Here is a 115,343-nt window from a genome sequence, read left to right on the forward strand (position 1 = left end):
GCGGCGGGCCCCGGCCCCCCGGCGGGCGGGCGGGCGCGCCCGGCCTCCCCCCCCCCCCCGCGGCCGCGCCCCCCCCCCCCCCCCCCCCCCCCCCCCCCCCCCGCTCCAGGTTGGCGCTGTCGGAGGTCCGACGGCCCGTCAGACCTCCACGACGACGGGGAGGATCATCGGCCGGCGTCGGTACTGGTCCGAGACCCACTTGCCGAGCGTCCGGCGGACTAGCTGCTGGAGCTGGTGCGGCTCGACGACGCCGTCCTGCGCCGAGCGTTCCAGCACCTCGACGACCTTGGGGAGTACCGCGGCGAAGGCCGAGTCCTCGATGCCCGAGCCACGAGCCTGGACGTGCGGGCCACCGGTGATCTTGCCGGTGGACGAGTCGATGACCACGAAGACCGAGATGATGCCCTCGTCGCCGAGGATCTTGCGGTCCTTGAGGGCCGGCTCCCCCACGTCGCCGACCGAGAGGCCGTCGACGTACACGTAACCCGCCTGGACCTTGCCGGAGATCTTCGCCTTGCCCCCGACGAGGTCGACGACGACTCCGTCCTCGGCGATGACGATGCGGTCGTGCGGGACGCCGGTCAGGGCGCCCAGCTCGGCGTTGGCGCGCAGGTGGCGCCATTCGCCGTGGACCGGCATCAGGTTCCTGGGCCGGCAGATGTTGTAGAAGTACAGCAGCTCGCCGGCCGACGCGTGGCCCGAGACGTGGACCTTGGCGTTGCCCTTGTGGACGACGTTCGCGCCCCAGCGGGTCAGGCCGTTGATCACGCGGTACACCGCGTTCTCGTTGCCCGGGATGAGGGACGAGGCCAGGATCACCGTGTCGCCGTTGACGATGCGGATCTGGTGGTCCCGGTTGGCCATGCGGGACAGGGCGGCCATCGGTTCGCCCTGCGAGCCCGTGCAGACCAGGACCACTTCGCTGTCCGGCAGGTCGTCGAGCGTCTTGACGTCCACGACGAGGCCCGGCGGAACCTTCAGGTAGCCGAGGTCACGGGCGATGCCCATGTTGCGGACCATGGAACGGCCGACGAAGGCGACCCGGCGCCCGTACTCGTGCGCCGCGTCCAGGATCTGCTGGATGCGGTGGACGTGGCTGGCGAAGCTCGCCACGATGATCCGCTTGCGGGCGCCGGCGAAGACCTGGCGCAGGACGTTCGAGATGTCCCGCTCGGGCGGGACGAACCCGGGTACCTCGGCGTTCGTCGAGTCCGAGAGAAGGAGGTCGATGCCCTCCTCGCTCAGCCGCGCGAACGCGTGCAGGTCCGTGAGGCGGCCGTCCAGCGGGAGCTGGTCCATCTTGAAGTCGCCGGTGTGGACGGCCATGCCCGCGGGGGTGCGGATGGCGACGGCCAGGGCGTCCGGGATGGAGTGGTTGACCGCGACGAACTCGCAGTCGAAGGGGCCGATGCGCTCGCGGTGCCCCTCCGCCACCTCGAGGGTGTACGGGCGGATGCGGTGTTCCTGGAGCTTGGCCTCGATGAGCGCGAGGGTCAGCTTGGAGCCGATCAGCGGGATGTCCGGCTTCTCGCGGAGCAGGAAGGGGACGCCGCCGATGTGGTCCTCGTGACCATGGGTGAGGACGATGCCCTCGATGTCGTCGAGGCGGTCCCGGATGGACGTGAAGTCCGGCAGGATCAGGTCGATTCCGGGCTGCTCCTCCTCCGGGAAGAGAACCCCGCAGTCGACGATCAGCAGACGGCCCCCGTACTCGAAGACCGTCATGTTGCGGCCGATCTCGCCGAGGCCGCCAAGGGGTGTGACCCGCAGGCCACCCTTGGGGAGCGCCGGGGGACGGCCCAGTTCAGGATGCGGATGACTCAAAAGACTCTCCTCACCACACGCGCCACGTACCGGGGGGCACGTGGCGCGCGTGACGTTCGTGCGTAAGCAGTTGTCGTATGGATGGTGCGGGCACCGGTGGCCCGCTTATTCAGTTGTGAAGTCCGGTCGTACGGCCAGTGCCGCTTGCACGGCTCGTACGGATCATGCGGTGGCGCGGTCGTGCGAAGTCTGTTGTCAGAGCTGTACCCCGCCCGCGGCAAGATCGATCTTGAGCTGCTCGGTTTCCTCGGGCGTGAGGCCGACCATGGGCGCGCGCAGCGGTCCGGCGGGCAGTCCCAGGAGGGCGAGCGCGGCCTTGGTGGTCATGACGCCCTGGGTGCGGAACATACCGGTGAAGACCGGGAGCAGCTTCTGGTGGATCTCCAGTGCCTTCTGTACGTCGCCCGAGACGTGCGCGTCGACCATGGAGCGCAGTTCGGGGGTGACGACGTGGCCGACGACCGAGACGAAGCCGACCGCGCCCACGGAGAGCAGCGGCAGGTTCAGCATGTCGTCGCCGGAGTACCAGGCGAGACCGGAACGCGCGATGGCCCAGCTCGCACGGCCGAGGTCGCCCTTGGCGTCCTTGTTCGCGACGATCCGCGGGTGCTCCGCGAGGCGGACCAGCGTCTCGGTGTTGATCGGGACGCCGCTGCGGCCGGGGATGTCGTAGAGCATGACCGGCAGCTCGGCGGCGTCGGCGATGGCCGTGAAGTGCTGGTAGAGGCCCTCCTGCGGGGGCTTGTTGTAGTACGGCGTGACGAGCAGGAGGCCGTGTGCGCCGGTGCGCTCGGCGGCGCGGGCCAGCTCGATGCTGTGCTGGGTGTTGTTCGTGCCGACTCCGGCGACGACGTGTGCCCGGTCGCCGACGGCCTCCAGGACGGCTCGTACGAGGTCCGTTTTCTCCGCGTCGCTGGTGGTGGGGGACTCGCCCGTGGTGCCGTTGACGATCAGGCCGTCGTTGCCTGCGTCCACCAGGTGGGCGGCGAGCCGCTGCGCGCCGTCGAGGTCGAGTGCGCCGTCCGCCGTGAAGGGCGTGACCATGGCGGTGAGGACCCGCCCGAAGGGGGTCTGCGGAGTGGAGGTCGGAGCCATGGGTTACACGCTACTCGTTGCTCAGGGCGGGGTCTGCCCTCGGGGGAGGCGGCAGGCGGGACGAGGAGTGGAGCCCGGCACTGCCTGCTCGGGGGTTCAAGCAGTGCCGGGTCCCTTTGATCAGGCTAGATGAACTTCTCCAAATGCCGCAATACGGACACTTCGCGCGGCTGATGCGCACATCTGTGCCCGACCGGGCACCGAAGGCGCGTTACGGCGCCACGCGTCCGTTGGCGTTGAAGGCCGCGTGGGTGAGCGGCATGAGCCGTGCCCACTCCTCTTCCATCTTCTCGCCGACCATCTCGATCTCCCGCTGCGGGAAGGAGGGGACCTTGGCCAGCTCGTGCTGGGTGCGCAGGCCGAGGAAGTGCATCATCGAGCGCGCGTTGCAGGTGGCGTACATGGACGAGTACAGGCCGACGGGGAGTACCGCGCGGGCCACCTCGCGGGCGACGCCGGCGGCGAGCATCTCCTGGTACGTGCGGTAGGCCTGGCGGTAGGAGTCCTCCATCGACCGGCTCACCAGGTCGTGCTGCTCGGTGGTGCCCTCGACGAAGACGTACTTGCCCGGGCGGCCCTGCTGGACCAGCTTGCGGTCCTGACCCGGCACGTAGAAGACCGGCTGGAGCTCCCGGTAGCGGCCCGACTCCTCGTTGTAGGACCAGCCGACGCGGTGCCGCATGAACTCGCGGAAGACGAAGATCGGGGCGCTGATGAAGAAGGTCATCGAGTTGTGCTCGAACGGACTGCCGTGCCGGTCCCGCATGAGGTAGTTGATCAGGCCCTTCGAGCGCTCCGGGTCCTTCTTCAGCTCGTCCAGGGACTGCTCCCCGACGGTCGAGACACGGGCGGCGAACAGCACGTCGGAGTCGGTCGCGCTGCTCTTGACCAGTTCGACGGTGATGTCGCTGCGTAGGTCGATCTTGAAGTCGTCGGCGGGGGTGTCGGTCACGGGTGCAGGGCCTTCCCATCGTGTCGCTTGAGGCGAGGACACTCTACGGCTCGCCGGCCATCGGCCCGTCGAATGGGGCGTTCGGTGCGGTGCCGCGATGAATTCAGTGAAACAGGGCACCCGACGGGCTGTTCGTTCGTCTGTATGAGTAACAGCGAAACATTCATCCCTGAAGGGAGACGCAGCCTCCATGATCCGCCGGCGTGAACCCGTGCCGTTCGCCTTCGTCGCCGAAGCCGACAGGTTCCGCAGCAATGTCACACCCCCGCCGCGCGAGCGGGCGTCCTTCGGCCAGCTGGCCGGACGCTGGCTGCTCGGCCTCACCGTCGTCGCCGGGATAGTGGGTTCCCTGGTGATCGGGATGCCCGCGTTGTCGGCCGACCAGCCCGCCTCGCACAAGCAGCCGTCGCAGGCCTCCGACCGGCGCTGACGGCGTCGCGGAGCCGGTCCTGGCTCCATCCGGACCCCCGAGGGTGGTGACCGGGGACACAGGTCGGTAGCCTCACCGGGCACAGCCCACGCCATGGAACGAGTGAGGACCAGCCGTGCCCCTGTCCTTCCTGACGGCCGACCGCGCCTTCGACACCACCGACGATGTCGCGCTGCCGCACGACGACCGCGACCTCTGGCGCCGGCCCTACCGGCCGGGGCCGTGGCGCGTGGGGGTGGCGGCGTTGGTGCTGCTGCTCGCCTCGTTCGTGCTGTTCTCGGCGATCATCATCGCGGCGACGGACTCGCTGTCCGCCGCCGGTATGGTGTTCGGCGTCGCGGTGGTCATGATCGCCTGTGCCCTGCGGATGCTGCGCATGGGGGCGTGGGTGAGCGCGCACGGCGTGCGTCATGTGAGCTTCTTCAGCACGCGCACGATGGCCTGGCAGCAGGTCGCCAGCGTGCGCACGGTGCAGCAGCCGGTGCGCTGGCTCGGGCTGCCGCGCACGGTGCAGGGGCAGGCACTGCTCCTGGTCCGGCAGGGCCGGTCCGGGGAGACCGGGCCTCCGCTGCTGACCACGCACAACGCCGACTTCCTCGCGCGGGACGAGGCCTTCGACCGGGCTGCCGACGCCGTGGAGGCGTGGGCCGGGGAGTACCGGCGGGGCTGACGCGCGCCGACGCACGCCAAGGGCCCGGACCGCATCGCGGTCCGGGCCCTTGGCGTCCCGGTCCGCTCAGGCCGCCTCGACGTGTCCGCCGTCGTGCAGGGCGATCGCCCGCTGCATCGCCTTGCGGGCGCGCGGGGTGTCGCGGGCGTCGTGGTAGGCGACGGCGAGGCGGAACCAGCTCCGCCAGTCGCCGGGGGCGTCCTCCGTCTCGGCCTTGCGCAGGGCGAAGACCGCGTCGGCCGATTCCCGGTCGACGCGGCCGCTGGGGGTGCGTTTCAGCTCGTCGACGGGCAGTCCGCCCTCGGCGTCGAGCTCGGCGGCGAGCTGGTTGGCCTTGCGGACGAACTGGGTGTTCTTCCAGAGGAACCAGACGCCGATCACCGGCAGGATCAGCACCGCGACGCCGAAGGTCACGGTGAGCGGCGTGCCGGTGCCGATGAGCAGCACACCGCGGCTGCCGGCCAGGGCGAAGTAGAAGACCAGGACGGCGGCCGTGACGACGTAGGAGATTTTCGCGCGCATGAGGGTCAGGGCCTCAGTTCAGGTCCAGGAAGTGCTCCAGGCCGAAGGTGAGGCCCGGAGTGGTCACCACCCGGCGGGTGCCCAGCAGGATGCCGGGCATGAAGCTGCTGTGGTGCAGGGAGTCGTGCCGGACGGTGAGGGTCTCGCCCTCGCCGCCCAGCAGGACCTCCTGGTGGGCCAGCAGGCCGCGCAGCCGGATCGCGTGGACCGGGACCCCGTCGACGTTCGCGCCGCGGGCGCCGTCCAGGGCGGTGGCAGTGGCGTCGGGCGCCGGAGCGGCGCCTGCCTTCTGCCGGGCCGCCGCGATCAGCTGGGCGGTGCGGGTGGCGGTGCCGCTGGGGGCGTCGACCTTGTTCGGGTGGTGCAGCTCGACGACCTCGACGGACTCGAAGTACGGAGCTGCGAGCTGCGCGAACCGCATGGTGAGCACGGCGCCGATGGAGAAGTTGGGCGCGATGAGCACGCCCGTCTCCGGGGAGCCGTCGAGCCAGGCCGTCAGCTGTGCGAGGCGTTCGTCGGTCCAGCCGGTGGTACCGACGACGGCGTGGATGCCGTGGCGTACGCAGTAGTCGAGGTTGTCCATCACCGACGCGGGGGTGGTCAGCTCGACGGCGACCTGGGCGCCGGCCTCGGCCAGCGTGTCCAGGCTGTCGCCCCGGCCCAGGGCCGCGACCAGCTCCATGTCCTCGGCGGCCTCGACCGCCCGTACCGCCTCGGAGCCGATCCGGCCCCTGGCACCGAGGACGGCCACGCGCAGCTTGCTCATGTTGTGTTCGCTTCCTTACCGAGAAACCGGGAGTGTCAGGCGACGGCGTCGTGCAGCCGGGACGCCTGCTTGTCCTTCAGCGGGCCGATGACCGACAGCGAGGGCCGTCGTCCCAGGACGTCGCGGGCGACGGCACGGACGTCGTCCGGCGTGACCGAGGCTATCCGGGCCAGCATGTCGTCGACGGACATCTGCTCGCCCCAGCACAGCTCGCTCTTGCCGATACGGTTCATCAGCGCGCCGGTGTCCTCCAGGCCGAGGACCGTGGAGCCCCTCAGCTGGCCGACCGCGCGGCCGATCTCCTCGTCGGTGAGGCCGTGCTCGGCGACGTGGTCCAGTTCGTCGCGGCAGATCTTCAGGACGTCGTGCACCTGGGAGGGCCGGCAGCCCGCGTACACGCCGAAGAGGCCGCAGTCGGCGAAGCCGGAGGTGTACGAGTACACGCTGTAGGCGAGGCCGCGCTTCTCGCGGACCTCCTGGAAGAGGCGCGAGGACATGCCGCCGCCGAGAGCGGTGTTGAGGACGCCCATCGCCCAGCGGCGCTCGTCGGTGCGGGCCAGGCCCGGCATGCCGAGGATGACGTGGGCCTGCTCGGTCTTGCGGCCGACCAGCTCGACGCGGCCGGCGGTGCGGATCGTACGCGTCCCGTCGCGCGGGGCGATGGGCTCGGCCACCGGCTCCCGGAAGGCGCCGGCCTTCTCGAAGGCGGCGCGGACCTGGCGTACGACCTTGTTGTGGTCGACGTTGCCGGCCGCGGCGACCACGAGGTGTGTGGGGTCGTAGTGCTTCTTGTAGAAGCGGCGGATGCGGTCGGCGGTGAGGGCGTTGACCGTGTCGACGGTGCCGAGGACGGGGCGGCCGAGGGCGTTGTCGCCGAACATGGTGTGCGCGAACAGGTCGTGCACGCAGTCGCCGGCGTCGTCCTCGGTCATCGCGATCTCCTCGAGGATCGCGCCGCGCTCGACGTCGACGTCCTCCTCGCGGATCAGCGAGCCGGTCAGCATGTCGCAGACCACGTCGATGGCGAGCGGCAGGTCGGTGTCGAGTACGCGTGCGTAGTAGCACGTGTACTCCTTCGCCGTGAACGCGTTCATCTCGCCGCCGACCGCGTCGACGGCGGAGGAGATGTCCAGGGCGCTGCGCTCGCGGGTGCCCTTGAAGAGCAGGTGCTCCAGGTAGTGGGTGGCGCCGTTCAGGGCCGGGGTCTCGTCGCGGGAGCCGACGTGCGCCCAGATGCCGAAGGTCGCCGAGCGGACCGAGGGCAGGGTCTCGGTGACGATGCGCAGTCCGCCCGGGAGGGTGGTCTTGCGGACCGTGCCGATGCCGTGCTCGCCCTTGATCAGGGTTTGGGTACGGGCGACGGCCCGCGCCTCCGAGGAGGTGCGGGCCGTCGCCTTGGCGTTACGAGACGTCACTTGTCGGTGTCGTCCTTCTCCGCGGCGGAGCCGCTGGTGGATGCGGCGTCGTCGCCCTCTTCGCCCTCGACCACGGGGATCAGGGAGAGCTTGCCGCGGGAGTCGATCTCGGCGATCTCGACCTGGACCTTCTGGCCCACACCGAGGACGTCCTCGACGTTCTCCACGCGCTTGCCGCCGGCCAGCTTGCGGATCTGCGAGATGTGCAGCAGACCGTCCTTGCCGGGCAGCAGGGAGACGAACGCGCCGAAGGTGGTCGTCTTGACGACCGTACCCAGGTAGCGCTCGCCGACCTCGGGCATGGTCGGGTTGGCGATGCCGTTGATCGTGGCGCGGGCGGCCTCGGCCTGCGAGCCCTGGGCGGCACCGATGTAGATGGTGCCGTCGTCCTCGATCGTGATGTCGGCGCCCGTGTCCTCCTGGATCTGGTTGATCATCTTGCCCTTGGGGCCGATGACCTCACCGATCTTGTCGACGGGGATCTTCACGGTGATGATCCGCGGCGCGTTCGGGGACATCTCGTCCGGCGTGTCGATCGCTTCCATCATCACGTCGAGGATGTGGAGACGGGCGTCACGGGCCTGCTTGAGAGCGGCGGCCAGGACGGAGGCGGGGATGCCGTCCAGCTTGGTGTCGAGCTGGAGGGCGGTCACGAACTCCTTGGTGCCGGCGACCTTGAAGTCCATGTCGCCGAAGGCGTCCTCCGCACCGAGGATGTCGGTGAGGGCGACGTAGTGCGTCTCGCCCTTGATCTCCTGGGAGATCAGGCCCATGGCGATACCGGCGACGGGGGCCTTCAGCGGCACACCGGCGTTCAGCAGCGACATGGTGGAGGCGCAGACCGAGCCCATGGACGTCGAGCCGTTGGAGCCGAGAGCCTCGGACACCTGACGGATCGCGTACGGGAACTCCTCGCGCGTCGGCAGCACCGGCACGATGGCGCGCTCGGCGAGGGCGCCGTGGCCGATCTCGCGGCGCTTCGGGGAGCCGACGCGGCCGGTCTCGCCGACGGAGTACGGCGGGAAGTTGTAGTTGTGCATGTAGCGCTTGCGGGTCACCGGCGAGAGGGTGTCCAGCTGCTGCTCCATGCGGAGCATGTTGAGGGTGGTGACGCCCAGGATCTGCGTCTCGCCACGCTCGAACAGCGCGGAACCGTGCACGCGCGGGATGGCCTCGACCTCGGCGGCCAGGGTGCGGATGTCGGTGACACCGCGGCCGTCGATGCGCTTCTTCTCCTTGATGACGCGCTCCCGGACCAGGGACTTGGTCAGCGAGCGGTACGCGGCGGAGATCTCCTTCTCGCGGCCCTCGAACTCCGGCAGGAGCTTCTCGGCGGCGAGCGCCTTGACGCGGTCCAGCTCGGCCTCGCGCTCCTGCTTGCCGGCGATGGTGAGCGCCTGGCTGAGCTCGGGGCGGACGGCGGCGTCGAGCGCCTCGAGGACGTCGTCCTGGTGGTCCAGGAAGATCGGGAACTCGCCGGTCGGCTTGGCGGCCTTGGCGGCGAGGTCGGCCTGGGCGCGGCACAGCACCTTGATGAAGGGCTTCGCGGCGTCCAGACCGGCGGCGACGACCTCCTCGGTGGGCGCCTCGGCGCCGCCCTCGACCAGCTTGACGGTCTTCTCGGTGGCCTCGGCCTCGACCATCATGATCGCGACGTCGCCGTCCTCCAGGACGCGGCCCGCGACGACCATGTCGAAGACGGCGTCCTCGAGCTCGGTGTGCGTCGGGAAGGCCACCCACTGGCCGCGGATCAGCGCGACGCGGACGCCGCCGATCGGGCCGGAGAAGGGCAGGCCGGCCAGCTGCGTCGACGCGGAGGCGGCGTTGATCGCCACGACGTCGTACAGGTGGTCGGGGTTGAGGGCCATGATCGTGGCGACGACCTGGATCTCGTTGCGCAGGCCCTTCTTGAAGGACGGGCGCAGCGGGCGGTCGATCAGGCGGCAGGTGAGGACGGCGTCCTCGGACGGCCGGCCCTCACGGCGGAAGAAGCTGCCGGGGATCTTGCCGGCGGCGTACATCCGCTCCTCGACGTCCACCGTGAGGGGGAAGAAGTCGAGCTGGTCCTTGGGGTTCTTGGAGGCGCTGGTGGCCGACAGCACCATGGTGTCGTCGTCCAGGTACGCCACGGCGGAACCGGCGGCCTGCCTGGCCAGCCGGCCCGTCTCGAAGCGGATGGTGCGGGTGCCGAACGCGCCGTTGTCGATGACGGCCTCGGCGTAGTGGGTCTCGTTCTCCACTAGTGTTTTCTCCTCGTCTTCGTCCCTCCTCGCCCGTGTGGCGGGGGGACGGTGGCGGAGAAGCGCTCCGGGCAATGCGGGCCGGTCTTCGATCGAAGCACCCGGGGTCTGCCCCCGGGGGCCACTACCGAGGACCGGCGGCGGCTAGGCGCGCTTCTCCTCGTTTTCGTTCGTCGTGTCGTGCGTCGTGTACGTCGTGCGTCTTGTCTTCTGCTACCACACTACAAAGCGGCGGCGCCAGAGCGCACGTACAGCAAAGGGAGCGGCCCCCAACGGTGGGAACCGCTCCCTTCACGGTGTCTTACTTGGCGCCCGCCGCACCGCGGCGGATGCCGAGGCGCTCGACCAGCGCACGGAAGCGCTGGATGTCCTTCTTGGCGAGGTACTGCAGCAGCCGGCGGCGCTGGCCGACCAGGATCAGCAGACCACGACGGGAGTGGTGGTCGTGCTTGTGGGTCTTGAGGTGCTCGGTCAGGTCGGAGATCCGACGGGACAGCAGAGCGACCTGGACCTCGGGGGAGCCGGTGTCGCCCTCCTTGGTACCGAACTCGGTGATGATCTGCTTCTTCACTGCGGCGTCGAGCGACACTCGTACTCCTCGTTGGTCTGTGCATGCCCACCGAGTGCCCCCGGTCTACGTCTCGGGAGATCTTCCATGACTCGGAAGGCGAGGATCCGCCGGGCGCGTCCTCCAGAGCTCCTGGCTCCGGGGGTGCGTACACAAGCGGCCGTCACACAGCGTACCAGCCTGGAGTGGGCGCCCTTCCCGCAGCCCGGGAGGGTCGATCCGGGCCCGTCGTGGAGCCGTGCGCCACCCGCCCGGCGAATCCCCTGCCCGTCACCCAGGCCCCGTCGCGCCCGGAGGGGTCGGTGTGTCAAGAGGCCGACGGGGCCGTCACTCGTGCCGGGTACGCACATCGGCGAACCGCTGACCTGGAACAACGGCAGCAAGTAGGGTGGCCGCACAGTTCGTTGGACAGCAGGAAGGACCGCAGCCGCGATGGCCGACGCCGAGGACAAGGAACTCCGAGCGCGCAAGGAGCGGGAGAGGGACGAGCTCTACTCCCTCGACATCTCCGGCGTCGAATGGCACAGCGCGCCCGGCACCGAGGAGCACGAGGAACGGGTCGAGATCGCCTATCTCCCCGACGGCGCCGTGGCCATGAGGTCGTCGCTCGACCCGGACACCGTGCTGCGGTACACGGAGGCGGAGTGGCGGGCGTTCGTGCTCGGCGCCCGGGACGGCGAGTTCGACCTGGAGCCGGCGCGGCAGGACACTCAGGACCCCAAAGGCAGCGCCGAGTAGGGTGCGGGGCGGCACACCGCGTGCCGCCCGCCCGTCCCGGACGGCACGCCGCGTGGAACCGACACTCAGTTGCTGGTCATCGACCGCGCCGCGGCGTAGACGTCGAACACGGCGAGAGCCAGGGGAATCAGCGTCAGCAGCACGAACACCTCGGCGATCTCCACGAAGCGCCCCCAGAAGGGCGTTACACCACGACGAGGGATGATCAGGCCGACTGCGGTGACCAGAGCCACAGCTGCAGCGACCGCCGCCGCCAGCCACACGCTGCGGAGGTCCAGGGCGCTGGTGTCGCCCTTGAGCGCATCGTGCCAATACTCCACCGGCGGGTTCATCGCCAGGCCCAGGCCGAGAGAGACCAGGCAGGCCAGCCCCGCGACCAGTGTGGCAGCGACCTGGGCGGTGTAGCGGAACAGCTGGGCCCGCATCAACATCGCGATGCCGGTGGCGAGCGTCAGCAGTTGCGCCCACACATTGCCGGTGAACCCGAGGACGGCCGACGCGCCCACCGAGACCAGCGCGCAGCCGCCGACCAGTCCCGCGAGGAGCTCGTGGCCGCGACGGGCCTGGGCTGCGACGCGCGCGGCGTCCACGGGTTCCGGGGAGTCCGTCTCGTCCGCCGAGTAGGAGCCGCGTGGCCCGTTGGGCGGTTCGTAACCGATGGGCAGCCGCGCGAAGCGCAGGGACAGCCCCGGCAGGAACGCGAGAGCACACACCGAGAGAGGTGCGCAGACCGCGGCCGTCTCCATGGGCTTCAGGTGCGTCAGCATCGCCACGAACGTCGCGAGCAGACCGATCGCGGCGGCGAAGACGAATGCCACGAAGGGACTGTCGCCGCTAGGTGACACCAGGGTGAGGACCACGGAGGTGACCAGGACCGCCGCGCACGCCAGGAGGAACTGGAGCCGCCCGATGCCCTGCCCCTCGGCGAGCGGAACCAGTCCGGAGCCCGCCACGGCGATGTTCGGAAGAGCGCCCAGGCCGAGGGCGATCGCAGAGCCCCGGTCCTCGTACACGCGCGCTCGGACGCACGCGAAGGTGACGAGCAGGACGCCGGCAACTGCGGCGAGTATGCCCTGCAGGCTGTGCATGTCGTGGCGGACGTGGGAGTTCCAGGCCACGAACGCCAGCAGCACGGGGAGCACGCCCGCCCCCACCAGGCCGGCCACCCGCGTCAGCTCGCCGTCCCACAGCGTGCGGTCGTGGGCGACGGCGGAAGCGACCGCCTCCGAGACGTCGTCGAAGACGGCCGGGGGGAGCGAGTCGGCGAACGGACGCAGCGTGAGCAGTTCGCCGTCCAGGATGCGCTGCGCCGCGAAGGACCGGGCGCTGTCGAGGACGGTACCGTCACGGCGTACCAGGTGATAACCGACCGGAGCACCCTCGGTGGGACTCTGGCGGGAGAACCGCAGGATCTCCGGATACAGGTCGGCGACCGGCACGTCATCGGGCAGGGCCACGTCGATGCGGCTGTCTGGCGCCACGATCGTGACCCGGCAGAAGCCGAGCCCCGAACCCGCTGTGACCGGGTTTCCGGTGCCCGCGCCCGCTCCGGCTGTCACGCCGGTCGGCGCGGAGGCCGTCATGCTCACCCGCTGCTCCCCCTCGTAGGCGATGTCGGCAAGGTGCGGTACCGGCGCGCCCTGCCTCTCGGTAACGATCCTGCCCGGTTGTTCCGCGCCGCCCGTCACCGCTGCGTGGCGCGCGGGGTACTCCTGTCGAGCGTTGCATCGTCCACGAGGACCTGGAAGTCCCAAGCGGGTTCGCAACCGCTCACGCGTCCCGCAGGTACCCTACCGCCCGCCCCTGCCACGGTGTGTCAGTAGGATCGCTCTTCGCGATCGACGTACGCCGGGAGACTGGCGGCGGGCGGAACGAGTCGGGCCGGCAAGGGAATTGGTACGAAGTGAGCCATATCGTCGTCAAGCGCCCGCCCCGGGCACTGCCGGAGAACGTGCCCACGGAGGAGGTTCACCTGCAGCCACCGCCGGAGCTTCCGCGCGGGCAGCAGGAAGGCGCGTTGATGCAACTCCTGCCCATGCTCGGCATGGGCGGGTCCGTGGTGTTCTTCTTCAACCCCCAGGCCCAGCCCTTCATGAAGATCATGGGCATGGTGATGGTGGCGTCCACGATCGCCATGGGCATCGCGATGCTGGTTCGCTACCGCCGCGGCAACCAGGGCCAGCTGGCCGACATGCGCAGGGACTACCTCCGTTATCTGTCGCAGGCCAGGCGCGCCGCCCAGGAGACGGCGAAGGCTCAGCGTGACGCCCAGTACTACCTGCACCCCTCACCGGAGCAACTGTGGGCGCTGGTCGCGGAGGGTAGCCGGCTGTGGGAGCGGCGCTCGGGCGACGAGGACTTCGGCCAGGTGCGCGTGGGTCTCGGCCCGCAGGCCCTGGCCACCCCCCTGGTCCCGCCGGAGACCGCCCCGGTGGACGAGTTGGAGCCGCTGACCACCGGTGCCATGCATCGGTTCCTGGCCACGCACAGCACGCTTGAGGACCTTCCGATCGCGGTTTCGCTGCGGTCCTTCTACCACGTGACGATCAGCGGTGATCCGGTTTCCGTGCGCGGCACCGCCCGGGCCGTCACCGCCTCGCTCGCCGCGGTGCACTCTCCCGAGGACCTGGTGATCGGCATCGTTCTCGGGCGTGAATCGACGCCAGAATGGGAGTGGGTCAAATGGCTCCCCCACGTACAGGCCGACGGCAACTCGGACGGTGCGGGTTCACGGCGTCTGATCACGGCCGAGCCGACGGTCCTGGAGGAGTTGCTCGGCGCCCGTCTCGAGGGCCGCCCCAGGTTCCACCCGGACGGCCGGCCGGTGCCCGAGCAGCCGCACCTCGTCATCGTTCTCGACGGGATCTCCCTGCCGCCGACGTCGCTGCTGGCCAGTCCGGAGGGCCTGCAGGGGGTGACCGTGTTGGAGGTGGTTCCCGGCACTCTCACCACCGGACGTGGGGACCTCTCGCTCGTCGTACAGCCGAAGGAACTGCGTCTGGAATCGGCGCACGGGGCGGTCTACGAGGGTACGCCCGACCTCCTCTCCCAGGAGAGCGCGGAAGCCTTGGCCCGGCAGTTGGCACCGCTGCGCGTGGGAACGGGCGGGGACAACGACGAGCCTCTCCTCGCCAATCTGGAGTTCACCGATCTCCTCAACCTCGGCGACGCCGTTTCCATTGATCCACGTCGGACCTGGCGGCCCCGGTCCCAGTCCGAACGGCTCAGGGTGCCGATCGGTGTCGGCGAGGATGGCAGGCCCGTCATGCTCGACCTGAAGGAGGCTGCGCAGGAGGGCATGGGACCGCACGGCCTGTGCGTGGGTGCGACCGGCTCGGGAAAGTCGGAACTGCTGCGCACTCTGGTCCTCGGCCTGGCCGTGACCCACTCCTCCGAGACCCTCAACCTCGTACTCGCCGACTTCAAGGGCGGGGCGACGTTCGCCGGTATGGCGCAACTGCCCCACGTCGCCGCCGTGATCACCAACCTCGCGGACGACCTCACCCTGGTCGACCGAATGGGCGACTCGATCCGCGGTGAGCTCAACCGCCGTCAGGAGATGCTCCGCGACGCCGGCAACTACGCCAACATTCACGACTACGAGAAGGCCCGCGCGGCAGGCGCCGCCCTGCAGCCGATCCCCTCGCTCGTCCTGGTGATCGACGAGTTCAGCGAACTGCTCACGGCCAAACCCGATTTCATCGAGATGTTCGTGCAGATCGGCCGTATCGGTCGGTCGTTGGGTGTACATCTACTGCTCGCCTCGCAGCGGCTCGAAGAAGGGCGTCTGCGCGGACTGGAGACCTACCTTTCGTATCGGATCGGTCTCCGTACCTTCTCCGCCGCCGAGTCCCGGGCCGCGCTCGGTGTCCCGGACGCCTACGAGCTGCCGAACGTCCCCGGCTCCGGCTTCCTGAAGTTCGGCACGGACGAGATGGTGCGCTTCAAGGCCGCTTATGTCTCGGGCGTGTACCGCACAAGCGCACAGCAGACGGCATCCCTCGGCGGCCCGCTGCCGGTCGACCGGCGTCCCGTACTGTTCACCGCCGCAGAGGTGCCGGTGCGGTACGCGCCGGTGCCGCCGCAGCGGGAGGAGACTCCGGACGAATCCGACGACGCGCTCACCGACACCGTGCTCGACGTCGTCGTACGGCGTCTCGAGGCACAGGGTCCCAGCGCCCACCAGGTGTGGTTGCCTCCGCTGGACAGTCCGCCGTCGCTCGACGCGCTGCTGCCCGGCCTCGCCCAGGTGGCGGGGCGCGGCCTGACCCAGCCCGGCTATGAGGGCGCGGGGCGGCTCGTGGTGCCCGTTGGCATCGTCGACAAGCCGTACGAGCAACGACGGGACCCGCTGTGGGTGGACTTCGGAGGCGCGGCCGGCCACATGCAGATCCTTGGCGGCCCGCAGTCCGGCAAGTCGACGCTACTGCGCTCGCTCATCGCCTCCTTCGCGCTCACACACACCCCGCACGAGGTGCAGTTCTACGGGCTCGACTTCGGTGGCGGCGGTCTGTCGGCGGTGGCTGGCCTGCCACACGTCGGCGGCGTGGCCTCACGCCTCGACCCTGAGAAGGTACGGCGCACGGCGGCCGAAGTGTACGGCGTACTGACCCGCCGTGAGGAGTATTTCCGTACGGCCGGCATCTCCTCGATCGCGGAGTTCCGTGCCCGCCGTGCGCGAGGCGACATCTCGGTGACCGACCAGCCTTGGGGCGACGTGTTCCTGGCGATCGACGGCTGGGGGAACTTCCGTGCGGACTACGAGGCGCTGGAGTCGATCGTGCTTGACATCGCGGCACGCGGTCTCGGCTACGGCATCCACCTGGTCCTCACCGCGTCCCGCTCCATGGAGGTCCGGGGCAATCTCAAGGACCTGCTGATGAACCGTCTCGAGCTTCGGCTCGGCGACTCCATGGACTCCGAGTTCGACCGCAAGGTCGCGGCGACCGTGCCTACGGGTGTGCCCGGGCGAGGCCAGACCCCGCAGAAGCAGCACTTCATGGCGGCGGTCCCGCGCATGGACGGGCTGTCCTCCGACACTGACCTGGCTGAGGCCACGCAGGCACTCGCGGCCGAGGTCACCCGGCACTGGCAGCAGCCGGGCGCGCCCGCGGTGCGGCTGCTGCCGCGCGAGTTCCCGGTGCGTCAACTTCCGCCCGGCGACCGGTTCCCCCGGCGCGGCGTGTCGTTCGCACTCGACGAGGACGCCCTCGAACCGGTGTTCGTGGACTTCGACCAGGACCCGTTCTTCCTGGTCTTCGGCGAGAGCGAGTCCGGCAAGTCGAACATGCTCAAGGTGCTCATCCAGCGGCTCACCGAGCGCTACGACGGCAACTCCTGCAAGCTGTTCGTCATCGACAACCGCCGTTCCCTGCTGGGGGTGACCCCGCCGTCGCATCTGGCCGAGTACGTGCCCATGTCGAATCAGATGCAGCACCACATGGACGCGCTGGTCGAGTTGATGCAGCGTCGTACACCGACGGCCGACGTCACGCCGGAACAGCTGCGCGACCGGAGTTGGTGGCAGGGGCCGACGGTCTACGTCGTCATCGACGACTACGACCTGGTGGCCACGTCCAGCGGCAATCCGCTGGCAGGACTGACCGAACTCCTGCCCTTCGCCCGGGACGTCGGTGTGCGCTTCATCATCGCCCGCTCCACCGCGGGCGCGGGCCGCGCCGGTTACGAGGCCTTCATGCAGCGCCTCAAGGAACTCGGCGCCCAGGGCATCGTTCTCAGCGGCGATCCGGCAGAGGGCGACCTGCTGGGCGGGGTGCGCCCCCGCCCGATGCCGCCGGGGCGGGGCGTGTTCGTGTCACGACGGCGGGGGAAGCCGTTGGTTCAGGTGGGGTTGGTGGACGACGTCTGAAGTCGTCGGCTGGGGCCTTCCGCACGTCGTCGGAAGGCCCCAGCCCGTTCAGAAGCAGGTGAGCGCGAAGACCGAGCTGTCGCTCAGGTAGAAAGCTCGGTTCCCGTCGGCGGCCATGCGCACCCTGTACTCGAACATCGGCACCGTGGTGGACCTCCAGGCCCGCTCCCCCTCGGCCACCGTGGCGACACCGACGATGAGCTGGTCCTCCTTAATGTCGTCCGGCAGGATCGACCAGACGCCGTGGCCCTGTACCAGTAGGGGGCTGGCGACGAAGGCATCGAATCGTCCCCGCCAGACCAGCTCACCATTGCTCTTCTTCAGGCGTCTGGGGAACATGCCGCCAACGGCGTACACCGCCTCCCCGGCAACCACTGGATGTCCCCACTCGTCTGCGGCGGCCTCGTCCTCGCCGAGCTTCGCACTCCAGACCAGTTTCCCGTCGCTGATACGGCGCGCGTCCAGTGTTCTGCCGTTGAGGTACACGGTGTCGCCCGCGACGGCGGGGCGGACCGAGACACTGGCACCGTCGCGGCGGCGCCACGCCGGACGGCCGTCGCTCGTGCTCACGACGAGAACGTTGCCGTCCGTCGTCGGGAGTACCAGTCGGCCCTGCCCGACGACGGCGTGCTCGTTCAGCTTCTTCACGAAGTCGCCGGGGAGCTCGACCGTCCACCCCACCTTCGCGTCCGCACGCCGGACACTGCGCAGCCGCTCGTCCTCGGTGAGGACGTACACAGCCTCTTCGTCGGCGGCGAGCAGCCGCTTGGCCCGGGCCCCGGCGCACGTCCATCGTGTCTCCCCGGTGGACGGCACGTAGGTGTGAAGTCCGCCCTTGCCGTCGGCACCCACCACCAACCGGTCCGAGAGCGACAGGTAGCCCCGCTTCGGCTGGACGACCGGGGCGCTCCAGCGCTGAGTACCGTCCCTGACGTCGTACGCGACGACGCCACCGCTCGCGGCACCGAAGACGATGACGTCGCGCACGGGCAGCAGGGTCGGTGAGAAGACGTCCGCCTCATCCGTCAGGGACCAGATCGGTGCCGGGCTGCCCAGGTAGGACGACTTCTCGCGAAGAGGGCTGAGCGGTTCTTGAGGCGTCGCGACAGCGGGTGGGATGTCGAACGGGTCGGCCTTCCTGGCCCGGGGGGCAGGCTTATCCTCCCGGCTATCGAGCCACCAGGCCGTCGCGCCGCCGCCGGCGGCCAGGACGGCGCCTGACGCGGCGAGCCCGGTGATCAGGCGTCGCCGTGTGACAGATGTGGTCTGTTCTTCGCCGGACGGCAGCGCTTGGCCGATCAACGCGCGCGTGTCGGCCTCGCGCTGCTTGATCCCGCCGGCGAGGCTACCCCTTCGCCAGGCACGGGCGGCGCCCTTCGGCACAGCCATGGCTTGCGCGATCTGTCCGGGGGTCGGGCGCGCGGCCGGGTCCTTGGCCAGGAGGGGAACGATGAGATCCAGCAACCGGGGTTCGATGCCCTCGACCAGTGGCTCGCCGTGGACGACTCGGTACTGGAGTTCCGCCACGTGTCCGCCGTCGAACGCCCGTCGGCCAGTGGCCGCGTACACGAGCACCGCCCCCAGCGAGAACACGTCGGCCGACGGGGTGACGCGCTGCCCAAGTACCTGTTCCGGCGCCCCGTATCCCGGGGTGACGGGCACCTGGCCGGTGCTGGTGAGGGTGAGTCCGTGCTCGGGCCGGGCGATACCGAAGTCGATGACGCGCGGCCCGTTGGACGTCAGGACGATGTTGGGAGGCTTCAGGTCGCGGTGGATGAAGCCCGCGGTGTGGATGTCACTAAGGGTACGGGCGAGGGACGCGGCCAGGGCCCTCAGGGCGGTTTCATCCAGCGGGCCGTAGGTGTCGACCGCGTGATCGAGGGTCAGTCCGGCGAGGAACTCGGTGGCGATCCATGGCCGCGCGCCTTCCGTCCTCGCCCCGAGCACTGCCGCCACACCCGGGCTGCGTACGGCCTGCGCGGCCAGGGCCTCCCGTACGAAACGCTGGGCGAGGTGGGCGTCGTGCGCGAGTTCGGGGCGCAGCACTTTGATGGCTGCCAGGTCTCCGGCACCGTCCTGGCCCGTGTAGACCTTTCCCATGCCGCCCTCGCCGAGGACGCCGAGCAGGCGATAGGGGCCAAGGCGGATCGGGTCTCCGGTACCGAGGGGTTCCATGTTTGGTCTTTCTGCCGAGGGGCGACTCGAGGAACTTCCTTGTGGGCCGGGTCGGCTAGCTGAGCTTGTAGGCGGCCAGGCGGTCAGCGTCCACGGCGAGGATCAGTCCGGCCTGCGGGTCCTCGTGGAACTGCTCACCGTTCGTCTTGTAAGTCAGCTCGGTGGTGTGGGACGGCAGGCCCACCGCCCGTAGGTGGACACCGTTCCGGTAGTACGCGTGGCGGTCACCGACGAGGGGGCGCCAGTCGGTGTACACCCCTGACGTCTGATCCGTCCTCTCGGTCCAGAGCTCCTTGCCCCGCTCTGTGTCTACCGCTGTGATCCCGGTGTTCTCGGCGACGGCGTACAGCACGCCGTCCTTCACGGTCGGCGGACCGTATCCACGCTTCTGTTCGGTCGCCCAGACTTGTGCCCCGTCGGTGAGCCGAAGCGCCTTCAGGCGGGCACCTCCGACGTAAAGGTGCTGCCGGTCGACAGCCATCTCGCTGCGCAGGGGCTCGGGGTCCTCGGTGTCGTGGGGCTTGTCCCAGAGGGTGGCTCCGGTGCGGGTGTCGCGGACCACGATTCGTACTGCCTTGTCCTCCGCCTCCTGGAACATCACCAACCGTGTGCCCACGACCTTTGCGGCGAGGAAATGCAGACGGGTACTCCCATCCGGCCTTTTCGGCAGGGGCTGTTTCCAGAGGGTCTTTCCGGTGGTGAGGTCCGCGGCACGCAACGTCCATGTCTGCGAGGCGCGGAAGTCGCCCGTTTTGGACTCCCCTTGGCCCACCGCGACGTACGCGATGTTCTCGACGATGCCGAGCAACTGGTTGCCGCGGAGGTCGAACGCGGTGTCCTCGAAGTACGTACCGGTCGGTTTCACATACTTCTGTTCTTCGTCATAGACGGCTACCTCGACCGGGAAGGGCTTGCTCGTGCTGTGCTCGAAGTCGGCCGAGAGCTCATAGATCCGGTCCGCGACGGCTGTCATCTGCCACCACTCTCCCGGGCCCACGAGCAACTCCTGCCGTCTGCCCGTGGCGGAGGAGAGGCGCACGGTCTGAGCGTGCATGGCGAGGTCGATGTGCCCGTTGGCCGAGTGGGGAATGATCAGCCCCCAGCCCTCCATCATCATCATGCCGGACCGCTCGGACAGCCACAGTGGTTCGAGATTGCGTGTCTCACGTGGCCGCGCACTCGGCTTCCGCCGACTGGCGCCTTCTCGTTGCCACCACAGTGACCCGGCCGCGCCCACGCCGCCCACGGCCAGTGCCCCGCCCAACGCCAGGAAGCGCCTACGCGACGGCGAGCGCCCCGGACCGCCGGGTGCCTCCGGTGGCATGTCCGGTATCGCCGGTGGAGCCGAACGCTGCGGCACCAGCTGCCATACGTCGGCCGCCCGCCGCCCGATGTCCGCGAGCAGGACGTCAGGCAGATGTTCGGCGAACTCCCCTGACCCGTCGTGGAGTCGAGCAGCCAGCTCCTCGGTGCGCGGCCGCTCGTCCGGTGCTTTGGCCAGGCACTCGGCCAGCACATGCGCCAGCGACGCCGGCACGCCGTCGACGTCTGCTTCCGTGTAGCGGACCCGGTAAAGTAGATCCGCCGCCTGTCCGTGCCCGAACGGGGCACGCCCTGTAGCCGCGAACACCAGCACTCCGGCGAGCGCGAACACGTCGCCGGCCGGGCCGTGTTCCTGTCCCGTCGCCTGCTCCGGTGACATGAACGCCGGAGTGCCCACGGCAGCACCGGCGCGCGTGAGGCGATCGTCGCCGATCGCCCGCGCGATGCCGAAGTCGATGAGCTTCGGCCCGTACCCGGCGATGAGGATATTGGACGGCTTGAGGTCACGATGCACGATGTCCGAGCGGTGCAACTGGCTGAGCGCCGCACACAGCGCGGCCCCAAGGGCCCGCACGGAATTCTCCGGCAAGGGCCCCGCGATTCCCACAGCCTCGTCGAGTGACGGCCCGAGGACGTATTCGGTGGCCATCCAGGGCGTCTCCGCCAGAGGGTCCGCGTCCATCACCCGGGCGCCGAACCGGTCGCCGATGATCCGGGCGGCATCGACCTCCAGCCGGAAGCGGGTACGGGCGGCGGGATCCGCTGCGATGGCCGCGTGCATGGTCTTGAGCGCGACCGTTCGCCCACCGGCCGAGCGCGCCACGTACACGGTTCCCATGCCGCCGCTGCCGAGCCGGGCGACAAGCCGGTAGGGACCGAAGGCGATCGGATCGTCGTGGGTGAGTGCAGTCGGCATGGGTTCTCGTTGTCGAAGTCAGGTGAGGCGGGGTTGGCAATGTCGACACGGGTGAGGCACAGGACTACGTCGCCGGCGCCAGTTCCGCGGCCAGCACGGACGCCGACTGGTGGGCGATGCCGGCTACCACCCGAGCGGGCAGCCATCCAGGGCCGAGCAAGGCCCCGGCGCGTGTGGCGGGACCGATCTGCGCGGAGCCGAGGGGCGCGGCGCCCTCCACCAGTTCCTCGATCATCTCCAGGGGTGAGGGACGCTGTGCCGGGTCTCTCGCCAGACACCGACCGACCAGTGGCCGCAGAAAGGAAGGCAGCTCCTCCCGTTCCGGCACCGTGTATCCCGTCGCGGCATAGGCGAGCGTCGCGCCCAACGCGTAGATGTCACCCAGCGGCCGGGGCTTCCCGCCCGCCGCCTGCTCCGGCGGCAGGCTGCCGGAGTCCAGCCCCGGTGCCTCACGACGCGGGACATCGTCCGGTACGGCGGCTCGCGCTGCTCCGTAGCACGTGAGCCGAGGTCCGTCCGTGGCGATCAGCACCGAGGACGGAGACACTCCCGCGTGAGTGATGTTCTGCCCGTGCAGCACGGCGAGGGTTTCGACCAGGGCCACTGCGAGTGCCTTGACGGTTCGCTCTGGCAGGGGGCGGCCGTGTAGTGCCAGCACAGTGGGCAGGGGTAGAGCGGGTACGTACCGATGAGCCACCCACGCCTCCCCACCGGGAGCGGCGATGTCGACGACCGGCAGGACCCAGGGCCCCAGAAGGTAACGGGAAAACTCGGCCTCGGCCAGAAAAGGCCGCGCTTCGACCGTGGCCAGGGGCTTGCTGAGCAGAACCGTGCGTTCGCCGTCGGCGCTACGTGCGACGAAACGCTCCATCGATACGGGAGCGGCGGTGGCGGAACTGTGAATATCGAGCCGGGTGAGAGCCCTGTAGGGACAGGACGACGGCAGCACGCCGCTTCCGATGCCTCTCATGTGCTTCCTTGTCTCTCATTCCCGGTCTCTTGCTTGTGACCGCTTCGGACAGCAGCAGGGTGGGCGTCTCCCGCGCACGCCCACCCTCGTTACTGCCGCTCTCCTGCCGCCGTGGCTACTGCAGGTACCTGGACGCCGCCAGGTCGCCCTCCATGTAGGTACCGCCGGACTGACCCACGACGCGGCCGATACCCATCAGGGCCTGGTGGATGTCGCTGGCTTCCTTGTCCCAGCGCCCCAGCTTCTCGTCGAACGTGCCCTGGGCCTTGCCCGCCCAGTACTGCTTGCTGTTGAGCACCATCTGACGGAGCTGCTGGATGTCCTCGTCGAGCAACTTCGCCTCGTTGGCGATGTTGGTCGCCGCGAAGTCAAGTCCGTCGTACGTTACCTGCAGACCGTCCGCGTTACGGCTCATCCCTGCCTACCTCGTTTCCTTCAGCTGTGGCTGCTGTCGACACCGACGTCCCCGTTCCGGCCCGTCGATGCCCCGACTCAATGCCTGGAAAGCCGCTCGTGTCAGTACGAATTGAGCGCGGACGCGCCATCGTGAACATTGATCTTGTTCACGGCTGCGCGGACTTCGTCTTCCTTGCTGTCCTTGATGTTGCGCGTCGCGGTCATCGCCTCGACGACGTCCCCGAGGATGCGGCCCATGTTCTGCAGCGACGTGTTGATCTCGTACTGCTTCGTGTCGAACGCGGCACGGCCGATGCCCTGCCACTGACCCTCAAGGCTGTCGATCACGCCCTGCAGGTTGTGCACCCGCTTCCGGATGCTCTCGAACTTCTCGTACATGTCCTTCTGCAGCTTGACTACCGCTGCATCTTCGAGCTTCTGGTCGACGGCCATGATCCGCCCCTGCCCTCCCTGTTCCTTCTCTGATACGGCACCGACGACGCCGGTGTCAGTTCGCGCGCCGCGCCCGCAGTACGGCGAAGGCGCCCCCGCCGATCACGACCACGGCTGCGGCGGCACCCAGCGCGATCCACAACGTGCTGCCACTGTCGTCCGACGCATCGGACGACACGGTCTTCGCATCACCCGATCCTGCTCCCGCCGGCTTGTCCGCAGAAGACCCGTCCGCGCCTTGTGACCCGGCTGTTGCACCCGCGGACGGCTCAGAAGAGGAGGATGCCGGAGGAATCTCCGTCACCAGCTTCTCCCCCTTCTCCTTGTTCCACTTCCCGAGCGGGTCGGAATACGGCTCGCCGGGATCGTAGTCCGGGTTCGCCAGCACCGAGCGGGGGCGGATGGTCCCATAGCCCGCGTACTGAGTCGGGTCGTCCTTCGGCCAGTCACGGCTGGCGGTGTCGATCAGGGAGCGGGTGACCTGATTGGCCGTCCAGTCCGGGTGAGCGGACCAAATGAGGGCGGCAGCGCCTGCGGCGATTGCCGTGGCGGAGCTGGTTCCCTCGAGATCGGGACAGTACGACTTGAAACTGGCCTGACAGTATCCGGGAATACCCTCTCCAGGCGCGACCAGGTCTACGTAGTTACCATGCGACGAGAATTCAGAAATATTACTACCCTCGTCCATCGATGAAACACCTAGCACATACGGAGCCGAAGCCGGGTATCCAATAAGACCCTCGCTCTCGCCATCGTTTCCTACAGCTGCGATCAGCAGCTTTCCTTTTGAAGCGGCATACTTGATCGCTTTCTTCACGTCCAGATCAAGGTAGTAGCCACCATAGGACATGCTGATGATCTTAGCGTCGGTGTCGGCAGCGGCTTTGATCGCTTCCGCTGACACGGCTGTCTTTCGCGTCTCTTCCGCCCCTTTCAGGCCTCGGAGCTGAATGCGATAAGGGACAATCTTTGCCCCCGGCGCGATACCTTGCAGCCCATCATTGGCTCCCGTGCCTGCGATCAGCTCAGCCATACTCGTGCCGTGGCCCGCGTAGTCGTCCGTGGCACCATAGGCAACCGCCTTCGGGACTTCGTCCACCAGAACCTGGCCGCTGAGGGAAGAGGTATTGGGATTCACACCTGTGTCAATGACAGCAACCTTGACACCTTCCCCTGTGCTGACCTTCCACATCTGCTCGACCTGCATGGGCTTCAAATACCACTGTTCCGACTCAACGTCGAACGCTGCAGCATTCGGAGCAAACCCCACACCCACAGCCGTCAAAGCGCCGACGACCGCGCTCACAGCACGCACTCGTCGCACGCGCCGTGTCCTGCGAAAGACATTCCGCTCGGCCAGTCGACTGGTCCCCGGCTTCATAACGTTGTACGTCCTCGTTAGCGCTTAGTTGACGACTGGCGGCACGTCGCGCCGCTGCTGGGCAGGCAGGTGAGTCTCTTGGTTTTCGCTCGGACGGCCGGAACGCAGTGTCTCTTCCTCATCGCGATCTCCGGCAGGTCTTCCGCGGCCGCCCGGGCCACGCACTAGGCCGGCTCCTCCGCGGGTCATACCATTTCGCTCGGCGTGGGCTGCGGAACTGCGTGCGGCAGGGCTGCCAGTGATGAACTCAGACCTTGATGGGGCGGTAAGAGGCCTGTTCGTGGTAGGACCAGGCCTGACGGCGGGGGGCGGTCCACCGAAGATGCCGCCCTGTCCAGAACGACGGTCGGCCGACCGGGAGCCGACTGCCGCTTCGGCACCAACAACCGTGCCACGGGGGATTCTCTGTCCGCTCTTCGTCGGCGTTGCAGCACTCGTCACAGGCCGGCCCCCAACCACGCCGTTCGCACGACCGGCGCCGCTTGCAGCGCCACCATGCGGCATTGGAGCAGACGTCCCCCCCTGCCGTGCGGTACCGCCGGTCACTCCCGAGCCCATCGGTGACGGCCCTGCTGCAGGGGAAACTCCCTTTGCGAGTGCCTGACCGCTCGCCGCAGTGCGCCCCGTCTGGCCAACAGGTGCGCTCCCCACAGCACGGCCTGAAGCCCCGCTAGTCACGCCGACCCTACCTGTTCCTCCTTGGGGGGTCAGTGGGCCCCGGGCACCGCTCGGTCCGCCAGCTCCCTTACTTGGCACCGTATTTGGAACCGGCATCCCATACCCGGTACCGAACGTGTTGGCCGTTCCGCTGTTTCCGCCCGGTGCTCCGGTAGTTGAGGTGATATTCCCAGTGGTGGACGGCGCCGAGGACGGCAGGGTACCGACACTGTCGATAGTCGTACCGACCCCAACGCTCGGCTCCGCAATGACCCTTGTGACCTCTGTGGGCCGCAGAGTGGTGTCAGTTGATTCGTGTAATTCGACCGGAGCCACTGCGGCGGCCGATGACTGATGCCCCAGAACGCCGGCCGTACCGCTCGTCCTTGATGATACCGAAGCAGCGCCCCCGAAAACCAGATCTTCGCTACTAGTGGGAGGAGGCTTCGGCACCCCCACGTCCGGCATCGACTTGAACTCCGGGGCCGTCAGGCTCTCCAGTTGTTCTCTGGATACCGCGTAGTACGACGACAACCGATTCATCAGGTTGATCGCCTCCTGACGGTCCTTCTCAACCCGGACCGCGGTGGCGTATTCCTCGTTGCCGTCGACCTGTTTGGGGGCCGGAATCTGTTCGGGCGGCAGTGCCTTGTCCGGCGGCCGTGTATCCCTTTGAGGCATGGCTTTGCGTACCGCCGCCAGGCCTACGGCAGCAGCGGTGATCTGATCGCCCGCCCCACCGGCGAAGGCGCTCAGGTCATACGTACTGGTGACCAGCGACCGTCCCCACTTGCGGAAGGCCTCGCCCGACTCCCCGACCCAGTGGACTTCCCCGATGTGGCCGTCCAGTTCCTTGGCGGCGTCCGTGATGGCGTCCCGCGCCTCCCACAGAGCCCTGCCGGACGACTCCAGGTCCTCCGGGTTGGTCTGCTCGACCAGGTCGATCATGGCGTTGAGGCGGTGGCGCTCAAAGTCTGTGCGGCCGTCCATCGCTCGCCCGAACGGCGTCTTGTCCACAGCAGAGCGCACCAGACCATTGAAGATTCCCCCAAGGAATCCGCCACTCGGCCGCTCTTCGACGAAACGGGTGAGGTCCGTGACCGAGTTCTGCTGGGAGACTCGCTCCAGGTCCTCTTCATGCTGCTTGTCGGTCATCGTCACAGGTCCCCGGTGGTCTTGTTGCCCTCAGTGCGCTGCTTGCCGTCCGCGGTACCCTCAACCTGCTCGATCTGCATCTGGATCGCCCAGAAGCGCCGGCGCTGTTCCTCTTCGAGGTTGTCGAAGCCCACATGCGCACCCTGAACGGCGATACTGATCGCCTCGATCTGCAGGTGCAGCGTCTTCGAGAGAGAAGTGAGCTTCTCGTGAACCCGGTTGTACTCCAGGTACAGGGCGTGCGCCTCCGGGAAGGCATCCGCGCTGCCGCTGTTCAATGACCCCGGCTTGATCGTCTGGGCACCGACTCGCTTGGGGTTACCAGGCGAACCTTCGAGATCGCTCAGGGCTCCGTCCACCCGCTTCACGAACGTACTCAGCGCCTCGCCAGTGACCTCCAGGTTTGCTGCCCTGGCGGTCGACACGCCCCCCACCATGTCTGCTGGAAGCACGTCGCTCCCTCCCCGTTTCCCCGTAGAACCATGGCTGCGGCCGACTGGCCGCTCACATCCGCGTTCGCAAAGCGAACCACGCGCACCATGCGATCACTACTGTAGTGAACCGGTACGACAGGGCCAACCGTGATGCGTGTGGGTTCAGCTACAAGTCAGCCACGAGTGTGACGCTTTGGGTGAGCTTCTTCGAGCTGGCCACCGATCGGGTGACGGGCATGAAGCGCAACGAGCGAGGCCCCCGAGCTGTTGATCGAGATGTCTGACGTCTCAATCACGTTGCTCGGAGGCCTCGTTGGTCATCCATTCTGCCGCACTCGACCTGCCGCACGCACTCGTGGAGTGGGTCACCATGCTCATCGTCACCCGTGAGGGCGACCGCCGCTGCAAGCTCCGTCCGTCCCAGCGCGCGATGGTGGCACTGGTGTACCTGCGCGAGCACACCACTCTGGCGAAGATCGACGCCGGGTTCGGGATCAGCGAGTCCACCGCCCACGCCTACACCAGCGCGGTCATCCACCTGCTCGCCGAACGTGCACCGGGCCTGCTGAAGACGCTGCGCGAGCACGAACCCGACTTCGTCCTGCTCGACGGCACCCTCGCCGACTGCGACCGGGTCGGCGACGGCCGGGCCGAGTACTCCCACAAACACCGGCGCCACGGTGTGAACGTGCAGGTCATCACCGATCCCGAAGGCCGGCTGCTGTGGATCTCACCCGCGCTGCCGGGCCGAACCCACGACCTGACCGCCGCCCGCACCCACCGCATCATCCGGATCTGCGAGCGCCAGGGCGTCCCTATCCTGGCCGATCTCGCCTACCAGGGCGGCGGCCCCTGGCTGACCACGGGCATCAAGCGCAGGCCCCTGCAGGACCTCACGCCCACCGAGAAGACCGTCAACCGGGCCCTGGCCGCGACACGAGCACCTGTCGAACGGGGTGTCGCCCGATTGAAGTCCTGGCGGATCTTCCGCAGGGCCCGCTGCAGTCCGAAGCGCATGACGTCAATCGCCAAAGCCGTCCTGACCCTGGAGAGGCAACGCTGAAGAAGCTCAGTGATTTACGCTCAATGGCGGGGGCGCTGCGCTCGAAGCCCAGGACTGCGCTCGAACGGTACGAGGCCTCGCTGAACGGCACTGAGGGGCGCCGGAAACTCGAAAGCCACGTGTAGGAGCTTTGATTCATGGCACGCCCTCCGGCCCACCTTCTTGAGCTTCGCCCACATGCGGTGCGCCTGATCGCCAGCAGTCCGTCAGGGCCGAGCCGTTGACAGAGAACCGATGGCGCCCCCGGTCCTGGGCCAGTTACCCCTCTCGGCGGGGTAGTCCTGTTCTCAGCGGCTCCGCGCAGCCGCGCGCCATCTGTACCTACCCGGTCCGGCTCGGTGAACAACCGGCATGGGCGGACGGTGTCACGGCAGGAGCAGCAGCGCTGGACCAGTGGAAGTCCGGTCACCCTGGTCGTACGGCAGATCACGGCCCCGAGCTACCCGCTGAACCACACCTTGGCGAAGAACACCCGTCAGGGAGGGCGCACCCAGGCTCCTTCCCTGTGCCGTGTCCATGAGTCCTCGGTCGGAACAGCCTTGGTCAGGAAGCTACTGTTGGGCAGCCGAACCGCTTGCTGACGGTGTCGATGAAGTTGGTGAGCAGGTCCTGAATGCGGGGAGCGCCCGGCGTCTCGACCGCGGCGGTGAAGGCCTGGCCGAACTCCATGGAGAAGTACGTCGGAGTGCCTGCGCAGTCGGCGACCACGTGCCGGTTGTCGAAGCCCGACATCTGGTGGCCGGCCACCTGCGGCAGCTCGGTGTATCCGGGAGAGGAACGGATGCCCGCCGCGATGTGCGGATCCTGGGTCACGGCATAGGTGGCGTGTTCCGCGACCTCGCACGCCCAGGTGGGGCCGGGCCGTCCTGGACCGTCTGCGTCTCCTTGGTCCGGTTCTCCGGACGCCCGGGGAACTTCAGGCCCGCCAGGCCGCACACCGCCCCGTCCCCGACCCGGTGCTCTTCCGGGACGGCAGCGAGGCTGTCGGGAGAAACCACCTGCAGGGCCAGTATGTACACCGGGGCAACTGGGGCACTTCGGACGCTCCTGCAGTGCTCTGCCGCACAGTTGCTAACTTGAGGCTGAGTCCGGGCACCGCAGGACGCCGTCCGCTCGCCAACGGCGGCGATTGTTTCGTACACGGGGAAGGTAGCCGTCCATGGCATGGGACGAGTGGGAGCAGCTCAAGGCCGACGCGCTGGAGCGGCAGCAGGGGTCCTCCACGCACATGCAGTTGAACCAAATGGATGGCGGCGGGCCGACGAGCGCTCCACCGAGTCACTACGGGAGCCTGGAAGTCAAGAACGACGCCCTGACCAAGGTCGGCAAGGACGCCCACGATCTGTACAACCAGCTGTGGGACAAGGCGCGGGTCCACATCGCCAGCAGTGACACCGCCGCCGGCAGTCTGTCGAAACAGGGCTTCGCGCTCGGGGCGGGGCTTCAGCATGTGTCGAACCGGTGGGAGGAACAGCTCAAGTCCCTCATGGACGCATGCGCCCAGATCTCCAACCACATGCAGGTCTCGAAGAAGATCCATGACGGCGACGAGGGTTACATCCAACGGCAGATGAGCAGTATTGCGACGCTGGACTCAGGCTTCAATGAACGGGTTGGAGAACCTGGCGAGAAGAACAAGATTTACGGCGAGCGCAGCGAGAAGAAGGACGACTGACTCAGATATGGAACTCGAAGCTCTGCGCGACGCCAATTTCAAGCTGGTCGACGACGCTGTCACGGACTGGTCGACACTCGTCGATAATCTTAAAACGATGAAGACGGACGCCGAGGACAATCTTCACCAGGGCGCCAACAAGGCCGACTGGGCCGGAGTGAATGCCAAGGTGTCCAAGGAGTTCATCGGCAAGACTGCCGGCGAGTTCACCGACGCCCACACCCAGGCGGAGACCATCTACAAGATCCTCAACGACACGGTGGGCGAGCTGAAGGGCTACCACCAGCAACTCCTCGACGCCCTTGAGGGCGGCCGGAAGAAGAACCTCACGGTCATCGGCTACGAGGGTGGCTTCACCGTCACCACGAACGTGCCCCCCGAGGCCCGCAGCAAGATGGACCAGGACAACAAGGGCGACATCACCGCGCTGCGTGACCAGATCCAGGGGATCCTCAACAAGGCCACCGAGAGCGACAACACGGCCAAGACCGTCCTCCAGGCCATCGCCGACCAGAGCAAACTGGGGTTCTCGGACGCGAACTACACCGACCGGGACTCCGCCGCCGAGGCCGTCAAGAAGGCCGACGAGCTGGCCGCCCTCGCCAAGAAGGACCCGGCCGACCTCAGCGTCAAGGACTTCGACAGGCTCAACGCCGGGCTGAAGAAGTACGCCGACGACGAGCTGTTCGCCGAGCGGTTCGCCACCGCGCTCGGGCCGAAGAACACGCTTGAGCTCTGGACCGGGATCAATGACCCGCAGCGAGGCACCTACGAGCTGGGCCGAGAGCGCCTGGAGCAGTTCGACGACTTGCAGCGCAGCCTGGGCATGACGCTGGCACACGCCACTCAGAGCGATTCCGCGGCGATGACCGACTGGAAGCGCACGATGATCGACATCGGCGACAAGCCGCTGTACGGCGACCGGGGCGGACCCATGGGATTCCAGGTCATGAGCAACCTCATGCGGACCGGTGACTACGACGACCGGTTCCTCAAGGACTACGGCACGAAGCTCATGGCCACCGAGCGGAAACTCACGGGGAACGGGGAGCACGAAAACCGCTTTTGGAGCAACAGCGCCATGTCTCCTTGGCTTAATCGGATCGGGGACGACAGCGGGATTGACCCACTGACGGGATACCTGAAGGGACTGTCCAACAGCCCTGATGCGGCTACCGACTTCTTCAATCAAGAGTTCGTGTCGAAGAAAGACCCGGACAACCCGTTCGAACGGGACACTGATGGCAACGGAAAGAACGGAAAGGTTACCCTCTCCAATTTCCAGTACCTCTTCGAGGAGCGGGACTGGCCACAGGAATCGAACTCAAAGGGTGATGAGCTTTACACCGGGCAGAACAACCTGGCTCTGGCCTTGGAGGCTGCAACGACAGGGCACCCGGCCGGCGAGCTGCCTTCGGCGGACACACCGCCCCACAATGCACAACAGGCAAAGCTGATGGAGAGTCTGGTCTCCTCCATCGCGGACAACCCGGAGCGACTGACCGGCCACGGCTACATGTCTGACAGCATCGGCCAGATTACATCCGAGTACCTTCCGGACCTGAACCGTGCGATGAGCGATGAGCAGCGGGATCCGAAATCGGCAGACTGGAATGCCATCGAAAAATTGTATCCAGTCGCCGGCTCGGAAGCCGAGCTTACGCACACGGACGTAAGTAAACTCCTCTTTGCCATCGGCCAGAACCCGGAGGGGTATGCCGCCGTTGAGGTCGGCCAAAAGGACTACATGGCACGGCTCATGGATTACCACTTGAATCCAGACCTCCCATCGGATCAACGTGTTTCCGAGAACTATCAGCTGCTTGCCGAGAAAATCGCAGGGCGATCGGGAGAAGTCTCTGGAACTCTTGGACTGGGTGCCCAAGAATTTATCGGGAAGGAGGCGTCAGACAAGGACAAAGGATACGAGAATGCTATCGCTCAGCGGAAAAACATGATTTCTGGCGCGGTAGGTACCGTAGTAGGCGTGGGCACATCCTTCGTTGCGACGCCATGGGTCGGCGCTGCGGTCGGCGGCGGCACAGCAACCGTGACAAGCGTTGTCCTGGAAGAACTGTTCCAGGACGCAGAAGGAAAAGCAAAGGCGGAAGCTCAAACCACTGGTGGCCAGTACTGGCATCAAGGCTTGGTGAGAGGCATGGATATCACGCAGTCGGCCGTGCGAGAATCAGCAGACAAGTACCCCACGATAGATGCCGATGACGTCACATCGGCTGCCGGAGAAGCCAGTCGTCAGGGTTATATCAACGCTCGAGCAATTCTCGATGGGCAGGCGCCCGGAAGCATCACGGAGTATTCATGAGAACGCGACGGAGGGGAGGCGCCGACGAGCGCCGCCAGAAAATCTCAGGGATCAGCACTTTCATCTCCTTCCCGACGCTCGTTACGATCATTGCTCTTACCCTGGTCACGGCATGCAGCAGTCAAGAGCAAGATCGCGATTATGCGGTGCCTGACAGTTTGTGTGGAACATCGGTGAATGCAGAGGAAATCACACCGTTCCTCCCTGCAGGAAAAAGCATAGAAGTGACCAAAGAAGAGCACTATGCGACTGAAATTTGCAAGGTCGTAGTCGATGAAACATTGATTCTTACTGCCACTCAGGCCTGGGTAGGTCAAGGGAAAACTACGGCCTACTTCGCATCAGGGCAGACCCTGGAAACACCCAAACTCTCGGCCGAATCAGGGCGGTATCGATTCTCCGGAAACGAGGGGTTCGGCAAGACTCGCAGTTGCGTAGACCGCGAGCACAAGCAGGAACTGTACGTGGCACTGCAATTTCAGGGATCGAAACACAGCGACTCCGATGCCATCGAGCAGCTCGTTACTGCCTACACCGAAAAGGTCGAAGATTCTTCCGCATGCACGGCAGGTGCGCAGTAGCATCACTGCGACGGTGCAGGGCGACGAGCCTTTCGCCTGGCGGTTCGCGACCATGCTTAAGCCACGGTGAGCCTGGCCTGGAGAGCGTCGTCAATCAGGCGCCAGGCGTGCTCTTCAGCAGGCCCCCGTCCGGCTCGTCACCCTGTACGAGTAGCTCGGGATCGTGACCGTCCCAGAGCCTCCCGCGATTCCTGGGGGCTGGTAGTCGTCTTCCTTCGTGCGGGTGCGGTTCACCGCGACGCAGAAGGCGACGTCCGCGCCGTTGGCCGTGACGGTGTACGAGGCCTGGCTCGGAGTATTGCCAGGTGACGAGGCCGCGTCCACCCCGAGTTGCGGGGCGTCGCCGGCACCATGCTCGATGACCTCGTTCTCGATCATCCTGGCGTTGTCCTGGTCGACGTGGGCCTCGCTGCCGTGGATGTCACCGAGCTTCGAGGTTCCGTCCACAGCCGTGACTGCGCCCTGTACCGCACTGGTCAGTTCGTCGTCGCTCCACTTGGAGTCGTCCTCGACGGCCAGGCCTTGGACGCCCACCCAGAGGCAGGTGGCGGCCATGGTGAGGAGCAGCACGCGCGCGGCGACGAAGGCCGCGTCGGGGACCTCGGGGGCCGAGGGATTCAACGACGTGCGCCAGGAGCGAACCCGGTCGGCCTTGACGCACGCCATGGCGATCAGGATGGCCGCCAGGATGAAGGTGATCACCGACAGCGTGGTCATACCTGTTCTCCCCGTCCACCCCGCCGCCGTGAGTCCCGTACCGCCACCGCCGTGCCGCCGAGGCCCGCTGCCAGTACCAGGCCGCCGACGACCACGTAGGTGCCCAGGCGGGTGTTGCGTTCCTCGGCCGTCTCGCCGAGATGGAGGGGGGCCACGTCGGGGGCCTTCGCGCGGGCGCCTGCCTGTTCGGCCGCAGGGGACTCCACGGGGTGTGCCGGGTCCACGTCCGTCAGGGCCTTGACCGGGTCGATAACGCCCCAGCCGACGAGGCGGTCGTGGCCGGGTATGGAACGCTCCGCCGTCTGCTCGATCTGGGCGACGATCTGCGCGGCCGTCCACTTGGGGTACTCGGCCTTCAGCAGTGCGGCCACCGCCGCCACGTAGGGGGCGGAGAAACTGGTTCCGTTGTCGGAGCAGTGGCCGCCGCCCGGCACGGTGGAGATCATGTCGACGCCGGGAGCCGCCACGCCCACGAACGCGCCTGCCTGGGAGAAGGGAGCGCGTTCGTTGTTGCGATCGGACGATGCTACGGCGAGGACTCCCTCGTACGAGGCCGGGTAGGTTGTCTTGTCCTCGCCGCCGAGGCCGTCGTTGCCCGCTGAGGCGACGACCACGACCTGCTTGCCCAGGGCGTAGTCGACGGCCGACTTCAGGGCCGAGTCGGGTTTGACGGCGTTGGCCGTGTCCTGGGAGACGTTGATGACGTCGGCGCCCACGTCCACGGCGTGGCGGATCGACGTGGCGAGCGTCTCCGCCGTGCCGTTGCCCTCCGCGTCGTTCTGCTTGATCGGGATGATCGAGGCCTCCGGGGCCAGGCCCACGAAACCGGTGTCCTCGGCGGGGCGGGCCGCGATGATGCCGGCCACTCGCGTGCCATGACCGACGGTGTCCGTGGTGCCGTGCGCGTTGCCGCGCTCGATCTTTTCGCCCTCTTTGTTCTCGGGGGGCAGGTAGTTCTTACCCTTGGACTCGTCGACGGCGGTGGCGAGTTGGGGGTGCTTCACGTCGACGCCCGTGTCGATCACCGCGACCTGGACGCCCTCGCCTTTCGACTGCGCCCACAGTGCGTCGAGGTTGACGCGTTGCAGGGCCCACGGTCTGCCCGCGTACTTCTCGGAGGGGAAGGTGCACTGACCACCGTCGGCCGCCCACGCCTCGGGTGCGGCGGCGAGCACGAGTACCGTCGGTGCGACGAGCACGGAAGCGGCGAGCACGGCGCCCGTCAGCGCCCGGACACGACCTCGGCAACTGGGAAGTCGCCCGGCGAAAGACCTCGCAAGAGGCCCGGTCCGCCGTTCGGTGAGGGTCTTCGTCTGTTTCTGCATACTCGTGCTCTTCCAGGGTGCCATGGCGGTTACGAGCCCTGCGGCTGGCGTGCGGCCGCCTCCGACAGTCGTGGCCCGGTGGGCAGGAACGTCGACCACTGCGCCGGGACGGGTGAAGGGTTCACGTCCTCGTAGCCGAGCCGGGTCTGGGCGATCCGGGACTCACTCAGTTCCTGCTCACGCTGCTTGTCTGAGGTTCCGATGCCCTTGTCGTCGGTGGCGCTGTCGCTGTTGGACTGGAGGGCGTAGCGCAGCCCCGTGTCGGTGACCAGGAAGATGCCGCCGGCCTTCGTCTCGGTGCCCTGGATCTGCCGGTAGAGCTGTCCGGAGCCGGGCGTGACGTACGCGCTGGAGGAGCCGGTGGGCAGTTGGTCGGGGAATTCCGTGCTCGCCCAGGTGGAAAGGGTCGTCTCGCCGTTCTTGGCGTTCACCGAGCGCAGGACGTTGCAGACGGTGTTGCGGCCGGAGGTGGCGGATGAGCCATCGTTGACCGTCCTCGGACGGTACGACGGCCAGTTCCGCTGTCCCTCGAACTTCGTGCTGTCGACGACCGCGCCGGGGCTGACCTGCTGTGCTTCGCCGGCCTGACCGACGTTGACGAGGTCGCCGCTGTTGAGGAGCAGGGTGGCGGTGAACTCCGAGACGCGGGCCACGTCGCCGCTCAGGACGACGTAGTACTGCATGCGCCGGCCGTCGTAGGCCTTGATGACCATGCCCACTTTGTCGTACTGCCCGAGCATGTCGGAGGCTCCCGCGTCCGCGCCGGGCGTGCCCTCGATCTCCGGGATGTCGACCGGGTCGCCCTTGTGGAGGGTGTCCAGCCATTCCTGGGAGACCCGTTGGGGGGTTCGGCCCTGGGTGTCGAGCGCCTTGAGAAGTTCCTTGTCGTCCGGGTCGGCCAGCGGGTAGGCGTAACCGCGTGAGTCGACCACGTACTGGGAGGTGCCGTCCGGTCCGACGACGTACATCAGGTCGCCCCCGGAGAGCTTGTTCTTGCCCTCCGTCTTGGACCATTCCTTCTCGGCGAATACGAACGCCGCCTTCTGGATGGCCCGGCCGCCGGGGCCAGGGCGCTCGCAGACCACCCAGCGCTTGGCGGTCCCGGCCTCGTCGGGTCCGGGCAGCCGGTCGGGGGCGTAGGGAATGCCGATCGTGGCACCGTGTCGTGGCTTGCCGCTGTCGAGAACACCTTCGTCGACCGTGATGACGCTGTCCTTGTCGGGGTCGAGGAGGAGCTTGGCGGAGGCCATGTTGAGTACCGGGTGCAGTTGCTTCTGCCCCTCGGTCTTCAGCACGACGTACCGGGTCGTGGAGTCGCTCGCCACGATCACGTGCTCCCCGACTTTGTCCCAGCCCTTCGGTGCCGTCGGGCTGAACAGGCCGATCGCTCCGAAAACGGCGAGGACGACAATGCCGACGACGACACCGGGCACGATCGCCCGCAGTGGTCTGGGCGCGCCTTCCTCCGAACCTGAGGGGGAAGGTTGCAGATAGGACGCGAGTGTGCGGCGCTTCGCGAAGGTGTAGGCGTTCAGTTCATCGCGCCGTGATGCCATGTCTCTTCGTTCTCTCCCCGTGCGAGGGCTTGGCGGAGCGGGGGACACAGCAGTCGGTCACTGTTCCCTCTCCCGCTCCGGTTGCCTCCGGAACCTCGGCCGTCAGACCCGGCCCCTACTATGCCCGTTGCCTGATGGTGCAAGGGGCACGGGTAGGCTTCCGAAGCCTGCCGTGTGCTGAGCACAGTATCTTTGGTGAGAGTTCGGGGGATTTGGAGTGATGGCTTCAGCATCGCGGGCCCGGTCGCGCTCGCGCTCGGCGCCCCGCCGTCCCGACGCGGCGCCGGGCGCCCAGGAGCCGGCGTCGCCGGCCCAGGGTCCGGTCACACCGCGTTTGCAGGCTCGTCCGGCACGCGGCGGTTCCGTCGCCCTCCAGCGGCTGGTGCTGCTGGAGCTGGCCGCCGCGCTGATGGTGTGCGGCTGGCTGATCGGGCCGGTCGCGTTGGTGCCGTCGGCCGTCGCCGCCGTCGTGCTGGTGCTTCTGGCGGTGGTACGCCGACGGCGGCGCTCCCTGCCGGAATGGCTGGTGAGTCACCTGGCGCTGCGCGCGCGTCTCCGTAGTGCCCCGCACGTTCCGGTACCGCAGGGCATCGACGCCGGCCTGGTCCCTGCCGTGGAGTGCGAGCCGAACCTGCGCACGTACAGCTTCGTCCCCCAGAACGAACGTGACCGGCGGCCGGTAGGCATGGTGGGTGACGGGGGCTTCCTCACCGCCGTGCTCCAGGTGGAGGCCGACTCCGGAGCGCTGCGCGCCGACCGCGGTCGCAGACCGCTCCCCCTCGCCCTGGTCCGGGACGCGCTCGACGTCGACGGCATTCGCCTGGAGTCGGCGCAGATCGTGCTGCACACGCAGACCGCGCCCGCTCCCCACCTGCCGCGGCAGTCGGTCGTGGTGACCAACTACGCGCAGCTGCAGGCCGAGATCGCGTCTCCCGCCGTCCGCATCATGTGGATCGCGCTGAAACTCGATCCGGAGCTGTGCCCGGACGCGGTGGCCGCCCGCGGCGGTGGACTGTCGGGGGCCCAGAAGTGCCTGGTGCGGTCGTCGGAGCACTTGTCCAGCCGGCTCACCGGGGCCGGATTTCGGGCGAACCTGCTGAGCGAGGAGGAGCTGTCGTCCGCTCTCGCCACCTCGATGTGCGCGAATCCGATGGTAACCGTCCAGACCGGACAGGGTGACTCGGCCCGGCGGCGGACCGAGGAGTCCAGCCGTAGTTGGCGGTGCGACAACCGGCGGCACACCACGTACTGGGTGCGCCGGTGGCCCCCGTTCGGGGGGCAGAGTGTCGGGTTGCCGCAGTTGGTGGCCCAGTTGACAGCGGTGCCCGCACTGGCGACCACCTTCAGTCTGACCCTGGCACCGAGTGGCCACCAGGACGTGACGATCACGGGGCACGTGCGGGTAACCGGCCGCAGCAGCACCGAACTGGCGGACGCCCGCCGGGGCCTGGAACATGTCGCGCGTCAGGCGCGGACCGGGATCGTACGTCTGGATCGCGAGCAACTGCCCGGAATGCTCGCCACGTTGCCGCTCGGAGGTGTCCGCTGATGGTCCCGACGCCACCTACCGCCCCCACTGGTCCGGCCGCCGCCGGGCCACCGGTCACGGACATGCGGGAACGTCTGCGCACCGGTTTCGGCCTACTGGGTCCTCGCCATCCACGGCACACGCTCTCCAAGGACCAAGTCGAAACGCTCGCCCTGCCCATCGGGGACGACGGTGTCGTGGTGGGAGTCAACAGCGAAGGGCAGCCCGCGGTGCTGGGGGTGAACCGGCCGACGCCGTTCGACATCCTGTTCATCGGCGGGCTGTGGACCACTCAGATCCTGGCGCTGCGCGTGGCTGCGACCGGTGCGAGAGTCGCCGTGGAGACCGGCCGTCCGGGTCACTGGGCACAGGTGGTGCAGGCGGTCGGCGGCGGTCAGTCGGGCATGACCGTGCACGAGGTGGGTCGGGTGCCCCCGCAGGGTGCCTCGGCGATGTCACCGGTTCTGGTCATCCGTGACTGCGGTATGCGCCCGCCGCGTGGTCGGGTGGTTTCGGCGCCCTGGCAGTCGGTGCTGACGCTGCTGCCCTATCTGAGTCCGCTCGCACCGCGGTTGATGCGCCAGGCGCGCCTGGTGGGCGTGCAACGTGTCTCACCGGATGAGTCGGTGGAGATCGGCCGTGTGACCGGCCTGCCCCGCTCGGAATACGAGGCGCTTCCGACTCTTGCCGACGGGGTCACCCTGTGGTGTACGGAACGGGACCGGCAGTACGTGATGACGGAGCCGACCGACGCGGAGGCCGGCCTCCTGGGTACACCGCGGAGGATGGACTGACTCGACCACGTCGACTGGATCGCCCGATTACGTCCGGTATGACGGTCAAGCCAAGCATCTGTGCGCGAGTCGTGGCGTCAGACGCCGGAGTGGACAGGGGTACGGGGCATGACGGGGTCGGGTCGCTCGTGATTAGGCTGGTCTCGGGCACGACGTCAGAACCCGTGGAGTGGGCGTCGGCGTCCTGCGGGGAAGACCGTGGATCGGACGATCTCGTTTGACTTTGGACAACATCTGACGGTCAGAACGGTCGCCCCAGCACGGCATGAGGGTGCTCGACCAACCAGGAGGAACTGTGAGCAGCGATCGGGACGGGATCCGCGGGGGCTGGGCTACACCCGGCGATGACCAACCCGACGCGGAGTCCGCAGTTGAGGCGACGGGCGAGTTCACCATCGATTACGCGCCGCCCGCCTGGTACACCCAGAACGCGTCGAGCGGTGCGGGGCAGGAGCCGGGGCCGGTGTCACCGGTACCCGGGCCGACTCCCCCGCCGCTCGCCTCGGGTGGCGCGTTCACGCCGCCTCCGCCGCAGGATGGTCCGGATGCGCCGTTCTCACCGCCGCCCCCGCCCGGCCCGGGCGCGCCGTTCACGCCGTCCACGCCCTCCGCCGGGGTGCCCCGGCTGCCGGTCGGGAGTGGCTTCGAGCCTCAGCAGACGCAGGGGCGGCCGGAGGCCGAATCCGAGCCGGAGTCGCAGGGGCTGCCCGAACCGGACGCGCCGGCGCCCGCCGCGGATCCGGTCCCTCCCGCGGCCGCACCGTCGTTTCCGGCCGGTGGGTTCCAGCTCCAGGCCCCCGCTCCCCCGCCCGCCCAGGAGCCGGAGCCGGACAACGGTGACCTGGAGAGCGGCGCCACCATGCGGTTCTCCTCGGCCGCCCTGAAGCGGGAGATCGCCGAGCGTACCGCCGCGGACGACGCCGGGCAGGACGCGCGGCCGGAGCCCGTGGCCGACGGACCCGAGGCCGTCACTGAGGAAAACGCCGCCATCGCTTCCGCCGACGCCGGTGAGGTCACGCCGGGCGAGGCGTTCGCTGTGGCGGGTGACGATGTCGAACCCGAGCGCGCCGATGCCCCGGAACCTGCCGGTGGTTCCGAACTCGCCGAAGCCCGCGAGCAGGACAGCGCGGCGGGCGAGGACGCCGCGCCCGTCGCGGACGACGGGCCCCGGTCGGCGGACGACAGCGTCGGCTCCGATGTGTCCGACGGCCTTTCCGGCGCTGTGGACAACGCCGTTGACGAGTTCGGCCCTTCCCCTTCCGTTCAGGAGGGTGAGCCGGAGCCGGTCGCTTCGGCCGCTCCGGTGACCACGCCCGAGCCCGAGGACGCGGTGCCCGACCTCCAGGACGCCGTGCCCGGGGGCGCCGTTCCGGCCGACGTGCCGCCTGCGGTCCAGGGCGGAGTGCCGCCGCTGCCTCCGTCGTACCCTCCCGTCGCGCCCGCGCCGGCGCATCAGTGGCCCGCGCAGCCGCAGCCGGCGGCCACCACTCCTGAGCAGCCAGGGGTACCGGCCCAGCAGCCTCCTTTCCAGCCGCAGGCTCCGCAACCGGCGCCCGCCGCGTGGAACCCGCCGGCCGCCGCGCCGATGCCGCCGAGCCAGGCGCCCGCGCAGCCCGGTCCGCCGCCCGGCTACGGCTTCCCCCCATCGGGCGCCTTCCCTCCGGCGGCACCGCAGCCTCCAGTCGCCCAGCAGCCGCAGCAGCCGGGGGGCGCTCCCGTCCCCGCTCCCGAGGCCGACGCGGCCGCCGGTTTCGGGTTTCCGCAGCCTGGTGCGCCGACTCCCCACCCCCAGCCCCCGGTTCAGCCCGGTGGGTACGGCTTTCCGCAGGCAACCACGCCGCAGGGGCAGCCGCCGGAGCAGCAGCAGCAGCCTTATCCCGGCGTACCGCACCAGGCGTACCCGCAGGGCGACGCCCAGGCTCCGCCGCTTCCCTCTGCCCAGCAGCCGCAGCAGACGCCTCACGCGCCGCAGCCGATGCAACCCGGTCAGCACGGTCAGCACGGTCAGCACGGTCAGCCGGAACAGTTCCAGCAATACCAGCAGGGTCAGGCTCCCGCGCCGCAGCAGCCCGCCGATCCACGACTCGGTGCCGCCTGGCCGCAGCCCGTACAGCACGACCAGCGTCAGCCCACCAACCCGGGCGCCGCGCCGCTCGGTTACACCGCGGCCGTGGAGCTGTCGTCCGACCGGCTGCTCAACAACAAGAAGCAGAAGGCGAAGAGCAGCCGCCCGAGCGTCGGCGGTTCGCGGTTCAAGCTGGGCGGCAAGAAGGAGGAGGCCGAGCGGCAGCGGAAGCTGGAGTTGATCCGCACCCCGGTGCTGTCCTGCTACCGCATCGCCGTGATCAGCCTCAAGGGCGGCGTCGGCAAGACGACCACCACCACCGCGCTCGGCTCCACGCTCGCCACCGAGCGACAGGACAAGATCCTCGCGATCGACGCCAACCCGGACGCCGGCACGCTCGGCCGCCGGGTGCGCCGGGAGACGGGTGCCACCATCCGCGACCTCGTCCAGGCGATCCCGCACCTCAATTCGTACATGGACATCCGGCGGTTCACCTCCCAGGCCTCGTCCGGGCTGGAGATCATCGCCAACGACGTGGACCCGGCCGTGTCCACGACCTTCAACGACGAGGACTACCGGCGCGCGATCGACGTGCTGGGCAAGCAGTACCCGATCATCCTCACCGACTCGGGTACCGGCCTGCTCTACAGCGCCATGCGCGGCGTGCTCGACCTCGCCGACCAGTTGATCATCATCTCGACGCCGTCCGTGGACGGGGCGAGCAGTGCCAGTACGACGCTGGACTGGCTGTCCGCCCACGGGTACGCCGACCTTGTCTCGCGGTCCATCACCGTCATCTCGGGGGTCCGCGAGACCGGCAAGATGATCAAGGTCGACGACATCGTCGGCCACTTCCAGACGCGGTGCCGGGGCGTCGTCGTGGTGCCGTTCGACGAGCACCTGGCCGCCGGTGCGGAGGTCGACCTCGACATGATGCGGCCGAAGGTGCGGGAGGCGTACTTCAACCTCTCCGCGATGGTCGCGGAGGACTTCGTCCGCCACCAGCAGTCGCACGGCCTGTGGACGTCCAACGGCAACCCGCCGCCGGTTGCCGCGCCGCCACTGCCGGGCCAGGCCCAGGGACAGGCCCAGGGACAGGGACAGGGTTACCCGGGCGGCCAGCCGATGCCCGGACAGCCCGGCCCCGGACAGCCCATGCCCGGACACCAGCCCATGCCGGGCCCGCCCGGCGGGCCGGGTCAGCCGGGTCAGTTCGCCCAGCCGGCGCAGCCCGCGCAGCCCCAGCCGGGACAGCCGTACCCCCCGCAGCCCGGACAGCCGTACCCGCAGCCCGGGCAGCCCTATGCCCAGCCCGGTTACGGGTATCCACAGCCGGGGCAGCAGCAGCCCGGGCAATCGCCTCCGCCGCAGCAGCAGTAGGACCGCCACCGCGTAAGGGCCCGCGTCGTCACCGGACGGCGCGGGCCTTCGCACGTGCGCAGGCAGAACTGGTGGGGCTGGGCCGTCAGGCTCTCACCAGGGAGGCGCCAGTGGTCTGCGCCAATGAGAGTGACTCTGTCGCCAACTCCTCGTTTTCGCAGGCCAAATGGGGTTTGACGCACCGTTGACGCGCGCAGACTGCCGCTGGTAGACACACACTTCACTCCGCCTGCGCCACCCGGCCAGGCCCGCTCAAGCACTTCACGGATCGCTCCAGCCTGTTCACATCTGTTCAAGCCCGCCTCACGTGGGGGCCTACGGCATCCCGCGTGCGATGACGCGAGGTCAGGTAGCCATGAGCGCACACGATCAGCACGGCAGTGGACGTACCGGCACCCGCTCGAGGAGGTTCCGGCTGCTCACCGCCGCGGGCGCCACCGCCGTGCTTCTCGCATCGGGGATGGCCGCCACCCCGGCGGTCTCGGCCGCCGAGGACGACAAGGTGCTCACCGTCGCCGTGGCACAGAGCGTCGACTCGCTCAGCCCCTTCCTGGCGGTACGGCTCCTCAGCACGAGCATCCACCGGCTGACGTACGAGTACCTGACCAACTACGACCCCGAGGACAACCACGCCGTCCCGGGTCTCGCCACCGAGTGGAAGTCGTCACCGGACAAGCTGACCTGGACGTACACGATCCGCTCCGACTCCAAGTGGTCGGACGGGCAGCAGGCGACCGCCGAGGACGCGGCCTGGACGTTCAACAAGATGATGACCGACGACGGCGCCGCCACCGCCAACGGGAGCTTCGTCACCAACTTCGCGGAGGTCACCGCGCCCAGCCCGACCCAGCTGGTGATCCGGCTGAAGAAGCCGCAGGCCACGATGACCGCGCTGGACGTGCCGATCGTGCCCAGACACGTCTGGGAGAAGGTCGGCGACCTCTCGAAGTTCAACAACGACAAGGACTTCCCGGTCGTCGGAAACGGGCCCTTCGTCCTCACGGACTACAAGCCGGACAGCTATGTGCGGTTGAAGGCCAACAAGGACTTCTGGCGAGGCGCACCCAAGTTCGACGAGCTGGTCTTCCGTTACTACAAGGACCAGGACGCCGCCGTGGCGGCCCTGCGCAAGGGCGAGGTGTCGTTCGTGTCCGGGTCGCCGTCGCTGACGCCCGCCCAGTCCGACTCCCTCCAGGACGAGGAGCACGTCCACGTCAACGACGCGCCCGGCCGCCGTTTCTACGCCCTCGCCACCAACCCCGGCGCACGGGCGAAGGACGGCACGAGGTTCGGTGACGGCCACGCCTCCCTGCTGGACCAGCGGGTGCGGCACGCGCTGTTCATGGCGGTGGACCGCGAGGCGATCGTCGACAAGGTGTTCCAGGGCCACGCGGTCCAGGGGAAGGGCTACATCCCGCCGCGCTTCCCGCAGTACTTCTTCGAGCCGTCGGCCGGCCAGGAGCTGGCGTACGACCCCGCCGGGGCGGCCCGGCTGCTCGACGAGGCGGGCTACCGGACGAACGCCGACGGCGAGCGCCTGGGCAAGGACGGCAAGCCGCTGAACTACCGCGTCCTGTGCCACGCCACCGACCCGAACGACAAGGCGATCGGCAAGTACCTGGAGGAGTGGTGGGGTGAGCTGGGGATCTCGACCACCCTCAACTGCCTGGACAACGTGACCGATCCGTGGCTGGCCGGCGAGTACGACCTGGCCTTCGACGGCTGGTCCGTCAACCCCGACCCGGACTTCGTGCTCTCCATCCACACCTGCGACGCGCTCCCGGCCACGCCGAAGGACACGGGAGCCACCGACAACTTCATCTGCGACAAGACGTACGACGAGCTGTACGCCCGGCAGCTGGCCGAGTACGACCCCGCCAAGCGGGCGGACCTCGTCAAGCAGATGCAGTCGAGGCTGTACGACCTGGGGTACATGAACGTCATGGCCTATCCGAACGCGGTCGAGGCCTACCGTACGGACCAGATCGAGTCGATCACGACCATGCCGTCGGCGGCGGGCAACATCTACGGGCAGGACGGTTACTGGAGCTGGTGGTCGGCGGTCCCCGCCGGATCCGGTGACTCATCCGGTGGTTCGTCGTCGACCGGTGCCGTGATCGGGATCGCCGCGGGCGCCGTCGTCCTCGTCGGACTCGGGGTGCTCTTCCTGGTCCGCCGCCGGGCGACGGCGGACGACCGTGAGTAGGCCGACGACCGCGGGCACGGGCGCGGGTGCGGGGCCGGGCGCGGGTGCGGGGCAAGGCTCCGCGGGCAAGGGGCGGCCGTCCTGGCCGCCCCGACGGCCGGCCGTCGGCGCGTATCCGCGGTACGTGGCGGGCAAGCTGGCCGGAGCGGCCGTCTCCCTGCTCGCCGTCCTCGTCACCAGCTTCTTCCTCTTCCGGATGATCCCCGGTGACCCGGTGAAGTTCATGACGGGCCGCCGTCCGGTCTCGGCCGAGCAGATCGCCGTCTACCGGCGGGAGTTCGGACTGGACCTGCCGCTGTGGCAGCAGTTCACGGACTACTGCGGCAAGGCCCTCACCGGGGACCTGGGCACGTCGTACCAGTTCCGCGCGCCGGTCGTCGACAAGATCTCCGAGGCGCTGCCCAACACCCTGCTGCTCACCGGCACGGCGTTCGTGCTCTACACCGCGCTGGGCGTCTTCCTCGGCACCCGCTCGGCATGGCGGCACGGCAGGCTCGGCGACCGTCTCCACACCGGTCTGGCGCTGACGCTCTACTCCATCCCGTCCTTCTGGCTGGGGCTGCTGCTCATCATCGTCCTGTCGGTCGGCGTGGATCCCGTTCCGGGTCTGTTCCCCACCGGGGGCATGGAGTCGGGCAGGGAGGAGGGCCTCGCCCACGTCATCGACGTCGCCCACCACCTCGTGCTCCCGGTGGTGACCCTGGTCGCCGTGGAGTACGGACAGACGCTGCTGGTCACACGGTCGGCGTTGCTGGACGAGATGGGCGGCGACTATCTGACGACGGCGCGGGCCAAGGGCCTCAGGGACGATCTCGTACGGCGCCGGCACGCGGTGCCCAACGCGCTGCTGCCGACCGTCACGCTGATCTTCGTCAACCTGGGGCGGACGGTGGCGGGAGTCATCCTCGTCGAGACGGTCTTCTCCTGGCCGGGGCTCGGCGGGCTCTTCTACCAGGCGCTCAGCGTGCCCGATCTTCCGCTGGTGCAGGGGCTGTTCTTCGTCTTCGCCGCCGCGGTGATCCTGATGAACACCCTGGCGGACCTGCTGTATCCCCTGTTCGATCCGAGGGTGGGCCGATGACCGCCGAGACCACCGACCATTCTGGGAGCCCCGAGTCGTCCGCGGAATCCGCGACGCCCGGCCCACGCGCACTCGCCCGGCGGCGGCGCCGGGCCTCCGTCGCGCGCTTCTGGAAGGAGTACCGCAGGCACCGCGCGGGCATGTTCGGGCTGGCGGCGCTGCTGTTGTTCGTGCTCGTCGCGCTGACCGCGCCGCTCACCGTCGGGTCGGACGTGGAGAGTGTGACCAACGCGCCGGGACAGCCGCTGGAGAGCCCGAGCGGCCGGTTCCCGCTGGGCACCGACCAGTTCGGACGGAACCTGCTGGGACTGCTGATCTGGGGCTCTCGCGTCTCGCTGCTCGTCGGGCTGCTCGCGGCCGCGCTGTCGGTGACGATCGGGGCGCTCATCGGGATCACGGCCGGACACTTCCGAGGCTGGTACGCCACGGTGATGATGCGGATCACGGACTGGTTCCTGGTGATGCCGACGCTGGTGCTCGCCATCGTGCTGGCGACGGTCCTGTCCCGTTCGCTCGGCACGATCGTGCTGGCGATCGGCGTGACCACCTGGCCCACGACGGCCCGTCTGGTACGCGCGCAGACGCTGGCGGTGGAGTCACGGCCGTACATCGAACGCGCCAAGGCGCTCGGGGGCGGGCACTGGCACATCATGTCCAGGCACGTGCTGCCCAACGTCATGCCGCTCGTCCTCGCCCAGACGACCCTGATCATCTCCTCCTCGATCCTGGCCGAGGCGACCCTGGCCTTCCTCGGGCTCGGGGACCCGGCGGTCGTCTCCTGGGGCGGGCTGCTGCAGGACGCGCGGGAGGCGGGGTCCGTGAGTTCCGGCGACTGGTGGTACCTGGTTCCGCCGGGTGTCGGGATCGCGCTGGTGGCGCTGGCGTTCACCCTGTGCGGGCGTGCGGTGGAGGCCGTTCTCAATCCCAGGCTGGGGGTGTCGCGTTGAGTCTGCTCGAGGTCCGCGACCTGCACGTGACGTACCCCGGCGGTGCGGCCGCCCTGCGCGGGGTCGACCTGAGCCTCGCCGCGGGCGAGAAGCTCGGCATCGCCGGCGAGTCCGGCTGCGGCAAGTCCACCCTGGCACTGGCACTGCTGCGGCTGCTGCCGCCCGGCGCACGGATCCGCGGGGAGGTCCTGCTGGACGGCGAGGACGTGCTGACCATGAAATGGGGCCGGGTGCGGGCCGTGCGCTGGGCGGGGGCGTCGATCGTCTTCCAGGGCGCGATGCACTCCCTGAACGCCGTGCACCGCGTCGGTGACCAGATCGCCGAGCCCATCCTGCTGCACCACAGGGCCACACCGGCCGGCGCCCGGAAGCGGACCGGTGAGCTGCTGGAGCAGGTGGGCCTGCCGACGGCACGGGCGAGTACCTACCCGCACGAGCTGTCGGGGGGCCAGCGGCAGCGTGTGATGATCGCGATGGCGCTGGCCTGCGACCCGCGTCTGATCATCGCCGACGAGCCCACCACGGCACTCGACGTGATGATCCAGGCGCAGATACTCCGGCTGATCGAGGGCCTGGTGGGCGAGCAGGACGTCGGCCTGATCATGATCAGCCACGACCTCGCCGTGCTGGCCGACACCTGCGACCGGCTCGCGGTGATGTACGCGGGACGGGTGGTCGAGGAGGGCCCGGCGGGGCAGGTCTACGCGGACGCCCGGCATCCGTACGGCCGGGCGCTGTCGGGGGCGTTCCCGAGGATCGGGGACCCCGCTTCGCGGTTCGCGCCACGCGGGCTGCCGGGTGATCCGCCGGACCCGGCGGCGGTGCCGTCCGGGTGCGCGTTCCATCCGAGGTGCCCGGTCGCGCTGGACGTCTGCGCCACCCGGGACCAGGCGCTGCGGGAGGCGGGAGAGGGCCGGCGGGCGGCGTGCGTGCACGTGGGGTCCGACGGCACCGGCACCCCGCCCGGCCACGGCGCGGCGTCGGGCGGCACACCGCCGGCGCGGGACGAGGGAGCGAGGAGCGGCACCCCATGACGGACACTCCCCTGCCGAGCACTGCGACGACGGGCATTCCGACGAGGAGCATTCCGATGACGGGCATTCCGATGACGGGCACCTCGCCTTCGCTGCTGAGCGTCGAGGGTCTGCGGGTCGCCTTCCCCGGACGGCACGGCGCGCCCGACGCCCGGGCCGTGGACGGGGTCGATCTCGACATCGGGCGGGGCGAGATCGTCGCGCTGGTCGGTGAGTCGGGCTGCGGGAAGACGACACTCGCCCGCTGCCTGCTCGGCCTGGTCCCGCCGAGCGCGGGCCGCGTCACCTTCGACGGCACGCCGCTCGCCCGCTCCGGCCGCGCGCTGAAGGCACACCGCAGGCGGGCCCAACTGGTCCTCCAGGACCCGAGCGGCTCACTGAACCCGCGGCACACGGTGTACGACATCGTCGCCGAGGGACTGCGCATCCACGGTCGTGCGGGGGACGAGCGGACGGCGGTCGCCGGGGCGCTGTCCCGTGCCGGGCTGCGGCCACCGGAGCGCTTCTTCCTGCGTTACCCGCACGAGCTGTCCGGCGGCCAGCGCCAGCGGGTCGTGATCGCGGGCGCACTGGTCCTGGAACCGGAACTCCTCGTCGCCGACGAGCCGGTGGCCTCCCTCGACGCATCGGTGCGCGGCGAGATCCTGGCGCTGCTGCTGCGGCTGCGCACCGAGCTCGGACTGTCCGCCCTGGTGGTGACCCACGACCTGGGGCTGGCCTGGAACATCGCCGACCGGGTCGCGGTGATGTACCTCGGCCGGATCGTCGAGACGGGTGCGGCGGAGCGGGTACTGACGGCGCCCCGGCATCCGTACACCCAGGCTCTGTTGTCCGTGCTGCCGGAGGCGCCCGGCACTCCGGTCGTGCTCTCCGGTGAGCCCCCCGATCCCTCGTACGTCCCCACCGGCTGCCGCTTCCACGTCCGCTGCCAGGTCCTCGCCGGTGGCGAGGCGGAACGCGCCGGGGTCGCCGACGCGTGCCGGCACCAGGAGCTGGAGATCCTGCGCGGCGGCGACACGGCTCAGGTCGCCTGCCACTGGGCCCGGACGGAGCGGTCGGCGGCCGGGCGGGGAGACGCGGCCGCGCCGCGACCGGACTGACCCGGGCGGGCGCGCGGGCGCGCGGGCGGGCCCGGACGGGCGGACTGACCCTGGCGCGGACGGACCCGGGCGGACGAGGACCCGTCCGCCGCTTCCCGGCCGTCCGCACGGTGCGACGGCCGTACGGCCTCGGCCTCGGCCTCGGCGTCGGCGTCGGCGTCGGCGTCGGCGTCAGAGCTGCCGGGCGTCGTCCGCCGCGACCAGTTCCCGGCAGCGCTCGACGTCCTCGGCCATCTGCTCGAGAAGCGCGTCCAGCGTCTCGAACCTCGCCTGGCCGCGTACGAAGGCCAGGAAGTCCACGGCTACGTGCAGGCCGTACAGGTCGAGGCCGACGCGGTCGATGGCGTACGCCTCCACCGTGCGCTCGGTGCCCTCGAACTGGGGGTTGGTGCCGACGGAGATCGCGGCCGGCATCGCCTCGCCCTGGGCGTGCAGCCAGCCGGCGTAAACGCCGTCGGCCGGGATCGCGGTGTGCGGCAGGGTCTCGACGTTGGCCGTGGGGAAGCCCATCTCACGGCCGCGCTGGGCGCCCCGGACGACGACGCCCTCGACGCGGTGCGGGCGGCCCAGGATCTCCGCGGCGCCCGCGACGTCGCCCTCGGCGACCAGGCGGCGGGTCAGGGTCGAGGAGAACGGGGCGCCGCCGCCCGCGTCACCGGACACGTACAGGTCCACGACCTCGACCTCGAAGTCGTAGACCTTGCCCTGTTCGACGAGGAACTCGACGTTCCCGGCGGCCTTGTGGCCGAAGCGGAAGTTGGGGCCCTCGACGACCGCCCTGGCACGCAGCCGGTCGACCAGGACCTTGACCACGAAGTCGGCCGCGGACAGCTTCGAGAACTCCTTGGTGAAGGGGAGGATCAGCACCGCGTCCACACCCAGGTCCGCCATCAGTTCGGCGCGGCGATGGTGCGGGGCGAGCAGCGGCGGGTGGCTGCCGGGGCGGACGACCTCGCTGGGGTGGGGGTCGAAGGTGACGACGACGGCGGGGACGCCCAGGTCCCGGGCGCGGTCCACAGCATGCTTGATGATCAGCTGGTGCCCGCGGTGGACGCCGTCGTAGGAGCCGATGGTGACGACGCTGCGTCCCCAGTCCTCGGGGATGTCCTCCAAGCCACGCCAGCGCTGCACTGTGTCTGCTCCTTGGTGGTTTCCGTGGTGCCTCTTACGCAGGTCTAAGGGTGCCATGCCGTCCGGCTCCCGCCCGCATCGGCATCGGAGCTGTGACCGGGTGCACGCCGCGCGGACCTGGTGGGTTCACGCGGGGACCCGTGTGCCCGCCAGGTTCTCGATCGTGCGGCGGGCGCTGGGGCCCACCAGGGCGGCCCAGTCCTGGGGCGCGTCGGCGAGCCAGCCGGTGACGCGGGCGGCGAAACCCGGGAGGTGGCGGGCCAGGTCGACCAGGCCGCGGTCGAAGCAGGTGGCGCCGTCGGGGGTGCGGACGAGGAGGAGGCCGGTGCGGTGGACGAGGGCGCGCGCCTCGTCGCCGCCGCGCTGGGCGGCCGCGTGCAGCAGCGCGTCCAGCACGGCGGGATCGTGCTCGTGGGTCAGGAGGTGTTCGCGCAGCTCGCCGCGGAGCGGGCCGCTGCCGGGAGTGCCGTCGGCGGCGAGTGCTCCCGCGAGCGCCGTGCGCACCGGCTCGGGACCGTCGTCCAGCAGGCCGGTGACCAGGGGCCGGAGCACGGCGCGGGCCGCGGGACCCTGGTCGAGGCGTCGGTCGACGTAGGCGGCCACGTGCCCGGCGGTCCCGGGGCGCTCCGTCACGGCCTCGCCGACGAGTACGGCGACCCGGCGGGCCAGCGCGGGGGTGGTGGCGTCGACGAGTCTGCGCAGCGCCTCCCCGGCGTCCGGCCCGCGCAGCCGGGCCCGGAACGCCTCCAGGACGGGCTCCGGGTGGGTCGGCAGCGCGGCGGCCACCGCGCTCGGCGGCAGGTACGGGTCGCCCGCCGCGAAGTGACCGAGTGCCCGGGGGAGGTGGCGGTCGCGGCTGCCGGGGTCCTGGACGAGCAGGGCGAGCGCGCCGCCGCGCAGCCGGCCGTCGGCGGGGCCGGCGAGCAGGACCAGGGCGGCGTGGCGGAGCAGGGTGCGGTCGGCGGCGGTGCGGGCGTGCGGGGCCGTGCGCAGGCCGTGGGTCACCGCCGCCGCCTGCCGCGCCGGCCGTTCGTCGCGCGCCCAGCGCTCGACGGCCCGGCAGAGGGCGGACGGCTCCTCCTCGGCCAGGACGGCGAGCAGCTCGTCGGCCCGTCCGTGCGCGCTGTCGACGAGTGCCTCGGTGAGGCCGTCCAGGCTTCGGTGGCGGTGCGTGTGCAGCAGCGCCTGCGCGGCCGTGGCGACGGTGGCGTGCGGGGTGGCGGGCAGGGGGCGTTCGTCGTCGAACCAGCGGACGAGGAGCGGTTGTACGGCCGTGGGGTCGGTGGCGAGCAGTCCGGCGACGGTGTCGAGATAGCGGGGGCCGGGCTCGTGCGGGGGCCCGTCGGCGAGGACGAGGCGGCGCAGCAGGTCCAGACGCGTGGCCTGTGGCAGCCGCAGGCCACGTGTCCAGAAGGCGGGCCCGAACTCCGCCGGCGCGGACCGCCCTTCGCCCGAGGACCCCCGCTCCGCGATGCCGTCGGCCAGCAGCCGCAGCACCTCCGTGTACGGCGTCGCGTCGGGTACCCGCGTCAGCACCTCGGCGAGCAGCCGGGCGGCCCACCAGGAGTGCGGGTCGGCGTCGAGGGCGTTGACCAGTTCCTCGAGTGTCAGCGCGAGTTGGGGGATGCCGTGCTGACGCGCGAGGAGCAGCACGGCCTCGGTGACGGGCCCGATGCGGTGGTGCGGCACGGGGAGGGTGTGCGTCTCGTGCGGGGCGTCGCGGCGGTGGACGAGGGCGCGCAGGGCCTCGTCCAGGTCGAGGTGGGTGCCCTGGATCCAGTCGGCGAATTCCTCGTGCGCGAAGCGGTAGCCGCTGCCGGCGGGCACCAGGAGGCCCTCGGCGAGCACGGCGGAGGCCCATCCGGTGCCGCCGCCGAGCCGGGCGGGTGCCGGTCCCCAAGGGAAGACCGTCTCGAACGACTCCCGGTCGAGTTCGCCCTGCCCGGGGCCGAGACTGCGCCGGGCCGCCTCGTGGACCTGTCCGGAGACCTTGGCCGCCAGTCGCCGTACGGCGGTACCGCGCAGGCCGTTCTCCCCGGCCAGCCGGGTCGCGACGCGCAGGCACATCAGGTCCAGGTGGGCCGCGAACACCGCGTCCCGGTCGACACGGGCGGGGGGTGGGGAGCCGGGGAGCCCGGCGTGGATCTCCGAGAGCAGGCGGAGGGTGAGGGGGTGCCTGCCGTCCGGATCGGCGAGGGCGCCTTCCGGGACCCGGAACCGTGCGCGTGCCTCTCTGGCCTCGTCGTCGCGCAGGTCGCCGAGTCGGACGCAGGGCGGAAGCCCCGCGCCGAGGGCACCGGCCCCGGGGTCGGTGGCATCCGGCCGGTGGCCGGCGGCTTCCGGTCGGGGTTCATCGGTTCGGGGCCGCGGCGCGGCGGCATCCGTCCTGGACGACGGCCTTCGCGCGGTCGGTCCCGGCGGGCACGGCGCTCCACCGGCCGTCACGGACTGGGCCGTCACGGACTGGGCCGTCACGCCGACTGGCCGGGGCGACGACTCTCCGGGGGGCTTTCCGGAGGCCGTCACGTGGGAGGGCACTTGGCCGGTCGACGCCGGCCACGGTCCGTCACCGGCCGACACGGTGCACGGTGTCCCACCCGCGAGCCGAACGGAGCAGTCCCCGCCGTCGACCGTTCCGGGCGGGTTCACCTCTGTGCCGTCCTGCCAGGGGCACGCTTCTCCGAGGGCCGGTGCGGACCCCGGTGCCCCGGTGGCGACCGCCGCCCGGGGCGACGGCACGCCCACCGCCCGCCCGGACGGCCGCTCCCCCACGGCCGAGCCGGACCGCGCCGCTCCGGCCATCGGCCGGGACGCCGGCTCCCCCGTGACCGCCCCGTACAACAGCTCCCGCGGGAACTCCGCCCCCGCCCGCTCCCAGTACTCCGCCCGGCATCCCACCACGAGCCGTGCCCCCGTCTCCCGCAGCCACGTCGCCGTGCCCTCGGTCCACTCGGGGAGGCGGTGGGCCAGGACCGGCGGCATCTCCTCGGGGCCGTCGAGGAGGAGCAGCAGCGGTCGCCCGGCGGTGCGGGCGAGGTGGGCGAGGCGCTCCGGGGTGATGTCGCCGAGGCCGGCGGGGCGGGAGCGGTCCGAGGCCGACACGATGCGGGCGGCCCGGGCCAGCGCCCTGCGGGCCGCGTCCGCCAGCGACATGTCGTCGTCACGCAGGTCGGCGCCGCGCAGCCACAGCGTGGGCGCCGGCTCGGCGCCCCGGGAACGGCGGGCGGCGAGGGCCGCCAGCTCGGTCGTACGGCCGCTGCCGGGCGCGCCGACCAGCCCGAGCACACTGGCGCGGCTCGTGGCGAAGGCGGCGAACTCCCGTGTCACAGCGGCCCGCTCGACCGGCACCACGGGGCCCGGACGAGTACCCGGGCCCATACCCGGGCCGACGCCGGGACCGGCGCTGAGGCCGGCACCGGTACCGTCTGGACGACCGGCACCCGCTGCGGGATCGGCAGTACCCGCTGCGGGACCGGCCTCGGGACCCGCGCCCACACACCCCACCGCACCCGGTGGACCGTCCTGCCCCACCGAGGTCGCCGTCAGTGCGAGTACGCCGGCCAGATTGAGGTCGGCTCCGTAGGCCGGGACCGTCGCCGCGTTCTCGGCGAGGAGGCCGGCGAGGGGGCCGGGGGCGGGGAGCAGGGGCACGGCGAAGCCGACGTCGCTGTGGCAGGAGCTCAGGGCGGTGCCGAGGACGCCGAGCACGGCGCCGGTCGCGATGTCGAGCACCGGTCCGCCGGCCGCGCCGCCGCCGAGGCGCAGCGCGTCCCGCCCCGACGTGCCGAGCGCGAGCTCCAGGGCGTCGCCGAGGACGTGGAAGCGGTCGGTGGCCGCGTAGTGGACGTCGGTGGTTCCCAGGACGCGGGCCTCTCGCCAGCCACCGGCGGCGATCCGCACGTAGGTACCGGCCTCGACGCGGTCCCGCACGGTGACGGGCAGCGGATCGACGCCGAGGCCCCCGGCGCGTACGAGGGCCAGGCCGAGGGCGGGCAGCGGGGTCACGTCGGCGGCGGCCACGACGCGGCGGCGGTACGCTGCGGTGCTCAGCACGAGCCGGGACAGACCGTCGACCGCTTCGTGGCTGGTGATCACCGTGCCGCGGTGGTCGGCGACGAACCCGGTGCCTCGGGGGCGGCCGGCGAGGTCGTGGACGCGGATCAGCGCGTCGTCGGGCGCGCCCCGCGCCGGGCCGGCCTCCCGGGCGGCCGGGGGCCCGCCGTGCGCCTCCCACCCACCGCGCGGGTCCCTGGAGCTGTCCCGGGACGGCTGTCCTGCCCTGCCGCCCGCCGCCTCCCGGGACCGGTTCCGCGACGCCATCGTCGAGCCTCCCCGCGTACACCCGTGCTGTGCGTTCGACGGTAGGCGCCTGATGATCAGCGAGACAGTTCCCGTGCGAACGCGCCCCCTTCCACTCCCCCGCTTCACTCCGAGCGCCTGCCCGGACGGGTGAACAGAAGGGGTGGGTTGGATACACCCTGGGGTGGGGGAACCGAGGGGGGACCGTGGAGCGGCGGCAGTGAGGACCCCGTGTTCGCCGCTCCACGGGCGGGAGGTGCCGGCGCGTCGGCTCAGCCGAAGATGGCCAGGCTCTTCGCCTTGCCCCGGTGCTCCTCCACGAGCGCGAGGAAGCGGCCCTCGGGGTCGAAGACGGCGACGGCACCGGCGCCCGCGTACGTGTCGGGCATCTCCAGCCGTACGCCGTTGGTGAGCAGCCGGGCCCGCCTGGTGTCCACGTCCCAGCGCGGGAAGGCGGCGGTGGCCGCGTCCGCGATCGGCATGACGGTCAGTTCCTGCTGGTGCTGGTCCAGCGTCCTCGCGGCGTCCAGCTTGTACGGGCCGACGCGGGTGCGGCGCAGCGCGGTGAGGTGGCCGCCGACGCCGAGGCCGGCGCCCAGGTCGCGGGCGAGGGCCCGGATGTAGGTGCCGGAGGAGCAGACCACCGAGACCACCAGGTCCAGCACCGGGGTGCCGTCCTCGGCGACGGCTTCCCGGACGTCGTACACCTCGAAGGAGGAGACGGTGACGGGGCGGGCGGGGATCTCGAACTCCTCGCCCTCGCGCGCCCGCTTGTAGGAGCGCACGCCGTTGATCTTGATGGCGCTGACCTTGGACGGCACCTGCATGATGTCGCCGGTCAGCTGGGCGACGGTCGCGTCGATGGCGTCCCGGGTGACCTTCGAGGCGTCCTGCGACCCCGTGATCTCGCCCTCGGCGTCGTCGGTCGGCGTCGTCTGCCCGAGCCTGATCGTGCCCAGGTACTCCTTCTCGGTGAGGGCGAGGTGCCCGAGGAGCTTGGTCGCCCGCTCCACACCGAGGACCAGGACGCCCGTCGCCATCGGGTCGAGCGTGCCGGCGTGCCCGACGCGCCGGGTGCGGGCGATGCCCCGCATCTTGGCGACGACGTCGTGCGAAGTGAAGCCCGACGGCTTGTCGACGATGACGAGGCCGTCGGGCGTGGGGTGCTTGTCGGTCATTTAGCGGTGTCGTCCGTCTCGTCGGCGTCGGCGGCCTCGTCGGGCTCGTCGTCGGACTCGCCCGGCTTGCGGTACGGGTCCGCCTCGCCGGCGTACGCCGCGCCCGCGGACACCTCGCGCACCTTCTCGTCGGACTGGCGCGCCTTGTCGAGGAGGTCCTCGATGTTCCGGGCGGTGTCCGGGAGGGCGTCCATGACGAAGGTCAGGGTCGGCGTGAACTTCACGCCCGCCGCCTTGCCTACCTCGGAGCGCAGGATGCCCTTGGCGCTCTCCAGGCCCGCGCTCGCGGCCGCCCGCTCCTCGTCGTCCCCGTACACCGTGTAGAAGACGGTCGCCTCCCGCAGGTCACCCGTGACCCGGGTGTCCGTGATGGTGACGTGCGAGCCGAGGCGCGGGTCCTTGATCCCGCGCTGCAGCTTCTGGGCCACCACCTCTCGGATGAGGTCCGCCAGCCTTTTCGCCCGCGCGTTGTCGGCCACTGGTCCGTCTCCCGTTCTTTCTTCTTCTGCGCTTCTTCTGCGCTTCTCGTGCGTTTCTGGTCAGTCGTCGTCGCCGTGGATGCGCCGTCTGACGGACAGCAGCTCCACCTCCGGGCGGCCGGCCACCAGCCGCTCGCACCGGTCGAGTACGTCGGAGAGGTGCCCCGCGTCGCCGGACACCATGGCCAGGCCGACGACGGCCCGCCGGTGGAGGTCCATGTGCTCCACCTCGGCCGCGCTCACCGCGTACTTCCGCTGGAGCTCGGCGACGATCGGACGGACGACGGAGCGCTTCTCCTTCAGCGAATGTACGTCGCCGAGGAGGAGGTCGAAGGACAGCGTCCCCACATACATGTGTGCAACCGGTTCACCCGCCGGCTCGGGATCGATGGCCCCGCCATCCATGTGGCGGGGACATCAGAACCGTACAACGAACGGCCGGGGCCGATCGACGGAGTTTACTCTCCGCCGACCGGCCCCGGGCCGCACCGTCTGAAGAAGTCGGGGCTGTTACACCCGCGGCTTCTCGCGCATCTCGTACGTCGCGATGACGTCGTCGACCTTGATGTCGTTGAAGTTTCCGAGGTTGATACCGCCCTCGAAGCCTTCGCGGATCTCGGTGACGTCGTCCTTGAAGCGACGCAGGCCCACGATGTTGAGGCTCTCCGCGATGACCTTGCCATCGCGCAGCAGGCGCGCCTTGGTGTTGCGCTTGACCTCGCCGGAGCGGATGAGGACACCCGCGATGTTGCCCAGCTTGGACGAGCGGAAGACCTCGCGGATCTCCGCCGTACCGAGCTCGACCTCTTCGAACTCCGGCTTGAGCATGCCCTTGAGGGCCGCCTCGATCTCCTCGATCGCCTGGTAGATGACCGAGTAGTACCGGACGTCCACACCCTCGCGCTCGGCCATCTGCGCGGCACGCCCCGCGGCGCGCACGTTGAAGCCGATCACGATGGCGTCGGAGCCCATCGCCAGGTCGATGTCGGACTCCGTGACCGCACCGACGCCGCGGTGCAGGACGCGGATGTCGACCTCTTCGCCGACGTCCAGCTGGAGCAGGGAGGACTCCAGAGCCTCGACCGATCCGGACGCGTCGCCCTTGATGATCAGGTTCAGCTGCTGGATCTCGCCGGCCTTGAGCACCTTGTCCAGGTCCTCCAGCGACACGCGGCGCGTGCGCTTGGCGAACGCGGCGTTGCGCTCACGGGCGGCGCGCTTCTCGGCGATCTGACGGGCCGTACGGTCCTCGTCGACGACGATGAAGTTGTCGCCCGCACCCGGGACGTTGGTCAGGCCCAGGACCTGGACCGGAGTCGACGGGCCGGCCTCGGCGACGTTGTTGCCGTTGTCGTCGAGCATGGCGCGCACGCGGCCGTAGGCGTCGCCCACCACCATCGTGTCGCCGACCCGCAGGGTGCCTCGCTGCACGAGGACCGTCGCCACGGCACCGCGGCCGCGGTCGAGACGGGACTCGATCGAGATGCCCTGCGCGTCCTGCGTGGGGTTGGCACGCAGGTCGAGCGAGGCGTCGGCCGTGAGGACCACGGCCTCCAGCAGCGAGTCGATGTTCAGACCCTGCTTGGCGGAGATGTCGACGAACATGGTGTCGCCGCCGAACTCCTCGGCCACCAGGCCGTACTCGGTCAGCTGACCGCGCACCTTGGTCGGGTCGGCGCCCTCGACGTCGATCTTGTTGACCGCGACGACGATCGGGACGTCGGCCGCCTGGGCGTGGTTGAGCGCCTCGACCGTCTGCGGCATGACGCCGTCGTTGGCCGCGACGACCAGGATCGCGATGTCGGTCGACCGCGCACCACGGGCACGCATGGCGGTGAACGCCTCGTGACCCGGGGTGTCGATGAAGGTGATCTTGCGATCCTCTTCGTTGACCTCGGTCGCGACCTGGTAGGCACCGATGTGCTGGGTGATGCCGCCGGCCTCGCCCGCGATGACGTTCGTCTTGCGGATGGCGTCGAGCAGTCGGGTCTTACCGTGGTCGACGTGACCCATGACGGTCACGACCGGCGGACGGACGACCAGGTCCTCCTCGGAGCCCTCGTCCTCGCCGAACTCCAGGTCGAAGGACTCGAGCAGCTCGCGGTCCTCCTCCTCCGGGCTGACGATCTGAACCGTGTAGTTCATCTCGCCGGCGAGGAGCTGGAGCGTCTCGTCGGAGACGGACTGGGTCGCGGTGACCATCTCGCCGAGGTTCATCATGACCGCGACCAGCGACGCCGGGTTGGCGTTGATCTTCTCCGCGAAGTCGGTGAGCGAGGCACCGCGCGACAGGCGAATGGCTTCGCCGTTGCCGCGAGGCAGCATCACGCCGCCGACCGACGGGGCCTGCATGGCCTCGTACTCCTGGCGCCTCTGCCGCTTCGACTTGCGACCGCGACGCGCGGGACCGCCGGGACGACCGAAGGCGCCCTGCGTGCCACCACGGCCACCCGGACCGCCGGGACGACCGCCGAAGCCGGGACGACCGCCGCCGCCACCGAAGCCGCCACCGCCACCGGGACGACCGGCGAAACCGCCGCCGCCACCGGGACGACCGCCGCCGCCACCGCCGCCGGGACGACCGGCGAAGCCGCCGCCGCCCGGACGACCGCCGCCGCCACCGGGACGACCGGCACCGGCCGGACCGCGACCCCCACCGGGACCACCGCCGGGACGCGGGCCGGCAGCGGGACGCTGCGGCATCATGCCGGGGTTCGGACGCGGGCCGCCGCCGGGACGGGGACCGGCGCCCTGGCCGCCCTGCGGACGCGGCATCGAGCCCGGGGTCGGGCGGTTGCCGCCCGGAGCCTGGGGACGGGGGCCGCCGCCCTGGCCGCCGGGAGCCTGCGGACGGGGACCGGCGCCGGGGGCACCGGGACCACCCGGACGCTGACCGCCCTGCGGACGGGGCGCCTGCGGGCGCGCCATGCCGGCGTTGCCGCCGGAGGTGAAGGGGTTGTTACCCGGACGCGGGCCGCCGGGGCGGCCGGGACGCTGCGCCGGGGCGCCGGGACGCTGGCCACCGGGACGGCCCTGGCCACCCTGCTGGCCTCGGTCCTGACCACGGTCCTGACCGCGGTCCTGACCCGGGCCGGACGGACGACCGCCGGGCTTGGGGGCACCGGGACGCGCGCCGGGCTTCGGTCCGGCCGGAGCCGGAGCCGAGGCGGCGGGTGCGGCCGGAGCGGCCGGCGGAGCGGTGAACTCCGGTGCGGCCGGGGCCGGACGCGGCGCGGGCTTCGGGCCCGGCGTCGGACGCTGTCCCTGGGGCTGGCCCTGGGACGGCGCCGGCGCGGGGGCCGACGGAGCCTCGGGCTGCTGGGCAGCCGCGGGCTTGGGCGCGGCCGGCGGCCGCGGGGCAGCCGGACGGGCCGCCTGCGCCGGGGACGGCGCGGCGGGCCTGGGGGCTGCCTTCTTCGGGGCCGCGGGGCGCCCGGCGGACCGGCCGTTGCCACTGCCCTGCTGGAACGCGTCTGTCAGCTTGCGTACTACGGGCGCCTCGATCGTCGAAGACGCCGAACGGACGAATTCACCGAGCTCCTGGAGCTTGGCCATGACGACCTTGCTCTCGACACCGAACTCCTTGGCGAGTTCGTAGACCCGGACCTTAGCCACTTCGCTCCTCTTAGGTCCGGGTTGCGTCCGGACCGTCGCTAGTTCATGGGCGTACTCATCGCGTACTCATCGAGTGCTCATCGCAATCTCGACCTGCTTTCACTTCGCGAGGTACCGGGCCGCACGGGGATCCGCGCGGCTCTCTTCCTTGGCACGTTGCTCACATGCTGCTGTCAGCAACCCTGTGCCTGCTCGACGTAGCGGCGCAACGCCTTTACGTCGAGCGGCCCCGGGACGCGGAGCGCCCGCGGGAACGCCTTGCGGCGCACTGCCTGGTCGACACAGACCGGTGCGGGGTGAACGTAGGCACCCCGGCCGGGCAGCGTACCGCGTGGATCGGGGGTGCAATTACCCTCGACCGCCACAGTGCGCAGCAACTCGCGCTTGACCGCTCGCTCCCGGCACCCCACGCAGGTGCGTTCAGGGCATGCTCGGGTACGTGTCCGGCCAGACACTCTTAAGTCTACCTCCCCGGACCGACCTCACCCCCTTGGGGCAAGAATCGAACACATACCGCACGCAAGACTGTCGTGATCTCAGCGTCGTGCGGCTTGGATCTATTCCCCGCGGCCCGTCGACGGCCGGTCGGACCGCTGCCCGACGACCCTGCCGAGCACCGCTCCCACGACCGCCCCTACGACCGCTCCGACGACTGCTCGGACGGCAGCTCGGTGTCCGGCCGGATGTCGATCCTCCAGCCGGTCAGCCGGGCGGCGAGGCGGGCGTTCTGGCCCTCCTTGCCGATCGCCAGCGACAGCTGGTAGTCGGGCACGATGACGCGTGCGGAACGGGCCGCCATGTCCACGACCTCCACCTTGGAGACGCGGGCCGGGGAGAGCGCGTTCGCCACCATCTCGGCCGGGTCGTCCGACCAGTCGACGATGTCGATCTTCTCGCCGTTCAGCTCGCCCATGACATTGCGCACCCGGCCGCCCATGGGGCCGATGCAGGCGCCCTTGGCGTTCAGGCCCGAGCGGGTGGAGCGTACGGCGATCTTGGTGCGGTGGCCGGCCTCGCGGGCGATCGCGCAGATCTCGACGGATCCGTCGGCGATCTCGGGCACCTCCAGGGCGAAGAGCTTCTTCACCAGGTTGGGATGCGTCCGCGACAGCGTCACGGACGGACCGCGCACGCCCTTCGCCACCCGGACGACGTACGAACGCAGCCGCGTGCCGTGCGGGTAGGTCTCGCCCGGCACCTGCTCCTGCACGGGCAGGATGGCCTCGAGCTTGCCGATGTCGACGAGCACGTTCTTCGGGTCGCGGCCCTGCTGGACCACGCCGGTGACGATGTCGCCCTCGCGGCCGGCGTACTCGCCGAGCGTCGCGTCGTCCTCGGCGTCGCGCAGCCGCTGCAGGATGACCTGCTTGGCGGTGGTGGCGGCGATACGGCCGAAGTCGGACGGGGTGTCGTCGAACTCGCGGGCCTTCTGGCCCTCTTCGAGGTCGTCCGGGTCCTCCTTCGCCCACACGGTCACATGCCCGGTCTCCCGGTTGAGCTCCACGCGCGCGTGTCGGCGGCTTCCCTCGGTGCGGTGGTAGGCGATGAGGAGAGCCGACTCGATCGCTCCGACCAGCAGGTCGAAGGAGATCTCCTTCTCCCGCACCAAGCCCCGCAGGGCGCTCATGTCAATGTCCACGGCTATGCCTCCTCGTCTTCCGTTGTGTCGTTCGTGTCGTTGTCGCTGTTCTTGCTGTTCTTGGTGTCCTTGCGGCTGAACTCGACCTGCACGCGTGCCTTGTCGATGTCGCCGAAGGCGAGTCTGCGGGTGGTGGCCTTGCGGCCCTTCACTCCGGGTACTTCGAGGTCGAGTCCGTCGTCGTCCACGTCGAGGACGCGCGCGACCAGTTCGCCGCCGTCGTGGAGCTGGAACCGCACGAGGCGGTCCGTGGCGCGCACGTAGTGGCGGTGCTCGGTCAGGGAGCGCTCCGCGCCCGGGGTTCCGACCTCGAGGGTGTACTCCCCCTCGCCCATCGCGTCGGTCTCGTCGAGCTTCGCCGAGAGCGCGCGGCTCACATCGGCGATCCGGTCCAGGTCCGCACCGGTGTCGGAGTCGACGACGACGCTCAGCACACGCTTGCGGCCGACCGAGTCCACCGCGATCTCTTCGAGGTCCAGGCCCTGGGAGGCGACGAGCGGCTCCAGCAGCTCTCGCAGCCTCTCGCTCTGGGTGGTGCTCATCCGGGTGACTCCTCGGCCGCGTGTGCTGTTGTGGGACGGTGCGCGTGTCTGGTCAAAGGGTATCCGGTCCCGAGGGGTGTTGCCGTCCACCCCGGGCACGGCGGTGCCGATGAGTGGTGCCCGGGCGGGGCCCGGGTACCGTGATCACGGGCAGGCCGCACCGCGGAGTCCCGTCGCGTCGCCCGTTCGCTTTGCCTTCGCTTCCGTACGAGCCTGTCGAGGACGTCTGCCGTGTCGTTTTCCTCATCGCCGCGCCTGCCCTCGGGGCCGCGCCGAAGAAGCCTGCTCGCGTCGGCCGCGGGGGCCGCCCTGCTCGTCGGCTGTTCCGGCGGGTCGGACTCCGGCGGTACGGAGGGCGATCCGCCGGCCGCCGACCGGGCACGCGCGCGTGCGGCCCGGGACAGCGAGGCACTGGCCGGGCGGTACGCGAGCGTGATGGCCGCGCACCCGGGGCTGGCGGAGCGGCTGCGGCCGTTGCACGCCGAGGTCGTGCGGCACGCGGAGGCGTTCGGCTCCGTGCGCGCGGCCTCGCCCGAGGCGTCCGGGGCGGCGCCCTCGGCCTCCGCGCGGGCCGCCGGTCCGGGAGACGGTTCCGGCGCCGTGCCGACGACCGAGAAGGACGCCCTGGCCCTGCTGGCCGCGACCGAGCGGGAGCTGGCCGACCGGCGGGCCGAGGCGCTGCTGAAGGTGCCGGGCGAGCTGGCGCGGCTGCTGGCCTCGGTGGCGGCGGCCGGGGCGGCGCACGTGTATCTGCTGACGGAGGCTGACGGGTGAGCGAGTCGGAGAACCGGGAGCTGGACGCCCTCCAGGCGGCGCTGGCGGCGGAGCACGCGGCCGTGTACGGCTACGGGGTCGTCGGCGGGCGGATCGGCGAGGAACGGCACACCGCGGCACGGACGGCGTACGACGCCCACCGGGCGCGGCGGGACGCGCTGGCGCGTGAGGTGCGCGATCTCGGCGGCAAGCCGGTCGCCGCGGCGGCCGGGTACGCGCTGCCCTTCGCGGTGCCGGACCCGGCGGCGGCCCTGCGGCTGGCGGCCGAGCTGGAGGACCGGGTGGCCGGGGTCTACTCCGACCTGGTGCGGGCTGCCGAGGGCGACCGGCGGGCCACGGCGGCCGGGGCGCTGCGCGAGGCGGCGGTCCGGGCGGTTCGGTGGCGGGGCGGCAGCGTAGCCTTCCCTGGGCTCGCCGAACGGGCCGACAGCCCGTCGACGCCGGACGCGGCGTCGGGCTCCGCTCCGGGTGCGGCATCGGACTCCGCTTCGGATTCGACGTCGGACTCCGCTTCAGGAGCGGCATCGGACCCGGCATCGGCCCCGGCCCAGGACACGGCTTCCGCTCAGGCGGCACCGACTGCGTAACACGTACGGCTGCCCGTACGGGAAGGGAACGGCTCGCGCATGGCTTTCGAACCGCCGCGGCGTCTGGTCAGGGCGCTCGGTGAGACGGCACCGGACGGTGCCGACTGGTTGGAGAAGCTGCCCGGTGCGGCCGAGCGGGCCGTCGCGCTGCGTGAGTTGACCGTGGAGCGGGTACAGGTGCCCGGCGGGCGCAGCAGTCTGGTGGTCCTGGTGCGGACGGCCGACGGAACGCCGGCCGTGCTGAAGCTGGCCCCGCGCCGGGCGCGCCCGGAGAGCGAGCGGGCCGCGCTCGCCCACTGGGGCGGGCTGGGCGCCGTACAACTGCGCGAAGCGGAGACCGCGCGGACCGCGGACACGGAGGGCGTGCTGCTGCTGGAGCGGCTGCATCCGGACGTGTCGGTGCGGTCGCTGCCGGAGGCCAAGGCGCTGCTGGAGGCCGCGGGCACGCTGCGGCGGCTGTGGGTGGAGCCGCCCGCCGGTCACACCTTCGAGACCGTGGCCGAGCGGACCGGGCGGCAGGCCGAGGCCATGCGGGCGGGAGCGGTGGCCGACCCGGAGGTGGCGCCGCTGGTCGACGCGGCGCTCGCGGCCCGGGCCGAACTGCTGGCCGAGCCGCCCGAGCAGCGGCTCCTGCACGGGACGTTCCGGCAGAGCAAGGTGCTCGCCGGTGAGCGGACGCCGTGGCTGGCCGTGGGTCCCGACCCGGTGGTCGGCGAGAACGCCTTCGATCTCGCGCGGCTGGTGCGGGACCGGGTGGAGGACCTCATCGCCCAGCCGTCCGGCGCCTCGACGACCCGGCGCCGCGTCAAGCGGCTCGCGGAGTCACTGGAGGTCGATCAGGAACGGTTGCGCGGCTGGACGCTGTTCCGCGCCGTCGAGTCGGGGGTACGGGCCCGCCGGGTGGGGCGGGAGCAGGACGCGGAGCTGCTGCTGGAGTTCGCGGGCTGGCTGTAGCCGGCTGCCGCAGGACGTCGGGGGACGTCACGGGCGGGCGGTCGCGATCGCCGCGCGGGTGCGCCGCGGGGGCGCCCGTCGGGCGTGGGCGCCCCCGCGGTGCGAAGAGGTGTCGGGGTGTCAGGCGGTCAGGCGGGTGATGGCCTCCTCGACCGTCACTTCCTCGCGCTCCCCGGTACGGCGGTCCTTCAGCTCGACCACGCCTTCGGCGGAGCGGCGCCCGGCGACCAGGATCTGCGGTACGCCGATGAGTTCGGCGTCCGTGAACTTGACGCCCGGGGAGACGCCGGCCCGGTCGTCCACCAGGACGCGGACACCGGCCGCGGACAGCTTCTCGGAGACGTCGAGGGCCAGCTCGGTCTGCAGGGCCTTGCCGGCGGCGACGACGTGGACGTCGGCCGGGGCGACCTCCTTGGACCAGACGAGGCCCTTGTCGTCGGCGTGCTGCTCGGCGAGGGCGGCCACGGCGCGGGAGACGCCGATGCCGTAGGAGCCCATGGTGACGCGGGCCGGCTTGCCGTTCTGGCCGAGGACGTCGAGCTTGAGGGCGTCGGTGTACTTGCGGCCCAGCTGGAAGATGTGGCCGATCTCGATGGCGCGGTCCAGCTTGAGACCCGTGCCGCAGTTCGGGCAGGGGTCGCCGTCCCGGACCACGACCACGTCGACGTACGCGTCGACCTCGAAGTCACGGCCCGCCACGACGTTCCTGGCGTGCGTGTGCTCCTTGTTGGCGCCGGTGATCCACGCCGTGCCCGGCGCCACGCGCGGGTCGGCGATGTACTGGACCTTGTCGCCCAGGCCCTGCGGGCCGACGTAGCCGCGGACCAGGTCGGGACGGCCCACGAAGTCCTCGGCGGTGACCAGCTCGACGGCGGCCGGGGCGAAGTGCGCCTCGACCTTGTCCAGGTCGACCTCGCGGTCGCCGGGGACGCCCACGGCGACGATCTCGCCGCCCACCTTGACGAGGAGGTTCTTCAGGGTGGCGGAGGCCGGGACGCCGAGGGAGGCGGCGAGGGTCTCGATGGTGGGGGTGTCGGGGGTCGGGATGTCCTCGGCGGCCGGAGCGTCCGCCGCGTCCACGGGCTGGAGGGCGTAGGTGATCGCCTCGGTGTTGGCCGCGAAGTCGCAGTTCGGGCAGTCGGCGAAGGTGTCCTCGCCGGCCCCGGCCGGGGCGAGGAACTCCTCCGACTTGGAGCCGCCCATCGCGCCGGCGGTCGCGGCGCAGATGCGGTAGTCGAGGCCGAGGCGTTCGAAGATCCGCTGGTAGGCGGCGCGGTGCAGGGCGTAGGACTCGGCGAGGCCCTCGTCGGCGACGTCGAAGGAGTAGGAGTCCTTCATGAGGAACTCGCGGCCGCGCAGGATGCCGGCCCGGGGGCGGGCCTCGTCGCGGTACTTGTTCTGGATCTGGTAGAGGATGACCGGCAGGTCCTTGTAGGAGGACGCCTGGTCCTTCACCAGCAGGGTGAAGATCTCCTCGTGGGTGGGGCCGAGGAGGTAGTCGCCGCCCTTGCGGTCCTGGAGGCGGAACAGCTCGGGGCCGTACTCCTCCCAGCGGCCGGTGGCCTCGTACGGCTCGCGCGGCAGCAGGGCGGGGAGCTGGACCTCCTGGGCGCCGATGGCGTCCATCTCCTCGCGGACGATGCGCTCGACGTTGCCGAGAACCTTCTTGCCGAGCGGCAGCCAGCTCCACAGACCGGCGGCGGTGCGGCGCACGTACCCGGCGCGGACCAGCAGCTTGTGGCTGAGGACCTCGGCGTCCGCCGGGTCGTCGCGCAGCGTCTTCGCCATCAACTTCGACATGCGCTGGACCGGTGCGTTGGCCATGGTTCTCGTGTCTCCTGCTACGTAAGGGTGGTGGCTAGGAGGTTAGCCGGGTGGTCCAGCCCGGCGGAAATCGGTTATGTTCCGCCGGGCCTGTCCCGGGGGCGGCGCAGGGGCAGCGGGGCGCCCATCACCGCGTACGGCTTGGGGGCGCTGGGGAAGAGGACCTGGCGGGCGAGGTCCTGGTAGCCGAGGGAACGGTAGAGGCCGCGCGCGGGGCTCTCGGTGTCGATCGCGGAGAGGATCGAACGGGGCTGGGCGACGCTGTCGGTGATCGTGGTGATCAGGGAGCGGCCCGCGCCGCGGCTCTGGTGGGCCGGGTGGACGTGGAGTTCGGTGATGACGAAGGAGTCGTCGAGCCAGGCGTCGTTGCCCTGGGCGCGGAGGCAGGGCTCGACGACGGTGGACCACCAGTGGGCGCGGTCGTTGGGCATGCCGTAGACGAAGCCGACGAGATCGCCTCCGGCGGTGGCGCCGAGTGCTCTGGCGCCGGGGTAGGTCATGTGGCGCAGGACGATCTGGCGGCGGACGGCCACCTCGTCGGGGCCGAGTCCGAACGCGGCGGCCTGAACCGCGAGGGCCTCGTCCACGTGCGCGGCGAGGTCCAGTGGGCCGATCACGACGTCCATGTGCGGGAGCCTAGCGCTTCGCCGGCCGGGGCCGGGTGTACGGGTTGTCGTCAGGGTGCCGGTTTCCGGATGCCGGTTGCGGGGGCCTGTCGTGGGGGCCGGTTTCCGGTTGCCGGTCGTGGGGGCCGGTTTCCGGTTGCCGGTCGCGGGGGCCGTTACCGGTCGCGGGGGCCGGTCGTGGGCGGCTGGTCGTGTCCTTCGGCATGAGCACGCCCGGTCAGAAGAGCACGCTCATGAAGGCGCCCACCTCCTGGAAGCCCACCCGGCGGTACGACCGTCGTGCGGCCGTGTTGAAGTCGTTCACGTACAGGCTGGCCACCGGGGCGATGTCCGCCAGCGCGTAGCGCAGGACCGCCGCCATGCCCGGTGCCGCCAGGCCCCTGCCCCGGTACTCGGGGGCCACCCACACGCCCTGGATCTGGCAGGCGCGGTCGGTGGCGGCGCCGATCTCGGCCTTGAAGACGACCCTGCCGTCGGTGTCGAAGCGGGCGAAGGAGCGGCCGGAGCCGACGAGTTCGGCGACCCGGGCCTGGTAGAGCAGGCCGCCGTCGCCGGCCATCGGGGAGATGCCGACCTCCTCGGTGAACATCGCCACGCAGGCCGGCATGATCCGCTCCATCTCGTCCTTGCGGACGCGGCGGACGTAGGGGTCCGGGGTGATGTCGGCGGGCACCCGGTCGGTGACCATGAGGGGCTGTCGGGTGCGGACCTCGCGGGCCGGGCCCCAGCCCGGTTCCAGGAGCCGCCACAGCTGGGCGGTCGTGTCGGCGGGGCCGACGATCGAGGAGCAGCGGCGGCCGGCCCGCCGGGCGCGGTCGGCGAAGGCACGGACGGCGCGCGGGGTGGCGCAGATGGGGACGAGGTTGGCGCCCGCGTAGCACAGCGAGGTCAGCATGCCGTGCTCGTACCAGCCCCACATCTCGCCGCCGAGCCGCCACGGGTCGAGGCCGGCGATCTGCACCCGGGCGGCCACGAAGGCGTTCGCGACCGGCTCGCGGTCGAGGACGGCGAGCGCGGCGTCCAGGTCGCTCGGTTCGAGCACGCGGGAGGTGGTCTGCGTCAACACGTGCGGGGGCCTCACCCTGAGATCTGCTGGTCTCCGCACTGTACCTGTCGTGCATATGCCGCGCCGCCCCCAGGGCGACGCGGCATATGAGGGGCCGTTCGGCCCGCTGTTCAGCCTGCTGGTCGGCGCTCGTTCGGCGTGCCGTTCAGCTCGCCGGTTCAGCCCGCGACGGAGACCGAGGGCTCGCCGGAGGTCACGCCGTCGGCCTCCATCTGCTCGGCGATCTTCATGGCCTCCTCGATGAGGGTCTCCACGATCTTCGACTCGGGGACGGTCTTGACGACCTCGCCCTTGACGAAGATCTGGCCCTTGCCGTTGCCGGAGGCGACGCCGAGGTCGGCCTCGCGGGCCTCGCCGGGGCCGTTGACGACGCAGCCCATGACGGCGACGCGCAGCGGGACGTCCATGCCCTCCAGACCTGCCGTGACCTCCTCGGCCAGCTTGTAGACGTCGACCTGGGCGCGGCCGCAGGACGGGCAGGAGACGATCTCCAGGCCGCGCTGGCGCAGGTTCAGCGACTCCAGGATCTGGATACCGACCTTGATCTCCTCGACCGGCGGGGCCGACAGGGAGACGCGGATGGTGTCGCCGATGCCCTGGGAGAGCAGCGCGCCGAAGGCGACGGCCGACTTGATGGTGCCCTGGAAGGCGGGGCCGGCCTCGGTGACGCCGAGGTGCAGCGGGTAGTCGCACTGGGCGGCGAGCTGGCGGTAGGCCTCGACCATGACGACCGGGTCGTTGTGCTTGACGGAGATCTTGATGTCCCGGAAGTCGTGCTCCTCGAAGAGGGACGCCTCCCACAGAGCGGACTCCGCCAGCGCCTCGGGGGTCGCCCTGCCGTACTTCTGCAGCAGGCGGCGGTCCAGCGAGCCGGCGTTGACGCCGATGCGGATCGGGGTGCCGTGGTCGCGGGCCGCCTTGGCGATCTCCCTGACCTTGTCGTCGAACTGCTTGATGTTGCCCGGGTTGACGCGGACCGCCGCGCAGCCCGCCTCGATCGCGGCGAAGACGTACTTCGGCTGGAAGTGGATGTCGGCGATCACCGGGATCTGCGACTTCTTCGCGATCACGGCCAGCGCGTCCGCGTCGTCCTGGGTGGGACAGGCCACCCGGACGATCTGACAGCCCGACGCCGTCAGCTCGGCGATCTGCTGGAGCGTCGCACCGATGTCCGACGTACGGGTCGTGGTCATGGACTGCACCGACACGGGGGCGTCGCCACCCACCGCGACGGACCCGACCTGGATCTGACGGCTCTTGCGGCGCTCCGCGAGCCTGGTCGGAACGTCCGGCATGCCGAGAGAAATCGCAGTCATCTGCTGTGCAACCCCAAGTCGTGGATCAGAATCCGGCCCCGTTCAGCGGCGGGCTCCGGCCTTCGAGATTACGGCACCGACGTGAACGCCGGGCACACGGTGTGCGGGAGATGCACCCTTTGGCGTTCATATGCCGAGTGACCGGCGTGAAGCCCGGCCCGGAGGGACATGCTCTCCGGATCGGGCTTCTCATCGGATCGTTTGGATTGTCCGGATATCAGCTAATGCGCACCGGATTGACGACATCCGCCACCAGGACCAGCAGCGTGAAGCAGACGAAGATGCCCGCCACCACATAGGCCACCGGCATCAGCTTCGCCACGTCGAACGGGCCCGGGTCCGGGCGGCGCAGCACCTTGGCCGCGTTCCGGCGCAGCGACTCCCACAGCGCGCCCGCGATGTGGCCGCCGTCGAGCGGCAGCAGCGGGAGCATGTTGAAGAGGAACAGGGAGAGGTTGAAGCCGGCCACCAGCATGATGAACATGGCCAGCTGCTGGGTGGGCGGGATGTCGAGGGTGGCGATCTCGCCGCCGACGCGGGCGGCGCCGACGACGCCCATCGGGGAGTCCGCCTCGCGGGGCCCGTCGCCGAAGGCCGCGTCCCACAGGGCCGGGATCTTGGCGGGCAGGGCCGCGAGGGAGTCGACGGCGTCGCCGATCCGGTCGCCCATCCAGGTCACGGACTGGCCGAAGTCCTGTTTCACCACGCCGGTGGCGGCGCTGAAGCCGAGGAAGCCGGCGGTGACGTACTCGCCCTCGACGATCTGTCCGTTTCCGTCCTTCTTCGCGACCTGGTTGGTGGCGATGGTCGCGTGGAGGGTGATCTCCTGGCCTTCGCGCTCCACGACGACCGCCACCTGCTCGCCGGGGTTGGCGCGGATCGTGTCGGACAGCCGGTCCCACTCGTCGGTCCGTACGCCGTCGAAGGCGACGATCTTGTCGCCCGCCCTGAGGCCGGCCGCCGCGGCCGGGGAGGCCGGGTCGGACTTGGTGCAGTCGTCGCGGTTCTCGGTCTGCGAGATGACGCACTGGGAGACGGAACTCACGGTGGTGGTCTGCTGCGAGATGCCGAAGCCCATGAGGACGGTGAGGAACAGCACCACCGCCAGGACGAGGTTCATGAACGGGCCCGCGAACATCACGATGACGCGTTTCCAGGGCTTGCGCGTGTAGAACAGGCGCTTCTCGTCACCCGGCTGCAGTTCCTCGAAGGCGGCCGAGCGGGCGTCCTCGATCATGCCCCGCCAGGGCGAGGTGGAGCGGGCCTCCAGCCGGCCGTCGGCACCGGGCGGGAACATGCCGATCATGCGGATGTAGCCGCCGAACGGGATGGCCTTGACCCCGTACTCGGTCTCGCCCTTCTTCCGCGAGAAGAGCGTCGGTCCGAAGCCGACCATGTACTGCGGCACACGGATGCCGAACATCTTGGCGGTGGACAGGTGCCCCAGCTCGTGCCAGGCGATCGAGAACAGCAGGCCGACCGCGAAGAGGACTATGCCGAGGATGAACATCAGGGTCGTCATGCACGGGCCTCCGCCGTCTGTGCCGCCAGTTCCCGGGCCCGGGCGCGTGCCCAGGTCTCCGCTTCGAGGACGTCCGCGACGGTGAGCGAGGTTCCCGTACGGGGGGTGCCGTGTTCCTCGACCACCCGCGTGACGGTCTCCATGATCCCGAGATACGGCAGCGCGCCGGAGCGGAAGGCCTCGACGCACTCCTCGTTGGCGGCATTGAACACCGCCGGGGCCGTGCCCGCGAGCTCCCCGACGTGCCGGGCCAGGTTCACCGAGGGGAAGGCCTCGTTGTCGAGCGGGAAGAACTCCCAGGTCGAGGCCTTGCTCCAGTCGAAGGTGGGGGCCGCGTCGGGGACGCGCTCGGGCCAGCCGAGGCCGACGGCGATGGGCCCGCCCATGTCGGGGGGCGTGGCGTGGGCCAGTGTCGATCCGTCCGTGTACTCGACCATCGAGTGGACGTACGACTGCGGGTGCACGACCACCTCGATGCGGTCGAAGGGAATGTCGTAGAGCAGGTGGGCCTCGATCACCTCCAGGCCCTTGTTGACGAGGGTGGCGGAGTTGATCGTGATCACCGGGCCCATCGCCCAGGTGGGGTGGGCGAGGGCGTCCTCCACGGTGACGCCCGCCAGCTGCTCCTTCGTACGTCCCCGGAACGGGCCGCCGGACGCGGTGACGACCAGCTTGCGCACGTCGGCGCGGGTCCCGGCGGCCAGCGCCTGGAAGAGCGCGGCGTGCTCGGAGTCGACCGGGATGATCTGCCCCGGCTTGGCGAGGGCCTTGACCAGCGGGCCGCCGACGATGAGCGATTCCTTGTTGGCGAGCGCGAGGGTGCGGCCCGCCTCCAGGGCGGCCAGGGTCGGGGCGAGGCCGATGGAGCCGGTGATGCCGTTGAGGACCGTGTGGCAGTCGGAGGCGGCGACCTGGGTGGCCGCGTCCGGTCCGGCGAGGATCTCCGGGAGCGGCTCCCCACTGCCGTACTGGTCGCTCAACGCCTCCCGCAGCGCGGGGACGACGTCCTCGCGGGCCACGGCGACGGTCCGCGCCCTCAGCCGGTACGCCTGCTCGGCGAGGAGGGCGACCCGGCCGCCGTTGGCGGACAGGGCGGTGACCCGGAAGCGGTCCGGGTTGCGCAGCACGAGGTCGATGGCCTGGGTCCCGATCGACCCGGTGGACCCGAGGATCACCACGTCCTTCGGGCCGTCGCCCGCCACCGGGTCGTAGACGAGGTGGGGGTCCGCGAGTGGGGCTGGACTGTCGCTCATCCCCCCATTGTCGCCGCAACCGCCCTCCGTGAGGACAGCGCGTCCCTCGCACGGGTGTCGCGGGTCGGGTTTCCACCGGGCGTCCCGTCCCGCCCGGGCGGCCGGACGGTCCCGGCAGAGACCCGACCCGCGCCCCTCCTACCTGATGGGACGGTGGACGTTCTCCCGCCGGGACGCGCCCGGGGCTGCGTCCGCGATCCACGGACCGTCGCCCGACGGGTCCACGACGCCCTGCTCCAGCCACTCGTACGCGCCTGTCAGCACGCCCTTGACGACCTTGCGGTCGACGTCGTCGGTGTTGGTCCACAGGCGGCCGAAGAGTTCCTCGACGCGGATGCGGGCCTGGCGGCAGAAGGCGTCGGCGAGCTGGTAGGCCTCGCGGCCGTGGTCGCCCTCGGCGCGCAGGTGCTCCGCGCGGACGCAGGCGGCGCTCATCGCGAACAGCTCCGCGCCGATGTCGACGATCCGTCCCAGGAAGCCCTGCTTGGTCTCCATCCGGCCCTGCCAGCGCGACATGGCGTAGAAGGTGGAGCGGGCGAGCTTGCGGGCGGCGCGTTCGACGTAGCGCAGGTGTCCGGACAGGTCGCGGTGGCCGGACGGGTGGAAGTCGGCGTAGGAGCGCGGGAGCTGTCCCGGTCCGGTGACGAGTTTCGGCAGCCACTTGGCGTAGAAGGCGCCCGCCTGAGCGCCCGCCCGCGCCTTGTCCGAGAGGGTCTTGTCGGGGTCGATCAGGTCACCGGCGACCGACAGGTGGGCGTCGACGGCCTCGCGGGCGATCAGCAGGTGCATGATCTCGGTGGAGCCCTCGAAGATCCGGTTGATGCGCAGGTCGCGCAGGATCTGTTCGGCGGGGACCGCGCGCTCGCCGCGGGCCTCGAGGGAGGCCGCTGTCTCGAAGCCCCGGCCGCCGCGGATCTGGACCAGCTCGTCGGCCATCAGGCAGGCCATCTCGGAGCCGTAGAGCTTGGCGAGGGCCGCCTCGATGCGGATGTCGTTGCGGTCCTCGTCGGCCATCTGGGAGGAGAGGTCGAGGACCGCCTCCAGCGCGAAGGTCGTCGCCGCGATGAACGAGATCTTCGAGCCGACCGCCTCGTGCAGCGCGACCGGCCTGCCCCACTGCTCACGCACCGCCGACCACTCGCGGGCGATCTTCAGGCACCACTTGCCGGCGCCGACGCACATGGCGGGGAGCGAGAGGCGCCCGGTGTTGAGGGTGGTGAGGGCGATCTTGAGGCCGGCGCCCTCGGGGCCGATGCGGTTGGCGGCCGGGACCCGGACCCGGTGGAAGCGGGTGACGCCGTTCTCCAGGCCGCGCAGGCCCATGAAGGCGTTGCGGTTCTCGACCGTGATGCCCTCGGATGCGGCCTCCACGACGAAGGCGGTGATGCCTCCCTTGCCTCCTGTGCCTCCCTTGCCGGCCTTGCCGCCCTCGCCACCCTCGGCGCCCTTGTGCCCCTCGGACTTCGGGACTCGGGCCATGACGACGAGCAGGTCGGCGACCACTCCGTTGGTCGTCCACAGTTTCACGCCGTCGAGGACGTAGTCGTCGCCGTCGCGGACGGCGGTGGTCGCCAGGCGCGCCGGGTCCGAGCCGACGTCCGGCTCGGTCAGCAGGAACGCCGAGATGTCGGTGCGGGCACAGCGGGGCAGGAACGTGTCCTTCTGCTCCCGCGTGCCGAACATCTTCAGCGGCTGCGGCACACCGATCGACTGGTGGGCGGAGAGCAGCGCGCCGATCGCGGGATTGGCGGATCCGACCAGGGCGAGGGCCTTGTTGTAGTAGACCTGGGTGAGGCCGAGGCCGCCGTACTTGGTGTCGATCTTCATGCCGAAGGCGCCCAGCTCCTTCAGCCCGGTGATCACGTCGTCCGGGATCCGCGCGTCACGCTCGATCACGGCGCCGTCGATCTTCGTCTCGCAGAAGTCGCGCAGCTTGGCGAGGAACTCCTCGCCGCGCTGGACGTCCTCGTCGGCGGGGAGCGGATGGGGGTGGAGGAGGTCGAGGCGGAAGCGGCCGAGGAACAGCTCCTTGGCGAAGCTGGGCTTGCGCCAGTCCTGTTCCCGGGCCGCCTCCGCGACCTCACGGGCCTCACGTTCGGTGACGGTGGATCGGGGGGAGGGGGAGGAGGAGGGAGTGGTTGGTGCGGACATGAGGCTCACCTCGCCGCGAATCGGCATCGGGGGGAGTACGTCCACGAAGATCGCCGGGATGGGTCATAGGCGAACTTGCGGACGTACGTTACCTAGTCGGTGCTACCCGATCGTATGTACCCGATCCCGGGCGGTCCCACCACCCTTCGTGCGTCCGTCCGGCCGATGGCCGCGGGGAGGACGGCGGGCATACGGAGGGCGGACAGCGGCCGAAGAAAGGTGTCGAAGCGCTTCGACAACCTATGGACACTCAATCCTGCTGAGGCTAGTGTCGAACCACCCTCACTCGCTTTTGTCCACCCCGCGCGCTGTCGAAGCGCTTCACAAAGCTTGGAGAGCTGGATGGTCACTCTCGCCGAGGTCGCCCAGCACGCCGGAGTCTCGGCGAGCACGGTGAGCTATGTCCTCAGCGGCAAGCGGTCCATCTCCACCACCACCCGGCAGCGGGTCGAGGAGAGCATCCGTAAGCTCGGCTACCACCCCAACGCCGGCGCCCGCGCCCTGGCCAGCAGCAGGTCGAACATCATCGCGCTGATGATCCCGCTGCGCACGGACATGTACGTGCCGGTGATGATGGAGATCGCGATCGCGGTCGCGACCAGCGCACGCAGTCACGGGTACGACATCCTGCTGCTGACCGGCGAGGAGGGCCCCGACGCGGTGCGCCGCGTCACCGGCAGCGGGCTCGCCGACGCGATGATCCTGATGGACGTCCAACTCGACGACGAGCGGCTGCCCCTGCTGCGCGGCACGGACCAGCCGTCCGTCCTGATCGGTCTGCCCGCCGACACCACCGGGCTGACCTGCGTCGATCTCGACTTCCGGGCGACCGGCGCACTGTGTGTGGAGCATCTGGCGAAGCTCGGGCACCGGGACATCGCTGTCATCGGCGAGGCCCCGGGGGTCTACGAACGGCACACCGGCTTCGCCGAGCGCACCCTCGACGGGCTGCGCACCCGCGCGCGGGAACTGGAGCTGCGGCTGCTGCACCGGCCCTGCGAGGGCGGGTACGACGCGATGGCCGCGACCCTCGCCCGCGTCTTCGACGAACGTCCGGACACCTCGGGCTTCGTCGTCCAGAACGAGGCGGCGGTCGAGCCGCTGCTCGCCCTGCTGCGTCAGCAGGGCCGGGCGGTGCCGGAGGACGTGTCGGTGGTCGCGGTCTGCCCCGAGCAGGTCGCCACCCAGGCCTCGGTGCGGCTCACGTCGGTCGCCGTGCCCGCGCAGGAAATGGGCCGGCACGCCGTGGAGCAGCTGGTCGCCAAGCTCGACGGGCGCGGGAGCGACGAGGTCGTGCTGCTCGCACCGGAGCTGACGGTGCGGGCCAGCTCGGGACCGGCGCCCGTCCGGTCCCAGGCCGTCTGACCGCTCACCGGCCGTACGGCCCTCTCTCCCGCTCTCCCTCCGGGGCTTCCCCTCCCCCTCCAGGTCTTCCCCTCCCCTCCAGGGCTTCCCCCCTCCGGCCACCGGTCGTGTCCTTCCGGCGACATGCACCGTCTCCCCCGGTCCCCCGGCCGTGGGCCACGCGCCCCGCCTGCCTGAACCCCTCTCCCACTCGCCTCCTCCCACTCGCCTCGTCACCGCTCGGCCCGCCCGTGCCAGGGCACCGCCATGTCCGCACTCCCCCAGGAGCCTGCCTCGTGAACCAGCCTGCCGAGACACAGCCCAAGGTCAGCCTCGCCCAGTCCTCCCCCACCGTCGGCACCTTCCGCGAGCGGGACGGCGCGCTGGAGTGGAGCGGCCGTCAGGAGACCGTCAGGATCGAGGCGTGGGGGCCGGACGCCGTCCGGGTCCGCGCCCGCCTCGGCGGGCCGGTGCTGGAGGACCTGCCGGGCGCGCTCCTCACCCAGGCCCCGCCGACCGGGAGCACCGTCAAGATCGAGGACGGGCACGGGTCGCTGACCGTCGGGGCGCTGACCGTGGAGGTCGACCCCGAGGGGCAGGTGCGTTTCGTGCGGACCGCGGACGGCGGTGAGCTGCTGGCCGAGGACCGCGCCCACTTCTGGTGGCCCGGGCCCCGCCTTTACACGGCCGTCGGCAACGGGCACCACCGGCTGGAGCAGCGGTTCGCCGCCTACGACGACGAGAAGCTGTACGGCCTCGGCCAGCACCAGCACGGCCGCCTCGACCAGAAGGGCCTGGTCGTGGACCTGGTCCAGCGCAACGCCGAGGTCTCCATCCCGGTCCTCACCTCCAGCCGCGGCTACACGCTGCTGTGGAACAACCCGGCCATCGGCCGCGTGGAGCTGGCCCACAACGGCACCCGCTGGGTGGCCGACTCGGCCCGCCAGATCGACTACTGGATCACGGCCGGCACCCCGGCCGACACGCAGCGCCGCTACAGCGCGGTGACCGGCCGTACGCCGATGCTGCCGGCGTGGGCGGCGGGCTTCTGGCAGTGCAAGCTGCGTTACCGCACGCAGGACGAACTCCTCGCCGTGGCCCGGGAGTACAAGCGGCGCGGGCTGCCCATCGACGCCATCGTCTGCGACTTCTTCCACTGGACGCACCTGGGCGAGTGGAAGTTCGACCCGGCCGAGTGGCCCGACCCGGCGGCCATGGTCCGTGAGCTGGACGAGCTGGGCGTCAAACTGGTGGTCAGCGTCTGGCCGTCGGTGTCGCCGCTCTCCGAGAACCACCCGGTGATGGAACAGCGCGGCTATTTCATCGGCACGCAGTACGGCCCGATGGCGCACGCCGACTGGCCGGACAAGGAGGTCGCGTCGACGGTCCAGGTGGCCTTCTACGACGCCACCAACCCCGAGGCCCGGGAGTTCGTGTGGTCGAAGGTCAAGGAGAACTACCTCGACGAGTACGGCATCACGGCCTTCTGGCTGGACGCCTGCGAGCCCGAGCTCAAGCCCGGCTTCCCGGAGAACCTGCGCTACTGGGCGGGCCCGGGTCTGGAGGTCGGGAACCTGTACCCGGCCGAGAACTCCCGCGCCTTCGACGAGGGCCTGCGCGCCGCCGGGGTGGACGAGGTGATCACCCTCAACCGCTCGGCGTGGGCGGGCAGTCAGCGTCACGGCGCCGCCCTGTGGTCCGGCGACATCGGCACCGACTTCGCGACCCTGCGCCGCCAGATCGCGGCCGGTCTCAACACCGCGCTCTCCGGCATCCCCTGGTGGAACACGGACATCGGCGGCTTCCACGGCGGTGACCCGGACGACCCGGCGTACCGGGAGGTGCTGGTCCGCTGGTTCCAGTTCGGCGCCCTGTCGCCGCTGATGCGCCTGCACGGCTTCCGCGACCCGGGCATGCCGCTGGGCCCGGACATGACCGGCGGCCCGAACGAGGTGTGGTCGTACGGCGAGGAGGCGTACCCGATCCTGGAGAAGTACCTGCGGCTGCGCGAGCGGCTGAAGCCCTACGTGCTCGAGGTGATGCGCGAGGCGCACGAGGAGGGGCTGCCGGTGATGCGCCCGCTCTTCCTGGAGTTCCCCGAGGACCAGGCGGCCTGGCCGGTGGACGACGCCTACCTCTTCGGCCGGGACCTGCTGGTCGCGCCGGTGCTGACGGCGGGCGCCACGGTCCGCACGGTGTACCTTCCGGCGGGCGCGCGCTGGACGGACGCGTGGACGGGTGAGACGTACGAGGGCGGGGCGAGCGTGACGGTGGACGCGCCGCTGGACCGCATCCCGCTCTTCCTGCGGGACGGGGCCGAGTTGCCGGTGGCCGAGTAGCGGCCGTACGCGGCGGGGTGGCCGGCCGGCCCCGGCCACCCCGCCGGCGAAGTGCGCGTTCCCGTGCCAACTGGACTGCTTGGACGTACAGTTGCCGGGTCGCGAAAGGAATCCCGTGCCCTCGACTCCGCTCGCCCTCAGCCTCGCCGACCTGGCGCTACGGCCCTCGTTCCGCTCCCGCCGCACACCCGACCGGACCTTCGACCGGCTCCTGGCGCGGGCGGGAGGGGCGGCGGGCGACGAACGGTTCGCCGACGACTTCCGTTCCCTGCTGCGCTGGTGGGCCGGGGCCGAGAACCTCACCCCGGTCGGCTGGCAGTCCGCGCGGTCCCACGTCCGCAGGCACCTCACCAACCGGGCCCGGATCCGGCGGCTGATCGCCGAGCACCCCGGCATCGAGCGGGAGCCGGTCGAGAAGCCGGTGTTCGTGGTGGGCCTGCCGCGCACCGCGACGACGCTCACGCACGGCGTGCTGTCCCTGTCGGACGAGCACCGCTCCCCCCGGCTGTGGGAGCTGCTCACCCCCGGCCTGGAGGTACCTCCCGGCGGGCGGCGCAGGGCGACGGCGCCCGCGCGCCGACTGGTCGACGGCACCAACCTGCTCGCGCCACGCTTCCGCGACATCCACCCGATGACCGCCGACGGCCCCGAGGAGTGCACCTTCGCCCTGCCGCACGCCCTGATGCCCCTCTCCTCGGCGCGGATCCCCGAATACCAGGCCTGGCACTACGAGCGGGACTTCGTCCCCGACTACCGCCACCTCAAGCAGGTCTACCAGGTGCTCCAGTACGGTCGGCCGCGCCGCCGCTGGATCCTCAAGTCCCCCATGCACCTGGAGAACCTCGACGCACTGCACACCGTCTTCCCGGACGCCACCGTCGTGTGGACCCACCGCGACCCGGTCACCGCCGTGGCGTCGTTCTGCAGCCTGGTCGAGCACGGCATGGTCCTCGGCACCCGCCCCGTCGACCGGCACGGCATCGGCGCCACCTGGCTGGATCTGCTGAGCCGCTCCGCGGCGCGTGGTCTCGCGGCCCGTGCCGCCATCCCCCGGCAGTCGCTGGTGGACGTCCCCTACTCCTGGCTCGGGTCCGATCCGGGCACGGGCGCGCCCAAGCTCTACGCCGCCGTCGGCGCCCGCTGGACCGACGCCGAGGCCGCCCGGCTCGCCGGGGTCGCCGCCCGGCCCAAGGGCACCCGCCCGCACCGGTACGAGCTGTCCCGGTACGGCCTGACCCGCGCCGACGTCGAATCCGCCTTCGCGGGGTACAACGCGCTGCGGGCCGAGGTCGACCGCGCCTGACGGCACGGCCGGCCCCGGCCCCGGACCTCCGGGCCCGTCGCTACGTCAGCCGCCGCTGACGGTCATGCTGTGGGTACGGAAGTCCAGGCCGCCGGGCGACGAGGTGATCTCGTAGCCGAACTGCACGTCCCCGATGGTCTCGTCGCCCATCCAGCCCTTGGTGTCCTTGATCCACTTCAGGATCGGCAGGATGTCGACGGTGCCGGAGTCCGAGTCCGAGGTGCGCAGGAACGAGAAGACCTCGTTGGCGCCGTTGTCACCCTTGTGGACGTTCCAGGTGTGGCCGCCGAGGGCGACCGTCCCCTGGGGGCTGCCGAGCGGGCCGACGGCTCCGTTGTGGTTGACCCAGAGCATGATCTCGTAGTCGTAGTCCGTGTCCCAGATGTCGTACGACGTGTTGTACGCGCCGGACGACGGGACCGTGACGTCGTAACTGCTGCGCAGTGAGGTGAGGGAGGTGATCGGCTTGTTGATCACCTTCTTGGCGTTCGGGTAGGACTTGATGCCGCCGGTGCCCGGGTGGTCGGCCCAGACGCCCCAGTCGGTGCCGGAGTTGGCCCAGACGCACTGGCTGCCGGCGCCGGACCCCCAGATGTTGTTGTAGAGGGTGTAGCCGTTCAGCTGGGTGTTGCCCCACTGGTCGCAGGAGTTCCAGACGGCGGCCTGGGCGGGCGCGGAGGCGAGGCCGATGGTGGCGCCGAGCGCGAGGGCCGGGGCGAGGAGGGCGGTGGTGAGCCTGCTCCGGGCGCGCGTGCTGGTGCGGGTGCGTGGTGCCATGGCGTTTCCTTCCATGGGTGGGGGGAGGTGCGGTGGTGCGGTGGTGCTACCGCGCCTTGACGCTGATGACGCGGTCCTCTCCGGCGACGAGGTCGAGCGTCTCGGCGCCGGAGGGGGTCCGGAGTTCGACGCGGTGCGTGCGGCCGGGGCGCAGGACGGCCGTCGCGTCGCCGTCGGGCGTCCAGGTGAGGTCCAGTGCCGCCCCGAACCGGGTGCGCAGGCCCTTGATCTCGCCCTGCGGGCAGAATCCCGGGAGCGCGGGCAGCAGGACCAGCCGGTCCGGGGTGGACTGCACGAGCATCTCGATGAGCACGGCCGGGAGCGCGTGCGCGGCGTCCGCGTTGTAGACGTCGCGGTGGGGGTAGTGCGCGCTCATCAGGGACGCGTGGAAGAAGTCGCCGTCGAGTACCTGGCCGAGGGCGTGGGCGACCCGTTCGGCGTCCCGCAGGCGGGCCGCGATCAGGGCGTGGTGGAGGTGGCCGTGGGCGGAGTCGTTCTCGGCGCCGCGCAGTTCCAGGGCCCGGTGGGCGGCCTCGGCCAGGGCCGGGGTGTCGTACGGGTTGATCTCGTCGAGTGGCCAGACGCCGTAGAGGTGGCTGAGGTGGCGGTGGTCGTAGGTGTCCCGCAGACCGGGCCGGGCCCATTCGGCGAGGGCGCCGTCGGCGTTGGTCCGGTGCGGTGGAAGGCGGTCGGCCAGGGCGCGCCAGCGGTCGGCGTGTTCGGGGTGGCGCTCGGCGGCGGTCAGCAGGGCGTGCCGGGCGGCGGAGAGGTCCATGGCCGCGTTGACGGTGCCCCAACTGGCGTTCGCCGGGCGGTTCTCGGGCGAGTAGGAGGGAACGACGAGCAGGTGGCCGCTGTCGTCCGTCCGGGTGAGGAAGTCCTCGTAGAAGAGGGCGGCCTCGGCGAGCGCGGCGGTGGTGCGGGGGTCGTGGACGCCGTGGGTCTCGTCGTGGTCGACGAGGGGCTTGAGCAGCCAGTCGGCGCCCGCCGTCCACAGGTGCAGCGGGTACTCGCGGCTGAAGTGGTAGGTGTGTCCCGACTCGCCGTCGGTGTGGGAGGGGGCGACGACGCCCCGGGTGCCGAAGATCGCGCGGGCGTTGTCCCGCCAGTCCGGGAGCTGGCGGTGGACCAGCGCGGCGTGGGCCTCGGTGACCTCGGGAAGGGCGGCGGCCGCGGCGGAGGCGGTCTGGAGGTTGAGGTTGGCGTTGGTGGTGAACGCCCCCGACCAGGCCGTGTTCCAGTCGCCGGTCCACAGGCCGGTCAGGCGGGGCGGGAGCATGCCGCTGGCCGACAGGAGGTGGTAGCGGCCGGCGGCGAAGAGGCGCTCCAGGAGGGCGGCGCCGCGGGGACGGGCGAGCAGCGCGGAGCCCGGCAGGGCGCGTTCGGCGGGGTCGGCGGCGAGGTCGAGGGTGACGCGGTCGTAGGCGGTGCGGTGCAGGGCGAGGTGGCGGCCGAGGAGACCGTCGTACGACGTCCCGTCCGGCAGGTCGCGCAGGGCGCGGCCCTCGGCGGCCACGTCCAGTTCGCCGGTGTGACGGCGCACCCGGGTCAGGAGCAGTACCTCCGTGGCGCCCTCGACGAGTACACCGGGCGGGACCAGCTTCGTGGTGCCGCCGGTGACGGCGACCAGGGTGACGCCGGTGTACGCCAGGCCGCTGCCGCCGGGGTATCGGGCGCGCAGGCCGAGCTGGGCGCCCTCGGGGGTGAGGACGGCGCCGTGGCCGACGCCCAGCCCGGAGGGGGCGCCGGGGAGGCGGGGGTCGAGGGAGATGTCGAGGGTGAGGTGTGGCGCGGTGATGTGCTGGACGATCACGTCGTCGGCGCGGGAGACGAAGACGCGGCTGGTCCAGGTGCCACAGGTGGCGGTCGTCTCGCCGGTGGTGAAGTCGACGGAGCGGCGGTAGGCGGCGTGTGCGTCGCCGGGCGGCCTGTTCAGACGGAGCTGGAACGCCGGGTGGAAGGGGCGCACCCACTGCAGCGGGCGGCCGTCGGTGAAGCCCTCGGCGGCCGTCGTGACGCCGGCCAGCAGGCGGTCCTGGAGGGCGGGGAGTCCGGCCGCGAGCCGGGGTGGTCGGCGGCGTTCGTCGTCGCCGTCCGGGCGGACCAGGGTGTGGTGGGTGACGACGACCCGGTCGGCCTCCGGATCGCCGGACACGAGGGCGCCGTGGTGGCCGTTGCCGGTCAGAAAGGCGTCCTCCCAGCGGGCGGCGGGCTCCGGCTCCCAGGTGCCGTGCACGGGCCCGCCGGCCGCCCGCCCACCGGCCGGCGGCGCCTCTGTGAGGGGAGAGCCGGTCATCGGGCCGGCTCCGTGAGGACCGCCACGCCGTAGCGGCCGAGGGTGACGCGGTCGGTGACGGTCGCGTCGGTCAGCAGATCGCGGTGGGTGCCCGGGACGTCCACGGTGACCTCGTCGCGGCCGTGGTGGAGGAGGAAGAGCAGGTCACCGCGGCGTACGGCCTCGACGTCGGCCGGGAGTCCGTCGAGCACGGGGCGGGCGCCCGCGTCGGCGGCGACGCGGGCCAGCAGGTCGCGCAGCGCCTGTGGCTCGGGGAGGGTGGAGAGGTACCAGGCGCGGCCCTTGCCGAGGACGGCCGGCAGTCCGTCCAGCTCGCCGCCCTTGTAGATGATCGTCTCGGTGGCGGTGCCGTCGGGTTCGATCTCCTCCGACCACAGGGTGCCGTCGAAGCCGTCGCAGGTGGCCGTCTCGTCCGCATCCAGGGGCCACCACTCGTGCAGGACGCGGATGCCGAACAGCTCGCGCAGCCGGGCGTCCATGGCGCCGGCCCTGACCCGGTCGTCCTCGTCGGCGACGCCGGTCAGGAAGCCGCAGACGAGGGTGCCGCCGCCGCGGACGTAGGCGAGGAGGTTGTCGATCGCCGCGTCCGTGAGCGCGTAGAGCTGGGGTACGACGACCGTCTTGTAGGGGGTCAGGTCGTGTTCCGGGTGGGCGAAGTCGGTGGTGAGGTGGGCCTGCCACAGCGCGCGGTGCCAGGCGCGCAGGACGTCGGGGTAGTCGAAGCGGGTGGAGGGGCGGCCGTCCTGGGCGCCGGCCCACCAGGAGTGCCAGTCGTGCAGGACGGCGACGTCGGCGGTGACCGTGGCGTCCGCCGCGTGCGGGCCGAGTTTCGCGAGGTCGGCGCCGAGCTGCTTGACCTCCTGGTACGTACGGCCCCGCTCCCCCGCGTGGGAGACCATCCCGGAGTGGAACTTCTCGGCGCCCTGCCTCGACTGGCGCCACTGGAAGTAGCAGAGGGCGTCCGCGCCGCGGGCGACGGCCTGGAGGGACCACAGGCGGTTGAGGCCGCGCGGCTTGGGGTGGTTCGCACCGCGCCAGTTGACGGGTCCGGCCGCCTGCTCCATGAGCATCCAGGGGCCGCGCGCCTGCGAGCGGGTCATGTCCTGGACCAGGGCGCCCTCCTGCGCGCCGAAGGGGTCGCGCGGGTCGGGGTAGAGGTCGACGGAGACGACGTCCTCCTCCTCGGCCCAGCGCCAGGCGTCCTGGCCGGACCAGAGCGGCATGAAGTTGGTGGTCACCGGGAGGTGCGGGGTGTGGCGGCGGACGATGTCGCGTTCGGCGGCGTAGCACTCCAGAAGCATGTCGGAGGTGAAGCGCCGGAAGTCCAGGACCTGGGTCGGGTTCTTGAGGTAGTGGGTGCGGCGGGCCGGCAGGATCTCGGCCCAGTCGCCGTAGCCCTGGCTCCAGAAGGCGGTGCCCCAGGCGGTGTTGAGGGCGTCGAGGGTGCCGTAGCGGTCCTGGAGCCAGCGGCGGAAGCGGGTGGCGGCCTCGTCGCCGTGGTCGTAGGTGCAGTACTCGTTGTTGATGTGCCACATGGTGAGGGCGGGGTGGCCGGCGTAGCGGGCGGCCAGGGCCTCGGTGATGGCGGCGGCGTGCCGGCGGTAGGTGGCGCTGGAGTGCGAGAAGTGCTGCCTGCCTCCCCACCACTCGGTGCGGCCGTCCTCGTCGCGGGGCAGGGTGTCCGGGTGGAGGTGCCCCAGCCAGGGCGGGGGCGAGGCGGTGGGGGTGGCGAGGACGACGCCGATGCCGCCCGCGTGCATCAGGTCCATCAGGCGGTCCAGCCAGCCGAAGTCGTGGACGCCGGGACGTGGTTCGAGTCTCGACCAGGAGAAGACGCCGAGGGTGACGGAGTTGACGCCGGCGTCCTTCATCAGGCGGACGTCCTCGTGCCAGGTCTCCTCGGGCCACTGCTCGGGGTTGTAGTCGCCGCCGTAGAGGATGCGGTGGCGGGTGGTGTCCGACAGGTTGGGCATCAGCGGGGTTCTCCGTACTGGATGCCGCGTCCGTTGGTGGCGAGGTAGACGCGGCCGTACACGCGGGGGTCGCCGGTGATCGTCTCGCCGGTCCACCCCCACTGGTGGTGGTCGTCGTTGATCCGCGTCCAGCTCCTCGCCTCGTCGTCGGAGCGGTAGACGGCGGTGATGGCCTCGGTGGAGCCGACCTGGTAGATCGCCGGGTAGCCGGCGCCGTCGGCGGCCCTGCCGAAGCCGAGGGTGTGGGAGGCCCAGCAGCTTTCCACCTTGGTGAAGGTGACACCGGCGTCGGTGGAGCGGAACAGCCCGTTGTACTTGGTGCTCAGCCACAGGTCGCCGGTCCGGCCGGGCGCCGCCACCAGCTTGTACTGGGCGTCACCGGCGGGCAGCCCGGTCGCGCGGGCGGTGAAGGAACGGCCGCCGTCGGTGCTGGCGAGCAGCGTTCCCGCGTCGGTGTCGTACGCGTAGAAGAGCGCCGGGTCCACCGGGTCGGCGACCGGCGTGGCGCCCTTCGGGAAGGAGGGGACCTCGGACCAGGTCGTGCCGTTGTCCGCCGAGCGGTGGGCGGGGTGCCTGGTGCCGTCCCAGTGCACGAAGGACCACAGCAGCACACTGCCGTCGGCGTTGGTGGCGATCGGTCCCGGTGCGCTCGGGGCGAGGTCGGGCTGGGTCGCGAAGGGCGCCCAGGTCCGTCCGCCGTCGTGGGAGTACGCTCCGTTGCCGTGGTCGCCCCAGCCCGCCCGGACGACGTACGCCGGTCTGCGCGCCGCCTGCGCGAGTCCCGTCGCCGACCCGGACACGGGGTTGGTCGCCATGCCGTGCGCCGGGGACGCCGTGAGCCGTTCGTGGTACATGACGCCGATGTCCCGCGCCCCGCTGAGCAGGTGCGCCCGCCCGGTCGGGGGCGAGATCAGCTGGGTCACGGACGTCTCCTCCAGGCCGCGGATCCGCGGGGCCCAGCGCCTCAGGTCACGGGTGCCGTAGAGGGTGGCGCCGGTGCCGTACACGAGGTGCTTCGAGTCGTACGGGTCGAGGGCGACGGCCTGGATCCACCAGCCGAACTTGGGCTGTTCCTCGCCCCACTTCAGGTACGGGGTCTCGGAGACGTCGAGGACGGCCGAGTCCTTCAGGGACGTCCAGGTGCGGCCGCCGTCGGTGGTCCGGTACAGGGTGTCGACCGCGGCCCAGCGGTTGTTGGTGGAGACGACGGCGGTGCCGGGGCGGCGGGCGTCGACGGCGACTCCGCCGTAGCCGAATCCGTCGGCGGCGCCTTCGGGGGTGGTGCCGCCGGGCTCGACGGGCGTGATGTCGGTCCAACGGCCGTTCACCGTGCGCAGCTTGTGCACGCTGCCGGTGGACTGGCCGTTCGGGCCCGGTGCGTCGGCGTAGGTCACGTACAGCTCGCGGGTGTGCCGGTCGTACCCGGCGCGGACCGGGACCCTGGCCGCGGTGCCGGAGGGCTGCCCGGGGACGGGCTCCCAGGTGGTCCCGTCGGGCGTGCGGAAGAGGTTCGGCGCGGTGCCGTCGGCGTCGCCCCAGCCGGCGTAGACGGTGCGGCGGGCGGCGACGAGGAGGGTGACGCCCTGGCCGGTGGCGCTCGGGGTGGCCGGGAAGCCGGTGGCGGGGGCCCAGGTGACACCCCGGTCCACCGACTTCCAGAGGCCGTCGTGCCGGGTGCCCAGCCACAGGGTGTCGCTGTCGCGCGGGTCGACCAGGAGCCGCTCGCCGGTGCCCCGGCCGTCCTCGTTGGCGCCGAGCTTCACGGTGAGGTCGGTGCGCCGCCAGGTCCGGCCCCGGTCCTCGGAGCGCAGGATCGCGCCGTTGGCGGACCACGCCTGGGAGTAGGTGCCGCAGGCCAGGTAGAGCCGGTCCGGGTGGGCGGGGTCGACGGCCATCGCCTCGACGCCGAGCAGGTTCCAGTCGTCCCAGCCGAGGTGGTCCAGGAGCGGGATCCAGCGGTCGGTGCGGTCGTCCCAGCGGTAGGCGCCGCCGATGTCGGTACGGGCGTAGGCGAGCCCGCGCACGCGCGGGTGGAACAGGACGCCGGTGATGAACCCGGTGCCGCCGATGACGACGTTGCGCCAGCGGTAGGCGGGGGCGTCCGCCGTGTCCTCGGCGGCGTGCGCGCGCCCGGGTGCGAACGGAACGGCGGTGAGCGCGGCGGCAACCGCGGTCCCGGCGAGTACGGCGCGCCGGCTCGGGCTGCGTGACAGGGACGCATGCATGACATACCTCGTTCTGTGCGGCTCGGGGCAGGGACGGGCGGAGCGGGAGGTTCCGCCGCGGCCGGCCGCTGGTCAGGAGCGACCGGCCGTGGCGGGGTCGGGGAGCGGGGCGTCAGCCCTTCACGGCGCCGGTCAGCATCCCCTTCTTGAAGTGACGCTGGACGAACGGAGACAGCACGGCCACCGGCAGCAGGGCCATGACCATCACCGCCATCTGCACGGCCAGGCCGGAGAGTTCACCGGTCTTGATCGCCTGGCCGAGGCCGACCGGGGCCTCCTGCTTCTGCACGAGCTGGATCATCACGTTCTGCAGGGGCAGCATGTCCTGGTCGTTCAGGTACAGGGAGGCGTTGAACCAGGCGCTCCAGTAGCCGACGGCGTAGAACAGCGTGATCACCGCGACGACCGCGCGGGACAGCGGCAGGACGATCTGCCACAGGATGCGCAGGTCACCGGCGCCGTCGATGCGGGCGCTGTCGATCAGCTCCTGCGAGATGCCCATGAAGAAGCCGCGCAGCACCAGGATGTTGAAGACGCTGATCGCGCTGGGCAGGATCAGCGCGAGGTAGGTGTCCGTCAGCCCCAGGGACTGCACCAGCAGGTAGGTGGGGATGAGACCCGCGCTGAAGAACATCGTGGCCAGCAGCGCCATGAGGATCCAGCGGTGGCCGAGGGAGCCGGTGCGGGACAGCCCGTAGGCGCACAGCACCGACACCGCCATGGAGAAGAGGGTGCCGACCAGGGTGATGCCGATACTGACGAGCGCGGCACGGGTGACCTGGCCGCCGCTGAGCAGTTCGGTGTAGGCGACGAAGGTGATGTCCGTCGGGATCATCACCAGTCCGCCGGCCTCGTCGATGGCCTTGCGCGAGGAGAGGCTGGTGACGACGACGATCCACAGCGGGAACACGATCGCCAGGCAGGCCAGGAGCAGTACCAGCCCCTTGCCGAGAAGTCCGGCCCCGCGGGGCTTCTCCTCCCACACCGGGCGCGGCGGGGCCGCCCACCGGCTGGGCGTGCGTGCGGGTTTGTCGATGACGGCGGTCACTTCTTGTACACCCCCTGCTCGCCCATGAGGTGGGCCACCTTGTTCGCGATGAGGACCAGGCCGAGACTGATGACGCCCTTGACGAGGCCGGCGGCGGCCGCGTAGCCGAAGTCCTGGTTGCGTACGCCGTTCCACCACACGAAGGTGTCGAGGACCTCCGCGGCTCCTGGTCCGACGGCGCCGCGTTGCAACAGGATCTGTTCGAAGCCGACCGTCAGGGCGTCACCCACGCGCAGCACCAGCAGCAGGGCGATCACCGGGCGCAGCGCGGGCAGCGTGACGTGCCACATGCGGCGCCAGCGGTTCGCGCCGTCCATCGCGGCGGCCTCGTACAGGTCGGGGCTGACCGAGGCGAGCGCGGCGAGGAAGACGATGATCCCCCACCCGGCGTCCTTCCACACGCTCTGCGCGGTGACCAGGAACTTGAAGGTCTCCGGGTCGGTCATCAGGCTGAGCCCGTCGTACCCGTGGTCGCGCAGCAGCTGGGAGAGGAGTCCCGCCCCGCCGAGCAGCTGCTGGAAGACGGCGATGACCAGCACCCACGAGAAGAAGTGCGGCAGGTAGAGGATGGCCTGCGCGATCGCCCGCACCCGGGGCCGGACCACGCTGTTGATGAGCAGCGCGAGCAGGATGGGGATCGGGAAGTACAGCACCAGCTGGAGGACGAACAGCACCAGCGTGTTCTGTACGGCGTTCCAGAAGGCCGAGTCCTCGAAGATGCGCTGGAAGTTCTCCAGACCCACCCACGGGCTGTTCAGGATGGAGACGATCCCGTTCTCGCTGATGTACGGGTCGTACTCCTGGAAGGCGACGACGTTGCCGAGGATCGGTACGTAGTTGAAGAGCAGTACCAGCAGGATGGCCGGCAGTGTCATCAGCACCAGGACGCGGTCGCGCCGGAACCTCAGTCTGAGGCTCAGCTTCCCTGAGGGCGGCTTCGTCTCGCGGGGGCCGGCGGCGTCGTCGGACGCCACCGGGGTCTTCTTCGTCGCGTCGGCCTCGGCTCTGGTCCGGGGCACCGTGTTGTGGGACACGGCCGTTCTCCTTGCCTCGGTACCGGTCAGCTCGCCGCCGTGCCGTTCTCGTCGAGCAGCTTCTTGTACCAGTCGCGCAGTTTGTCGCCGCCCTGGCTCCGCCAGTCGGAGACGGCCTGCTGCATGTCGCCGACCTTCTTGCGGCCGCGGACGATGTCGTCCTCCAGCTGCTCGAAGTCGTTGGACAGGTTGGTGTAGCGGTTGGGTTCGGTGACCTGCATGCCGTAGAACGTGGGCTTCTTGGTGAAGGCCCCCATCCGCTGCTGCCACTCGACCTGGCCCTTGGCGACCTCGGGGAAGTCGGGGTGGGCGATGGTCGCGGCGGGGCTCGCCACCATCACGTAGGCGTTCATCACGTCGATGTTGCCCTGGTCGGTCTTGGTGGGCACACCGTCCTTGACGGCGTAGTGGGTGCCTTCCACGCCGTAGTTGGTGGCCATGTACTCCTTGGTGCCGTACGGCGCGGCGGTGACGTTGGCGACGGCCAGCACGTCGCGGATCACGGACTCGGAGGCGTTCTTGTTGACGAAGGCGAAGATGCTCGCGGGGTTCTGCGCCCACAGCGTGGGATCACCGCCGTCGTGCCCGAAGAAGTCCATGCCCCAGATCTTGAACTCGGGGCTCTGGGTGGCCTGTTCCGCGGTGCGGCTCCACCACTGGGACGTGTCCTGGTTGTAGATGAGGAACTCGCCGGCGGCGAACTTGGGGCCGGGGTCGGCGGCGTTGCTCTTGCCCAGCGCGGCGTCGGGGTGCACGACCCCGGCGGCGAACAGCTTGCGCGTCCACTCCAGCGCCTCGAGGTACTCGTCGGTCTCGGCGCGGTAGATCAGCTTGCCGTCGACCTGGTTCCAGCCGAGCGACTTCTCGTTGCCGGAGAGCACGCCGAAGGCGTTGAAGGCGGTCCACTTCATGTCCAGGCAGCCCCAGCGCTTGGCCTTCGCGTTGGTGGCGTCCTTGGCCAGCGCCATGAACTCGTCGCAGGACCGGGGGACCTCGTAGCCCTCCTTCTCGAAGATGTCCTGGCGGTACAGCGGCACGATGCCGGACACGTACGAGGAGGGCATCGGCAGGCCGCGCAGCTTGCCGCCGAAGATGGAGCGCTGCCAGGCGTCGGTGGGGATGGCCGCGAGGTTGGGGAAGTCCTTGACCGCGTCACCGGAGAGGTAGGGGCCGAGGTCGGCGAACTTGCTGATGATGGCGCTGGGAATCCTGCCGGTCATGTTCCAGCCGGGCACGACCACCACGTCGGGCACCTCGCTGGAGGCGAGCACCGCGCCGAGCTTCTGGTCGTAGGTGTTGCCGTCCTGGTTCTGCCAGACCACGTCGACGCCGATGAGGTCGTTCATCGCCTTGTAGTAGGCGTTGTCCTCCTTCGGCGGGGACCCCCAGAACGGCGACATGACGGTGACCTTGCCGCCCTTGCCGAGCTTCTTCGGCACCGAGGTCTTCAGGCCCGCGAGGTCGAGCTTGCTGGTGAAGCCGACCGCGGAGCCGTTCTTGCTGGGGATGTCGGGGGTGACCACGTTGCTGGCCACGTACGCCGGCAGCAGCTTCTTCGCGTCCTTGCCCGACGTGGTGCCGTCCCGCGAACCTCCGTCCGACCCACCGCCGCAGGCGGAGAGCAGCGGCATCCCTCCCGCCACCGCTGCGGTGGCGACGGCCGTGGAGGCGAGGAACTTTCTCCGGCTGGGACCGGAGGCGGCGTTCGGCGTCATTGCGTCAACCCTTCATGGCGCACCAGGACACCCGGCGGTGGCCGTCGGCTGCGGTGTCTTGAGTGGAACTGGCTGAGCTGAAGCGGTCGTCGGAGGAATGCCCGGTTTCCTTCGCACCTCAAGGTGCGCCGCCGGGTCGGAGCCTCATAGTCGAAGCGCTTCGATGTTGCTGCGAGGTTAAGTGAACGCCTGGGGGTGCACAAGAGTCGACTCCAGAATTCCTCCGAGGTATCGGGCGGGTAACGCCTGCCGAACCGGGTCATGTGACGCTTGGATGGCGACGAGAAGTCGGAGGTGATGCGCCGAAGTGTCTTGACACCCACCCCTGGTGCGACTGAGCATCGAAGCGCTTCGAAAGCGTCTCGCCGCTCCATCGCAAGGGGAACTCCACGTGACCGCACCTACGCCGCCCGCGCTGCCTTTCCGTGATCCGCACCTGCCGTTCGCGAAGCGCGTCGACGACCTGATGTCGCGGCTCACGCTCGACGAGAAGACCGCCTTCCTGCACCAGTTCGCGCCTGCCGTCGAGCGGCTCGGCATCGCCGCCTTCCGCACCGGCCAGGAGGCGCTGCACGGCGTGGCCTGGATGGGCCCGGCGACCGTGTTCCCGCAGGCCGTGGGCCTTGGCGCCACCTGGAACGACGACCTGGTGCGCCGGGTCGGTGAGGCCGTGTCCAAGGAGGTCCGGGCGATGCGCGCCCGCGACGACCGGGTCGGCCTGAACGTCTGGGCCCCGACCGTGAACCTGCTGCGCCACCCCCTGTGGGGCCGGGGCGAGGAGGGCTACTCCGAGGACCCGAAGCTCACCTCCGCCATCGCCACCGCCTACACCCGCGGCCTGCGCGGCGAACATCCGACGTACTGGCGCACCGCGCCCGTCCTCAAGCACTGGCTCGCGCACAACAACGAGACGGACCGGGACACGTGCTCGTCGTCCGTGCGCCCGCGCGTCCTGAACGAGTACGACCTGCGCGCCTTCCGCGAGACGGTCGAGGCGGGCGCGGTGGCCGGGGTGATGCCGGCGTACAACCTGGTCAACGGACGCCCCAACCACGTCTCCCCGTACCTGGAGAGCCATCTGCGCGCCTGGACCGAGGACGACCTCCTGGTCTGCTCCGACGCCGGCGCCCCCTCCAACCTGGTCGACTCCGAGCACTACTTCGACACCCACGAGGAGGCGACCGCCGCCGCGCTGCGGGCCGGGGTGGACAGCTTCACCGACCACGGCACGGACTCCTCGAAGATCCTCGCCCGGGTCCGGGGCGCCCTCGACCAGGGCCTGCTGACCGAGGCCGACGTGGACGCGGCCGTGCGCCGGCAGCTGTCGGTCCGCTTCCGGCTCGGCGAGTTCGACCCGGAGCACGACCCCCACGCGGACACCGCCGCCTTCGACACACCGGAGCACCGGGAGCTCGCACGCGAGGCGGCCGAGCAGGCGGTCGTCCTGCTCAAGAACGACGGCGTGCTGCCGCTGGCCGACGGCACCCGCGTCGCCGTCGTCGGCCTGCTCGCCGACGAGTGCAAGCTCGACTGGTACAGCGGCACCCTCATCCACCGCTCCACCCCGCTGGAGGGCCTGTACGAGCGGTTCGGCGCCGAGCGGGTGAGCTTCGCGGAGGGCGTGGACCGGGTCCGGCTCAGGACCTCCGCCGGTACGTTCCTGCACGTGCCCCCGTCGGACGACTCCCCCGACGAGGCGCGCGGCGCCGAGGGTGCCCTCGACCCGGCCCTGCTCGCCGGCCGCACCGACCTGCCGCCGCTCACCACCGACGCCGAGGGCACCGAACTCGCGCTCGTCGACTGGGGCGAGGGCGTCCTCACCCTGCGCGCGCCCGACGGCCGCTACCTCTCGGTCGCCGAGGACGGCTGCCTCCGCGCCTCCGCCGACCAGCCCGGCGGCTGGGTCGTGCAGGAGACGTTCCGCCTGGAACCGCACGGCAACGGGCACCTCCTCCGGCACCTGGGAACGGGTCGTCACGTCCAGGTCGCCGCCGACGGCGTGAAGGTTGCCGCCTCGGACGCCCCCGCGGGCGACGAGACGCCCGAGGTCTTCGAGCTGGTCGTCACCGAACGCGGCGAGGACGCGGTGACGCGGGCCGCCTCGGATGCGGACGTGGTCGTGGTGGTCGCGGGCAACGACCCGCACATCAACGGCCGGGAGACCGAGGACCGTACGACGCTGCGGCTCCCCGCCCACCAGGAGCGCCTGCTGCGCGCGGCCCGCGCCGCGAACCCGGCCACCGTCCTGGCGCTGGTGTCCGCCTACCCGTACGCGGTCGACGCGGAGGTGCTGCCTGCGGTGCTGTGGACCGCCCACGGCGGTCAGTCGGCCGGCACCGCGCTGGCCCGGGTCCTCGCCGGTGACGTCTCCCCCGCCGGGCGGCTCCCGCAGACCTGGTACGCCGACGACGCCGACCTGCCGGACCTGCTCGACTACGACGTGATCGGCAGCCGCCAGACCTATCTGTACTTCGAGGGAACGCCGCTGTTCCCCTTCGGGCACGGCCTGTCGTACGCGTCCTTCGCGTACGCGGACCTGGTGGCGTGGACCGGGGACGGGAAGGTGTCCGTCTCCTTCACGGTCACCAACACCGGGAGCGTCACCGCCGACGAGGTGGTCCAGCTCTACGCCCGCGCCGAGGACCCGTCGGTCCCGCGTCCGCGCCGCGAGCTGCTGGCCCACCGCCGGCTCACCCTCGCCCCGGGCGGCACGGCGGACGTCTCCTTCGAACTCCCGTGTTCCGCCCTCGCGTTCTGGGACGTGGCACACGGCCGTTGGCGGCTGGAGCCGGGCCCGTACGCCCTGCTGGTGGGCGCCTCCAGCGAGGACGTACGCCTGTCGGCGACCGTGACCCTCGACGGCGAACCCGCCACGCCGCGCCCGGTCCGCGAACGCGGGCTGGAGGCGGCCGGCTTCGACGAGCAGAGCGGCACGGAGATCGTCGACCGGGCGAAGGCGGCCGGCGACGCGGTGACGCCGGTCGCCGGCAGGACGGGCGAACTGCTCTTCCGTGGCTGCGACTTCGGCACCGGCGTCGCGGGCGTGACCGTGACGGTGGCGGGCGGCGAGGGCACCGTGGAGATCGCCCTCGACGGCGGCCCGGCGGCGGTGCTGTCGCGGCCGGCCCCCGGCTCGGGACCGTACGACTACACGGAGCTCGACGCCCCGCTGACCGCCGAGGGCGTACACGATCTCCGCATCAGGCTGCGCGGCTCTCTGCGGCTCGCGCACGTCGGCTTCTCCGGCTGAGGGTCCGGAGGAAGCCGGCGCGATGAAGGGGCCCGGCACCGGTACCTACCGGCGCCGGGCCCCCGACTCGCTCCCCGCCCGGACCAGCCCCGTCTCGTAGGCGACGATCACGGCCTGGGCCCGGTCACGCAGCTCCAGCTTGGCGAAGAGCCGAGACCTTCGTCCGGGAGCTGGCCGACCGCTTCCCGCCCGAGGAGGTGGTCGTCCTCACCTCCACCCCGACCGCCACGACGGATTCCGGCGGGTCCTTCCCGTACCCGGTGATCCGCCACCGGGCCCGCACCCTCCTCCCCACACCCCGCGCCACCGCGCACGCCGCGTCCGTGGCGCGACGGTACGGCTGCGACCGGGTGTGGTTCGGCGCGGCGGCCCCTCTCGGGCTGATGGCGGGCCCGCTCCGGCGGACGACCGGGATCCGTACCGCCGTCGCCACCACCCACGGCCATGAGGTGTGGTGGGCCCGCGCCCCCGGCACCCGGAGCCTGCTGCGCCGTATCGGCACGGAGGTGGACACGCTGACCTGGCTGGGCGCGAGCACCCGGGGTCCCGTCGAGGCCGCCCTCGCGCCCGGGACCCGGACCGCCCGACTGGTCCCCGGCGTGGACACCGCGGCCTTCCACCCGGCTCTGGACGGCGGCCCGATCCGGACGAGGTACGGCCTGGGTCACCGCCCGGTGATCCTGTGCGCGGCCCGGCTGGTCCCGCGCAAGGGCCAGGACATCTTGATCAGGGCGCTGCCCTGGGTCCGCAGGGCGGTCCCCGACGCCGTACTGCTCCTGGTCGGCGACGGCCCCTACGCCACCGGACTGCGTCAACTGGCCCTGGACGAGGAAGTCCTGGATGCGGTCGTCTTCGCCGGTGGCCATCCCCACCGCGCCCTTCCGCCCTTCTACGCCGCCGCAGACGTCTTCGCCATGCCCTGCCGTTCCCGCAGGCGCGGCCTGGAGGTGGAGGGCCTGGGCATCGTCTACCTGGAGGCCGCGGCGTCCGGACTCCCGGTCCTGGCGGGCGACTCGGGCGGCGCCCCGGACGCCGTACGCGACGGCGAGACAGGTCATGTCGTCGACGGGCACTCGGTGGCCGCGACGGCGGACCGGCTGATCAGGCTCCTGCGCAACCCTGACCTCGCCCGCGAGATGGGCGGCAGGGGCCGCCACTGGATGTGTACGGAATGGACCTGGGACCACTCGTACGCGACGCTGCGGGACCTGCTGCGCCGGCCGGCGGGCGGTTCGCCGGGGTCCTAGGAGGTGGTGGCCGTCGGGCCGGCCGGGCGGTCCGCCGTGACCAGCCAGGACGTGCTGCGCAGCCGGACCGTACCGTCGGCCGCCTCGTGGCCACGGAGATGCTCCGTGAGTACCTGGCGGGCGCGGACCTGCGCGGCCGGGTCGACCTGGCCCAGGAAGTGCCGGCCCGGCCCCGTGTTCAGGAGGAACTCCGCCGCGTCATCGGCTCCGTGCCCCCATGCCCCGTACGCCTCGACCCCGTCGACGGCCACTGTGGGGAACCCCGCGGCGACGAGGGCGGCGCGGATCCGGTCCGGCGACGACAGGGAGAACATGCCGGGCCGTCCCGGCGCGGCGAAGTCACCGAGCGGCAGGACGTCGCGCAGCACTGACATGGCCGTCACCCAGCCGTTGCGCGAGGGCTCGGCGGGGCAGACGAACGCCAGTCGTCCGCCGGGTCGCAGCGCCCGTCCGACGTTCCGGAACGCCGCCTCGGGGTCGGAGAAGAACATCACCCCGTACCGGCTGATCGCCGCGTCGAAGGCGCCCGGCTCGAAGGGGTACGCCTGCGCGTCGCCCTGCTGGAACGTGACGTTGCCGATGCCCTCCCGCGTCGCCCGGGACCGCGCCTCGGCCAGCATGGGACCGGACAGGTCGAGCCCCAGAGCGCTGCCCCGTGATGCCCGGCGGGCGGCGAGGCGCGTGGTCTGCCCGGAACCGCAGCCGAGATCGAGGATCCGGTGTCCCTCGGCGAGCCCGGCGGCGTCGAGCAGCGGCTCGTTGAAACCCTCGTTCACGGCGTTCCACCGGTCCTGGTGGCGCGCCCAGTGGGCTCCTTCGGGGCCGTTCCACGCCTGGGCCTGCTCGGTGTTGACGATCTCGGACACGAGTGCCTCCTGATACGGGACGGAGAATGGGCGCACGCCCAAACACTATGGGCGTGCGCCCATAGTGGCAATCCCCTTACGATCCGGGGGATCGCGCCGCGCGCGGCGCCGGACACCGGAAGGAAGGCGGGCCCATGTCACCCCGTGGAGTGGCGACGCCGGACGTGCGCGAGCGACTGTTCGCGGCCGCCGAGCGGGTCGTCGAGAGGGACGGCCCCGGCGCGCTCACGAGTCGGGCCGTCACCACCGAGGCGGGCTGCGCCAAGGGGCTGCTGCACACGCACTTCGCGGGGCTGGACGAGTTCGTGGCCGAACTCTGCCTCGACCGTTTCGCCCGGACGGCGGCGATGGCGCGGGCCCTGGGGGGACTCGCCGGGCAGGGCACGGTGGCCGGGAACCTCGCCTCCGTCGCCCTCTCGCTCCTCGACCGCGGCGGCCCGGCTCTGTCGGGCCTGGCCATGACCCGCCCGGCCGCGGCGTCGCGCGTGCGCGAGGCCATGCGGGACGGCGGGCCGGGCTTCGCCGCGATCCAGGAGGCGATAGCCGGCTACCTGGAGTCCGAGCGGGACGGCGGACGACTGCCGGCCACCGTCGACCCGCACACCGTGGCCCTCGCCGTCGTCGGCACCGCCCACCACCTGCTGATGACCAGCTGGCCGGGCGCCCCCGACCCGCGGCCGGCCATGGACCGCCTGGTGACCACGCTGGTGGGTGACCAGGCGGTGTCCGGGTGACTGGGCGGTGTCCGGGTGACTGGGCGGTGTCCGGAAAGGTGAACTTTCTCGCCGAAATGTTCATCCTCCGCTCAGATGAGCCCCTCGAGGACTTTTCGCCCGCAGTGTCCCCGCGTCGCGGACAGTGTCCCCGCCGCACCGGGCCAGGCCGTCGGCCACGGGGCTGACCCACAGGGTTGACTCAGAGCGCGAGGCCCGTCAGGACCAGGACCCGCTCGTAGGTGTAGTCGTCCATCGCGAACCTGACGCCCTCGCGGCCCACGCCGGACTGCTTGGCGCCGCCGTACGGCATCTGGTCGGCACGGTAGGAGGGGACGTCGCCGATGACGACGCCGCCGACCTCGAGGGCGCGGTGGGCGCGGAAGGCGGCCTGGAGGTCGTGGGTGAACACGCCCGCCTGGAGGCCGTACTTGGAGTCGTTGACGGCGGCGAACGCCTCGGCCTCGCCGGTCACCTTCTGGACGCTGAGAACGGGGCCGAAGACCTCCTCGCAGGCGAGGGTGGTGTCGGCCGGGAGGTCGGTGAGGACGGTCGGCGCGTACGAGGCGCCGTCGCGCTTGCCGCCGGTGTGGAGGGTGGCGCCGGCCTCCACGGCCTCCCGCACCCAGGACTCGACGCGCTCGGCGGCGGCCTCGCTGACCAGCGGACCGACGTCCGTCGCCTCGTCGTTCGGGTCGCCGGTGACCTGGGCCTCGACGGCGGCGACGACCCGGGGCAGGAGACGGTCGTACACGGACGCGTCGGCGATCACGCGCTGTACGGAGATGCAGGACTGGCCGCCCTGGTAGTTGGAGAAGGTCGCGATGCGCGTCGCGGCCCGGTCCAGGTCGTCGTCGCTCGCCCAGTCGCCGAGGACGACGGCCGCGCCGTTGCCGCCCAGCTCCAGGGTGCAGTGCTTGCGCGGGACCGAATCCATGATCGCGTAGCCGACCGTCTCGGAGCCGGTGAAGGAGATGACCGGCAGGCGCTCGTCCTGGACGAGGGCGGGCATGCGGTCGTTCGGGACCGGCAGGATGCTCCACGAGCCGGCGGGCAGCCCGGTCTCGGCGAGCAGCTCGCCGAGGATCAGGCCGGAGAGGGGGGTGGCGGGCGCGGGCTTGAGGATGATGGGCGCGCCGGCGGCGACCGCGGGGGCGATCTTGTGGGCGCACAGGTTCAGCGGGAAGTTGAACGGCGCGATGCCGAGGACGACGCCCTTGGGGAAGCGGCGGGTGAGGGCGAGGCGGCCCTGACCGCCCGCGTCGGTGTCCAGGCGCTGGGCCTCGCCGCCGTTGAAACGGCGGGCCTCCTCGGCGGCGAAGCGGAAGACGGACACCGCGCGGCCGACCTCGCCACGGGCCCACTTGATCGGCTTGCCGTTCTCGGCGGAGATCAGACGGGCGATCTCCTCGGTGCGCTCCACCAGGCGCCGGCTGACGTGGTCCAGGGCGGCGGCGCGGATGTGCGCGGGGGTGGCGGCGAACTCGTCCCGTACGGCGTACGCGGCGGCCACCGCCTCCTCGACCTGGGCGTCGGTCGGCAGGCTCACCGTGCCGACCCGGCTGCCGTCCCAGGGGGACGTGACGTCGAAGGCGGTCTCGCCGGTGGCCTGGCGGCCGGCGAGCCAGAAGGCGTGGGTGGAAGTCATCGTGAGTCCCGGCCCTTCCGCGTTGGGGGTGTGTACGTGTCCGTGGCTTGCGGATCCACGGTAGGGCGGAGGGCGGTGGGGGGCGTTTGTCCGGGGCGTAGTGGTGGGGGTGCGAGGTTCGACGTTGTGGCCATGTGCGGACGGGTGGAGAGGCCGGCCGGACGGGGTTGTGGACGGGGTTGCCTCCTCGCCGCCCTGCCGCTCCCTCCCCCGAAGGGGTGTCAGTCCGTTGACGTCGCCTTCAGGGCCAGCCACAGCTCCATGCGTACGTCCGCGTCGTCCAGGGAGCGGCCGAGGATCTCCTCGACCCGGCGCATCCGGTAGCGCAGCGTGTGCCGGTGGACGCCGAGGTCGGCCGCCGCCGCGTCCCACTGGCCGTGGCGGGAGAGCCAGGCGCGCAGGGACGCCACCAGGTCGCCCCGGCCGGTGGCGTCGTGGTCGCGCAGCGCCCGCAGCAGGCCGTCGGCGAAGGCGCGCACCGCGTCGTCCGCGAGGAGGGGGAGGACCGATCCGGCCGCCAGGTGTTCGTGCTCCACGCAGACGCGTCCCCGGCGGCGGGCCACCGACAGGGCCTGTTCGGCCTGCTTGTAGGCGGCGGACGCGGCGATGGGCCCGGACGGCGCCGACAGCCCGACGACCAGGCCCTCCTCGTCGCCGCCCGCCATCGGCTCGGGTGCCGGACGGTCGGTCTCCAGCGCCGAGGCGTACTCGACGCAGGCGGCGACGGCGGCGCCCCCGTCGGTGGCCAGTACCACCAGTCGCTCTCCCTCGGGGACGACCAGCACCGACTCGCCGGAGCGGGCGGCGGCCGACTCCACTACCTCGGCGAGCGCGCCGAGCGGGTCGCCGTCGGTGTCGGCGGCGGCCAGCGCGGCGGCGGAGGGCCTGGTCCGGGTGGCGGGCACGCGCGCGTGCGGGCCGGCGTGCGCTCGCGCGGCGGACGCCGACGCCGACTCGGCGACGATCATCCGGAAGGGCGCGTCCAGCAGGCCGCCGTACAGGTCTCCGGCGACCGTGCGCGCGTGGTCGGGTTCACCGGCCAGCAGCATGCGCAGTACGGCCGCGTCGATGCGCTGCTCCGCCTCGTGCAGGGAGCGCGAGCGTTCCGTGGTGAGGGTCAGCAGGGCGATGGCGGAGTGCACGGCGTACCGCTCGGCGGTGCCGAGGGCGGCGGCCGTACCGACGGCGAGTGCGGAGCGGGGCCTGCGGGAGGTGCCGAGGGAGTGGAGTTCGACCCGGTCGGCGTTCTCGGGGTGCTCGGCGCTCTCCGCTCCGCCGACGACGGAGGAGGCCGGCGCGGGGCGCTCGCGCAGCCGCTGGACGTCCGCCGTGAGCCGTGCGGCCCTGCGGCCCGCCCACTCAGGTGCGGTGGCGACGACGGCACCCGACGCGTCGTACAGCGCCGCCCAGCCGTCGACCTGGGCGGCCAGCGCCGCCAGCAGCCCTTCCGGGCCGTCGGTCAGCGCCTGCCGCGTCAGCTCGCGCTGGGCGGCGAACCCCGCGGTGACCGCGCGGTACTGGTCGGCGGCGATCGCGGCGGACACGGCCTTGCTGATGGCCAGGAAGGGGGTGCGGCGCGGTACCTCCAGGAGTGGCAGTCCCTCCTGCCGTGCCGCGTCGACCAGCGCGTCGGGGATGTCGTCGTAGTTGACCCCGACGGCGAACCCGAGCCCCACCACCCCGGCGCCCGCCAGCCGCTTGACGTACCGCCGCATCGCCTCGGGGTCCTCGGCGTCCAGCTTGAGCGCGGTGATCAGCAGCAGCTCCCCGCCCTCCATGTAGGGCACGGGATCGGCGAGCTCGCTGACGTGCGCCCAGCGCACCGGCACGTCGAGGCCGTCCTCGCCCGCGCGCACGGTCAGTTTGAGCGCGGAGTGGTGGACGAGGGAGGCGAGCGTGGGCGGCATGGGGACCTTGAGCCTTCGGATCTGCGTCAGCGGCGCGAGGTGTCGGCTACTGGGGTAGAGGTGCGAGGTGTGGGCCATCTGTGATCTTTTGGCCGTCGCGTATGAACGACCTGTGTCGATTCTGCCTCACTGTACGGTCCCCGGGTGCCCGCCCCGGACAGGTCACCCGCGCAGATCCACCAGCAGCGGCGGCGCGTGCTCCCCCTTGACGGTCGTCAGCGACAGCACCGCGTGCCCGGCGGGCACCGCGTGCGCCAGCTCGGACGCCGACCACCGCTCCCGCTCGACCTGCCGCACGGTCACCGCGCGCGCCGTGGGCGCCTTCCCGGTGATCACCCGGCGCACCATGTGCACGGCCTTGCCCGCGGGTGTCTCGGCGATGATCTGCCGGTCGGTGACGTCCCGGGCCTCGGTCCACTCCTTGCCCCACACCTCGGCGAAGTCCTGCCCGTCCCAGGGGGTGAGCCCGGACAGCGCCATCCGGCACCCGATGGCCCCGAGCAGCGGCCCGCGCAGCGGACGCGGTACGTCGTCCAGGGTGCGCAGGGTGAGCACGGCCCCGGCGCCGGCGGAGCGCAGCCGCTGCACGCCCCGTACGGCCTCCGGCGTCACCACACCGCTCGCGTCGTCCAGCACCAGGCAGGCGAACAGCGAACGGTCCTCCCGTACCGAGACGCTCGCCGTGAACTGGGCGAGGACGAGCCGGGCCAGCATGCGCGAGGCGTCCGCGTGGCCGCGCTGGGGCAGGTCGATACGGACCCGCACCGGGTGGTCGAGGGACTTGAGCGAGAACGGGCGGGACTGTCCCGAGGTGTCGAAGAAGGAGGCGAAGGCGGGCCGGTCCAGCAGCGCCACCCGGTCGGCCAGTACGCCGCCCACGTCACCGGGACGACCCATCTGCCGCTCGCGCGCGTCCAGCTCGCGCAGCAGCGAGTCCTGCCCGGCCGCCCGCAGACCCTCGCGGAGTTCGGCCAGCGGTCCCGGCGTCCCGTCGAGCAGTTGCCGCAGCTCCGGGACGCCGGGGAAGCGTCCGTGCACCGCGCGGAAGGGGCCCAGCAGCTGGGCGAGGACGGTGGTGGAGCGGCGGGTGTCGCTGCCCGGGTGCGGTTCGGCGAGGTCTCCGGCCAGGGCCTCGGCGAGTACGACCGCGGCCTCGTCCGGGTCGGTGGTGCCGCCGTACAGGTCGAGGTCGTACACGGAGTCCGGGTTTCCGATGCGTACGACCACGTCGTAGGCGTCGGCCGGGCCGAGGTCCGCGCCGGCGGCGCCGACCACGACGACCGCGGCCCGTCCGGCGAGCGCGTGCAGGCACAGCGACTCGGTGAGCGGCCGTACGACGCTGCCGGTCTTGCCCGAGCCCGCCGGCCCCACGGCGAGCAGTGAGGTGCCGAGCAGGTCGGGGCCGAGCGCCAGACCGCTGCCGCGGTAGGCGTAGGGGTTGCGGGCGTCGTCGGCGGCCGTGCCGATCCGCACCTGCCCGGTGACCAGGTCGTGCCGGGCCTGCCGGGCGGGCAGGTCGCGGGCGCCGGAGGGGTGCGCGCAGGCGCCGGCGCCGTGGGTGAGCACCGCGCCGGTGAAGGTGGCGAGGCTGTGCCGGCCGCCCCGCACGCCCTGCCAGGCGCGGGTGATGCGGGCGTGGTCGACGTCCCGCATGAGTCCTGAGCGCGCGTCGGCGGCGAGCCGCTCGGCGGCGTCGTGGGCCCCGGCGGCGCGTAGCGCGGGCCAGGCGGCGGGGTCTTCCTCGGGGGCGGGCGGAGGGCCGCCGCCCGGGGCGGCGCGGCGCCAGGCGGGCGGGCCGTAGCGCCGCCAGATCTCACCCCAGCGGCCGAGCCGGCCGACGCCGACCATGATGACGCCGGCGACGAGGACGTAGTAGGCGTAGACGACCACGACCGAGGCGAAGCTGTGCGGCTGGGCCCAGGAGTCCGGGATCATCGCGTAGAGGGGCAGCAGCCACCAGCCGCCCAGATAGCCGTTCCACAGCAGCGACCAGATCAGCCAGCCCACGAGGAAGGCGATCAGCGCCCCGCTCAGCAGCTGCCGTCCCGGCACGCGCTCCGGCTCCTCCTCCGGCCGAGGCCGGTGTCCGAACCGCCACACGCCGGGCAGCGTCTCCGGTCGCGGGGTGCGCAGCCAGGACAGGAACGCGGAGCCGTCGGGCAGTGGCGGTACACCCGGCATCGACGGCATCGACGGCGCCCCCGGCACGCCGGGCGTGCCGACCGGTCGCGGTGGCGCCGACGGCGCCGACGGCACCTCGGGAGGCCCCGCCGGACGCGGTACAGGATTCGCATGCGTACCCCGCGCGTCCCGGTTCCCGTCGCTGTCCATCGCCCTTGCCCCCTGACCAGCCGCTCCGTCCACCATCTGCGAGTCAATCTAACGCCCTCCCAGGGGGAGTTCACCGCTTACGCGGCCGGGCCCGCGTCGGGGTGTCCCTGTGCCGCCCCGTCCGCCTCCTGTCCATCGCGGACAACCGACTCCGCGGACAACGCCCACATGGAGCATGCCGACGCCCCTCTCCCGGTCCTAGCCTGCGAGAAAAGAAGGCAAGCGTCCGTAAGATCCGCAAGACCCCAGGAGCCCCCATGACCGCCCTTCCGCAGGAGCGCCGCGTCGTCACCGCCATCCCCGGCCCGAAGTCGCGGGAGCTGCAGGCCCGCCGCACGGCAGTGGTCGCGCAGGGTGTGGGCTCCACACTGCCGGTCTTCGTCTCGCGGGCCGCCGGCGGCGTCATCGAGGACGTCGACGGCAACCGTCTGATCGACTTCGGTTCCGGCATCGCCGTGACCTCCGTCGGCGCCTCCGCGGAGGCCGTCGTACGCAGGGCGTCCGCACAGCTCGCCGACTTCACCCACACCTGTTTCATGGTGACGCCGTACGAGGGCTACGTCGCCGTCGCCGAGGCCCTCGCCGAGCTGACGCCGGGCGACCACGCCAAGAAGTCCGCCCTGTTCAACAGTGGCGCCGAGGCCGTCGAGAACGCCGTCAAGATCGCCCGCGCGTACACCAGGCGGCAGGCCGTCGTCGTCTTCGACCACGGTTACCACGGCCGGACCAACCTCACGATGGCCCTGACCTCGAAGAACATGCCGTACAAGCACGGCTTCGGCCCCTTCGCGCCCGAGGTGTACCGCGTCCCGGTCGCCTACGGCTACCGCTGGCCGACCGGCCCGGAGAACGCCGGTCCGGAGGCCGCCGCCCAGGCCGTCGACCAGATCGCCAAGCAGGTCGGCGCGGAGAACGTGGCCGCGATCATCATCGAGCCGGTGCTCGGCGAGGGCGGCTTCATCGAGCCGGCCAAGGGCTTCCTGCCGGCGATCCGCGAGTTCGCCTCGGACAACGGCATCGTGTTCGTCGCCGACGAGATCCAGTCCGGTTTCTGCCGCACCGGCCAGTGGTTCGCCTGCGAGGACGAGGGCATCGTCCCGGACCTGATCACCACGGCCAAGGGCATCGCGGGCGGTCTGCCGCTGGCCGCCGTCACCGGCCGTGCCGAGATCATGGACGCCGCGCACTCCGGCGGCCTGGGCGGCACCTACGGCGGCAACCCGGTGGCCTGCGCGGGCGCGCTCGGCGCCATCGAGACGATGAAGGAGCTGGACCTCAACGCGAGGGCGAGGAGCATCGAGGCGGTCATGAAGTCCCGCCTCACCGCCATGGCCGAGAAGTTCGACGTCATCGGCGACGTCCGGGGCCGGGGCGCGATGGTCGCCGTCGAGCTGGTCAAGGACCGCGCCACCAAGGAGCCGGCCCCGGAGGCGACCGCCGCGCTCGCCAAGGCCTGCCACCAGGAGGGCCTGCTGGTCCTGACCTGTGGCACCTACGGCAACGTGCTGCGCTTCCTGCCGCCACTGGTGATCGGCGACGACCTGCTGAACGAGGGACTCGACATCATCGAGCAGGGCTTCACCCGCATCTGAGCCCGCCCCCGTGCGAGCACGCGCGCGAGTGCCCGAACGCGCATATGAGCTGCGTTTCGCACGCCTGGTGCGGTGAACCGCAGAGCGTGTGAAGAAGGTGTGCGGGGTGGATGGCAGGACGTCGATGCCCCTGTCCTGAGTTCACCCCCTGCCGTAGGTTCGACGCAGATGAGAGATACACCCGCCCACAGGGGACTGTGGGCGGATCTCAGGCCGGGGCTTCCCCAGCTTCGACCTGGTCGTGCCTCGCGCACACAACCGGAGCCCGAGGGTTCCGGGTCTCCTCACCGATCGGACGGTCGCCCGCCCCAAACCCCCCGGGGCGCGCGGCGTTCAGGTCACCACGGCCGTTCCGGCACCCGGGACGGTGGTTCACCGTAGGGCCGGCACACTCCCCCCCTTGTGCCGGCCCTTCGGTGTCTCTCCGCGGCGGGCCTGCGAAGCTGGGCGTCATGCCGGTCTCCCCTCCTCGCGCGCTCCCCGCTCCCGTCGGGCTGTCCGTCCTCGTCGGGCTGCCCGTCCTCCTCTTCGCGCTGATCACCTGGCAGGTCGTCGCCGACGGCCCGCTGATCGGGGCCGACGAGCGGCTGAGCAGGGCGCTCGTCCATCCGGACCGGCTCTCCGAGCTGCTGGCCGACCTCGGCAACGTGCAGGTGGCGGTGCCCGTCCTCGTCGTCGCGCTGGCGTACGTCGCGTGGCACGGGCGCGCCCGTGGTGTGGACCGCTGGTGGCTGCCGCCGCTCGCCGGGGCGCTGGCGATGGTCCTGGTGCCGGTGCTGGTCGCCCCGCTGAAGGCGTGGACCGACCGCCCGGGCACCCCGGCCGTTCCTCCGGCCGTCGGCTACTACCCCTCCGGCCACACCGCCACCGCGCTCGTCGCGTACGGCGCGGCGACACTGCTGCTCCTTTCGCTGCCGCGGTCGCCGGCCGTCCGCCGTGTGCTCGTCGCGCTCTGCGCGGTCCTCGTCCTCGGTGCCTCCTACGGGCTGGTCCGGCGGGGATACCACTGGCCGCTGGACGTGGTGGCGAGCTGGTGCCTGGGGGCGGTGCTGCTGGCCGGCGTCGCGCTGGCGGCCGGCCGCGGCGCCCCGCCGGTCAGCGGAAGTACGCGTCGAAGTTCTTCTGGAACTCCCAGTCCGAGTACCGGTCCCAGTTGATCGACCACGTCATCAGGCCGCGCAGGGCGGGCCAGGTGCCGTGGGTCGCGTAGGAGCCGCAGTCGGTCTTCCTGGTCAGGCAGTTCAGGGCCTTGGTGACCTCGGCCGGGGAGACGTGGCCGTTGCCCGCGTTGGTGGAGGCGGGCATGCCGATCGCGACCTGCTCGGGGCGCAGCGGCGGGAAGACGTTGTTGGCGTCGCCCGCGACCGGGAAGCCGGTGAGCAGCATGCCGGTCATCGCGATGCGACATCCTCCACCTCTTGGAAGAGGGGGATTCCAACCCAGGTGGGTTGAGGTTCACGGGCGCTCGAATGACTGATGGCCACTGTCACCCCTCCGGCACCGGCTGCACGCCGGGGGCGGGAAAATCCCACCCTGTCCTGCCGCGACATCGACTGCCGCGTTCTCATCGGCGTTGCAGGCGAACCCGCAGGACACGCAGACGAACTCGGCTTGGCTCTGGCGCGAGTTCTTCTCGATCCATCCGCAGGCGCTGCACCGCGGAGAGGTGTACGGGGCGGGTACATCCTCGACCCGGCCAGACGCCTTCTCAGCGGTACGACGGCGTAACAGACCTCACCCCTGGGCCAGGATCACCCGGTTCAACCCGGCCTTCTGCCGAACGTGCGTGCCGGGCCGCTCAGTCGTCCCCTTCGCGGAAGCGGTCATGTTCTTGACGTTCAGTTTCTCGAACCGCACCAAGCCGTAAGTGCGGGCAAGCATCGTCGCGCTTGGCGACTTTCGCGTTCTCGGCTCGCCTGCGATCGCTGCCCTTGGGCGCGCGGGCCGCGCGCCGCTGGTGCTTGCGGATCTGCGCGCGCTCCCGAGTACTCAGCTGCGGGCAGTTAAACTGCCGCCCGTCCGACAGGGCGGCGGTGATGGTCACGCCCCGGTCGATGCCGATGACCGTCCGCGCGCACGCCCGGTACGTGTGGAACCTGGCTGTCGAGCAGCACACGCACTGGTGGCCGGGACGGAAGTCCGCGCCGGGCTTCGCGGAGCAGTGCCGCCAGCTCACTGAGGCTCGCCCGGACAATGCGTGGCTTCGAGCGGGGAACGCGGACGTGCAGCAGCAGGCGTTGCGGGATTTCGCCAGGCCCAAGAACGCCAAGTTCGCGTCTGGGTTCGGTGCTCCGAGCCGGCGGAAGAAGCTCGTGCATGAGGGTTTCCGGGTAATTGGTACTGACCGTGTCCCTGACGGCAAGTGTCCGAGCATGACGCCCGCCTGCTCGCTCGTCGGGTACATCCGAAACGCGACATACCTACGACCTCATGTGCCCTCCCCCGTTCCCCCAGTGGATACGGTTGACCTCACTCGGACGAGTGGCCGACTCCGCTGTCGCCGAACCAGCCGTTCCTCCAACTGACCTGGCCACATACCGTCCCAACCTCGAATGCCCCTCGTCTCTTGCGGAGCTCGGCCCACCCCCCGTTCTCCCCCACCGCGAGGGCCGCCGCCGCCTCGTGCATCGCGAGTTCCAGGAGCGACGGGTCGGTGAGGGTTCCGGTCCCGTCCGGCGGGATCAGCCAGCGGACCGCCCGGGACGACGGGTACGACGGGACTCCCGGGTACGGCACGACGATCCAGGTCCCGAGTCCGACCGTCCGGACGCAGGTGCCCAGCCAGCGTGCCGCCGTGCCGGCCGGCACCAGGAAGCCCGTGCGCGCGTCGCCGAAGCCGGCGAGCACCGGGCCGGGGTGGTCCAGGACGCGACAGAGCACGTCGAGGGTCGTACGGCCGAGCCTGCCCGGCAGGATCAGCACGTCCCAGGCCCTGCCGGCGGGCAGCAGGGCGAGCCCCAGCGGGTCGCGCTCCCATTCCCGCAGACAGGTCTCGGGATCCGGTGCGACGGATGCCAGCCACGCGACCGCCGTCTTCGCACCAGGCATGTGAGGACCTCCCTCTCACTCGTGGACGCGGGATGCGTCGTCACGAAGGAGAGGGAGGTCTCCCGTCGGGCATTACGCGGGTTGACGGACCCGTGCGGGTGAGCTGGGTCACACGTCCGAGCGCGGCACGCGGCTCAGCTGTCGAAGCCCAGCCCCAGTCTGTCCATCGTCCGCAGCCACAGGTTGCGCCGGCCGCCGTGCGCGTCCGCGCGGGCCAAAGACCACTTGGTGAGCGCGATGCCGGTCCAGGCGAAGGGCTCGGGCGGGAACGGCAGGGGCTTCCTGCGCACCATCCGCAGTTCCGTGCGCTCGGTGCGCTCGCCCGACAGCAGGTCGAGCATCACCTCGGCGCCGAACCGGGTGGCGCCCACGCCGAGGCCGGTGTACCCGGCCGCGTAGGCGACCTTCCCCTGGTGCGCGGTGCCGAAGAACGCCGAGAAGCGGGAGCAGGTGTCGATCGCGCCGCCCCAGGCGTGCGTGAAGCGGACACCCTCCAGCTGCGGGAAGCAGGTGAAGAAGTGCCCGGCGAGCTTGGCGTAGGTCTCCGGGCGGTCGTCGTACTCGGCGCGCACCCGGCCGCCGTACGGGTAGATCGCGTCGTAGCCGCCCCACAGGACGCGGTTGTCGGCGGAGAGCCGGAAGTAGTGGAACTGGTTGGCGCTGTCTCCGAGGCCCTGCCGGTTGCGCCAGCCGACCGAGGCCAGCTGCTCCGCGCTGAGCGGCTCGGTCATCAGGGCGTAGTCGTAGACCGGGACGGTGTACGAGCGGACCCGCTTGAGCAGGCTCGGGAAGATGTTGGTGCCGAGCGCGACCGTGCGGGCGCGGACCCCGCCGTACGGGGTGCGTACGGCCATGCCCGCGCCGTACGGCCTCAGGGTGAGCGCCGGGGTGTTCTCGTGGACGCGGACGCCGAGGGCGAGGCAGGCACGCTTGAGGTTCCAGGCGAGCTTGGCGGGGTTGACCATGGCCACGCCCCTGCGGTCGTACAGGCCGGCCCGGAAGGTCGGGGAGTCGACCTGTTCCCGTACGGCCTCGGCGTCCAGGTACTCGACGCCGTCGGCGAGGCCCTCGGCGCGGATCTCCTCGTACCAGTCCTTGAGCGACCGGGCCTGGTAGGGCTCGGTGGCGACGTCGATCTCGCCGGTGCGTTCGAAGTCGCAGTCGAGGCCGTGGCGGGCGACCGCCGCCTCGATCTCGTCGAGGTTGCGGGCGCCCAGCTCCTCCAGCCGGTGGATCTCGTCGGGCCACCGGGCCAGGCCGTTGGACAGGCCGTGGGTGAGGGAGGCGGCGCAGAAGCCGCCGTTGCGGCCAGAGGCGGCCCAGCCCACCTCGCGGCCCTCCAGCAGCACCACGTCCCGCCCCGGGTCGCGCTCCTTGGCGATCAGCGCGGTCCACAGTCCGCTGTACCCGCCGCCGACGACCAGCAGGTCGCAGGTGTCGGCGCCGGTGAGGGCGGGCTGGGGGCGGGGGCGGCCGGGGTCGTCCAGCCAGTACGGGACCGGCTGGGCGTCGGAAAGGGATTTCGTCCAGTCGTTGCTGCGGCTCATGGCGCTCGGGGCCATGATTTCAACTCCCTACGAATGCGGTACGAAACGCACTACGCCTTGCGGCGGTTTCGGCGGTTGCCGATGACCATGGAGGCCAGGACGAACAGCACGGCGATCACGAACATGGCCGTACCGACGACGTTGATCTGAACGGGCGTACCACGCTGGGCCGATCCCCAGACGAACATGGGGAAGGTGACGGTGGAGCCGGCGTTGAAATTGGTGATGATGAAATCGTCGAAGGAGAGCGCGAAGGCGAGCAGCGCGCCGGCGGCGATTCCGGGGGCGGCGATGGGGAGCGTGACCCGGACGAAGGTCTGGAAGGGACCGGCGTACAGGTCCTGCGCCGCCTGCTCCAGCCTCGGGTCCATCGACAGCACACGCGCCTTGACCGCCGTCACGACGAAGCTGAGGCAGAACATGATGTGGGCGATCAGGACCGTCCAGAAACCCAGCTGGGCGCCCATGTTGAGGAACAGGGTGAGCAGCGAGGCGGCCATCACGACCTCGGGCATCGCCATCGGCAGGAAGATCAGCGAGTTGATCGCGCCGCGCGCCCGGAAGCGGTAGCGGACCAGAGCGAAGGCGATCGCGGTGCCCAGCGCGGTGGCGCCGAGCGTCGCCCAGAAGGCGATCCGGAGGCTGAGCGACAGGGACCCGCACAGTCCGGCGACGCCGCACGGGTCCTCCCAGGCGTCCGTGGAGAACCGCTGCCATTCGTAGTTGAAGCGCCCGTTCGGTTTGTTGAACGAGAACACCGTGACGACGACGTTGGGCAGCAGGAGATAGGCGAGCGTCAGCAGACCGGCGATCACGACCAGGTTGCGCTTGAACCAGTTGACGCTCGTGCCGAGTATGCGACTCCGTCGCGTGTCCATCTAAACCAGGTCCTCCGTCCCGGACTTGCGAATGTAGAGGGTGACCATGGCGAGAATCGCGGCCATCAGGACGAAGGAGAGCGCCGCCGCCGTCGGATAGTCGAGGACCCGCAGGAACTGGGACTGGATCACGTTTCCGATCATGCCGGTGTCGGCCGAGCCGAGCAGGGAGGCGTTGACGTAGTCGCCGGTCGCCGGGATGAAGGTGAGCAGCGTGCCGGAGACGACGCCCGGCATCGACAGCGGGAAGGTGACCTTGCGGAAGACCGTGGACGGCTTCGCGTACAGGTCGCCCGCCGCCTCGTGCAGCCGTCCGTCGATGCGCTCCAGTGAGGTGTACAGCGGCAGGATCATGAAGGGGAGGAAGTTGTACGTCAGCCCGCAGACCACCGCGAGCGGGGTGGCGAGCACCCGGTCGCCGGCCGTCCAGCCGAGCCAGCTGGTGACGTCCAGGACGTGCAGCGTGTTGAGGACGTCGACGACCGGTCCGCCGTCCGCGAGGATCGTCTTCCAGGCCAGGGTGCGGATCAGGAAGCTGGTGAAGAACGGCGCGATCACCAGGATCATGATCAGGTTGCGCCAGCGGCCCGCCCGGAAGGCGATCAGGTAGGCGAGCGGATAGCCGAGCAGCAGGCACAGCACGGTCGCGGAGGCCGCGTAGGCGACCGAGCGCAGGAACTGCGGCCAGTACTCGGACACCGCGTCCCAGTAGGTGACGAAGTGCCAGGTGACCTTGTAGCCCTCCTCCAGCGAGCCCGTCTGGACGGACGTGGAGGCCTGGTAGATCATCGGCGCGGCGAAGAAGACGACCAGCCACAGGATGCCGGGCAACAGCAGCCAGTACGGCGTCCAGCGGCCCCGCCTCCGCGGGGGCCTCTTCTCCGGCCCGGGCGGGGAGAGCGGCGGTGGCGCCTCGGTGAGGGTGGACATCAGGCGGCCTCGCCCTCGGCCACACCGGCGTCGATGGCCTGGGCCGCGTCCAGGCCGAAGGTGTGCGCCGGGTTCCAGTGCAGGACGACGTCGGCGCCGGTCACCAGCCGGGCGTCGCGGTCGATGTTCTGGGCGTACACCTCGAACTCGGGACAGGCCGCGCAGTCGACCACGTACTGCGTGGAGACGCCGATGAAACTGGTGTTGCGGATCTTGCCGGTGATGCGGTTGCGGCCTTCGGGGAGGGAGCCGGCGTCGTCCGCGTGGGTGAGGCTGATCTTCTCCGGACGTACGCCGACCAGTACCCTGCCGCCCGCCCGGGCGGGCGCGGAACAGCGGGCACCAGGGAGGACCAGCTTGTCGCCGGCCGCCCTCACCACGACGTCGTCGCCGTCGCGGGTGTCGACCTCGGCCTCGATCAGGTTGGAGCTGCCCAGGAAGTTGGCGACGAACGTGGTCCGCGGGTTCTCGTAGAGGTCGGCGGGGGCGCCCAGTTGCTCGACGCGGCCCGCGTTCATCACGGCGACCTGGTCGGCCATCGTCATGGCCTCCTCCTGGTCGTGCGTGACGTGCACGAAGGTGATGCCGACCTCGGTCTGGATGCGCTTGAGCTCCAGCTGCATCTGACGGCGCAGCTTGAGGTCGAGGGCGCCGAGCGGTTCGTCGAGGAGCAGCACCTTCGGGTGGTTGATCAGGGCGCGGGCGAGGGCGACGCGCTGCTGCTGGCCGCCGGAGAGCTGGTGCGGCTTCTTGCGTGCCTGCTCGCCGAGCTGGACGAGGTCGAGCATCTCCCCGACCTGCTTCTTGACCGACTTGATGCCGCGCCGGCGCAGGCCGAAGGCGACGTTCTCGAAGATGTCGAGGTGCGGGAAGAGGGCGTAGGACTGGAAGACCGTGTTCACCGGCCGTTTGTAAGGGGGGAGGGCGGTCACGTCCTGGTCGCCGAGGTGGACGGTGCCCCCGCTGGGGTCCTCCAGTCCGGCGATCATGCGCAGGGTCGTCGTCTTGCCGCAGCCGGAGGCTCCGAGCAGGGCGAAGAAGGAGCCCTGGGGCACGGTCAGGTCGAGCGGGTGCACGGCGGTGAAGGAGCCGTAGGTCTTGCTGATGCCGGCGAGGCGGACGTCGCCGCCGCGGTCCGTGGCCTCTGTCCGGGCCTTCGTCGTATGCGTCGTCATCGTCGTCACGCCCCCGTGAGCTTCGCGAACTTCTCTTCGTAGGCCGTCTCTTCCTTCGAGCTCAGGGAGCGGAAGGAGTGGGACTTGGCCTGCATGGCCTGGTCGGGAATGATCAGCGGGTTGTTCGCCGCGTCCTCGTCGATCTTCGCAAGCTCGTCCTTCACGCCGTCGACGGGACAGACGAAGTTGATGTAGGCGGCGAGCTGCGCGGCCGGGCCCGGCTCGTAGTAGTAGTCCATGAGCCGCTCGGCGTTCGTCTTGTGCCGCGCCTTGTTGGGGACCAGCATGTTGTCGCTGGACGTGATGTATCCGCTGTCCGGGATGACGAAGTCGACGTCCGGGTTGTCCGCCTTGAGCTGGACGACGTCTCCGGCCCAGGCCAGGCAGGCCGCGAAGTCGCCCTTGCTGATGTCGGCGGTGTAGTCGTTGCCGGTGAAGCGGCGTATCTGGCCGCTGTCGACGCCCTTCTGGAGGCGGGCGATCGCCGCGTCGTAGTCGTCGTCCGAGAAGCGGGCGGGGTCCTTGCCCATGTCGAGCAGCGTCATGCCGACGGTGTCGCGCATCTCGGTGAGGAAGCCGACGCGGCCCTTGAGCCTCGGGTTGTCGAGCAGGTCGGAGACCGAGGTGACCTCGACGCCGTCCAGCGCCTTCCTGTTGCAGGCGATGACGGCCGAGATGCCCTGCCAGGGGTAGCTGTAGGCGCGGCCCGGGTCCCAGTCGGGGTCGCGGAACTGGGGCGACAGGTTGGTGAAGGCGTGCGGCAGGTTGGCCGGGTCCAGTTTCTGGACCCAGCCGAGGCGGATCAGCCGGGCGGCCAGCCAGTCGGTGAGCACGATGATGTCGCGGCCGGTCTCCTGGCCCGCGGCGAGCTGCGGCTGGATCTTGCCGAAGAACTCGCTGTTGTCGTTGATGTCCTCCGTGTACGTGACCTTGATGCCGGTGCGCTCGGTGAACGCCTCCAGCGTCGGGTGCCGCCGGCCGCTCTCGTCGACGTCCATGTACTCGGTCCAGTTGGAGAAGGAGACCTTCTTCTCCTTCTCCGACCGGTCCTGGGCCGAGACGCCGCCCTCGGTCCTGCCGGCCGCCGGGATGCCGCAGGCGCTCAGCGTGCCGAGCGCGCCGGCCGCGAGCGCGCCGCCCGTGGAGGCGCGCAGCAGTGAGCGGCGGGTGAGTGCGGCCCTGCCGCTGGTGAGGCTGCGCCGCATGGCGGCCGCTCGGGCCGGGGACAGGCGGTCGGGCTCGTACTGCTCCATGCGCGTGGTTGCCCTTTCGGGTGGGTCGGCCGTGGTCGGCGGCCTGGCGTGATGGCTATCGGTCCCCGAAGACGGTGCGGTGCCAGTCCTTGGCCGCCACCGCGGTGTTGTCGAACATGACGTGCTTGACCTGTGTGTACTCCTCGAAGGAGTAGGCGGACATGTCCTTGCCGAAGCCGGACGCCTTGTACCCGCCGTGCGGCATCTCGCTGATGATCGGAATGTGGTCGTTGATCCACACGCAGCCCGCCTTGATCTCGCGGGTGGCACGGTTGGCCCGGTACACGTCCCGGCTCCAGGCGGAGGCTGCGAGTCCGTACGGCGTGTCGTTGGCCAGCCGGATGCCCTCGTCGTCGGTGTCGAAGGGCAGGACGACCAGGACCGGCCCGAAGATCTCGGACTGGACGACCTCGCTGTCCTGCGCGGCGTCGGCGATGAGGGTGGGCCGGTAGTAGGCGCCGTCCTTCAGGTCGCCCCGCGGTGCCTCGCCGCCGGTCACCACGCGCGCGTAGGAGCGCGCCCGGTCGACGAAACCGGCGACGCGGTCCCGCTGGACGTGGCTGACCAGCGGTCCGAGGTCGGTGCCCGGGGCGAAGGGGTCGCCGAGGCGGACGGTCTCCATGAGGGCGGCGGTCCTCTCGACGAACGCCTCGTACAGGGGCCGCTGCACGTACGCGCGCGTGGCGGCCGTGCAGTCCTGGCCGGTGTTGATGAGCGCGCCCGCGACCGCGCCGTGGACGGCGGCGTCGAGGTCGGCGTCGTCGAAGACGACGAAGGGCGCCTTGCCGCCCAGCTCCAGGTGCAGGCGTTTGACGGTGGCGGTGGCGACCTCGGCGACGCGCCTGCCGACGGCGGTGGAGCCGGTGAAGGAGGTCATCGCCACGTCGGGGTGGCCGACGAGGTGCTCGCCGGCCTCCCGCCCGGTGCCGCTGACGATGTTGATCACGCCGTCGGGAATGCCCGCCCCGGTCGCCGCCCGGGCGAACATCAGGGAGGTCAGCGGGGTGATCTCGGCGGGCTTCAGCACGATGGTGTTGCCCGCGGCGATGGCCGGGAGGATCTTCCAGGCGGCCATCTGGAGGGGGTAGTTCCAGGGCGCGACCGACCCCACGACACCGATCGGCTCGCGGCGGACGTAGGAGGTGTGGTCGCCGGAGTACTCCCCCGCCGACTGGCCCTGCAGAAGGCGGGCGGCGCCGGCGAAGAAGGAGGCGTTGTCGACCGTGCCCGGCACATCGAACTCGCGGGTGAGCTTCAGCGGCTTCCCGCACTGCAGGGACTCGGCGCGGGCGAAGTCCTCGGCACGTTCGGCGAGCACCTCGGCGAACCGGTGCAGGGCGTCGGAACGCTCGCCCGGGGTGGCGCCGGCCCAGCCGGGGAAGGCCTCCCGGGCGGCGGCGACGGCCGCGTCGACGTCGTCCGCGCCGGCGAGCTCGTAGGTGAGGACATCCTCGCCGGTCGCCGGGTCGACGACGGTGTGCGTGCGCCCGGAGGTCCCCTTCGCCGGACGGCCCGCGATGTACTGGGCCCCGTCCGCGAAGCGGTCCTTCGCCGGGAACCGGTCCGGGGCGGCTGGGGCGGCGTTGGCCGGGTTGTGCATGTCGGCTCTCCTGGTCTCCCCCGTGGCGGTCTCCCCGTGCCGGGGGCCGGCGTGGCTCTGGCTCGATGTGAGTGCCGATCCTGGCAGAGCACTAGGCCTCCAACAAGTGATTCCGTTGTTGCCATTTGGTTACGCGACGGAATCTGTCGACCAGGTGTCGAGTCGCCACGGAAAAGGACAGACGGAGTGTCAGTGGTGCGTGCCAGACTCGCGTGCATGGAGAGGACCACGGGGGCGAGGACCACGGGGGAGCCCACCGAAGAGAGGACCACGGGGGCGACGGAGACCGTCGGCGGCAGGGAAGCCCTGATCGGGCGGGTCCGGGCGGGCGCGAGGGTCAAGTACCTCGTGTTCTGGGGACACCGGCCGCTCCCGGACGGCCGGATCGGGCCGAGCTGTCTGAGCCAGTGGTGGCCGTCACCGTTCACCGTGGCCGGGGTGGAGTACGCGACGGCCGAGCACTGGATGATGGCGGGCAAGGCCCGGCTCTTCGAGGACGCGAAGGCCGAGCGGCGGGTGCTGGCGGCCGCTCATCCCGCCGGGGCGAAGAAGGCGGGGCGGCTGGTGCGCGGCTTCGACGAGGCGGTGTGGGAGCGGGAGCGGTTCCGGATCGTCGTCGAGGGCAGCGTCCACAAGTTCGCCTCGGACCCGGCGCTGCGCGCGTTCCTGCTGGCCGGCGGGGGCAGGGTGCTGGTGGAGGCGAGTCCCGTGGACCGGGTGTGGGGCATCGGCCTGGCCCCGGACGACGAGGCGGCGACGGACCCGGAGCGGTGGCGGGGCGCGAACCTGCTGGGGTTCGCGCTGATGGCGGCACGGCAGAGGTTGCGCGAGAACGGCTGAAGGGGCGGCCCCGGAGGCTGCCCCGCTCCGTCAGCGGACCGCGGTGACCGACACCGATTCGTAGGTGCCGTAGTAGGGGTCGTCGTATTCCGACTCGTCGTTGACCGCGGCGATGATCGCGACCGCGATCAGAGCGGTCACGGCGACGCCCAGAATGATGCCGATGATGCCCATGACGAAACCGGCCTGCGCCTGACCGTGGTTGTTGGCCTCGCCGCGCTCCGCCCTCCGGCGTCCCTTGACACCGAAGACCACGGCGAGGGTGCCGAGTACCAGGGAGACCACGCCGTACATGCAGAACAGGGAGCAGGCGAGGATGCCCAGCACCATCGCCGCGGTGCCCATTCCGTTCTGCGGAGGCAGCGGAAGGCCGGGCCAGCCGTAGCTCTGGGGATAACCGGGGTAGCCGTACCCGCCGGGGGCGCCCGGGCCGCCCGGACCACCCGGACCGCCGGGCGCGACCGGCGGAGGCGGCACCCTGTCCGCGGGAGCGGCGAAGCCGGCGGGCGGCATCGATGTGCCGCCGGTCGGTATCCCCGTGACCGTCGCCTGGTCGTGCACGGACGGCGGCTGCCGCTGCCCGAACGGCGCGGCGTCGGCGGGCGGCCGGCCCGGCTCCCGCGGCTGCCCCGCGGCGGCGTGGCCCTTGGCCTGCGAGGGCCCGTCCTCGGGGGGCGCCCATGGGTTGTGCCCGCCGGCGGAGCCCTCACCCGGCTGTGCTGCGTCCGTCATGCTGTGTCCCCCTGGGTCGATCGTGCCCGTCATGGTACGGTCCCGGGCCGTCCGGCGTGAGACCGGCCTACGATGATCCCCGACCCACCGATCAGCCGATCACCCGCGTCCCGTCGGCCCGCGCCGGACCTGGGCGCCGCTTTGGGGAGGAACCCATGACCGAGCACCTCGTCGACCCCGACGTCCCCCGCGATCTGCACGCCTTCATCGCGGGGCTGCCGAAGGCCGAACTGCACGTCCACCACGTCGGCTCCGCCTCCCCGCGCATCGTCTCGGAGCTGGCCGCACGCCACCCCGACTCCAAGGTCCCCACCGACCCCGAGGCGCTGGTCGACTACTTCCAGTTCACGGACTTCGCGCACTTCATCGACGTGTACCTGTCCGTCGTCGACCTGATCCGCACCCCGGAGGACGTCCGGCTGCTGACGTACGAGGTGGCCCGGGACATGGCC

Annotated in this window: 85 protein-coding genes and 3 pseudogenes (1 of these 88 running past the window's edge); 29 read left to right on the top strand and 59 right to left on the bottom strand. The window is 70.8% G+C overall.

From position 1 onward, the window contains the following. Positions 1–138 precede the first annotated feature (138 nt). From ACH4NX_RS26915 to thyX, 3 genes are all read right to left on the bottom strand, one after another. The gene (locus ACH4NX_RS26915; protein WP_351400498.1) at positions 139–1,824 is read right to left on the bottom strand and encodes a ribonuclease J; all 1,686 of its coding nucleotides are present in this window, start codon (positions 1,822–1,824) and stop codon (positions 139–141) included. A gap of 195 nt (positions 1,825–2,019) precedes the next feature. Continuing rightward, positions 2,020–2,919, bottom strand: a complete 900-nt coding sequence (dapA, locus tag ACH4NX_RS26920) for a 4-hydroxy-tetrahydrodipicolinate synthase (RefSeq protein WP_398128989.1) — start codon at positions 2,917–2,919, stop codon at positions 2,020–2,022. Positions 2,920–3,130: 211 nt separating this feature from the next. Then, on the bottom strand, positions 3,131–3,871 hold the full coding sequence (thyX, locus tag ACH4NX_RS26925; protein WP_351400500.1) for an FAD-dependent thymidylate synthase: 741 nt from the start codon (positions 3,869–3,871) through the stop codon (positions 3,131–3,133). Between the two features lie 190 nt (positions 3,872–4,061). Here thyX and ACH4NX_RS26930 point away from each other — a divergent pair, with 190 nt between their 5' ends. Beyond that, positions 4,062–4,301: a hypothetical protein gene (locus tag ACH4NX_RS26930; RefSeq protein WP_279565693.1), complete on the top strand. Its 240-nt coding sequence runs from the start codon at positions 4,062–4,064 to the stop codon at positions 4,299–4,301. A 115-nt stretch (positions 4,302–4,416) separates the two neighbouring features. Beyond that, complete coding sequence (locus ACH4NX_RS26935) at positions 4,417–4,971, top strand: hypothetical protein (protein WP_351400501.1); 555 nt, start codon at positions 4,417–4,419, stop codon at positions 4,969–4,971. A 66-nt stretch (positions 4,972–5,037) separates the two neighbouring features. Here ACH4NX_RS26935 and ACH4NX_RS26940 read toward each other — a convergent pair whose 3' ends face one another. The 5 genes from ACH4NX_RS26940 to rpsO all read right to left on the bottom strand — a co-directional run bounded on the left by ACH4NX_RS26940 (position 5,038) and on the right by rpsO (position 10,503). Further along, on the bottom strand, positions 5,038–5,493 hold the full coding sequence (locus ACH4NX_RS26940; RefSeq protein ID WP_351400502.1) for a hypothetical protein: 456 nt from the start codon (positions 5,491–5,493) through the stop codon (positions 5,038–5,040). Between the two features lie 13 nt (positions 5,494–5,506). Further along, on the bottom strand, positions 5,507–6,259 hold the full coding sequence (gene dapB / locus ACH4NX_RS26945) for a 4-hydroxy-tetrahydrodipicolinate reductase (RefSeq protein WP_351400503.1): 753 nt from the start codon (positions 6,257–6,259) through the stop codon (positions 5,507–5,509). Positions 6,260–6,294: 35 nt separating this feature from the next. Then, positions 6,295–7,674: a pitrilysin family protein gene (locus ACH4NX_RS26950; RefSeq protein WP_351400504.1), complete on the bottom strand. Its 1,380-nt coding sequence runs from the start codon at positions 7,672–7,674 to the stop codon at positions 6,295–6,297. After that, positions 7,671–9,914 (bottom strand): polyribonucleotide nucleotidyltransferase, encoded by a 2,244-nt coding sequence (locus tag ACH4NX_RS26955; protein WP_351400505.1) that lies wholly within the window; start codon positions 9,912–9,914, stop codon positions 7,671–7,673. Before ACH4NX_RS26955 ends, ACH4NX_RS26950 begins: the two co-directional genes overlap by 4 nt. A gap of 301 nt (positions 9,915–10,215) precedes the next feature. Next, a complete protein-coding gene (rpsO, locus tag ACH4NX_RS26960; RefSeq protein ID WP_019330982.1) occupies positions 10,216–10,503 on the bottom strand; it encodes a 30S ribosomal protein S15 in 288 nt (95 codons plus the stop codon). 411 nt (positions 10,504–10,914) lie between these two features. Here rpsO and ACH4NX_RS26965 point away from each other — a divergent pair, with 411 nt between their 5' ends. Further along, the gene (locus tag ACH4NX_RS26965; RefSeq protein WP_398128990.1) at positions 10,915–11,220 is read left to right on the top strand and encodes a DUF397 domain-containing protein; all 306 of its coding nucleotides are present in this window, start codon (positions 10,915–10,917) and stop codon (positions 11,218–11,220) included. 65 nt (positions 11,221–11,285) lie between these two features. Here ACH4NX_RS26965 and eccD read toward each other — a convergent pair whose 3' ends face one another. Further along, positions 11,286–12,803 (bottom strand): type VII secretion integral membrane protein EccD, encoded by a 1,518-nt coding sequence (gene eccD / locus ACH4NX_RS26970; RefSeq protein ID WP_398129059.1) that lies wholly within the window; start codon positions 12,801–12,803, stop codon positions 11,286–11,288. A 320-nt stretch (positions 12,804–13,123) separates the two neighbouring features. On the opposite strand from eccD, the gene eccCa reads away from it, so the two are divergent. After that, the gene (eccCa, locus tag ACH4NX_RS26975) at positions 13,124–17,089 is read left to right on the top strand and encodes a type VII secretion protein EccCa (protein ID WP_398128991.1); all 3,966 of its coding nucleotides are present in this window, start codon (positions 13,124–13,126) and stop codon (positions 17,087–17,089) included. Positions 17,090–17,137: 48 nt separating this feature from the next. On the opposite strand, the gene ACH4NX_RS26980 is transcribed toward eccCa, so the two are convergent. From ACH4NX_RS26980 to ACH4NX_RS27010, 7 genes are all read right to left on the bottom strand, one after another. Further along, positions 17,138–19,264 (bottom strand): serine/threonine-protein kinase, encoded by a 2,127-nt coding sequence (locus tag ACH4NX_RS26980; RefSeq protein ID WP_398128992.1) that lies wholly within the window; start codon positions 19,262–19,264, stop codon positions 17,138–17,140. Positions 19,265–19,319: 55 nt separating this feature from the next. Continuing rightward, the gene (locus ACH4NX_RS26985) at positions 19,320–21,503 is read right to left on the bottom strand and encodes a protein kinase (RefSeq protein WP_398128993.1); all 2,184 of its coding nucleotides are present in this window, start codon (positions 21,501–21,503) and stop codon (positions 19,320–19,322) included. 64 nt (positions 21,504–21,567) lie between these two features. Next, positions 21,568–22,473: a serine/threonine protein kinase gene (locus tag ACH4NX_RS26990; protein WP_398128994.1), complete on the bottom strand. Its 906-nt coding sequence runs from the start codon at positions 22,471–22,473 to the stop codon at positions 21,568–21,570. Positions 22,474–22,588: 115 nt separating this feature from the next. Then, a complete protein-coding gene (locus ACH4NX_RS26995) occupies positions 22,589–22,888 on the bottom strand; it encodes a WXG100 family type VII secretion target (protein ID WP_345595724.1) in 300 nt (99 codons plus the stop codon). A gap of 101 nt (positions 22,889–22,989) precedes the next feature. Then, positions 22,990–23,322: a WXG100 family type VII secretion target gene (locus tag ACH4NX_RS27000; protein WP_398128995.1), complete on the bottom strand. Its 333-nt coding sequence runs from the start codon at positions 23,320–23,322 to the stop codon at positions 22,990–22,992. 55 nt (positions 23,323–23,377) lie between these two features. Then, the gene (locus tag ACH4NX_RS27005) at positions 23,378–24,637 is read right to left on the bottom strand and encodes a S8 family serine peptidase (protein ID WP_398129060.1); all 1,260 of its coding nucleotides are present in this window, start codon (positions 24,635–24,637) and stop codon (positions 23,378–23,380) included. A 1,880-nt stretch (positions 24,638–26,517) separates the two neighbouring features. Beyond that, positions 26,518–26,967 carry a hypothetical protein gene (locus ACH4NX_RS27010; protein WP_345598036.1) on the bottom strand — a complete coding sequence of 150 codons (450 nt, stop codon included), beginning with the start codon at positions 26,965–26,967 and terminating at the stop codon, positions 26,518–26,520. A 295-nt stretch (positions 26,968–27,262) separates the two neighbouring features. On the opposite strand from ACH4NX_RS27010, the gene ACH4NX_RS27015 reads away from it, so the two are divergent. Next, positions 27,263–28,012 carry a transposase family protein gene (locus tag ACH4NX_RS27015; protein ID WP_398128996.1) on the top strand — a complete coding sequence of 250 codons (750 nt, stop codon included), beginning with the start codon at positions 27,263–27,265 and terminating at the stop codon, positions 28,010–28,012. Between the two features lie 543 nt (positions 28,013–28,555). On the opposite strand, the gene ACH4NX_RS27020 is transcribed toward ACH4NX_RS27015, so the two are convergent. Next, the gene (locus ACH4NX_RS27020) at positions 28,556–28,825 is read right to left on the bottom strand and encodes a hypothetical protein (RefSeq protein WP_398128997.1); all 270 of its coding nucleotides are present in this window, start codon (positions 28,823–28,825) and stop codon (positions 28,556–28,558) included. Between the two features lie 346 nt (positions 28,826–29,171). Here ACH4NX_RS27020 and ACH4NX_RS27025 point away from each other — a divergent pair, with 346 nt between their 5' ends. Genes ACH4NX_RS27025 through ACH4NX_RS27035 form a run of 3 tightly spaced genes read left to right on the top strand, consistent with a single transcriptional unit; the run spans position 29,172 to position 32,591 of the window. Next, the gene (locus ACH4NX_RS27025; protein WP_398128998.1) at positions 29,172–29,687 is read left to right on the top strand and encodes a hypothetical protein; all 516 of its coding nucleotides are present in this window, start codon (positions 29,172–29,174) and stop codon (positions 29,685–29,687) included. A 7-nt stretch (positions 29,688–29,694) separates the two neighbouring features. Beyond that, positions 29,695–32,010: a hypothetical protein gene (locus ACH4NX_RS27030; RefSeq protein ID WP_398128999.1), complete on the top strand. Its 2,316-nt coding sequence runs from the start codon at positions 29,695–29,697 to the stop codon at positions 32,008–32,010. Continuing rightward, positions 32,007–32,591, top strand: coding sequence for a hypothetical protein (locus tag ACH4NX_RS27035; protein ID WP_398129000.1), 585 nt, complete (start codon positions 32,007–32,009; stop codon positions 32,589–32,591). Before ACH4NX_RS27030 ends, ACH4NX_RS27035 begins: the two co-directional genes overlap by 4 nt. Positions 32,592–32,705: 114 nt before the next feature. Here the strand turns inward: ACH4NX_RS27035 and ACH4NX_RS27040 are convergent, their stop codons facing one another. The 3 genes from ACH4NX_RS27040 to eccB all read right to left on the bottom strand — a co-directional run bounded on the left by ACH4NX_RS27040 (position 32,706) and on the right by eccB (position 36,189). Further along, positions 32,706–33,308 (bottom strand): hypothetical protein, encoded by a 603-nt coding sequence (locus ACH4NX_RS27040; protein WP_398129001.1) that lies wholly within the window; start codon positions 33,306–33,308, stop codon positions 32,706–32,708. Next, a complete protein-coding gene (mycP, locus tag ACH4NX_RS27045; protein WP_398129002.1) occupies positions 33,305–34,522 on the bottom strand; it encodes a type VII secretion-associated serine protease mycosin in 1,218 nt (405 codons plus the stop codon). Before mycP ends, ACH4NX_RS27040 begins: the two co-directional genes overlap by 4 nt. A gap of 140 nt (positions 34,523–34,662) precedes the next feature. Then, on the bottom strand, positions 34,663–36,189 hold the full coding sequence (gene eccB / locus ACH4NX_RS27050) for a type VII secretion protein EccB (RefSeq protein WP_398129003.1): 1,527 nt from the start codon (positions 36,187–36,189) through the stop codon (positions 34,663–34,665). 220 nt (positions 36,190–36,409) lie between these two features. On the opposite strand from eccB, the gene eccE reads away from it, so the two are divergent. From eccE to ACH4NX_RS27090, 8 genes are all read left to right on the top strand, one after another. After that, a complete protein-coding gene (gene eccE, locus ACH4NX_RS27055) occupies positions 36,410–37,738 on the top strand; it encodes a type VII secretion protein EccE (protein ID WP_398129004.1) in 1,329 nt (442 codons plus the stop codon). Then, entirely contained in the window at positions 37,738–38,511 is a 774-nt protein-coding gene (locus ACH4NX_RS27060) for a hypothetical protein (RefSeq protein ID WP_398129005.1), read from the top strand. Before eccE ends, ACH4NX_RS27060 begins: the two co-directional genes overlap by 1 nt. Before the next feature lie 265 nt (positions 38,512–38,776). Next, complete coding sequence (locus ACH4NX_RS27065) at positions 38,777–41,956, top strand: SCO5717 family growth-regulating ATPase (RefSeq protein ID WP_398129006.1); 3,180 nt, start codon at positions 38,777–38,779, stop codon at positions 41,954–41,956. Between the two features lie 355 nt (positions 41,957–42,311). Then, the gene (locus ACH4NX_RS27070) at positions 42,312–44,162 is read left to right on the top strand and encodes an ABC transporter substrate-binding protein (protein WP_398129007.1); all 1,851 of its coding nucleotides are present in this window, start codon (positions 42,312–42,314) and stop codon (positions 44,160–44,162) included. After that, on the top strand, positions 44,155–45,243 hold the full coding sequence (locus ACH4NX_RS27075) for an ABC transporter permease (RefSeq protein WP_398129008.1): 1,089 nt from the start codon (positions 44,155–44,157) through the stop codon (positions 45,241–45,243). The genes ACH4NX_RS27070 and ACH4NX_RS27075 overlap by 8 nt, the downstream gene beginning before the upstream one ends. Further along, the gene (locus tag ACH4NX_RS27080) at positions 45,240–46,190 is read left to right on the top strand and encodes an ABC transporter permease (protein WP_398129009.1); all 951 of its coding nucleotides are present in this window, start codon (positions 45,240–45,242) and stop codon (positions 46,188–46,190) included. Before ACH4NX_RS27075 ends, ACH4NX_RS27080 begins: the two co-directional genes overlap by 4 nt. Continuing rightward, positions 46,187–47,224: an ABC transporter ATP-binding protein gene (locus ACH4NX_RS27085; protein WP_398129010.1), complete on the top strand. Its 1,038-nt coding sequence runs from the start codon at positions 46,187–46,189 to the stop codon at positions 47,222–47,224. The genes ACH4NX_RS27080 and ACH4NX_RS27085 overlap by 4 nt, the downstream gene beginning before the upstream one ends. A 71-nt stretch (positions 47,225–47,295) precedes the next feature. Next, positions 47,296–48,324, top strand: coding sequence for an ABC transporter ATP-binding protein (locus ACH4NX_RS27090; RefSeq protein WP_398129061.1), 1,029 nt, complete (start codon positions 47,296–47,298; stop codon positions 48,322–48,324). Positions 48,325–48,495: 171 nt separating this feature from the next. On the opposite strand, the gene ACH4NX_RS27095 is transcribed toward ACH4NX_RS27090, so the two are convergent. From ACH4NX_RS27095 to rimP, 9 genes are all read right to left on the bottom strand, one after another. Next, positions 48,496–49,455 (bottom strand): bifunctional riboflavin kinase/FAD synthetase, encoded by a 960-nt coding sequence (locus ACH4NX_RS27095; RefSeq protein WP_351400529.1) that lies wholly within the window; start codon positions 49,453–49,455, stop codon positions 48,496–48,498. 126 nt (positions 49,456–49,581) lie between these two features. Further along, entirely contained in the window at positions 49,582–53,775 is a 4,194-nt protein-coding gene (locus ACH4NX_RS27100) for a trypsin-like peptidase domain-containing protein (protein ID WP_398129011.1), read from the bottom strand. Between the two features lie 251 nt (positions 53,776–54,026). Then, positions 54,027–54,932 (bottom strand): tRNA pseudouridine(55) synthase TruB, encoded by a 906-nt coding sequence (truB, locus tag ACH4NX_RS27105; RefSeq protein WP_351400531.1) that lies wholly within the window; start codon positions 54,930–54,932, stop codon positions 54,027–54,029. Then, positions 54,929–55,411, bottom strand: a complete 483-nt coding sequence (gene rbfA / locus ACH4NX_RS27110; RefSeq protein ID WP_351400532.1) for a 30S ribosome-binding factor RbfA — start codon at positions 55,409–55,411, stop codon at positions 54,929–54,931. The genes truB and rbfA overlap by 4 nt, the downstream gene beginning before the upstream one ends. 60 nt (positions 55,412–55,471) lie before the next feature. Continuing rightward, a complete protein-coding gene (locus ACH4NX_RS27115; RefSeq protein WP_351400533.1) occupies positions 55,472–55,765 on the bottom strand; it encodes a DUF503 domain-containing protein in 294 nt (97 codons plus the stop codon). A 156-nt stretch (positions 55,766–55,921) separates the two neighbouring features. Continuing rightward, complete coding sequence (gene infB / locus ACH4NX_RS27120; protein ID WP_398129012.1) at positions 55,922–59,026, bottom strand: translation initiation factor IF-2; 3,105 nt, start codon at positions 59,024–59,026, stop codon at positions 55,922–55,924. A 173-nt stretch (positions 59,027–59,199) separates the two neighbouring features. Beyond that, positions 59,200–59,481: a YlxR family RNase P modulator gene (locus ACH4NX_RS27125; RefSeq protein ID WP_351398331.1), complete on the bottom strand. Its 282-nt coding sequence runs from the start codon at positions 59,479–59,481 to the stop codon at positions 59,200–59,202. 179 nt (positions 59,482–59,660) lie between these two features. Continuing rightward, on the bottom strand, positions 59,661–60,665 hold the full coding sequence (nusA, locus tag ACH4NX_RS27130) for a transcription termination factor NusA (protein ID WP_351398329.1): 1,005 nt from the start codon (positions 60,663–60,665) through the stop codon (positions 59,661–59,663). A gap of 2 nt (positions 60,666–60,667) precedes the next feature. Next, the gene (rimP, locus tag ACH4NX_RS27135; RefSeq protein ID WP_351398328.1) at positions 60,668–61,207 is read right to left on the bottom strand and encodes a ribosome maturation factor RimP; all 540 of its coding nucleotides are present in this window, start codon (positions 61,205–61,207) and stop codon (positions 60,668–60,670) included. A gap of 231 nt (positions 61,208–61,438) precedes the next feature. On the opposite strand from rimP, the gene ACH4NX_RS27140 reads away from it, so the two are divergent. Genes ACH4NX_RS27140 through ACH4NX_RS27150 form a run of 3 tightly spaced genes read left to right on the top strand, consistent with a single transcriptional unit; the run spans position 61,439 to position 63,522 of the window. Beyond that, positions 61,439–61,981 carry a hypothetical protein gene (locus tag ACH4NX_RS27140; protein ID WP_398129013.1) on the top strand — a complete coding sequence of 181 codons (543 nt, stop codon included), beginning with the start codon at positions 61,439–61,441 and terminating at the stop codon, positions 61,979–61,981. Beyond that, complete coding sequence (locus ACH4NX_RS27145) at positions 61,978–62,568, top strand: ferritin-like domain-containing protein (protein ID WP_398129014.1); 591 nt, start codon at positions 61,978–61,980, stop codon at positions 62,566–62,568. Before ACH4NX_RS27140 ends, ACH4NX_RS27145 begins: the two co-directional genes overlap by 4 nt. A 39-nt stretch (positions 62,569–62,607) precedes the next feature. Further along, positions 62,608–63,522, top strand: a complete 915-nt coding sequence (locus ACH4NX_RS27150; RefSeq protein WP_351398322.1) for an aminoglycoside phosphotransferase family protein — start codon at positions 62,608–62,610, stop codon at positions 63,520–63,522. A 120-nt stretch (positions 63,523–63,642) separates the two neighbouring features. Here ACH4NX_RS27150 and ACH4NX_RS27155 read toward each other — a convergent pair whose 3' ends face one another. The 7 genes from ACH4NX_RS27155 to ACH4NX_RS27185 all read right to left on the bottom strand — a co-directional run bounded on the left by ACH4NX_RS27155 (position 63,643) and on the right by ACH4NX_RS27185 (position 73,280). After that, positions 63,643–65,346 carry a proline--tRNA ligase gene (locus ACH4NX_RS27155; RefSeq protein WP_351398321.1) on the bottom strand — a complete coding sequence of 568 codons (1,704 nt, stop codon included), beginning with the start codon at positions 65,344–65,346 and terminating at the stop codon, positions 63,643–63,645. Positions 65,347–65,420: 74 nt separating this feature from the next. Then, on the bottom strand, positions 65,421–65,972 hold the full coding sequence (locus tag ACH4NX_RS27160) for a GNAT family N-acetyltransferase (protein ID WP_351398319.1): 552 nt from the start codon (positions 65,970–65,972) through the stop codon (positions 65,421–65,423). Positions 65,973–66,189: 217 nt separating this feature from the next. After that, positions 66,190–67,038 carry a GNAT family N-acetyltransferase gene (locus tag ACH4NX_RS27165; protein ID WP_351398317.1) on the bottom strand — a complete coding sequence of 283 codons (849 nt, stop codon included), beginning with the start codon at positions 67,036–67,038 and terminating at the stop codon, positions 66,190–66,192. A 158-nt stretch (positions 67,039–67,196) separates the two neighbouring features. Further along, complete coding sequence (ispG, locus tag ACH4NX_RS27170) at positions 67,197–68,354, bottom strand: flavodoxin-dependent (E)-4-hydroxy-3-methylbut-2-enyl-diphosphate synthase (protein ID WP_398129015.1); 1,158 nt, start codon at positions 68,352–68,354, stop codon at positions 67,197–67,199. Positions 68,355–68,571: 217 nt separating this feature from the next. Next, the gene (locus ACH4NX_RS27175) at positions 68,572–69,864 is read right to left on the bottom strand and encodes a site-2 protease family protein (protein ID WP_351398340.1); all 1,293 of its coding nucleotides are present in this window, start codon (positions 69,862–69,864) and stop codon (positions 68,572–68,574) included. A gap of 8 nt (positions 69,865–69,872) precedes the next feature. After that, a complete protein-coding gene (gene dxr, locus ACH4NX_RS27180; RefSeq protein WP_351398313.1) occupies positions 69,873–71,129 on the bottom strand; it encodes a 1-deoxy-D-xylulose-5-phosphate reductoisomerase in 1,257 nt (418 codons plus the stop codon). A 138-nt stretch (positions 71,130–71,267) separates the two neighbouring features. Continuing rightward, a complete protein-coding gene (locus ACH4NX_RS27185; RefSeq protein WP_398129016.1) occupies positions 71,268–73,280 on the bottom strand; it encodes an acyl-CoA dehydrogenase family protein in 2,013 nt (670 codons plus the stop codon). Positions 73,281–73,622: 342 nt separating this feature from the next. On the opposite strand from ACH4NX_RS27185, the gene ACH4NX_RS27190 reads away from it, so the two are divergent. From ACH4NX_RS27190 to ACH4NX_RS27200, 3 genes are all read left to right on the top strand, one after another. After that, positions 73,623–74,645, top strand: a complete 1,023-nt coding sequence (locus tag ACH4NX_RS27190; RefSeq protein ID WP_351398309.1) for a LacI family DNA-binding transcriptional regulator — start codon at positions 73,623–73,625, stop codon at positions 74,643–74,645. Between the two features lie 275 nt (positions 74,646–74,920). After that, a complete protein-coding gene (locus tag ACH4NX_RS27195; RefSeq protein WP_351398307.1) occupies positions 74,921–76,963 on the top strand; it encodes a glycoside hydrolase family 31 protein in 2,043 nt (680 codons plus the stop codon). A 115-nt stretch (positions 76,964–77,078) separates the two neighbouring features. After that, positions 77,079–78,266 carry a sulfotransferase family protein gene (locus ACH4NX_RS27200; protein WP_398129017.1) on the top strand — a complete coding sequence of 396 codons (1,188 nt, stop codon included), beginning with the start codon at positions 77,079–77,081 and terminating at the stop codon, positions 78,264–78,266. Positions 78,267–78,311: 45 nt separating this feature from the next. Here the strand turns inward: ACH4NX_RS27200 and ACH4NX_RS27205 are convergent, their stop codons facing one another. The 7 genes from ACH4NX_RS27205 to ACH4NX_RS27235 all read right to left on the bottom strand — a co-directional run bounded on the left by ACH4NX_RS27205 (position 78,312) and on the right by ACH4NX_RS27235 (position 89,334). After that, the gene (locus ACH4NX_RS27205) at positions 78,312–79,043 is read right to left on the bottom strand and encodes a hypothetical protein (RefSeq protein ID WP_351398305.1); all 732 of its coding nucleotides are present in this window, start codon (positions 79,041–79,043) and stop codon (positions 78,312–78,314) included. A gap of 46 nt (positions 79,044–79,089) precedes the next feature. Continuing rightward, a complete protein-coding gene (locus ACH4NX_RS27210; RefSeq protein ID WP_398129018.1) occupies positions 79,090–81,339 on the bottom strand; it encodes a glycosyl hydrolase family 95 catalytic domain-containing protein in 2,250 nt (749 codons plus the stop codon). Further along, on the bottom strand, positions 81,336–83,312 hold the full coding sequence (locus tag ACH4NX_RS27215) for a beta-galactosidase (protein WP_398129019.1): 1,977 nt from the start codon (positions 83,310–83,312) through the stop codon (positions 81,336–81,338). Before ACH4NX_RS27215 ends, ACH4NX_RS27210 begins: the two co-directional genes overlap by 4 nt. Next, positions 83,312–85,537 (bottom strand): WD40/YVTN/BNR-like repeat-containing protein, encoded by a 2,226-nt coding sequence (locus ACH4NX_RS27220; RefSeq protein ID WP_398129020.1) that lies wholly within the window; start codon positions 85,535–85,537, stop codon positions 83,312–83,314. Before ACH4NX_RS27220 ends, ACH4NX_RS27215 begins: the two co-directional genes overlap by 1 nt. Positions 85,538–85,649: 112 nt before the next feature. Further along, entirely contained in the window at positions 85,650–86,585 is a 936-nt protein-coding gene (locus ACH4NX_RS27225) for a carbohydrate ABC transporter permease (protein ID WP_345588725.1), read from the bottom strand. After that, positions 86,582–87,619, bottom strand: coding sequence for an ABC transporter permease subunit (locus ACH4NX_RS27230; protein WP_351398299.1), 1,038 nt, complete (start codon positions 87,617–87,619; stop codon positions 86,582–86,584). Before ACH4NX_RS27230 ends, ACH4NX_RS27225 begins: the two co-directional genes overlap by 4 nt. A gap of 26 nt (positions 87,620–87,645) precedes the next feature. Then, positions 87,646–89,334, bottom strand: coding sequence for an extracellular solute-binding protein (locus tag ACH4NX_RS27235; RefSeq protein WP_398129021.1), 1,689 nt, complete (start codon positions 89,332–89,334; stop codon positions 87,646–87,648). Between the two features lie 391 nt (positions 89,335–89,725). Here ACH4NX_RS27235 and ACH4NX_RS27240 point away from each other — a divergent pair, with 391 nt between their 5' ends. After that, positions 89,726–92,584, top strand: coding sequence for a glycoside hydrolase family 3 C-terminal domain-containing protein (locus tag ACH4NX_RS27240; RefSeq protein WP_398129022.1), 2,859 nt, complete (start codon positions 89,726–89,728; stop codon positions 92,582–92,584). A 45-nt stretch (positions 92,585–92,629) separates the two neighbouring features. Here ACH4NX_RS27240 and ACH4NX_RS27245 read toward each other — a convergent pair. Next, positions 92,630–92,740: pseudogene (locus tag ACH4NX_RS27245) on the bottom strand (DNA-binding response regulator); the annotation flags it as partial. A gap of 14 nt (positions 92,741–92,754) precedes the next feature. Here ACH4NX_RS27245 and ACH4NX_RS27250 point away from each other — a divergent pair. After that, the gene (locus ACH4NX_RS27250; protein ID WP_398129062.1) at positions 92,755–93,831 is read left to right on the top strand and encodes a glycosyltransferase family 4 protein; all 1,077 of its coding nucleotides are present in this window, start codon (positions 92,755–92,757) and stop codon (positions 93,829–93,831) included. Here the strand turns inward: ACH4NX_RS27250 and ACH4NX_RS27255 are convergent. Further along, positions 93,828–94,697: a class I SAM-dependent methyltransferase gene (locus tag ACH4NX_RS27255; protein ID WP_398129023.1), complete on the bottom strand. Its 870-nt coding sequence runs from the start codon at positions 94,695–94,697 to the stop codon at positions 93,828–93,830. The genes ACH4NX_RS27250 and ACH4NX_RS27255 overlap by 4 nt on opposite strands. A gap of 134 nt (positions 94,698–94,831) precedes the next feature. On the opposite strand from ACH4NX_RS27255, the gene ACH4NX_RS27260 reads away from it, so the two are divergent. Next, complete coding sequence (locus tag ACH4NX_RS27260) at positions 94,832–95,431, top strand: TetR/AcrR family transcriptional regulator (protein WP_351398284.1); 600 nt, start codon at positions 94,832–94,834, stop codon at positions 95,429–95,431. Positions 95,432–95,612: 181 nt separating this feature from the next. On the opposite strand, the gene ACH4NX_RS27265 is transcribed toward ACH4NX_RS27260, so the two are convergent. The 3 genes from ACH4NX_RS27265 to ACH4NX_RS27275 form a co-directional block, all read right to left on the bottom strand. Beyond that, positions 95,613–97,058: an aldehyde dehydrogenase family protein gene (locus ACH4NX_RS27265; RefSeq protein WP_351398282.1), complete on the bottom strand. Its 1,446-nt coding sequence runs from the start codon at positions 97,056–97,058 to the stop codon at positions 95,613–95,615. A gap of 221 nt (positions 97,059–97,279) precedes the next feature. Continuing rightward, positions 97,280–98,965, bottom strand: coding sequence for a PucR family transcriptional regulator (locus tag ACH4NX_RS27270; RefSeq protein WP_351398281.1), 1,686 nt, complete (start codon positions 98,963–98,965; stop codon positions 97,280–97,282). A gap of 162 nt (positions 98,966–99,127) precedes the next feature. Beyond that, positions 99,128–101,296, bottom strand: coding sequence for an ATP-binding protein (locus ACH4NX_RS27275; protein WP_351398279.1), 2,169 nt, complete (start codon positions 101,294–101,296; stop codon positions 99,128–99,130). Positions 101,297–101,553: 257 nt separating this feature from the next. Between ACH4NX_RS27275 and gabT the strand changes: the two genes are divergently transcribed. Together gabT and ACH4NX_RS27285 are read left to right on the top strand one after the other, a co-directional pair. Further along, positions 101,554–102,888 carry a 4-aminobutyrate--2-oxoglutarate transaminase gene (gene gabT, locus ACH4NX_RS27280; RefSeq protein WP_351398277.1) on the top strand — a complete coding sequence of 445 codons (1,335 nt, stop codon included), beginning with the start codon at positions 101,554–101,556 and terminating at the stop codon, positions 102,886–102,888. A gap of 452 nt (positions 102,889–103,340) precedes the next feature. Continuing rightward, positions 103,341–104,045, top strand: a complete 705-nt coding sequence (locus ACH4NX_RS27285; protein WP_351398275.1) for a phosphatase PAP2 family protein — start codon at positions 103,341–103,343, stop codon at positions 104,043–104,045. Here the strand turns inward: ACH4NX_RS27285 and ACH4NX_RS27290 are convergent. The 10 genes and pseudogenes from ACH4NX_RS27290 to ACH4NX_RS27335 all read right to left on the bottom strand — a co-directional run. After that, positions 103,984–104,304: pseudogene (locus ACH4NX_RS27290) on the bottom strand (chitinase); the annotation flags it as partial. The gene ACH4NX_RS27285 and the pseudogene ACH4NX_RS27290 sit on opposite strands and share 62 nt — an antisense overlap. Positions 104,305–104,343: 39 nt before the next feature. Next, positions 104,344–104,619, bottom strand: a complete 276-nt coding sequence (locus tag ACH4NX_RS27295; protein WP_398129063.1) for a zinc ribbon domain-containing protein — start codon at positions 104,617–104,619, stop codon at positions 104,344–104,346. A 67-nt stretch (positions 104,620–104,686) separates the two neighbouring features. Continuing rightward, on the bottom strand, positions 104,687–104,932 hold the full coding sequence (locus ACH4NX_RS27300; RefSeq protein ID WP_398129024.1) for a hypothetical protein: 246 nt from the start codon (positions 104,930–104,932) through the stop codon (positions 104,687–104,689). A 539-nt stretch (positions 104,933–105,471) separates the two neighbouring features. Further along, positions 105,472–105,936: pseudogene (locus ACH4NX_RS27305) on the bottom strand (hypothetical protein); the annotation flags it as partial. A 134-nt stretch (positions 105,937–106,070) separates the two neighbouring features. Next, positions 106,071–107,498, bottom strand: a complete 1,428-nt coding sequence (locus ACH4NX_RS27310; protein WP_398129025.1) for an NAD(P)/FAD-dependent oxidoreductase — start codon at positions 107,496–107,498, stop codon at positions 106,071–106,073. A 35-nt stretch (positions 107,499–107,533) separates the two neighbouring features. Further along, the gene (locus tag ACH4NX_RS27315; protein ID WP_351398268.1) at positions 107,534–108,361 is read right to left on the bottom strand and encodes an ABC transporter permease; all 828 of its coding nucleotides are present in this window, start codon (positions 108,359–108,361) and stop codon (positions 107,534–107,536) included. Further along, positions 108,362–109,291 (bottom strand): ABC transporter permease, encoded by a 930-nt coding sequence (locus ACH4NX_RS27320; protein ID WP_351398266.1) that lies wholly within the window; start codon positions 109,289–109,291, stop codon positions 108,362–108,364. Next, complete coding sequence (locus ACH4NX_RS27325) at positions 109,291–110,466, bottom strand: ABC transporter ATP-binding protein (RefSeq protein ID WP_351398264.1); 1,176 nt, start codon at positions 110,464–110,466, stop codon at positions 109,291–109,293. The genes ACH4NX_RS27320 and ACH4NX_RS27325 overlap by 1 nt, the downstream gene beginning before the upstream one ends. A gap of 5 nt (positions 110,467–110,471) precedes the next feature. Beyond that, the gene (locus tag ACH4NX_RS27330) at positions 110,472–111,719 is read right to left on the bottom strand and encodes a spermidine/putrescine ABC transporter substrate-binding protein (protein WP_351398262.1); all 1,248 of its coding nucleotides are present in this window, start codon (positions 111,717–111,719) and stop codon (positions 110,472–110,474) included. Between the two features lie 55 nt (positions 111,720–111,774). Beyond that, positions 111,775–113,319 (bottom strand): gamma-aminobutyraldehyde dehydrogenase, encoded by a 1,545-nt coding sequence (locus ACH4NX_RS27335; RefSeq protein ID WP_351398260.1) that lies wholly within the window; start codon positions 113,317–113,319, stop codon positions 111,775–111,777. Between the two features lie 216 nt (positions 113,320–113,535). On the opposite strand from ACH4NX_RS27335, the gene ACH4NX_RS27340 reads away from it, so the two are divergent. Further along, positions 113,536–114,159: an NADAR family protein gene (locus ACH4NX_RS27340; protein WP_398129026.1), complete on the top strand. Its 624-nt coding sequence runs from the start codon at positions 113,536–113,538 to the stop codon at positions 114,157–114,159. Positions 114,160–114,189: 30 nt separating this feature from the next. Here the strand turns inward: ACH4NX_RS27340 and ACH4NX_RS27345 are convergent, their stop codons facing one another. Beyond that, entirely contained in the window at positions 114,190–114,891 is a 702-nt protein-coding gene (locus ACH4NX_RS27345; protein ID WP_351398257.1) for a DUF4190 domain-containing protein, read from the bottom strand. 56 nt (positions 114,892–114,947) lie between these two features. On the opposite strand from ACH4NX_RS27345, the gene ACH4NX_RS27350 reads away from it, so the two are divergent. Further along, positions 114,948–115,343: the beginning of an adenosine deaminase gene (locus ACH4NX_RS27350; RefSeq protein ID WP_398129027.1), read on the top strand. 765 nt of this gene lie beyond the right edge of the window; the window shows 396 of its 1,161 coding nt (coding positions 1–396); its start codon is at positions 114,948–114,950; the stop codon falls past the right edge of the window.

It is taken from the genome of Streptomyces sp. NPDC017225, from assembly GCF_044331465.1.
Taxonomy (GTDB): Bacteria; Actinomycetota; Actinomycetes; order Streptomycetales; family Streptomycetaceae; genus Streptomyces.

What these genes read in the sequence shown, in the direction of transcription:
- dapA (WP_398128989.1), bottom strand. Translation starts at nt 2,919, where the DNA reads ATGGCTCCGACCTCCACTCCGCAGACCCCCTTCGGGCGGGTCCTCACC.
- ACH4NX_RS26930 (WP_279565693.1), top strand. Translation starts at nt 4,062, where the DNA reads ATGATCCGCCGGCGTGAACCCGTGCCGTTCGCCTTCGTCGCCGAAGCC.
- ACH4NX_RS26940 (WP_351400502.1), bottom strand. Translation starts at nt 5,493, where the DNA reads ATGCGCGCGAAAATCTCCTACGTCGTCACGGCCGCCGTCCTGGTCTTC.
- dapB (WP_351400503.1), bottom strand. Translation starts at nt 6,259, where the DNA reads ATGAGCAAGCTGCGCGTGGCCGTCCTCGGTGCCAGGGGCCGGATCGGC.
- ACH4NX_RS26965 (WP_398128990.1), top strand. Translation starts at nt 10,915, where the DNA reads ATGGCCGACGCCGAGGACAAGGAACTCCGAGCGCGCAAGGAGCGGGAG.
- eccD (WP_398129059.1), bottom strand. Translation starts at nt 12,803, where the DNA reads ATGACGGCCTCCGCGCCGACCGGCGTGACAGCCGGAGCGGGCGCGGGC.
- ACH4NX_RS26980 (WP_398128992.1), bottom strand. Translation starts at nt 19,264, where the DNA reads ATGGAACCCCTCGGTACCGGAGACCCGATCCGCCTTGGCCCCTATCGC.
- ACH4NX_RS26985 (WP_398128993.1), bottom strand. Translation starts at nt 21,503, where the DNA reads ATGCCGACTGCACTCACCCACGACGATCCGATCGCCTTCGGTCCCTAC.
- ACH4NX_RS26990 (WP_398128994.1), bottom strand. Translation starts at nt 22,473, where the DNA reads ATGAGAGGCATCGGAAGCGGCGTGCTGCCGTCGTCCTGTCCCTACAGG.
- ACH4NX_RS26995 (WP_345595724.1), bottom strand. Translation starts at nt 22,888, where the DNA reads ATGAGCCGTAACGCGGACGGTCTGCAGGTAACGTACGACGGACTTGAC.
- ACH4NX_RS27000 (WP_398128995.1), bottom strand. Translation starts at nt 23,322, where the DNA reads ATGGCCGTCGACCAGAAGCTCGAAGATGCAGCGGTAGTCAAGCTGCAG.
- ACH4NX_RS27025 (WP_398128998.1), top strand. Translation starts at nt 29,172, where the DNA reads ATGGCATGGGACGAGTGGGAGCAGCTCAAGGCCGACGCGCTGGAGCGG.
- ACH4NX_RS27030 (WP_398128999.1), top strand. Translation starts at nt 29,695, where the DNA reads ATGGAACTCGAAGCTCTGCGCGACGCCAATTTCAAGCTGGTCGACGAC.
- ACH4NX_RS27035 (WP_398129000.1), top strand. Translation starts at nt 32,007, where the DNA reads ATGAGAACGCGACGGAGGGGAGGCGCCGACGAGCGCCGCCAGAAAATC.
- ACH4NX_RS27040 (WP_398129001.1), bottom strand. Translation starts at nt 33,308, where the DNA reads ATGACCACGCTGTCGGTGATCACCTTCATCCTGGCGGCCATCCTGATC.
- eccB (WP_398129003.1), bottom strand. Translation starts at nt 36,189, where the DNA reads ATGGCATCACGGCGCGATGAACTGAACGCCTACACCTTCGCGAAGCGC.
- eccE (WP_398129004.1), top strand. Translation starts at nt 36,410, where the DNA reads ATGGCTTCAGCATCGCGGGCCCGGTCGCGCTCGCGCTCGGCGCCCCGC.
- ACH4NX_RS27060 (WP_398129005.1), top strand. Translation starts at nt 37,738, where the DNA reads ATGGTCCCGACGCCACCTACCGCCCCCACTGGTCCGGCCGCCGCCGGG.
- ACH4NX_RS27065 (WP_398129006.1), top strand. Translation starts at nt 38,777, where the DNA reads ATGAGGGTGCTCGACCAACCAGGAGGAACTGTGAGCAGCGATCGGGAC.
- ACH4NX_RS27070 (WP_398129007.1), top strand. Translation starts at nt 42,312, where the DNA reads ATGAGCGCACACGATCAGCACGGCAGTGGACGTACCGGCACCCGCTCG.
- ACH4NX_RS27080 (WP_398129009.1), top strand. Translation starts at nt 45,240, where the DNA reads ATGACCGCCGAGACCACCGACCATTCTGGGAGCCCCGAGTCGTCCGCG.
- ACH4NX_RS27090 (WP_398129061.1), top strand. Translation starts at nt 47,296, where the DNA reads ATGACGGGCACCTCGCCTTCGCTGCTGAGCGTCGAGGGTCTGCGGGTC.
- ACH4NX_RS27100 (WP_398129011.1), bottom strand. Translation starts at nt 53,775, where the DNA reads ATGGCGTCGCGGAACCGGTCCCGGGAGGCGGCGGGCGGCAGGGCAGGA.
- truB (WP_351400531.1), bottom strand. Translation starts at nt 54,932, where the DNA reads ATGACCGACAAGCACCCCACGCCCGACGGCCTCGTCATCGTCGACAAG.
- ACH4NX_RS27115 (WP_351400533.1), bottom strand. Translation starts at nt 55,765, where the DNA reads ATGTATGTGGGGACGCTGTCCTTCGACCTCCTCCTCGGCGACGTACAT.
- rimP (WP_351398328.1), bottom strand. Translation starts at nt 61,207, where the DNA reads ATGAGCACCACCCAGAGCGAGAGGCTGCGAGAGCTGCTGGAGCCGCTC.
- ACH4NX_RS27150 (WP_351398322.1), top strand. Translation starts at nt 62,608, where the DNA reads ATGGCTTTCGAACCGCCGCGGCGTCTGGTCAGGGCGCTCGGTGAGACG.
- ACH4NX_RS27155 (WP_351398321.1), bottom strand. Translation starts at nt 65,346, where the DNA reads ATGGCCAACGCACCGGTCCAGCGCATGTCGAAGTTGATGGCGAAGACG.
- ACH4NX_RS27160 (WP_351398319.1), bottom strand. Translation starts at nt 65,972, where the DNA reads ATGGACGTCGTGATCGGCCCACTGGACCTCGCCGCGCACGTGGACGAG.
- ispG (WP_398129015.1), bottom strand. Translation starts at nt 68,354, where the DNA reads ATGACTGCGATTTCTCTCGGCATGCCGGACGTTCCGACCAGGCTCGCG.
- ACH4NX_RS27175 (WP_351398340.1), bottom strand. Translation starts at nt 69,864, where the DNA reads ATGTTCATCCTCGGCATAGTCCTCTTCGCGGTCGGCCTGCTGTTCTCG.
- dxr (WP_351398313.1), bottom strand. Translation starts at nt 71,129, where the DNA reads ATGAGCGACAGTCCAGCCCCACTCGCGGACCCCCACCTCGTCTACGAC.
- ACH4NX_RS27185 (WP_398129016.1), bottom strand. Translation starts at nt 73,280, where the DNA reads ATGTCCGCACCAACCACTCCCTCCTCCTCCCCCTCCCCCCGATCCACC.
- ACH4NX_RS27190 (WP_351398309.1), top strand. Translation starts at nt 73,623, where the DNA reads ATGGTCACTCTCGCCGAGGTCGCCCAGCACGCCGGAGTCTCGGCGAGC.
- ACH4NX_RS27205 (WP_351398305.1), bottom strand. Translation starts at nt 79,043, where the DNA reads ATGGCACCACGCACCCGCACCAGCACGCGCGCCCGGAGCAGGCTCACC.
- ACH4NX_RS27210 (WP_398129018.1), bottom strand. Translation starts at nt 81,339, where the DNA reads ATGACCGGCTCTCCCCTCACAGAGGCGCCGCCGGCCGGTGGGCGGGCG.
- ACH4NX_RS27215 (WP_398129019.1), bottom strand. Translation starts at nt 83,312, where the DNA reads ATGCCCAACCTGTCGGACACCACCCGCCACCGCATCCTCTACGGCGGC.
- ACH4NX_RS27220 (WP_398129020.1), bottom strand. Translation starts at nt 85,537, where the DNA reads ATGCATGCGTCCCTGTCACGCAGCCCGAGCCGGCGCGCCGTACTCGCC.
- ACH4NX_RS27235 (WP_398129021.1), bottom strand. Translation starts at nt 89,334, where the DNA reads ATGACGCCGAACGCCGCCTCCGGTCCCAGCCGGAGAAAGTTCCTCGCC.
- ACH4NX_RS27260 (WP_351398284.1), top strand. Translation starts at nt 94,832, where the DNA reads ATGTCACCCCGTGGAGTGGCGACGCCGGACGTGCGCGAGCGACTGTTC.
- ACH4NX_RS27265 (WP_351398282.1), bottom strand. Translation starts at nt 97,058, where the DNA reads ATGACTTCCACCCACGCCTTCTGGCTCGCCGGCCGCCAGGCCACCGGC.
- ACH4NX_RS27270 (WP_351398281.1), bottom strand. Translation starts at nt 98,965, where the DNA reads ATGCCGCCCACGCTCGCCTCCCTCGTCCACCACTCCGCGCTCAAACTG.
- ACH4NX_RS27275 (WP_351398279.1), bottom strand. Translation starts at nt 101,296, where the DNA reads ATGGACAGCGACGGGAACCGGGACGCGCGGGGTACGCATGCGAATCCT.
- gabT (WP_351398277.1), top strand. Translation starts at nt 101,554, where the DNA reads ATGACCGCCCTTCCGCAGGAGCGCCGCGTCGTCACCGCCATCCCCGGC.
- ACH4NX_RS27285 (WP_351398275.1), top strand. Translation starts at nt 103,341, where the DNA reads ATGCCGGTCTCCCCTCCTCGCGCGCTCCCCGCTCCCGTCGGGCTGTCC.
- ACH4NX_RS27310 (WP_398129025.1), bottom strand. Translation starts at nt 107,498, where the DNA reads ATGGCCCCGAGCGCCATGAGCCGCAGCAACGACTGGACGAAATCCCTT.
- ACH4NX_RS27315 (WP_351398268.1), bottom strand. Translation starts at nt 108,361, where the DNA reads ATGGACACGCGACGGAGTCGCATACTCGGCACGAGCGTCAACTGGTTC.
- ACH4NX_RS27320 (WP_351398266.1), bottom strand. Translation starts at nt 109,291, where the DNA reads ATGTCCACCCTCACCGAGGCGCCACCGCCGCTCTCCCCGCCCGGGCCG.
- ACH4NX_RS27325 (WP_351398264.1), bottom strand. Translation starts at nt 110,466, where the DNA reads ATGACGACGCATACGACGAAGGCCCGGACAGAGGCCACGGACCGCGGC.
- ACH4NX_RS27330 (WP_351398262.1), bottom strand. Translation starts at nt 111,719, where the DNA reads ATGGAGCAGTACGAGCCCGACCGCCTGTCCCCGGCCCGAGCGGCCGCC.
- ACH4NX_RS27335 (WP_351398260.1), bottom strand. Translation starts at nt 113,319, where the DNA reads ATGCACAACCCGGCCAACGCCGCCCCAGCCGCCCCGGACCGGTTCCCG.
- ACH4NX_RS27340 (WP_398129026.1), top strand. Translation starts at nt 113,536, where the DNA reads ATGGAGAGGACCACGGGGGCGAGGACCACGGGGGAGCCCACCGAAGAG.
- ACH4NX_RS27345 (WP_351398257.1), bottom strand. Translation starts at nt 114,891, where the DNA reads ATGACGGACGCAGCACAGCCGGGTGAGGGCTCCGCCGGCGGGCACAAC.